The 109,565-nt window shown below is 66.8% G+C and carries 119 protein-coding genes and 1 pseudogene (2 of these 120 cut by a window edge); 52 read left to right on the top strand and 68 right to left on the bottom strand.

All coding sequences use genetic code 11. The annotated features are described in order from the left end of the window. The 3 genes from BLR19_RS05535 to xseA all read right to left on the bottom strand — a co-directional run. Nucleotides 1–196 carry the start of a DUF3035 domain-containing protein gene (locus BLR19_RS05535; RefSeq protein ID WP_091748101.1) on the bottom strand. The gene continues 371 nt to the left of window position 1, outside the view, so 196 of the gene's 567 nt are visible here — the first part of the coding sequence; its start codon is at nucleotides 194–196; the stop codon falls past the left edge of the window. Between the two features lie 71 nt (nucleotides 197–267). After that, nucleotides 268–774, bottom strand: a complete 507-nt coding sequence (lspA, locus tag BLR19_RS05530) for a signal peptidase II (protein ID WP_055804071.1) — start codon at nucleotides 772–774, stop codon at nucleotides 268–270. 64 nt (nucleotides 775–838) lie between these two features. Beyond that, nucleotides 839–2,434: an exodeoxyribonuclease VII large subunit gene (gene xseA / locus BLR19_RS05525; protein WP_091748098.1), complete on the bottom strand. Its 1,596-nt coding sequence runs from the start codon at nucleotides 2,432–2,434 to the stop codon at nucleotides 839–841. 64 nt (nucleotides 2,435–2,498) lie between these two features. Between xseA and BLR19_RS14780 the strand changes: the two genes are divergently transcribed. The 3 genes from BLR19_RS14780 to purD all read left to right on the top strand — a co-directional run bounded on the left by BLR19_RS14780 (nucleotide 2,499) and on the right by purD (nucleotide 4,456). After that, a complete protein-coding gene (locus tag BLR19_RS14780; protein WP_165115848.1) occupies nucleotides 2,499–2,660 on the top strand; it encodes a hypothetical protein in 162 nt (53 codons plus the stop codon). Between the two features lie 16 nt (nucleotides 2,661–2,676). Then, nucleotides 2,677–3,108, top strand: coding sequence for a hypothetical protein (locus tag BLR19_RS05520; RefSeq protein WP_091748095.1), 432 nt, complete (start codon nucleotides 2,677–2,679; stop codon nucleotides 3,106–3,108). Between the two features lie 73 nt (nucleotides 3,109–3,181). After that, on the top strand, nucleotides 3,182–4,456 hold the full coding sequence (purD, locus tag BLR19_RS05515; protein WP_091748092.1) for a phosphoribosylamine--glycine ligase: 1,275 nt from the start codon (nucleotides 3,182–3,184) through the stop codon (nucleotides 4,454–4,456). A 3-nt stretch (nucleotides 4,457–4,459) separates the two neighbouring features. Here purD and BLR19_RS05510 read toward each other — a convergent pair whose 3' ends face one another. Next, nucleotides 4,460–5,152 carry a murein L,D-transpeptidase catalytic domain family protein gene (locus BLR19_RS05510; protein ID WP_039245408.1) on the bottom strand — a complete coding sequence of 231 codons (693 nt, stop codon included), beginning with the start codon at nucleotides 5,150–5,152 and terminating at the stop codon, nucleotides 4,460–4,462. A 114-nt stretch (nucleotides 5,153–5,266) separates the two neighbouring features. Between BLR19_RS05510 and BLR19_RS05505 the strand changes: the two genes are divergently transcribed. Next, nucleotides 5,267–6,592, top strand: coding sequence for a metal-dependent hydrolase family protein (locus BLR19_RS05505; RefSeq protein ID WP_091748089.1), 1,326 nt, complete (start codon nucleotides 5,267–5,269; stop codon nucleotides 6,590–6,592). On the opposite strand, the gene lpxK is transcribed toward BLR19_RS05505, so the two are convergent. From lpxK to BLR19_RS05480, 5 genes are read right to left on the bottom strand one after another with little or no spacing between them, the layout of a single operon-like run. Next, nucleotides 6,577–7,593, bottom strand: a complete 1,017-nt coding sequence (lpxK, locus tag BLR19_RS05500) for a tetraacyldisaccharide 4'-kinase (protein WP_091748087.1) — start codon at nucleotides 7,591–7,593, stop codon at nucleotides 6,577–6,579. The genes BLR19_RS05505 and lpxK overlap by 16 nt on opposite strands. After that, nucleotides 7,590–8,888 carry a 3-deoxy-D-manno-octulosonic acid transferase gene (locus BLR19_RS05495; RefSeq protein WP_369818836.1) on the bottom strand — a complete coding sequence of 433 codons (1,299 nt, stop codon included), beginning with the start codon at nucleotides 8,886–8,888 and terminating at the stop codon, nucleotides 7,590–7,592. The genes lpxK and BLR19_RS05495 overlap by 4 nt, the downstream gene beginning before the upstream one ends. A 10-nt stretch (nucleotides 8,889–8,898) precedes the next feature. Then, entirely contained in the window at nucleotides 8,899–9,582 is a 684-nt protein-coding gene (locus BLR19_RS05490) for a lysophospholipid acyltransferase family protein (protein ID WP_091748084.1), read from the bottom strand. Continuing rightward, nucleotides 9,579–11,408: an ABC transporter ATP-binding protein gene (locus BLR19_RS05485; protein ID WP_091749132.1), complete on the bottom strand. Its 1,830-nt coding sequence runs from the start codon at nucleotides 11,406–11,408 to the stop codon at nucleotides 9,579–9,581. Before BLR19_RS05485 ends, BLR19_RS05490 begins: the two co-directional genes overlap by 4 nt. Nucleotides 11,409–11,439: 31 nt before the next feature. After that, nucleotides 11,440–11,961 (bottom strand): hypothetical protein, encoded by a 522-nt coding sequence (locus BLR19_RS05480; RefSeq protein WP_091748081.1) that lies wholly within the window; start codon nucleotides 11,959–11,961, stop codon nucleotides 11,440–11,442. An 88-nt stretch (nucleotides 11,962–12,049) separates the two neighbouring features. Here BLR19_RS05480 and BLR19_RS05475 point away from each other — a divergent pair, with 88 nt between their 5' ends. Beyond that, complete coding sequence (locus BLR19_RS05475; RefSeq protein ID WP_091749129.1) at nucleotides 12,050–12,715, top strand: fused DSP-PTPase phosphatase/NAD kinase-like protein; 666 nt, start codon at nucleotides 12,050–12,052, stop codon at nucleotides 12,713–12,715. A 160-nt stretch (nucleotides 12,716–12,875) separates the two neighbouring features. Here the strand turns inward: BLR19_RS05475 and BLR19_RS05470 are convergent, their stop codons facing one another. The 14 genes from BLR19_RS05470 to folE form a co-directional block, all read right to left on the bottom strand. Further along, complete coding sequence (locus tag BLR19_RS05470; protein ID WP_091748078.1) at nucleotides 12,876–13,082, bottom strand: hypothetical protein; 207 nt, start codon at nucleotides 13,080–13,082, stop codon at nucleotides 12,876–12,878. A 77-nt stretch (nucleotides 13,083–13,159) separates the two neighbouring features. Next, a complete protein-coding gene (locus BLR19_RS05465) occupies nucleotides 13,160–13,405 on the bottom strand; it encodes a DUF4170 domain-containing protein (RefSeq protein WP_017505336.1) in 246 nt (81 codons plus the stop codon). 110 nt (nucleotides 13,406–13,515) lie between these two features. Further along, a complete protein-coding gene (locus BLR19_RS05460) occupies nucleotides 13,516–14,313 on the bottom strand; it encodes a 3'(2'),5'-bisphosphate nucleotidase CysQ (RefSeq protein ID WP_091748075.1) in 798 nt (265 codons plus the stop codon). Beyond that, nucleotides 14,310–15,665 (bottom strand): TldD/PmbA family protein, encoded by a 1,356-nt coding sequence (locus BLR19_RS05455; RefSeq protein WP_091748072.1) that lies wholly within the window; start codon nucleotides 15,663–15,665, stop codon nucleotides 14,310–14,312. The genes BLR19_RS05460 and BLR19_RS05455 overlap by 4 nt, the downstream gene beginning before the upstream one ends. A gap of 54 nt (nucleotides 15,666–15,719) precedes the next feature. Beyond that, nucleotides 15,720–16,127 (bottom strand): MAPEG family protein, encoded by a 408-nt coding sequence (locus BLR19_RS05450; protein WP_091748069.1) that lies wholly within the window; start codon nucleotides 16,125–16,127, stop codon nucleotides 15,720–15,722. Between the two features lie 3 nt (nucleotides 16,128–16,130). Then, entirely contained in the window at nucleotides 16,131–17,900 is a 1,770-nt protein-coding gene (locus BLR19_RS05445) for a M14 family metallopeptidase (RefSeq protein WP_218119318.1), read from the bottom strand. 101 nt (nucleotides 17,901–18,001) lie between these two features. Next, complete coding sequence (locus BLR19_RS05440) at nucleotides 18,002–18,634, bottom strand: hypothetical protein (RefSeq protein ID WP_176758271.1); 633 nt, start codon at nucleotides 18,632–18,634, stop codon at nucleotides 18,002–18,004. A 30-nt stretch (nucleotides 18,635–18,664) separates the two neighbouring features. Further along, nucleotides 18,665–20,194: a UbiD family decarboxylase gene (locus BLR19_RS05435; RefSeq protein WP_091748060.1), complete on the bottom strand. Its 1,530-nt coding sequence runs from the start codon at nucleotides 20,192–20,194 to the stop codon at nucleotides 18,665–18,667. Nucleotides 20,195–20,204: 10 nt separating this feature from the next. Further along, the gene (locus BLR19_RS05430; RefSeq protein ID WP_143007334.1) at nucleotides 20,205–20,867 is read right to left on the bottom strand and encodes a Pr6Pr family membrane protein; all 663 of its coding nucleotides are present in this window, start codon (nucleotides 20,865–20,867) and stop codon (nucleotides 20,205–20,207) included. Between the two features lie 18 nt (nucleotides 20,868–20,885). Then, nucleotides 20,886–21,728, bottom strand: a complete 843-nt coding sequence (locus BLR19_RS05425; protein ID WP_091748054.1) for an aldo/keto reductase — start codon at nucleotides 21,726–21,728, stop codon at nucleotides 20,886–20,888. 38 nt (nucleotides 21,729–21,766) lie between these two features. Further along, nucleotides 21,767–22,129 carry an MmcQ/YjbR family DNA-binding protein gene (locus tag BLR19_RS05420; protein ID WP_091748051.1) on the bottom strand — a complete coding sequence of 121 codons (363 nt, stop codon included), beginning with the start codon at nucleotides 22,127–22,129 and terminating at the stop codon, nucleotides 21,767–21,769. A gap of 27 nt (nucleotides 22,130–22,156) precedes the next feature. Further along, on the bottom strand, nucleotides 22,157–23,986 hold the full coding sequence (locus tag BLR19_RS05415; RefSeq protein ID WP_091748048.1) for a gamma-glutamyltransferase family protein: 1,830 nt from the start codon (nucleotides 23,984–23,986) through the stop codon (nucleotides 22,157–22,159). Between the two features lie 128 nt (nucleotides 23,987–24,114). Beyond that, entirely contained in the window at nucleotides 24,115–24,549 is a 435-nt protein-coding gene (locus BLR19_RS05410; RefSeq protein ID WP_017505348.1) for a biopolymer transporter ExbD, read from the bottom strand. Nucleotides 24,550–24,718: 169 nt separating this feature from the next. After that, on the bottom strand, nucleotides 24,719–25,333 hold the full coding sequence (gene folE / locus BLR19_RS05405) for a GTP cyclohydrolase I FolE (protein WP_091748045.1): 615 nt from the start codon (nucleotides 25,331–25,333) through the stop codon (nucleotides 24,719–24,721). 128 nt (nucleotides 25,334–25,461) lie between these two features. Here folE and cysS point away from each other — a divergent pair, with 128 nt between their 5' ends. After that, nucleotides 25,462–26,913, top strand: a complete 1,452-nt coding sequence (gene cysS, locus BLR19_RS05400) for a cysteine--tRNA ligase (protein WP_091748042.1) — start codon at nucleotides 25,462–25,464, stop codon at nucleotides 26,911–26,913. Between the two features lie 49 nt (nucleotides 26,914–26,962). On the opposite strand, the gene BLR19_RS05395 is transcribed toward cysS, so the two are convergent. Beyond that, entirely contained in the window at nucleotides 26,963–28,246 is a 1,284-nt protein-coding gene (locus tag BLR19_RS05395) for a lytic murein transglycosylase (RefSeq protein ID WP_091748039.1), read from the bottom strand. Between the two features lie 472 nt (nucleotides 28,247–28,718). Between BLR19_RS05395 and ykgO the strand changes: the two genes are divergently transcribed. The 3 genes from ykgO (at nucleotide 28,719) to BLR19_RS05380 (ending at nucleotide 29,704) form a co-directional block, all read left to right on the top strand. Further along, nucleotides 28,719–28,844: a type B 50S ribosomal protein L36 gene (gene ykgO / locus BLR19_RS05390; RefSeq protein WP_008263184.1), complete on the top strand. Its 126-nt coding sequence runs from the start codon at nucleotides 28,719–28,721 to the stop codon at nucleotides 28,842–28,844. 194 nt (nucleotides 28,845–29,038) lie between these two features. Next, nucleotides 29,039–29,314 (top strand): nucleoid-associated protein GapR, encoded by a 276-nt coding sequence (locus tag BLR19_RS05385; protein WP_091748036.1) that lies wholly within the window; start codon nucleotides 29,039–29,041, stop codon nucleotides 29,312–29,314. 12 nt (nucleotides 29,315–29,326) lie between these two features. Further along, the gene (locus tag BLR19_RS05380; protein WP_091748033.1) at nucleotides 29,327–29,704 is read left to right on the top strand and encodes a hypothetical protein; all 378 of its coding nucleotides are present in this window, start codon (nucleotides 29,327–29,329) and stop codon (nucleotides 29,702–29,704) included. Between the two features lie 153 nt (nucleotides 29,705–29,857). Here the strand turns inward: BLR19_RS05380 and BLR19_RS05375 are convergent, their stop codons facing one another. Then, complete coding sequence (locus BLR19_RS05375; protein WP_091748031.1) at nucleotides 29,858–31,309, bottom strand: sigma-54-dependent transcriptional regulator; 1,452 nt, start codon at nucleotides 31,307–31,309, stop codon at nucleotides 29,858–29,860. Nucleotides 31,310–31,415: 106 nt separating this feature from the next. Continuing rightward, the gene (locus BLR19_RS05370; protein ID WP_091748028.1) at nucleotides 31,416–33,185 is read right to left on the bottom strand and encodes a DUF4153 domain-containing protein; all 1,770 of its coding nucleotides are present in this window, start codon (nucleotides 33,183–33,185) and stop codon (nucleotides 31,416–31,418) included. 96 nt (nucleotides 33,186–33,281) lie between these two features. Between BLR19_RS05370 and BLR19_RS05365 the strand changes: the two genes are divergently transcribed. The 8 genes from BLR19_RS05365 to BLR19_RS05330 all read left to right on the top strand — a co-directional run bounded on the left by BLR19_RS05365 (nucleotide 33,282) and on the right by BLR19_RS05330 (nucleotide 40,296). Continuing rightward, the gene (locus BLR19_RS05365) at nucleotides 33,282–35,075 is read left to right on the top strand and encodes a M3 family oligoendopeptidase (RefSeq protein ID WP_091748025.1); all 1,794 of its coding nucleotides are present in this window, start codon (nucleotides 33,282–33,284) and stop codon (nucleotides 35,073–35,075) included. Between the two features lie 76 nt (nucleotides 35,076–35,151). Further along, nucleotides 35,152–35,424, top strand: a complete 273-nt coding sequence (locus BLR19_RS05360; protein ID WP_091748022.1) for an aa3-type cytochrome c oxidase subunit IV — start codon at nucleotides 35,152–35,154, stop codon at nucleotides 35,422–35,424. Nucleotides 35,425–35,554: 130 nt separating this feature from the next. Further along, a complete protein-coding gene (locus BLR19_RS05355; protein WP_091748019.1) occupies nucleotides 35,555–36,694 on the top strand; it encodes a Re/Si-specific NAD(P)(+) transhydrogenase subunit alpha in 1,140 nt (379 codons plus the stop codon). Then, a complete protein-coding gene (locus BLR19_RS05350) occupies nucleotides 36,694–37,032 on the top strand; it encodes an NAD(P) transhydrogenase subunit alpha part 2 (RefSeq protein ID WP_091748017.1) in 339 nt (112 codons plus the stop codon). Before BLR19_RS05355 ends, BLR19_RS05350 begins: the two co-directional genes overlap by 1 nt. After that, on the top strand, nucleotides 37,029–37,295 hold the full coding sequence (locus BLR19_RS05345; protein WP_055755025.1) for a hypothetical protein: 267 nt from the start codon (nucleotides 37,029–37,031) through the stop codon (nucleotides 37,293–37,295). Before BLR19_RS05350 ends, BLR19_RS05345 begins: the two co-directional genes overlap by 4 nt. Nucleotides 37,296–37,308: 13 nt before the next feature. Further along, nucleotides 37,309–38,730 carry an NAD(P)(+) transhydrogenase (Re/Si-specific) subunit beta gene (locus BLR19_RS05340; protein WP_091748015.1) on the top strand — a complete coding sequence of 474 codons (1,422 nt, stop codon included), beginning with the start codon at nucleotides 37,309–37,311 and terminating at the stop codon, nucleotides 38,728–38,730. A 3-nt stretch (nucleotides 38,731–38,733) separates the two neighbouring features. After that, nucleotides 38,734–39,138: a DUF1801 domain-containing protein gene (locus BLR19_RS05335; protein WP_091748013.1), complete on the top strand. Its 405-nt coding sequence runs from the start codon at nucleotides 38,734–38,736 to the stop codon at nucleotides 39,136–39,138. Nucleotides 39,139–39,189: 51 nt separating this feature from the next. Continuing rightward, entirely contained in the window at nucleotides 39,190–40,296 is a 1,107-nt protein-coding gene (locus BLR19_RS05330) for an acyltransferase family protein (RefSeq protein ID WP_091748010.1), read from the top strand. A 2-nt stretch (nucleotides 40,297–40,298) separates the two neighbouring features. Here BLR19_RS05330 and BLR19_RS05325 read toward each other — a convergent pair whose 3' ends face one another. Next, entirely contained in the window at nucleotides 40,299–40,523 is a 225-nt protein-coding gene (locus tag BLR19_RS05325) for a hypothetical protein (protein ID WP_091748007.1), read from the bottom strand. A gap of 91 nt (nucleotides 40,524–40,614) precedes the next feature. On the opposite strand from BLR19_RS05325, the gene BLR19_RS05320 reads away from it, so the two are divergent. The 3 genes from BLR19_RS05320 to BLR19_RS05310 all read left to right on the top strand — a co-directional run bounded on the left by BLR19_RS05320 (nucleotide 40,615) and on the right by BLR19_RS05310 (nucleotide 43,712). After that, the gene (locus BLR19_RS05320; RefSeq protein ID WP_218119317.1) at nucleotides 40,615–41,604 is read left to right on the top strand and encodes a helix-turn-helix transcriptional regulator; all 990 of its coding nucleotides are present in this window, start codon (nucleotides 40,615–40,617) and stop codon (nucleotides 41,602–41,604) included. Nucleotides 41,605–41,676: 72 nt separating this feature from the next. Then, nucleotides 41,677–43,110, top strand: a complete 1,434-nt coding sequence (locus BLR19_RS05315; protein WP_218119316.1) for a hypothetical protein — start codon at nucleotides 41,677–41,679, stop codon at nucleotides 43,108–43,110. 68 nt (nucleotides 43,111–43,178) lie between these two features. Beyond that, nucleotides 43,179–43,712 (top strand): hypothetical protein, encoded by a 534-nt coding sequence (locus tag BLR19_RS05310; protein WP_091748002.1) that lies wholly within the window; start codon nucleotides 43,179–43,181, stop codon nucleotides 43,710–43,712. Here BLR19_RS05310 and ychF read toward each other — a convergent pair. From ychF to BLR19_RS05270, 8 genes are all read right to left on the bottom strand, one after another. Beyond that, complete coding sequence (ychF, locus tag BLR19_RS05305) at nucleotides 43,705–44,799, bottom strand: redox-regulated ATPase YchF (protein WP_091747999.1); 1,095 nt, start codon at nucleotides 44,797–44,799, stop codon at nucleotides 43,705–43,707. The two genes, BLR19_RS05310 and ychF, sit on opposite strands and share 8 nt — an antisense overlap. Nucleotides 44,800–44,869: 70 nt before the next feature. Then, nucleotides 44,870–45,361, bottom strand: coding sequence for a copper chaperone PCu(A)C (locus BLR19_RS05300; protein ID WP_091747997.1), 492 nt, complete (start codon nucleotides 45,359–45,361; stop codon nucleotides 44,870–44,872). Between the two features lie 13 nt (nucleotides 45,362–45,374). Continuing rightward, nucleotides 45,375–46,694: a PepSY-associated TM helix domain-containing protein gene (locus tag BLR19_RS05295; RefSeq protein ID WP_255366447.1), complete on the bottom strand. Its 1,320-nt coding sequence runs from the start codon at nucleotides 46,692–46,694 to the stop codon at nucleotides 45,375–45,377. A 16-nt stretch (nucleotides 46,695–46,710) separates the two neighbouring features. Continuing rightward, entirely contained in the window at nucleotides 46,711–48,810 is a 2,100-nt protein-coding gene (locus BLR19_RS05290; protein WP_091747991.1) for a TonB-dependent receptor family protein, read from the bottom strand. A gap of 70 nt (nucleotides 48,811–48,880) precedes the next feature. After that, nucleotides 48,881–49,267, bottom strand: coding sequence for a hypothetical protein (locus BLR19_RS05285; protein ID WP_091747987.1), 387 nt, complete (start codon nucleotides 49,265–49,267; stop codon nucleotides 48,881–48,883). A gap of 49 nt (nucleotides 49,268–49,316) precedes the next feature. Then, nucleotides 49,317–49,925, bottom strand: coding sequence for an aminoacyl-tRNA hydrolase (gene pth, locus BLR19_RS05280; RefSeq protein ID WP_066552078.1), 609 nt, complete (start codon nucleotides 49,923–49,925; stop codon nucleotides 49,317–49,319). 86 nt (nucleotides 49,926–50,011) lie between these two features. Beyond that, nucleotides 50,012–50,644 (bottom strand): 50S ribosomal protein L25/general stress protein Ctc, encoded by a 633-nt coding sequence (locus tag BLR19_RS05275; protein WP_045810293.1) that lies wholly within the window; start codon nucleotides 50,642–50,644, stop codon nucleotides 50,012–50,014. Between the two features lie 134 nt (nucleotides 50,645–50,778). Further along, nucleotides 50,779–53,067 (bottom strand): ATP-binding protein, encoded by a 2,289-nt coding sequence (locus tag BLR19_RS05270; protein ID WP_091747982.1) that lies wholly within the window; start codon nucleotides 53,065–53,067, stop codon nucleotides 50,779–50,781. A gap of 144 nt (nucleotides 53,068–53,211) precedes the next feature. On the opposite strand from BLR19_RS05270, the gene BLR19_RS05265 reads away from it, so the two are divergent. From BLR19_RS05265 to phoB, 6 genes are all read left to right on the top strand, one after another. Then, nucleotides 53,212–54,609: an ATP-binding protein gene (locus BLR19_RS05265; protein WP_091747978.1), complete on the top strand. Its 1,398-nt coding sequence runs from the start codon at nucleotides 53,212–53,214 to the stop codon at nucleotides 54,607–54,609. A 140-nt stretch (nucleotides 54,610–54,749) separates the two neighbouring features. Next, entirely contained in the window at nucleotides 54,750–56,180 is a 1,431-nt protein-coding gene (gene pstC, locus BLR19_RS05260; protein WP_091747976.1) for a phosphate ABC transporter permease subunit PstC, read from the top strand. Continuing rightward, on the top strand, nucleotides 56,173–57,477 hold the full coding sequence (gene pstA, locus BLR19_RS05255) for a phosphate ABC transporter permease PstA (protein WP_091747973.1): 1,305 nt from the start codon (nucleotides 56,173–56,175) through the stop codon (nucleotides 57,475–57,477). The genes pstC and pstA overlap by 8 nt, the downstream gene beginning before the upstream one ends. A gap of 4 nt (nucleotides 57,478–57,481) precedes the next feature. Next, a complete protein-coding gene (pstB, locus tag BLR19_RS05250) occupies nucleotides 57,482–58,429 on the top strand; it encodes a phosphate ABC transporter ATP-binding protein PstB (protein WP_091747970.1) in 948 nt (315 codons plus the stop codon). A 4-nt stretch (nucleotides 58,430–58,433) separates the two neighbouring features. Beyond that, the gene (gene phoU, locus BLR19_RS05245) at nucleotides 58,434–59,159 is read left to right on the top strand and encodes a phosphate signaling complex protein PhoU (RefSeq protein ID WP_017505976.1); all 726 of its coding nucleotides are present in this window, start codon (nucleotides 58,434–58,436) and stop codon (nucleotides 59,157–59,159) included. A 20-nt stretch (nucleotides 59,160–59,179) separates the two neighbouring features. Continuing rightward, nucleotides 59,180–59,872 carry a phosphate regulon transcriptional regulator PhoB gene (phoB, locus tag BLR19_RS05240; RefSeq protein WP_017505977.1) on the top strand — a complete coding sequence of 231 codons (693 nt, stop codon included), beginning with the start codon at nucleotides 59,180–59,182 and terminating at the stop codon, nucleotides 59,870–59,872. Between the two features lie 37 nt (nucleotides 59,873–59,909). On the opposite strand, the gene BLR19_RS05235 is transcribed toward phoB, so the two are convergent. Beyond that, on the bottom strand, nucleotides 59,910–60,833 hold the full coding sequence (locus BLR19_RS05235) for an Hsp33 family molecular chaperone (RefSeq protein ID WP_091747967.1): 924 nt from the start codon (nucleotides 60,831–60,833) through the stop codon (nucleotides 59,910–59,912). A 187-nt stretch (nucleotides 60,834–61,020) separates the two neighbouring features. Here BLR19_RS05235 and BLR19_RS05230 point away from each other — a divergent pair, with 187 nt between their 5' ends. The 4 genes and pseudogenes from BLR19_RS05230 (at nucleotide 61,021) to BLR19_RS05220 (ending at nucleotide 65,491) form a co-directional block, all read left to right on the top strand. After that, nucleotides 61,021–61,560, top strand: coding sequence for a hypothetical protein (locus BLR19_RS05230; protein ID WP_055755006.1), 540 nt, complete (start codon nucleotides 61,021–61,023; stop codon nucleotides 61,558–61,560). A 121-nt stretch (nucleotides 61,561–61,681) separates the two neighbouring features. Further along, nucleotides 61,682–62,209: pseudogene (locus BLR19_RS15060) on the top strand (HAD-IB family phosphatase); the annotation flags it as partial. Nucleotides 62,210–62,329: 120 nt separating this feature from the next. After that, complete coding sequence (serA, locus tag BLR19_RS05225; RefSeq protein ID WP_369818843.1) at nucleotides 62,330–63,574, top strand: phosphoglycerate dehydrogenase; 1,245 nt, start codon at nucleotides 62,330–62,332, stop codon at nucleotides 63,572–63,574. A gap of 114 nt (nucleotides 63,575–63,688) precedes the next feature. Next, the gene (locus BLR19_RS05220; RefSeq protein WP_091747961.1) at nucleotides 63,689–65,491 is read left to right on the top strand and encodes an autotransporter domain-containing protein; all 1,803 of its coding nucleotides are present in this window, start codon (nucleotides 63,689–63,691) and stop codon (nucleotides 65,489–65,491) included. Nucleotides 65,492–65,513: 22 nt separating this feature from the next. Here BLR19_RS05220 and BLR19_RS05215 read toward each other — a convergent pair whose 3' ends face one another. Further along, complete coding sequence (locus BLR19_RS05215) at nucleotides 65,514–66,077, bottom strand: GGDEF domain-containing protein (RefSeq protein WP_055804230.1); 564 nt, start codon at nucleotides 66,075–66,077, stop codon at nucleotides 65,514–65,516. 183 nt (nucleotides 66,078–66,260) lie between these two features. Between BLR19_RS05215 and purE the strand changes: the two genes are divergently transcribed. Together purE and BLR19_RS05205 are read left to right on the top strand one after the other, a co-directional pair. Next, nucleotides 66,261–66,752 (top strand): 5-(carboxyamino)imidazole ribonucleotide mutase, encoded by a 492-nt coding sequence (gene purE / locus BLR19_RS05210; protein ID WP_091747958.1) that lies wholly within the window; start codon nucleotides 66,261–66,263, stop codon nucleotides 66,750–66,752. After that, nucleotides 66,753–67,835 carry a 5-(carboxyamino)imidazole ribonucleotide synthase gene (locus tag BLR19_RS05205; RefSeq protein WP_091747955.1) on the top strand — a complete coding sequence of 361 codons (1,083 nt, stop codon included), beginning with the start codon at nucleotides 66,753–66,755 and terminating at the stop codon, nucleotides 67,833–67,835. Between the two features lie 247 nt (nucleotides 67,836–68,082). Here the strand turns inward: BLR19_RS05205 and BLR19_RS05200 are convergent, their stop codons facing one another. Beyond that, a complete protein-coding gene (locus BLR19_RS05200; protein ID WP_176758270.1) occupies nucleotides 68,083–68,730 on the bottom strand; it encodes a COQ9 family protein in 648 nt (215 codons plus the stop codon). Between the two features lie 188 nt (nucleotides 68,731–68,918). Here BLR19_RS05200 and rpsU point away from each other — a divergent pair, with 188 nt between their 5' ends. Next, nucleotides 68,919–69,161 carry a 30S ribosomal protein S21 gene (gene rpsU, locus BLR19_RS05195; protein WP_026108547.1) on the top strand — a complete coding sequence of 81 codons (243 nt, stop codon included), beginning with the start codon at nucleotides 68,919–68,921 and terminating at the stop codon, nucleotides 69,159–69,161. 167 nt (nucleotides 69,162–69,328) lie between these two features. On the opposite strand, the gene BLR19_RS05190 is transcribed toward rpsU, so the two are convergent. The 7 genes from BLR19_RS05190 to BLR19_RS05160 form a co-directional block, all read right to left on the bottom strand. Further along, nucleotides 69,329–70,687, bottom strand: coding sequence for an ABC transporter permease (locus BLR19_RS05190; protein WP_091747948.1), 1,359 nt, complete (start codon nucleotides 70,685–70,687; stop codon nucleotides 69,329–69,331). Continuing rightward, nucleotides 70,684–71,631: an ABC transporter ATP-binding protein gene (locus BLR19_RS05185; RefSeq protein WP_017505988.1), complete on the bottom strand. Its 948-nt coding sequence runs from the start codon at nucleotides 71,629–71,631 to the stop codon at nucleotides 70,684–70,686. The genes BLR19_RS05190 and BLR19_RS05185 overlap by 4 nt, the downstream gene beginning before the upstream one ends. 74 nt (nucleotides 71,632–71,705) lie before the next feature. Further along, nucleotides 71,706–73,592 (bottom strand): CocE/NonD family hydrolase, encoded by a 1,887-nt coding sequence (locus BLR19_RS05180; protein WP_255366445.1) that lies wholly within the window; start codon nucleotides 73,590–73,592, stop codon nucleotides 71,706–71,708. Between the two features lie 67 nt (nucleotides 73,593–73,659). Beyond that, nucleotides 73,660–74,301: a M23 family metallopeptidase gene (locus tag BLR19_RS05175; RefSeq protein WP_091747942.1), complete on the bottom strand. Its 642-nt coding sequence runs from the start codon at nucleotides 74,299–74,301 to the stop codon at nucleotides 73,660–73,662. Nucleotides 74,302–74,470: 169 nt separating this feature from the next. Next, nucleotides 74,471–74,695 carry a YdcH family protein gene (locus BLR19_RS05170; RefSeq protein WP_017505991.1) on the bottom strand — a complete coding sequence of 75 codons (225 nt, stop codon included), beginning with the start codon at nucleotides 74,693–74,695 and terminating at the stop codon, nucleotides 74,471–74,473. Nucleotides 74,696–74,745: 50 nt separating this feature from the next. Then, a complete protein-coding gene (locus BLR19_RS05165; RefSeq protein WP_091747939.1) occupies nucleotides 74,746–75,210 on the bottom strand; it encodes a TIGR02444 family protein in 465 nt (154 codons plus the stop codon). After that, a complete protein-coding gene (locus tag BLR19_RS05160; protein ID WP_091747936.1) occupies nucleotides 75,207–75,809 on the bottom strand; it encodes a UbiX family flavin prenyltransferase in 603 nt (200 codons plus the stop codon). The genes BLR19_RS05165 and BLR19_RS05160 overlap by 4 nt, the downstream gene beginning before the upstream one ends. A gap of 116 nt (nucleotides 75,810–75,925) precedes the next feature. On the opposite strand from BLR19_RS05160, the gene BLR19_RS05155 reads away from it, so the two are divergent. Next, nucleotides 75,926–76,099: a YdcH family protein gene (locus BLR19_RS05155; protein ID WP_017505994.1), complete on the top strand. Its 174-nt coding sequence runs from the start codon at nucleotides 75,926–75,928 to the stop codon at nucleotides 76,097–76,099. A gap of 73 nt (nucleotides 76,100–76,172) precedes the next feature. Here the strand turns inward: BLR19_RS05155 and BLR19_RS05150 are convergent, their stop codons facing one another. After that, on the bottom strand, nucleotides 76,173–76,838 hold the full coding sequence (locus tag BLR19_RS05150) for a DUF1013 domain-containing protein (RefSeq protein WP_091747933.1): 666 nt from the start codon (nucleotides 76,836–76,838) through the stop codon (nucleotides 76,173–76,175). A gap of 220 nt (nucleotides 76,839–77,058) precedes the next feature. Between BLR19_RS05150 and BLR19_RS05145 the strand changes: the two genes are divergently transcribed. Beyond that, complete coding sequence (locus BLR19_RS05145; RefSeq protein ID WP_091747930.1) at nucleotides 77,059–77,664, top strand: beta/gamma crystallin-related protein; 606 nt, start codon at nucleotides 77,059–77,061, stop codon at nucleotides 77,662–77,664. Here BLR19_RS05145 and BLR19_RS05140 read toward each other — a convergent pair. Next, complete coding sequence (locus BLR19_RS05140; RefSeq protein ID WP_091747927.1) at nucleotides 77,661–78,632, bottom strand: NAD(P)H-quinone oxidoreductase; 972 nt, start codon at nucleotides 78,630–78,632, stop codon at nucleotides 77,661–77,663. The genes BLR19_RS05145 and BLR19_RS05140 overlap by 4 nt on opposite strands. Before the next feature lie 88 nt (nucleotides 78,633–78,720). Between BLR19_RS05140 and BLR19_RS05135 the strand changes: the two genes are divergently transcribed. Further along, nucleotides 78,721–78,924 (top strand): DUF1192 domain-containing protein, encoded by a 204-nt coding sequence (locus tag BLR19_RS05135; protein WP_091747924.1) that lies wholly within the window; start codon nucleotides 78,721–78,723, stop codon nucleotides 78,922–78,924. Nucleotides 78,925–79,033: 109 nt separating this feature from the next. Then, a complete protein-coding gene (locus BLR19_RS05130; RefSeq protein ID WP_055754989.1) occupies nucleotides 79,034–79,534 on the top strand; it encodes a protease adaptor protein RcdA in 501 nt (166 codons plus the stop codon). A 9-nt stretch (nucleotides 79,535–79,543) separates the two neighbouring features. Here BLR19_RS05130 and BLR19_RS05125 read toward each other — a convergent pair whose 3' ends face one another. Then, nucleotides 79,544–81,106 (bottom strand): L,D-transpeptidase family protein, encoded by a 1,563-nt coding sequence (locus BLR19_RS05125; protein ID WP_091747921.1) that lies wholly within the window; start codon nucleotides 81,104–81,106, stop codon nucleotides 79,544–79,546. A gap of 159 nt (nucleotides 81,107–81,265) precedes the next feature. After that, a complete protein-coding gene (rpmE, locus tag BLR19_RS05120) occupies nucleotides 81,266–81,490 on the bottom strand; it encodes a 50S ribosomal protein L31 (protein ID WP_017506001.1) in 225 nt (74 codons plus the stop codon). 153 nt (nucleotides 81,491–81,643) lie between these two features. Here rpmE and BLR19_RS05115 point away from each other — a divergent pair, with 153 nt between their 5' ends. Next, nucleotides 81,644–83,512 carry an ABC transporter transmembrane domain-containing protein gene (locus tag BLR19_RS05115; RefSeq protein WP_091747918.1) on the top strand — a complete coding sequence of 623 codons (1,869 nt, stop codon included), beginning with the start codon at nucleotides 81,644–81,646 and terminating at the stop codon, nucleotides 83,510–83,512. Here BLR19_RS05115 and BLR19_RS05110 read toward each other — a convergent pair. From BLR19_RS05110 to BLR19_RS05085, 6 genes are all read right to left on the bottom strand, one after another. After that, nucleotides 83,509–84,540 carry a glycerophosphodiester phosphodiesterase gene (locus BLR19_RS05110; RefSeq protein WP_091747915.1) on the bottom strand — a complete coding sequence of 344 codons (1,032 nt, stop codon included), beginning with the start codon at nucleotides 84,538–84,540 and terminating at the stop codon, nucleotides 83,509–83,511. The two genes, BLR19_RS05115 and BLR19_RS05110, sit on opposite strands and share 4 nt — an antisense overlap. Before the next feature lie 195 nt (nucleotides 84,541–84,735). After that, nucleotides 84,736–85,542, bottom strand: a complete 807-nt coding sequence (locus BLR19_RS05105; RefSeq protein WP_017504555.1) for an inositol monophosphatase family protein — start codon at nucleotides 85,540–85,542, stop codon at nucleotides 84,736–84,738. Nucleotides 85,543–85,646: 104 nt separating this feature from the next. Continuing rightward, the gene (gene efp, locus BLR19_RS05100) at nucleotides 85,647–86,213 is read right to left on the bottom strand and encodes an elongation factor P (RefSeq protein WP_017504556.1); all 567 of its coding nucleotides are present in this window, start codon (nucleotides 86,211–86,213) and stop codon (nucleotides 85,647–85,649) included. A 103-nt stretch (nucleotides 86,214–86,316) separates the two neighbouring features. Continuing rightward, nucleotides 86,317–86,877, bottom strand: coding sequence for a tryptophan-rich sensory protein (locus BLR19_RS05095; RefSeq protein ID WP_091747912.1), 561 nt, complete (start codon nucleotides 86,875–86,877; stop codon nucleotides 86,317–86,319). Between the two features lie 69 nt (nucleotides 86,878–86,946). After that, nucleotides 86,947–87,447, bottom strand: a complete 501-nt coding sequence (bfr, locus tag BLR19_RS05090; RefSeq protein WP_026108332.1) for a bacterioferritin — start codon at nucleotides 87,445–87,447, stop codon at nucleotides 86,947–86,949. Nucleotides 87,448–87,588: 141 nt separating this feature from the next. Beyond that, nucleotides 87,589–87,774, bottom strand: a complete 186-nt coding sequence (locus BLR19_RS05085; protein ID WP_017504559.1) for a (2Fe-2S)-binding protein — start codon at nucleotides 87,772–87,774, stop codon at nucleotides 87,589–87,591. 131 nt (nucleotides 87,775–87,905) lie between these two features. Here BLR19_RS05085 and thiE point away from each other — a divergent pair, with 131 nt between their 5' ends. The 3 genes from thiE (at nucleotide 87,906) to BLR19_RS05070 (ending at nucleotide 91,145) form a co-directional block, all read left to right on the top strand. Next, a complete protein-coding gene (thiE, locus tag BLR19_RS05080) occupies nucleotides 87,906–88,559 on the top strand; it encodes a thiamine phosphate synthase (protein WP_091749123.1) in 654 nt (217 codons plus the stop codon). Nucleotides 88,560–88,621: 62 nt separating this feature from the next. Beyond that, nucleotides 88,622–90,313, top strand: a complete 1,692-nt coding sequence (locus BLR19_RS05075; RefSeq protein WP_091747909.1) for a sensor histidine kinase — start codon at nucleotides 88,622–88,624, stop codon at nucleotides 90,311–90,313. A gap of 49 nt (nucleotides 90,314–90,362) precedes the next feature. Then, nucleotides 90,363–91,145, top strand: coding sequence for a hypothetical protein (locus BLR19_RS05070; protein WP_143007333.1), 783 nt, complete (start codon nucleotides 90,363–90,365; stop codon nucleotides 91,143–91,145). A 3-nt stretch (nucleotides 91,146–91,148) separates the two neighbouring features. On the opposite strand, the gene BLR19_RS05065 is transcribed toward BLR19_RS05070, so the two are convergent. From BLR19_RS05065 to BLR19_RS05055, 3 genes are all read right to left on the bottom strand, one after another. Further along, a complete protein-coding gene (locus BLR19_RS05065; protein WP_091747903.1) occupies nucleotides 91,149–91,490 on the bottom strand; it encodes a VOC family protein in 342 nt (113 codons plus the stop codon). Nucleotides 91,491–91,718: 228 nt separating this feature from the next. After that, nucleotides 91,719–92,804, bottom strand: a complete 1,086-nt coding sequence (gene aroC / locus BLR19_RS05060; protein ID WP_091747900.1) for a chorismate synthase — start codon at nucleotides 92,802–92,804, stop codon at nucleotides 91,719–91,721. 9 nt (nucleotides 92,805–92,813) lie between these two features. Further along, the gene (locus BLR19_RS05055) at nucleotides 92,814–93,548 is read right to left on the bottom strand and encodes a DnaJ C-terminal domain-containing protein (protein WP_091747897.1); all 735 of its coding nucleotides are present in this window, start codon (nucleotides 93,546–93,548) and stop codon (nucleotides 92,814–92,816) included. Between the two features lie 109 nt (nucleotides 93,549–93,657). On the opposite strand from BLR19_RS05055, the gene pdxH reads away from it, so the two are divergent. Next, a complete protein-coding gene (pdxH, locus tag BLR19_RS05050) occupies nucleotides 93,658–94,332 on the top strand; it encodes a pyridoxamine 5'-phosphate oxidase (protein WP_055805341.1) in 675 nt (224 codons plus the stop codon). 7 nt (nucleotides 94,333–94,339) lie between these two features. On the opposite strand, the gene queA is transcribed toward pdxH, so the two are convergent. Further along, nucleotides 94,340–95,425 (bottom strand): tRNA preQ1(34) S-adenosylmethionine ribosyltransferase-isomerase QueA, encoded by a 1,086-nt coding sequence (gene queA / locus BLR19_RS05045; protein WP_091747894.1) that lies wholly within the window; start codon nucleotides 95,423–95,425, stop codon nucleotides 94,340–94,342. Between the two features lie 312 nt (nucleotides 95,426–95,737). Further along, nucleotides 95,738–97,057, bottom strand: a complete 1,320-nt coding sequence (locus BLR19_RS05040) for a D-amino acid dehydrogenase (protein WP_091747889.1) — start codon at nucleotides 97,055–97,057, stop codon at nucleotides 95,738–95,740. A gap of 135 nt (nucleotides 97,058–97,192) precedes the next feature. On the opposite strand from BLR19_RS05040, the gene BLR19_RS05035 reads away from it, so the two are divergent. The 6 genes from BLR19_RS05035 to BLR19_RS05010 all read left to right on the top strand — a co-directional run bounded on the left by BLR19_RS05035 (nucleotide 97,193) and on the right by BLR19_RS05010 (nucleotide 101,290). After that, entirely contained in the window at nucleotides 97,193–97,642 is a 450-nt protein-coding gene (locus tag BLR19_RS05035; protein ID WP_039246401.1) for an Lrp/AsnC family transcriptional regulator, read from the top strand. Nucleotides 97,643–97,683: 41 nt separating this feature from the next. Then, nucleotides 97,684–98,160 (top strand): hypothetical protein, encoded by a 477-nt coding sequence (locus BLR19_RS05030; protein WP_091747886.1) that lies wholly within the window; start codon nucleotides 97,684–97,686, stop codon nucleotides 98,158–98,160. A gap of 61 nt (nucleotides 98,161–98,221) precedes the next feature. Beyond that, a complete protein-coding gene (locus BLR19_RS05025) occupies nucleotides 98,222–98,566 on the top strand; it encodes a RidA family protein (protein ID WP_091747883.1) in 345 nt (114 codons plus the stop codon). A 41-nt stretch (nucleotides 98,567–98,607) separates the two neighbouring features. After that, on the top strand, nucleotides 98,608–100,290 hold the full coding sequence (locus tag BLR19_RS05020; protein ID WP_091747881.1) for a lysine--tRNA ligase: 1,683 nt from the start codon (nucleotides 98,608–98,610) through the stop codon (nucleotides 100,288–100,290). A 59-nt stretch (nucleotides 100,291–100,349) separates the two neighbouring features. Next, entirely contained in the window at nucleotides 100,350–100,739 is a 390-nt protein-coding gene (locus BLR19_RS05015; RefSeq protein ID WP_091747878.1) for a hypothetical protein, read from the top strand. A 77-nt stretch (nucleotides 100,740–100,816) separates the two neighbouring features. Continuing rightward, a complete protein-coding gene (locus BLR19_RS05010; RefSeq protein WP_039246408.1) occupies nucleotides 100,817–101,290 on the top strand; it encodes an SH3 domain-containing protein in 474 nt (157 codons plus the stop codon). A gap of 63 nt (nucleotides 101,291–101,353) precedes the next feature. Here the strand turns inward: BLR19_RS05010 and BLR19_RS05005 are convergent, their stop codons facing one another. From BLR19_RS05005 to BLR19_RS04985, 5 genes are all read right to left on the bottom strand, one after another. After that, nucleotides 101,354–101,989 (bottom strand): S24 family peptidase, encoded by a 636-nt coding sequence (locus tag BLR19_RS05005; RefSeq protein ID WP_091747875.1) that lies wholly within the window; start codon nucleotides 101,987–101,989, stop codon nucleotides 101,354–101,356. A 42-nt stretch (nucleotides 101,990–102,031) separates the two neighbouring features. After that, entirely contained in the window at nucleotides 102,032–102,472 is a 441-nt protein-coding gene (locus BLR19_RS05000) for a hypothetical protein (protein WP_091747873.1), read from the bottom strand. Between the two features lie 91 nt (nucleotides 102,473–102,563). Then, nucleotides 102,564–102,914, bottom strand: coding sequence for a hypothetical protein (locus BLR19_RS04995; RefSeq protein ID WP_039246411.1), 351 nt, complete (start codon nucleotides 102,912–102,914; stop codon nucleotides 102,564–102,566). Between the two features lie 176 nt (nucleotides 102,915–103,090). Then, entirely contained in the window at nucleotides 103,091–103,486 is a 396-nt protein-coding gene (locus BLR19_RS04990; protein WP_091747870.1) for a PaaI family thioesterase, read from the bottom strand. After that, nucleotides 103,483–103,944 carry a PaaI family thioesterase gene (locus BLR19_RS04985; RefSeq protein WP_091747867.1) on the bottom strand — a complete coding sequence of 154 codons (462 nt, stop codon included), beginning with the start codon at nucleotides 103,942–103,944 and terminating at the stop codon, nucleotides 103,483–103,485. Before BLR19_RS04985 ends, BLR19_RS04990 begins: the two co-directional genes overlap by 4 nt. Before the next feature lie 85 nt (nucleotides 103,945–104,029). On the opposite strand from BLR19_RS04985, the gene BLR19_RS04980 reads away from it, so the two are divergent. Further along, nucleotides 104,030–105,061 (top strand): ligase-associated DNA damage response exonuclease, encoded by a 1,032-nt coding sequence (locus BLR19_RS04980; protein WP_091747864.1) that lies wholly within the window; start codon nucleotides 104,030–104,032, stop codon nucleotides 105,059–105,061. Between the two features lie 3 nt (nucleotides 105,062–105,064). Here BLR19_RS04980 and BLR19_RS04975 read toward each other — a convergent pair whose 3' ends face one another. Continuing rightward, the gene (locus BLR19_RS04975; protein ID WP_091747861.1) at nucleotides 105,065–106,687 is read right to left on the bottom strand and encodes a response regulator; all 1,623 of its coding nucleotides are present in this window, start codon (nucleotides 106,685–106,687) and stop codon (nucleotides 105,065–105,067) included. Between the two features lie 192 nt (nucleotides 106,688–106,879). Here BLR19_RS04975 and queC point away from each other — a divergent pair, with 192 nt between their 5' ends. The 3 genes from queC to BLR19_RS04960 are packed head-to-tail and all read left to right on the top strand — an operon-like array spanning nucleotide 106,880 to nucleotide 108,611. Further along, the gene (queC, locus tag BLR19_RS04970) at nucleotides 106,880–107,611 is read left to right on the top strand and encodes a 7-cyano-7-deazaguanine synthase QueC (protein WP_091749117.1); all 732 of its coding nucleotides are present in this window, start codon (nucleotides 106,880–106,882) and stop codon (nucleotides 107,609–107,611) included. Next, on the top strand, nucleotides 107,608–108,243 hold the full coding sequence (gene queE / locus BLR19_RS04965; protein WP_091749120.1) for a 7-carboxy-7-deazaguanine synthase: 636 nt from the start codon (nucleotides 107,608–107,610) through the stop codon (nucleotides 108,241–108,243). Before queC ends, queE begins: the two co-directional genes overlap by 4 nt. After that, on the top strand, nucleotides 108,243–108,611 hold the full coding sequence (locus BLR19_RS04960; protein WP_091747858.1) for a 6-pyruvoyl trahydropterin synthase family protein: 369 nt from the start codon (nucleotides 108,243–108,245) through the stop codon (nucleotides 108,609–108,611). The genes queE and BLR19_RS04960 overlap by 1 nt, the downstream gene beginning before the upstream one ends. A 1-nt stretch (nucleotide 108,612) precedes the next feature. Here BLR19_RS04960 and BLR19_RS04955 read toward each other — a convergent pair whose 3' ends face one another. Next, the gene (locus BLR19_RS04955) at nucleotides 108,613–108,891 is read right to left on the bottom strand and encodes a hypothetical protein (protein ID WP_017504585.1); all 279 of its coding nucleotides are present in this window, start codon (nucleotides 108,889–108,891) and stop codon (nucleotides 108,613–108,615) included. A 55-nt stretch (nucleotides 108,892–108,946) separates the two neighbouring features. After that, nucleotides 108,947–109,565, bottom strand: partial view of a thioesterase family protein gene (locus BLR19_RS04950; protein ID WP_091747855.1) — the 3' portion only. The gene runs 230 nt beyond the window's last position; 619 of the gene's 849 nt are visible here — the last part of the coding sequence; its start codon lies off the right edge, out of view; its stop codon occupies nucleotides 108,947–108,949.

Here is a 109,565-nt window from a genome sequence, read left to right as displayed (position 1 = left end):
GCGGGCGCGGCTGGCCGGGCGCGGGCGGACGCAGGCCGTATTCCGGCGGAACGCTGAGCGGGGCGGTCGAGACGGTGACGAACTCGTCCGGCACAACCTTGGTCAGGCCGATGCCCTGTTTGATGCCGCCGCAGGCCGAGACGGCGAACGCGGAGGAGGCGACGAGGGTCAGGACGGCGACACTGCGGATACGCATGGTTTCAGGCTCTGGTCGGCTGATGCGGGAAGCGCCGCGATGGCGCAGTCGGCATAGTGAAGACGGGGTGATTACGACTTTTCGACGGCCGCGCCAACCTTGGCGGGTTTGTCAGACACCAGACTGTCGATGATCAGCAGCACGACGCCGATGGTGATGGCGCTGTCGGCGACGTTGAACACCCAAGGAAACACGCCTGTGCCCGAGAAGTCGATGAAATCGACCACATAGCCAAAGCGGATCCGGTCGATCACATTGCCCAGCGCCCCGCCCATGACGAAACCGATTGCGGTGATCAGCAGGCGTCGGTTCGACTGCGTCGCCCACCAGGCCAGGCCGGCCGAGACGACGATGGAGAAGATGGCCAGGCCCCAGCGCGCTTCGCCACCGCCGAACAGGCCGAAGCTGACGCCGGTGTTTTCGACCCAGCTGAAGTTCAGGATTGGCGGGAAGACGGGGATGCGGCCGACTTCCTGCAGCGACAGGCCGCTGATGATCCAGGCCTTGGTCAGCTGATCCAGGACGATGATCAGGAGGGCGAACACATAGGCGGTGACGGCGAGGCGCGTGATCTTCATGCGGCGCCGTTAGCAGGAAGCGGCGCCGGGGCGAAGCGGAAAACGCGGATCCTATCCGGCGCCGTCAGAACAGGCTGCCCTGATCCGCGGCGGACGGCTTCGGCTTGGCCGCCGGACGCGGCGGGGACGGACGGGGTTCGCCGCCGTCGATCGTCGCCGGCTGAACACCGTCGCCGAACACCAGCTTGACGGCCTGACCGGCTTCCAGCGCCTTGGCCGAGGTGATCCAGGCGCCGTCTGAATCTTCCACGCGGGCGAAGCCGGGCTTGGGACGTCTGGGGTCCAGGGTCGTCAGCGCGCGAGACAGCGCCGCCAGGCGATCGGCGTCCCGCTCCAGCCGACGGGGCATGACCCCGTCCAGTCGCGCGCCGACGGCTTCGAGCCGCGCCTGACGCTGGTCCAGCCGTCGATGCAGCGGTTCGGGCGACAGCCGCCCAGAGACCTGCAACAGCCGCCGCTCGCCGCGCGCCACTCCGGCCTGAAGCGCCGCGCCCAGCCGATCGCGCGCGCCGCGCAGCCGGTCCTGACCTCGCTCGATCCGTGTGCGCAGCAGGGCCGGGCCCAGCTTGCCGCCCGTCACCGCCAGATGCCGCTCGTGCAGGGCGACGTTGCGTTGCAGGCCCGATCCTAGACGGCTCGACACATGGTCCAGCCGTTGCTGCGCCAGGGCCAGCAGGTCCTCCGGCCGCGCCGGCAGGCCGCGCGCCACGGCCCGCAGGCGCGTGCGTCGATCCTCGATCAGCCGTCCGCCTGCCTGCACCATGCGCCGGTCCATGTCAGCGACGGCGTAGCGCAGGTCCGCCAGTACCGGCGTCGCCATTTCGGCCGCGCCCGTCGGGGTCGGCGCCCGGCGATCCGAGACAAAGTCGATCAGGGTGGTGTCGGTCTCGTGCCCCACGGCCGAGATGATCGGAATGCGCGCCGCCGCCACGGTCCGCGCCAAGCCTTCGTCGTTAAAGCACCACAGGTCCTCGACCGACCCGCCGCCGCGCGCGACGATCAGCAGGTCGGGGCGGGGGATCGGCCCGTCGGCGGTCATCCCGTCAAAACCGCGAATGGCGTTCGACACCTGACCGCAGGCCGATTCGCCCTGAACGACCACAGGCCAGACTATGACGCGACAAGGCCAGCGTTCCGCGATCCGGTGCAGCACGTCGCGGATCACCGCGCCGGTCGGGCTGGTGATCACGCCGATGGTCGCGGGAAAGGCAGGCAGGGGCTTCTTGCGCCCGGGTTCGAAAAGCCCTTCCTCACGCAGGCGGACCTTCAGCCGCTCCAACTGGGCCAGCAGGGCGCCGGCGCCAGCCGCCTCCATGCTCTCAATCACGATCTGATAGGAGGACCGCGCCGGATAGGAGGTGATCTTGCCGGTGACGATGACCTCCAGCCCCGCCTCGGGCTGGACGCCGAGGCCGCGCACCGACCCCTTCCACACCACGCCGTCGATGGCCGACTTGTCGTCCTTCAGTGTCAGATAGATGTGGCCCGAGGCGTGGCGATTGACCTTGGAGACCTCGCCGCGCAGCCGCACGTGGCCGAACCGGTCTTCCAGCGTGCGCTTCAGCGCGAACGACAGCTCCGAGATCGACAGGGGCGGATTGTTGTCGCGCGGGGCAGGGACCTCGGCCGGACCTTCGAATACGTAGGTGTCGTCGCTCATGGAAGCATCCTAGCCTGCGTCGATCCGCCCGGGAACGCCGCACGCGCCCTGTCGTTCGACTTTCATGGCCGCCGACCCGCCCGGAACCGATCCTTCTGACCGTGACCCGCACGAGCGCGATCTGTCGCGCCGCGCCGGGGGCGGCGGCGCCATGAGCCCGTGGCTGATCATCGGCTGCATCATTCTGCTGGGCCTGGGCGTCTATGTCGTCTCGGCCCTGCTTTAATGCCCAAGGAGGCCGTATGAACCGCTTCGTCCCGCTCGCCGCCATTCTTTGCCTGACCGGCGGCGTCGTCGCCTGCTCGGATCGCGACGACGATGTGGTCCAGGCCCCTGCGCCGGGCGCAGCGCCCGTGGCCTTGCCGGATCAACAGGCGGATGCCGCCGCCTCGAACGCCGCCCTGGCCTTCAACATGACCCGCGATCAGCTGGAGGATGCGGGCCTGTATTCGCGCGCCAACGTCGATCTGGGCGACGTGGAAACCCTGGTGCTGGACGCCTCGGGCGCCCTGACCCATTTGGTCGTCGAGCTGGAAGGGCCCGGCGACATGAAGGTGCGGGTTCCGGTCGCGGATGTTGCTCCGATCGACCGCAACGGCGACCGGGATCTGGTCACCGATCTGACGCCCGGCCAGCTTCAGGCCCTGCCGGCCTGGACCCCGCCCGTTCGCTGATTGAACGCTGAATGCGGCGTTAAGTCTGACGGGCGCTTGACCGGCCCGCGCCGGCCGGTCATTGCCCGATCTCATGAACATTCTTCTCGTCGGATCGGGCGGCCGCGAACACGCCCTGGCCTGGAAGATCGCCCAGTCGCCGCTGGTCACGCGTCTGGTCGCCGCACCGGGCAACCCCGGCATCGAGAAGCTGTGCGAGCTGCGCGCCCTCAAGGCGGACGACGCCGACGGCCTGGCCGCCCTGGCCAGAGAGATCAAGGCCGACCTGGTCGTTGTGGGGCCCGAGGTGGCGCTGGCCGCTGGTCTCGCCGACCGTCTGGCCTCGGCCGGCATTCCCTGCTTCGGGCCGACCGCCAAGGCGGCGCAGCTGGAAACCTCGAAGGCCTTTTCGAAGGGCTTCCTTGAACGGCACGAAATCCCCACCGCCGGTTACGGCGTCTATGACACGGTCAAGGACGCCAAGGCGGCGCTGGACGTGTTCCGGCCGCCCTATGTCATCAAGGCCGATGGCCTGGCCGCCGGCAAGGGCGTGGCCATCAGCCCCGACCGCCCCGACGCCGAGGCCGAAATCGAACGGATGCTGGGCGGCCGATTCGGTGCGGCCGGCGCCCGCGTCGTGATCGAGGAGTTCATGGACGGCGAGGAAGGCTCGCTGTTCGCCCTGTGCGACGGTCAACGCGCCGTGCTGTTCGGCGGCGCCCAGGACCACAAGCGCGCCTTCGACGGCGACCTTGGCCCCAACACCGGCGGCATGGGCGCCTACTCGCCCGCGCCCGTCTTCACGCCCGAGCTGGTGCAGCAGGCCGACGCGCTGATCGTCCAGCCGACGATCCGTAAGATGGCCGAAGAGGGCGCGCCCTATCGCGGCGTCCTCTACGCCGGCCTGATGGCGACCGAGGACGGTCCCAAGGTGGTCGAGTTCAACGCCCGTTTCGGCGACCCGGAATGCCAGGTGCTGATGATGCGGATGGCGGGCGACATCGTCCCCTATCTGCTGGGCTGCGCGCGCGGCGACGTCTCGGGATTGGCCTCGCCCGCCTTCAAGCCTCAGACGGTGATCTCCGTGGTCATGGCGGCCAAGGGTTATCCCGACAGCCCACTGGAAGGCTCGATCATCCGCGGCGCCGATCAGGACTTCGGGCCTCATGTCCAGGTCTTCCATGCCGGGACCAAGCGCCGCGACGACGGCTTGCTGGCCGCCTCGGGCGGGCGCGTCCTGAACGTCTGCGCCGAGGGCGACGACATCGCCCAGGCCCGCGAACGCGCCTATGCCGCCATCCGCAAGATCGACTGGCCGGGCGGCTTCAACCGCTCCGACATCGGCTGGCGGGCGCTGGACCGGGGCTGAAGCCTAGGCCGCTGCGAACAGCAGTCGGCCCTCGCCCATGCGTTCGCGCAAGGCCGGCAGGTCGGTATGGGCGACCGAGAAACAGCCGTAGCTGCGACCCAGCTTGCCTTCGCGCGCCAGGAAGTCGGGATCGGCATAGTCTGCGCCGTGGACGATGATGGCCCGCTCGCGCGCCTTGTCGTTGGAATATTCCAGGCCGTCGAGCAGGACGTTCGGCCCCTGCTGCGCGCCCCAGTTGGCGCCCGCCGTCGCATAGGCGCCGATCGAGGACATGTTGGAATCGGGCGTGTTGGAAAAGCGCTGGGCATAGCCGGTGTGGCTAGGGTCCGATCCCCGTCCGTGGCAGGTGCGCAGCACCTTAACCTCGCCGGCAATCAGATCGACCTCATAGAGCCGCTCCTCGCCCGAAAACTTCTGGAAATCGACCAGATACATCCGGTCACGCAGCGGCAGGCGGTGATGGTGGGTATCCAGCGCGGTCATGGCGCGTTCCATCAGGTCCTTGCGAACGTGACCGCGGGGATCCAGCGGCGGCGGCGTCAGGGCGGAGGTCTGGACCGTGGGCAGACCGACCTGGGGCATGGCGATCGGAGTTCCGTTCTGAGCCGTCGTCAGCGGGGCCGTAGCGCTTGCGCTGGCGCATCCCGCCAGCATGGCCGATCCGCCCAGAATAAGTCCTCGTCTCGATAGCCGCATGCGACGCCCTCGTTGCGGTTGGTCTTGAGGCGTGTTTGTTTCAGTTGGTTACGAGCGAGGCAACCTGAGCCTTGTGGGGCATTTTTGCGGCCGACGCGTCGCGGGGAGATATCGATGAAACGTTTTGGAATCGCGCTGGCGGCGCTGATGGCGTCGGCGGTAAGCGCTCACGCGCAGCAAACCCCCGTGGCCACAGGCGTTTCGACACAACCCGAAACAACGTTCGTTGAGGCCGGAAGGTTGCTTGCGGATCCTTCGAACGGCGTTGTGCAACGCGATAAAACTCTCGTGATCAGAGGGAACCAAGTCGTTGAAGTACGCGACGGCTTCGTCGGCGAAGCGTCGCAAGGCAAGGTCGTGGACCTGCGCCAAGCCTTTGTCCTGCCCGGCCTGATCGACAGCCACGTCCATTTGACGAGCCAGCAAAACCCGAACGCACGCCTTGAAGAGGTGACGCTTTCAGATGCCGATCAGGCGATGGTCGGCGCCCGCTACGCGCGTCGCACCCTGATGGCCGGCTTTACGACGGTGGCGGATTTGGGCGCCTCGAACCAGGCCATCTTCGCCCTGCGGAACGCCGTCAGGAACGGCGACGTGCCGGGACCGCGCATCATTGCGGCGGGGTCGTCGGTGTCGATCCACGGCGGACATGGCGACATCAACGGCTATCGCGAGGACGTCATGCACCTGCTGTCGTCCGAGAGCATCTGCTCGGGGCCTGAGGACTGCATGCGGGCCGTGCGCACCCAGGTTCGCGCCGGCGCCGACATCATCAAGATCACGGCCACCGGCGGCGTTCTGTCCAACACCGCCGCCGGCCTGAACCAGCAGTTCAGCGACGACGAACTCTCCTCCATCGTCGGCAGCGCCCATCGCATGGGCCGCCAGGTGACAGCGCACGCCCACGGCGTGGACGGCATCAACGCCTTCCTGCGGGCCGGCGGCGATTCCATCGAGCACGGGACCTATCTGGACGATCAGTCGATCCGCCTGTTCAAGTCGAACGGCGCTTGGCTGATCCCGACCCTGCTGGCTGGGGATTTTGTGGCGCGCATCGCCTCGGGACCCGACAACTTCTTCACCCCCGCCCAGACGGCCAAGGCGCTGGAAGCCGGGCCCAAGATGCTGGACATGGCGCGCCGCGCGCACGAGGGCGGGGTCAAGATCGCCTTCGGCACCGACTCGGGCGTTTCGGCCCACGGCGACAACGCCCAGGAGTTCGCGCTTCTGGTCCGCGCCGGCCTGAGCCCGCTTGAGGCCATCCAGGCCGCCACCGTCGGCGCCGCCGAACACCTGCGCATCGCCAATGAGGCCGGGAAGATCGCCGTGGGCATGCCCGCCGACATCGTCGCCGTCTCTGGCGATCCGCTGACGGATGTGACCGAGCTTGAGCGGATGAGGTTCGTGATGAAGTCCGGCGTGGTCTATCGCGCCGACTGAATTCTGTCGTTCAGGAAGGCGGCGAAAGCCGCCTCGTCCTCGAACCGGGCGACGACCGGCCAGGCGACGACATCCTTGCGCTGCTCGGGCGTCAGCCGGACCCAGTCCTTTTCCGTCGTAACCAGGCCGGCGTCGAACACCGCAGCCCGGTCCGTCAGGAACGTCATGTCGGCGGCGCTATAGGCCGCGTGGTCGGGGAAGGGGACGAAGTCGACCAGATCGCAGCCCGCCGCCTTCAGCGACCGCTCGACCTTCCAGGGCTTGGCGATGCCGGCGAAACCGACCTGGGGCCCCGACGGCGGCGGCGCCTCGGGCGTCAGGCGCGCGATGAAGACGGGCAGGGCGCCGAACACGGCCATCAGTTCGGGATCGGCCTCATCGACATCGGTAGGCAGCATGACCACCACGGCGTCGGCGCGCGCCAGCCCGGCCGTCAGCGGCTCGCGCATGGGGCCTGAGGGAAAGACCGATCCGTCGCCGAACGGCCATTCGTCGCCGCGAGTCTCGCCGTCCACGACGATCAGGCTGACGGTCTTTTTCAGGGCCGGGTTCTGATGGCCGTCGTCCAGCACCAGAGCCTGCGCCCCCTCCGGGACGGCGGCCCTGGCGCCCGCGACGCGATCGCGCGCGATCCAGACCGGCGACCCTTGCGCCAGCATCAGCGGCTCGTCCCCGACATCGTCGGCCGTATGGATTTGAGGATCGACCCGGACCGGCCCTTCCAGCCGCCCGCCATAACCGCGCGACAGACCTTGCGCCTCTACCCCCGCCGCCCGCAGCAGCCGCAGGGTTTCGCGCGCGACCGGCGTCTTGCCCGATCCGCCGACCGTCAGATTGCCGACCGAAACGATCGCGCAGCCGGGGTCGGCGGGCACCGTCTTGGCGATCCGACGCGCCGTCACGACGGCCCAGATCCAGCCCAGCGGTTTCAGCGCCGTGCGTGTCATCCGGGCGTGGTTGCTGTCGCGCACATACCACCAGCGCGGCGTGTTCAGCTTCATCGCCGGTCCTGCCTCTGCGGCATTATCCGCGACAGCAGCGCCCACAGTCGCTCCAGCCCGCCTCCAGCCTCGACCGCCGCGCGACGCCCGCGCTCGCCCATGGCCTTGGCCGCGTTCAGGTCTTCCAGCAGGGGCTCGATCACGCCGGGTAGGTCGGACGGCGCCTGAACCAGGGCCAGGCCCCCCGCCTCGACCAGGGCCGCCGTCACCGGCGCCCAGTTGGATGCATCTGGTCCCGTGATCGTCGGCTTGCCCAGCCGCGCCGGCTCCAGCGGATTATGCCCGCCGACGGGCGGCAGGCCGATGGCGGGCGCGAACGAGCCGCCCATCACCACCACATCGGCGAGGCGCAGGAACAGGCCCATCTCGTTCAGGGTGTCGGCCAGATAGATGTCGGTGTCCGGCCCGATCGTCTCGCCGCGCGAACGCATGGCGAAGGCGTAGCCGTCGCGTTGCAGGGCCTGGGCGATGTGCGCCCCCCGCTCGGGATGGCGTGGCGTCAGAATCAGGCAGACTCGCTCGCTCAGATGGTCCAGCGCGCGCACGATGGCGATCTCTTCGCCCTCATGGGTGCTGGCGGCGACGATCACCGGCCGGTCGCCGATGGCGGCGCTTAGACGGCTGAAGGCGGCGGGATCTTGCGGTAGGGCCTCTCCCGACAGTTTCAGGTTCACTAGCCCGTCGATCCGCGCGCCCATGCCCTCCAGACGCTGGGCCGAGACCGCATCCTGCGGCAAGACCAGATCAAAGGCGCCGGTCAGCGCCCGCGCCGAGGCCGGAAACCGCGCCCAGCCCTCCACCGTCTTCTCCGTGATCCGGGCGCTGACCAGGGCCAGTTTCACGCCTCGCCGACGCGCCTCCAGCAACAGATTGGGCCACAGTTCGCTCTCGACAAAGACCGCCAGGCTTGGCCGCCAATGGTCCAGGAACCGCTCGACCACGCCGGGCGCATCGACCGGCGCATATTGGTGGATCACGCCCGCCGGCAGCCGTTCGGTCAGAATCTGCGCCGAGGTCACGGTGCTGGAGGTGACCAGAACGGTCAGATCGGGACGCGCCTTCGCCAGCCGCTCGACCACGGGCAGCAGCGACAGGCTCTCGCCGACACTGACGCCGTGCAGCCAGACCAGATCACCTTCGGGGCGCTCGGTGCGGGTGAAGCCCATCCGCTCGTCCACCCGCACCGGGTCTTCCTTGCCCCGCCTGGCGCGCGCATCCAGCAGGCGCGGGGCCAGCGGCTCCAGCGCGCGCGTCGCCAGCCGATAGGCGATCAGCGGCAGCGGCAGCGGCGTCACGGCTGCGTCCTCACGGTTTCAGGCCCGTGATCGCATCGGCCCGCGCCTCGACGGCGTTCAGCCGCGCGGCCCAGTCTTGGCGGACGTGATCCAGGTCGTCACCGGTCGGATAATCGGCGATGTCCCAGACGATGGCGCCTTTGGCGAAGGGCAGGGGCAGAATCGCGCGGTCCCAGCTGTTCAGCCGGATGGCCGGATTGCACGACATGCCGATGAACAGGGTCGGAGCCTTTGAGATCTTGGCCATCATCGGCAAGCCCTCGGCCATCTGGCGCGCCGGGCCGCGCGGACCGTCCGGCGTAATGGCCAGAGCGCCGATCTTCAACTGACGCAGGCCCGCCCGCAGCGCCTGCGATCCGCCCTTGTCCCGGTCCGCCTTGTCCTTGTTCGACGACGAACCGCGAATTGCGGGAAAGCCTTGGCGAGCCACGGCCTTTGCGATGAACTGACCGTCCGCCGACAGGGAAATCAACGCCTTGGCCGGCTGCGCTCGGTTCAGCGGCCAACACGCCGGCGACAGGCCGATACGCGAATGCCAGAAGGCGCACAGCACCCCGCCGCCCTGGGCCCAAACACCCTCGGCCACCGCCTGGTTTTCGTGGGTCCAGCGCATGGTGGCGAAGCAAAACTGCATCCAGTGCGCCAGGATGAAGGACAGGCTGGCCTGGACGGCCGGAATGCGCAGCGGCCTCACGCGACCGTCTCGACCGTGGGCGAAGCGCCATCCAGCGACTGCTGGCGCGCCAGGCGGGAATAGAGGCCGCCTCTGGCGACCAGGGCGTCGTGCGAGCCTTCCTCGACCACCCGGCCGGCCTCGATCACATAGATGCGGTCGGCGTTCCGGACGGTGAACAGGCGGTGCGCGATCATCAGGGTGGCGCGGCCCTGCATCAGCCGCTCCAGCGCCGCCTGGACCAAGGCCTCGCTCTCGGTGTCCAGGGCGCTGGTGGCCTCGTCCAGCAGCAGGATCGGCGCATCCTTGACGAAGGCGCGGGCGATGGCGATCCGCTGGCGCTGACCGCCGGACAGGCGCAAGCCCGCCTCGCCCGCGCGGGTCGCATACCCTTCAGGCAAGGCCGTGATGAAGTCGTGGGCGGCGGCGGACCGCGCGGCGTCCTCGATTTGCGCCTGCGTCGCGCCCGGCCGGCCATAGGCGATGTTGGCGGCGATGGTGTCGTCGAACAGGAAGGGTTCCTGCGTCACCAGGGCGATGTGGTCGCGCAGGTCATGGATGCGAAGCGCCCGCACGTCGGCGCCGTTGATCGTCACCGCCCCGCCGGTCACATCATAGAAGCGCGGCAGCAGGCTCAGGATCGTGCTCTTGCCGCCGCCCGACGGCCCGACCAGCGCCACCGTCTCGCCCGGCGCGACCCGAAGCGACACTTCGTCCAGCGTTGGCGCATCGGTCCCGGCGTAGGCGAAGGACACCTTGTCAAGCACGACCTCCACCGGCCCGGGGGCCAGGGGCGCGGCGTCGGCCGCCTCACGAATTTCCGGCTGGATGTCCAAGGCGCCGAACAGGCGGCGCGCGGCGGTGAAGCCCTCGCTCATAACGGTGGCCAGGTTGGTCACCTGGCGCAGGGCTTGCCCTGCGGCCAGCAGCATGCCGATGAAGGCGGCGAAGCCGCCCACGGTCATGTCGCCCGACTGCGCCCGCCATCCGGCGTAGGCCATGACGGCGGCGACGACGATATAGGCGACCAGATCGCTGGACGGACCGGCGAAGGCGCGGGCGTTGGCGCCCTTGATGACGTGGCGCTGGCGACGGGCCACCACCTCGGCGACGCGGTCCTGTTCGGCGGCCTCGCGGTTCTCGATCTTGATCAGGCGAACCCCGTCCAGGTTCTCCATCAGGGCGGTGGACAGGTTCTCGGTCTCGGCCATGGCGCCGACGGCGGCCTTGCGCGTCTTTCGCCCAAAGCGCCGCAGCACCAGCGCCACCAGCGGCACGCCCAGCAGCACGACGATCGTCAGCTGCCAGTCGATGAACCCCATGTAGATCAAGACCGCGATCAGGGTCAGCAGGTTCTGGGTGTAGTTGACCACGCCCGAGGTGAAGGCCTCGCGCACCATATTGGCGTCGAACAGCACCGAGGAGACGAAGCCGCCCGAGTGCTGGCTGCGTAAGCGCGCCAGATCGGCGCGGATCATGGCCCCGAACAGGCGGATCTGGATGTCGCCGACGATGGTGTGACCCAATCCGTTGACCAGGGCGGCCTGGCCCAGCGCGGCCAGGGTCCGCGCAATGGCGACGGTCAGGATGGCGACCGGGATCCAGACAACAGCCTTGTTCGCCGGAAAGGTCACAAGGCCGAACAGACTGATCGGCTTGGTCCCGCCCAGGAACAGACCGTTGACGGCCGGCTCCAGCAGCTTCAGCAGCGCCGCCGTCAGCAGGCCGGTCGTCGCCGCGCACAAGACAGACAGGATCAGCGATCCCTTGTGCTTGGACAGATAGTCGCGCCAAATCCGCGCCAACGGGGCGCGCAGCGGCATGGTTTCGGAGGCGGCGACGGTCATCGGCTCTCGGTCGTCCGAGCCGCCGTTCAAGTCAAGGCTTGTCCGGCGACGGTTCCAGCGCACGGCCCGGCTCGTCGGCGCGGATCAGGGTTTCGCCGGGCGCTTCCTGGATCCTTACGGCGGGCGGAACCGTCGGATTGGACGCGTATCGACGCCCGTCGAACGGCACGGCGACCTCATAGCCCTCGGTGATTCCGCCGCCCGCGACATAGACGCCCAGATCCCGTCGGCCATGGGTCTGTCGCTCCAGCAACCGTATCGGAGCGCGCGCGACGCTGATCTCGCCGACCGACCGATAAGTTTCGCCGGTTCGGTCCAGCACCAGCAGTCGGCATCCGCCCGAGCCGCACCAGTTTGGGCCGGTCAGATAGACCAAGGTCATCGCCCCGTCCGGCGTGATCGCGGCCGTATAGCGGGTGGTGTCCAGCGCCTCCTTGGCCCGGTCGCGCAGATAGGCGATCAGGGCGGGGTCTTCGGGCGGCGGCGTCTGGGCGGCGGCCGCGCCGGTCCACAGGCTGGCGGCGACGGCGGCGGTTGCGGCGAGGGTTCTCATCGGGGCGTTCTCCGGTCTCGACAATTATTCCAACGCATCAGGATCAAGATCGGATGACGTGGCGGCGTCGGATCGCTATCTGGCGGGCATGGCGCGCTTCGACCTCTCGACCGCGATGGGCCGGTTTCGGGCGCATTGGCATTATTTCTGGGCCGACCACGCGTTTCTGCGCGTGGCCTTTTCCAACGCCCACTGGCTGGGCCCGGATCTGGTGCGCACCAATCAGCCGTCGCCGCGCCAGCTGGCCTATTGGAAAAAGAAGGGCGTCAAGACGGTCATCAACCTGCGCGGTGAACGCGACGAAGGCTATTACTGGCTGGAAAAGGACGCTTGCGAGCGGCTGGGCCTGACCCTGATCGACGCGCCGCTGGACTCGCGTGATCCGCCCGAGACGCTGCGCATCCACCGCGCGCGCGCGCTGTTCAAGACGATCCAGTATCCGGTGCTGATCCACTGCAAGTCCGGCGCGGATCGGGCGGGAATGATGGCGGTCTTCTATCGCCACTTCCACCTGGGCGAGCCGATCTCTGTCGCCATGAAGCAGTTGTCCAAAAAGTATCTCCACTCCCGCGAGGGGCTGACCGGCGTGCTGGACTATACGCTGGAGAAATACGTCAACGAGGTCGAGCCGAAGGGCGTCAGCTTCATCGACTGGGTCGACAGCCCCGACTATGACCCCAAGGCCATTCGCGCCGAGTTCAAGGCCGGCTGGTGGGGCACCCTGCTGACCGACAAGCTGCTGCGGCGCGAGTAGGGGCTTTCCATCGTCCTTCCGGGGCGTCCGTAGAACGAAACCGGAATCCAGGGATGCGGTTGCGACATCAACCGTTTCAGGCGTCGAGGATGTCCTCCTGGGTTCCGGGTTCTTCGCTGCGCTCAGCCCCGGAATGACGGTCCAAACTAAGGAAGCGACTTCAGCCCCATGGTCCGGTCTTTGGCGCATCGGGATTGCTTTCCCGAGCCTCGGCGGCCAGTTCGGCGTCGCGACGGGCCTTGCGGTCCGCCTCCCACCGTTTGAACCAGCGGGCGTAGTCGATGTTGCCGCGAAGCGAAAAGCTGAACAGCGCCAGCACGGCCAGCAGGCTGACCAGTTGAAAGATCTGTTGCGGTTCCAGGTTCATCGTCGTCCTCGCCTACAGATCGAAACGTCGGATCGAGGAGCCGGTTCGGCTCCTCGATGTCGCACTCAGTCCTCGGCTCAGGCCGCGTCGCCGCGCGGATCGATCAGCTTGTGGGCGTGCAGGATGAAATAGCGCATGTGGGCGTTGTCCACGGTCGCCTGGGCGCGCGCCTTCCAGGCCTTCTTCGCTTCGTCATAGCTGCCGAAGGCGCCGACGAACTCGACCTGCGACAGGTCGCGGAAAGTCGGCTCGCCCAGGTGACGAAGCTCGCCGCCGATCACGATGTGCAGAAGTTGCGGCGGGACGGCGTTCTGATCGGTCATCGGAAATCCTGAAGGCTGGGCCGGAGGGCTTTGGGGGAGGGAGGTTTGCGCGCGGCATAGGCCGAGAACGCCCTCGGATCAATGTGGGCCGGGGCTTTTCCGCCCTCGCCTTAGGTCGAAAGCGGCACGTTTTTACAGCGCCGCACGATCATCGGCTGGATGATCGGCGCCGCGCAGACCAGGCTAGTCTGACGCGGATCGGGCCGGTTGAAGGCCCACGGCCGCCCGTGGTGATCGCTGACCCTGGCGCCAGCTTCCGTCGCGATCAGCCAGCCCGCAGCGACGTCCCAATCCCATTTCGGCGTCAGGGCCAGGGCGGCGTCGAAGGCGCCGGCGGCGACCAGCGCCATCCGATAGGCCAGGGCGTTGCGTTTCTCGAACCGCATCGACGGCCAGGGTTCTTCGTCGAAATAGGGCGCTTCGATCAGTCGCGCATCGCCCAGGATCGAGGCGTCCTCCAGCGTATCGACATCCGAGGCGTGGATGGGTTTGCCGTTACGTCGCGCCCCGCCGCCGCGCGTCGCCACATAGGTCTCGTCCACCTCAGGCGCATGGATGACGGCGGCGACGACCTCGCCGTCCTCGACCACGGCGATGGGCACGCACCACCACGGCGTCCGCTTCATGTAGGCGACGGTGCCGTCGATGGGATCGACCACGAAAATGCGTCGTTTCGACAGACGCTCGGCCGTATCCGCCGTCTCTTCCGACAGCCATCCATAGTCAGGCCGCGCCGACAGCAGCCTGTCCTTCAGCATGGCGTCGACCTTCAGGTCGCCGCTGGTGACGGGCGAACCGCCGACCTTGGATTCGATCTTCAGTCCCGCTTTACGCTCGGCGATGGCCAGCGCCCCGGCGTCGATGGCCGCCTGGCGGATCAGGTCGAGGTCGGCGTGCAAGTCGATCATTTGCCCGCGATGGCCACCGCATCGAACATCAGGCTGGGCACGTTGAACCCGCCCCGGAACTCCAGATCCGAACCGCGCTGGATGCGTAGATAGAGGTCGGTCAGCTTTCCCGCGACCGTGACCTCGCTGACCGGATAGGCGATCACGCCGTTCTCGAACCAGAAGCCCGACACCCCGGCGGACCAGTCGCCTGTATTGCCGTTCAGCGACGGGCCGAACATCGACGTCACCAACAGGCCGGTGTCGGCATCCGCCATCAGGCCCGCCAGATCCCGCTCGCCCGGTTCCATATGCAGATTGTGAGTCGAGACGCCGGATGGCCCGGCCAGCCCCCTTGACGCATGGCCGGTGGTTTCCAGGCCCAGTTGTCGGGCCGAGGCGCTGTTCAGCAACCAGGTGGTCAGGACGCCGTCGTCGAACAGGGCGCGCTTCTGGACCGCCACGCCTTCGTCGTCGAAAGGGGTCGATCCCATGCCGCGCAGGCGGAACGGATCGTCGATCAGGGTGACGCCCTCGGCGAACACGCGCTGCCCCATGCGGTCCTTCAGGAAGGAGGTGCCGCGAGCAATCGACGGGCCGGAAATGGCGCCGATGGCCGGAGAGACGATCTGGCCCGCCATCCGATTGTCGAAGATCACCGGGGCAGTGGTGGAGGCGATCTTGCGCGGCCCCACGCGGGCCACGGCGCGCTCGCCGGCGGTGCGGCCGATCAGGTCGGCGCTCGGCAGGTCGGACAGGTGGCGGGTCGAACGGCTCTCGCCGCCACGCTCCATCGCGCCATCCTTTTCGGCGATGACGCCGACGCCCAGCGAGAAGGCCGACCCTTCATAGGCGCCGTCGAAACCGTGAGAGGTCACAAGCCGCCAGCGGGTGGACGACCAGCCCGCGTGTCCGCCTTCCGACCGCGCCACGCCGGGGACCGCCAAGGCCGCCGCCTCGGCCTCGGCCGAGACCTGTTCCAGAGTTTGGGCGCTGCGTTCGCTCGGATCGAACAGGTCAAGATCGATGAACGGCCCCCGCGCCAGCCGATCTTCGGGTGCGAAACCCGCGTGGGGATCTTCCGGCGCCAGCCGCGCCATGGCCACGGCCCGCTCGACCAAGCGCGCCTGGGTCGCCGGCGATAGGTCTGAGGCCGAAACGGACGCCTGCCGTTGGCCCACGAACACGCGCAGGCCCAGGTCGCGCGATTCCTCGCGTTCGACGTCTTCCAGCTTGCCGTTGCGCACCCCGACCGACAGGGATCGGCGATCGGCGCTGACCGCCTCTGCGGCGTCGGCGCCGGCCTTCAGCGCGGCCTTGACGATGTCGTTGAGAAGATCGGTGGAAACGGGCGCAGCCAGGGTTTCAGTCATGCCCCGATATGGCGGACGCCCCGCTGCACCGCAACCTGCTGCACCGCAACCGCGTCAGACGACGGCGAAGGCGATCAGGCCCACAGCCGCCGTCAGCAGCGCCACCCAGGTCAGCAACATGCCGACGACGCGACCCAGCGACGGCCCGGTCTGCAGCAAAAGGCCCAGGGCATGGGCGATCCGGCCGACGAACAGCGTCGCGCCGACACCGTGGATCATCCAGGCCGGCGCGCCGACGGCGGCCAGCAGCAGCATGGCGATCATGCCCGGCGTTGCATATTCCACCAGATTTCCGAAGGCGCGGCTGGCGGCCATCAGATCCGCGTTTCCGCCGTCGCCGAACGACACCATGTGTTTGCGCCGCCCGCTGACCACGATGCCCGACAAGACCAGCATCATCAGGATCAGCAGGCCGCTCCACAGGGCGGCGGCCTGAACGGCGTACATCAGCGGCGTGGTCATCGATCAGTCCTCGCGCCCGACGGGGTAGAGCAGATAGTGGTCGTCATAGAAGGGCGTGCGTTCATAGAACCAGGCCAGACGCGCCTGCGGATCGGCGGCGAACGTGGCGTCGGCCGCCACCTTGGCCTCGAACTCGGCCTTCAACGCCGGGTCCGCCGCCATCATCTTGTCCGCCAGCGGCGCGATGGCGTAGGCCTCGATATATTCGACGCGGCTCATCACCTCGGGGAACATGCCCCAGGCGAAGAAGCTCTCGCTGGATTGCGGCTCCAGCAGCAGCACGACGATGTCGCCCAGCGGCTGATCCGTCGGCACCCGCACCGAACCGGTCGGATACGTCCAGTCGCGCTTTTCGACCTCCACCGTCTTCACCGAAGCCTGCACGTGACCTTCATTGGCGCGGGTCGCCAGCTTGGGCTCGACCAGGCGCAGCATCGAAAGGTTCACGGTGCGCGCAGCCTCGACCGTCTCCATTTCGATCCCGTGCGTCTTCAGCCGCTCGATGATGTCGGTGCGATAGCCCGGCACCCAATAGGCCGTCGGCCGCGTCAGGGTCAGCGTCGGATTTGAGCCAAAGAAGGGCATCCGCCACAGATCGGGATCGGGGCGGCCCAGCCAGCGGATCTCCTTCCGACCAGAGGCGGCGCTATCATACATCTCGTACAGCATGCCCTTGAACGGGCGCGTGGACGACGCCGTCTCGTCGGCCTCGAAGTTGGCGGGGATTTGCGCCGGACGCAGGGCCTTGTCCTGATCCGTCGCGGCGCGCAGACCGGCGCCCTGATCGGCCAGCAACCGCATCGCCTCCTCGATGAAGACATAGGTGCCCAGCACCCGCTGTTCGTGCGGTTTCAGGCTGTGGTTCTCGATCAGGATCGTCGGTACACGGGCGGCCGCGCCCCAGCCGTTCGAGAACCGCTCGCCCAGGCCGCCGTCCGACAGGCCCTTCTTCGGCTCGTCGTCGTCGATGCCGAACACCAGTTCGCCGGGGATATGGCCTTCGCGTTCCAGCGCGGCGTTCATCGCCGGCTTGAACACCGAATCCAGCCAGGCCGAGCCGTTCGGCGAGCGGCTGAAGGTCCCGTCCTCGCCGTTGAAGCCGTAGGTGACGTCGTACTGGTAATCCATGCCGTCGGTGACGTGGACATCCACATACAGGTCCGGCCGGTATTTCAGGATCAGGCCGCGCACGGCCCGCATCTCGGGCTGGTCCAGCTTCAGATAGTCGCGGTTCAGGTTCTGGTTGGTCGCCGTATTGCGCCAGCCCTGGATGCGCGGCCCCCGCTGGTTAGGCCGGGAATAGGGGCCGGAACGCTCGTGGCCGTCCACGCTCAGGATGGGGATCAGGATCAGATTGACCCGGTCCAGCAGGGCGTCCTTCCCATAGAAGGCGATGTCGCGCAGCAGCATCATGCCCGCGTCCTTGCCGTCGATCTCGCCGGGGTGGATCCCCGCCTGGATCATCAGCACTGGCTTGGCCGGATCGAACGTCGAGCCATCCTTGGAGGCGATCACCGCATAGATGGGCCGTCCTTCCGGCGAGACGCCGAACTGCTCAATGCGGATCAGGTCGCTGGCGGCGTCCAGACGATCGAACCAGGCGCGGGTGTCGACATAGTTGGGGCTGAAGTCGTGGCCCGGATCGGCCTCGAACGCCGTGACCCAGGGATCAGACGCATCGCGCAGCAGCGCCTTGGACGCACCGTTCCATGCGGGGGCGGGCGGCAGGAAGGCCTGATCCCAAGGTGCTGTGTTGGGAAGCGTTTGGGACATGGCGGGGCTCACGCTACAGGCAAGGGCGGCGACCAGCGCCGAAACCAGAAGAGGGGACTGCATGGCCTTTCGTGAGCCGATTGCGTCGCCCTGACAAGGTTTCAACCGCCGCCGCCCAGGACGGGCGCCCAGCCGCCGGCCTTGAGCAGCAGGGCCGCCGCGTTCCCCATCTGCCAAAGACTGTAGAGCAGAACGACGACCAGGGCGCCGACCGCAACCTTGCGCCACGGTGCGAACGCCGCCGTCGCCGTGCCGATCACGAAGATGGAGACCCCGACCCACAACCGCACCGAGCCGGCGATCTTGGCGAAGCCGGGATTGAGCTGGGCCAGGATAATCACGACCACCGCCACGATCAGATTGGCCGCCAGGATGCAGCCGAACACCAGTCGCCGATGCGACCAGAAGTGGTCGTCCAGATCGATCCGCTCGTCGCCGCCCTCGGCCGAAACGCGGGGGAACGTCACGCTGGCGGCGACGTAGAAGGTCGCGGCGATGGCCAGTGAAATCAGCAGCACGAAGGTGTTGAACGGCGCGCCGCGGAAGATGACCCAGGCCTGGTTCCAGAAGGTGGCGATGTCGATCGCCACGAACAGGGCCAACATCGGCGTCAGCCAGCCGAAGCGGATCCGCTGCTTCTCATGCAGCACCCGCGCGAACCCGCCGACCAGTTCGGCCACGGACAGGCCCAAGAGCAGGCCGTAGAAGCTGAAGAAGAACTCGAACGCGCTCACATCGCCCCCCGGCGTCGCCAAAAGCCAAGCTTATTTCCAGATCGGCGTTCCGTCACCCGGCAGGCCGAGACGGCCCCATAGGTCGTTGACCCGTTCGACGACCGCCTCGTCCATGCGAATTTCCTCGCCCCATTCGCGCTTGGTCTCGGGCGGCCATTTGTCGGTGGCGTCCAGGCCGATCTTGGAGCCCAGACCGCTCTCGGGGCTGGCGAAGTCCAGATAGTCGATAGGCGTCGACTCGATCACGGTGATGTCGCGCGCCGGGTCCATCTTGGTGGAGATGGCCCACATGACGTCCTTCCAGTCCCGGGCGTCGATGTCGTCGTCCACGACGATGACCCATTTGGTGTACATGAACTGGCGCAGATAGCTCCAGACGCCCAGCATCACCCGCTTGGCATGGCCCGGATAGGCCTTCTTCATCGACACCACCGCGATCCGGTAGCTGCAGCCCTCGGGCGGCAGCCAGAAGTCCGTGATCTCGGGAAACTGCTGGCGCAGCAGGGGAATGAACACCTCGTTCAGCGCCTCGCCCAACACGCTCGGCTCGTCCGGCGGCCGCCCGGTGAAGGTGGTCAGATAGATGGGGTCGCGGCGCATGGTGATGGCGCTGACCTTGAAGACCGGGAACTTCTCGACCGAATTGTAATAGCCGGTGTGGTCGCCGTACGGGCCTTCGTCCTCGAACTCGTCCAGCAGGACATGGCCCTCCAGCACGATCTCGGCCTGTGCCGGCACCATCAGCGGCACGGTCTTACAAGGCACAAGCTCGGCCTTGGCGCCCCGCATCAGGCCCGCGAACTGATATTCCGACAGGGTGTCCGGCACCGGCGTCACCGCGGCCAGGATGGTGCCCGGATCGGCGCCCAGCACGACGGCGCAGGGCAGCGGCTCCTTCGGCCGGGCCTTCTTGTGCCGGGCGTAGTGTTGGGCTCCGCCCCGATGCGCCAGCCAGCGCATGATGGCCTTGTCCTTGCCGAGCACCTGCATCCGGTAGATGCCTAGGTTGAAGTCATCCTCGCGGTCGTCCGACGGCCCCTTGGTCACGACCAGGCCCCAGGTGATCAGCGGCGCGGGCTCGCCGGGCCAGCACGACTGGACGGGCAGGGCGGTCAGGTCGATCTGATCGCCCTTCAGCACAACCTCCTGCACCGGCGCCTTCTTCACCGTTTTGGGTCGCATCGACAGGACGGTCTGCATCAGCGGCAGCATCTCCATCGCGTCGCCCAGACCGCGCGGCGGCGTCGGATTGCGCAGGAAGGCCAGCAGTTCGCCGACCTCGCGCAGTTCGCCCGCCGTGGTTCGGTCCTTGCCCTCCAGCGTCACCCCCATGGCGACCCGTTTCACCGTGCCGAACAGATTGGCCAGGCAGGGGATGGGGCTGATCGTCCCGTCCGGCATCACCGGCTTTTCGAACAGCACCGCCGGTCCGCCGTTCCTCAGCAGCCGGGTCTGGATCTCGGTCATCTCCAGCACGGTGGAGACGGGTTCGGACACCCGCACCAGCTCGCCCTTGGCTTCCAGCTGGTCGATGAAGTCACGCAGGGATTTGTAGGCCATGCCGCGACGCTTAGGCGGGAGTGGCCCCTGTGTCACGTGTCGCGCGACCGAACAGTTGGTCAAGCCCGACGAGGCCGAGCCCGACGATCAGGAAAAACATCAGCAGCGCGCCGAAGATGACCACGACCCGGACCAGTCCCAGCTGATCCACATTGACGAACCCATAGGGCCACCAGCGCGTCGCTAGTCCATGAACCAGGGTCCAGCCGCCGTAGACGAGCGGAAACGCCAGCCACTTCGCCGGATCGATCCAGCGCAGCCGGCCCTTGGGGCTGAACCACAGCCAGTCCAGCACGAAGGCGGCGGGCATGACGTAGTGCAGCACCAGATTGACCACCAATGACCAGCCTGTCGGGTTCCAGTAGGGATGCAGCAGGAAGTGGTACACCACCCCGACCACCACGATGTACATGGCCACGGCCGCCCTGACGCCTTCGCTGGCAGACCAGCGGGCCAGCCGGGATCCTTCACCTAGCAGCGGCCCGGTAAAGGCCAGGGCGACCAGGATGTTGGTCAGGATGGTGAAGAAGCTGAAGTAGTTGATCGTCCGTTCCAGCACGGTCCAGCCCTGGGCCGGCGCGATCATCAGCAGATACTGAAGCGCCAGCGCGGTCCAGCCCACGACGGCGAACGTCGCACGCCACAGCCTGGGCTGGTCCCGCTTGCGAAACACCGGCGCCTCCCTTGTCGGTCAGGTGGCAGTCTTGTCCCATTCGAACGCCGGGTCCAGCCAGTCGCCCAGTCGTTCGCCGCGATCCAGGGCGTCCATCCGCTGCATCTCCTCGTCCGTCAGGGCGAAGTCGAAGATGTCGAAGTTCTCGCGCGCGCGGCTCTCCTTGGTCGTGCGCGGGATGGCGATGATCCCGTGCTGGATCAGCCAGCGCAGGGTGATCTGGCCGTTGGTCTTGCCGTGCGCGCCGGCGATCTCGCTGATCGTGGCGTCGTCGGCGATCTTGCCTTGCGCCAGCGGCGACCAGGCGGTGATCGACGACCCCAGCTCGGCCGCCGTCGCCACCAGCTGATCGACACCCAGATAGGGGTGATGCTCGACCTGATCGGTCAGCAGGCGCGCTTTGGACAGGCTCTGCGCCTGGCGGAACTCCTTGGAGGGGAAGTTGGACAGGCCGATCGACTTGGTCAGCCCTTGGTCCTTGGCCTCGTTCAGGGCGCCCAGCGTCTCGTCGAATGTCGGCGTCGTCTTGGGCCAGTGCAGCAGCAGAAGATCGGGCGTCGTGCCCAGGCTGTCGGCCGATTCCCTGGCCTGTTTCAGCAGGGCGTCGTGAGTGAAATGGTCGACCCATATCTTGGTGGTCAGGAAGATGTCCTCGCGCGCCACGCCGGAGTCGCGAATGCCTTCGCCGACCGCCTTCTCATTCTTGTAGATCCAGGCCGTATCGATGTGGCGATATCCGATCCGCAGCGCCTCGGCGACCATGCGCCGGGCATCGTCCGGCTCCAGCTGCCAGGTGCCAAAGCCGAGCAGGGGGATTTCGATACCGTCGACGGTGATCGTGGGTTGGTCGCCATAGGCCATGGGGCGCTCCTTGGGCTGGGTCCGCTTGAGGGCCGTAGTTAGGCGCCCGACCCCGCTCCGATAAGGTCTGCATGCGCCTTGGACAGCTTTTTCGGCGCGATCCGCCGCCAGCGCTTCTCAAGCGCCGCTCTTAGCCAGGCTGGATCGACGCTGGCGATGCGCGCCAGGACGATGGCGTGATCGCGATAGTGGTCGGTGAAATGAAAGGTCGCCGGGTTCATCTCGATCAGCAGTTCCCGCTCATCCAGATTGTCCAGATGCACCACTATGCTGTCGTCCAGCGCCGGGCGCATCCAGGTGAAGAACTTGCCCGCCACCTTGAACGACGGCTCGCCATAGGACACGCCATCCTCCACGCCGGGAAACGACAGCAGAAGCGCGCGGATTTCGTCGTGGGTCATCGGTCGGTCAACCTCAGTAGGCCGATTTCAATAAGCCAGCGCGATGCCGTCCTTGCGCATCTCGGTCGCCGCGCCATAGGTCCAGCGCCCGCCGGGGTTCATCTGCTTCATGACATTCTGATAGCCGCCGAAGCCGCCGTCGGGTTCGCCCAGCGTCCAGCCCATGGCGCGCAACTGGGCTTTGGTCGGCTCGGGCACGCCGCTTTCCAGATGCAGCACGCCGGTTCCTTCCTGCGGCTGGCCCGTCGGTTCGGACGAGCCATAGTGCTGCCAGCGCGGGGCGTCACCCGCCGCCTGGGGCTCCAGCCCGTAATCGACCATATTGATAATGATCTGGGCCTGGCCCTGCGGCTGCATGGCGCCGCCCATGACGCCGAACGCCATCCAGGGCTCGCTGTCCTTGACCGCAAAGCCGGGGATGATGGTCTGGAACGGGCGCTTGCCGGGCGCATAGATGTTGGGATGGCCGTCGGTCAGGGCGAACAACTCGCCCCGGTCCTGGAACATGAAGCCCAGCGGTTCGGAGCCGTTATCGGGCGCCAGGCCCGAACCCATGCCGCGATAGTTGGACTGAATCCAGCTGACCATCATCCCGTCGGCGTCGGCGACGCTGAAATAGGTGGTGTCGCCGTGGTGCGGGGCGTTGCCCGGCATGACGCGGTCCATGACCCGATCGGGCCGGATCAGCTTGGCGCGCTCGGCCGCATAGGCCTTGGAGTTCAGCCATTCGACCGGCGTCTTGGAGAATCGGTCGTCGGCGAACCAGCGCGCCCGGTCCTCGAACGCCAGCCGCTTGGCCTCGGCCTGGACGTGCAGCGAGGCGGCGGACTGGAAGCCCATGGATTTAAGGTCGAACTGTTCGCAGATGTTCAGGATCTGGTTGGTGCTTAACCCTTGCGTGTTTGGACCCAGGCCGAACACGTCCACGCCGCGATAGTTGGTCCGGATCGGCTCGACCCATTCGGTGTGATGCGCGGCCAGGTCGGCGCGCGTCATCCAGCCGCCGATTCGCTTGGAATAGGCCTCGATCTGATCGGCGATGGGACCGTTGTAGAAGGCGTCGCGTCCGCCCTCTGCGATCATCCGCAGGGTCTTGCCCAGATAGGGGTTGGCGAAGACCTCGCCCACCTTGGGCGTTGAGCCGCCGGCGGCCCAGATGCGCTTTCGGTTCTCGTTTTCCTCGATCGGGATCTGGCCCCGATCAAACGCAGCCATGTTGCGTTCCAGATAGTAGGCGATGACCTGGGGCACGGGCACGCCCTGCTCGCACAGCTCAGCGACGGGCAGCAGCACCTCTTTCCACGGCAGTTTCCCATACCGCTGGTGCGCGCTCCACCAGGCGTCCACCGTGCCCGGCACATTGACCGTCACCGCGCCATAGCGCGGCAGATAGCCGTCGATGGCCTTGGACCGCGCGATCTCCAGGCTGAGGCCCCGCGGACTGGCGCCCGAGCCGTTCAGCCCGACGACCTTCTTCTGTTTGGGGTCCCACAGCATGCAATAGGCGTCGCCGCCGATGCCGTTGGCCACAGGCTCCAGAAAGCCCAGCGCCGCATTGATGGCGATGGCCGCATCGATGGCCGATCCGCCGCGCCGCAAGGTGTCGATGCCGATCAGACTGGCCGCCGGGTGCGCCGTCGCCGCCGCTCCGTTCGCGCCCCAGACGGTCGAGCGTCCCATGAACTTCGGTCCCGAAATCCGGTCCCCGATGCCGACGCCGGCATAGGGGTCGGCCGGGCGGGCAAGCGCTGGGGCCGCCTCGGTCGGCCTGGCGGCGGGAGAAGCCTGCCTGGCCTGGGCTGCGGTCGCCGCCAGCGCGCCGGCGGGCAGGGCGGACAGGAAGGTGCGACGACGCATGGGCGGACTCCTCGAACAACCGATGCGGCATCAAGGGTGCAGTCGATCGATCCGGCAAGCCTTGCGACAAAGAAAAAGGCCGCGTCCCTTTCGGAACGCGGCCCAAATCCTGGAAAAGGACGAAGGTCCTATTCGATGTCTTCGTTCAGCAGGCCGACCTTGAAGAAGCCGTTCTCCTGCATCTTGTTCATGACTTCCATGAACTGCGAATATTTCACTTCGGGCTGGGCGCGGACGAAGACGCGCTCTTCCTGGCAGGCGCCGCCGCCCAGGGCGGTGCAGACGTCGGTGGCCAGGTTGTCGATCGAGGTTTGCTTGTCCGAAAGGAACAGCTGACCGTTTTCCTGGATGGTGATGTACACCGGTTCCTTCTCTTCGGTCGGATTGGTGGGCGGCTGCGCGGGCGGCAGGTCCAGACGGATCGACACGGTCGCCATGGGCGCGGCGACCATGAAGATGATCATGAGCACCAGCAGAATGTCGATGAACGGCGTGATGTTGATATCCGCCGTCTGTTCGATCGTGTGCTTGTCCCCGCCGGAACCACCGAGCTTGGCAGCCATGCATCGTCTCCGTTACTCGCCGGCTGCGTTCCGCGCCGACATTTCCCTATGGATCGCCCGAAGGCTTGATCGGTTCTTGGCGTCCCGATGCGGGCTTGTAAAGCGGTTCTAAACGATCTGCCGTTCCCGAAGGTCAATTATACACGACAGAGGGACGTCAGTTCGGCGTTCACGCCTTGGCCAGCTTCAAAAAACGGTCCGCCAGGGCAGGATCGTCCTTGAACGCGCCGGTGAAGCGGGTCGTGATGGTCGAAACGTGCCGATGATGCACGCCGCGCGTGGTCATGCACTGATGCTCGGCGTCCACCAGCACCGCCACGCCGCGCGGCTGCAGGTGCGATTCGATGGCGTCGATGATGTCGTTGGTCAGGGTTTCCTGGTTCTGCAGGCGCCGCGCATAGATCTCGACGACCCGCGCCAGCTTGGAGATGCCGACCACCTTCTCGCCAGGCAGATAGGCGACATAAGCCTTGCCCAGGAACGGGGCCAGGTGGTGCTCGCAGTGGCTCTCCACCTCGATGTCGCGCAGGATGACCATGTCGTCATAGCCAGTCACGTCCTCGAAGGTGCGGCTCAGCTCCTTGCCCGCATCGGCCTCATAGCCGTCGAACCATTCGCCATAGGCGTCCACCACCCGCTTGGGCGTGTCGATCAGGCCGGGACGGTTCGGATTGTCGCCAGCCCAGGCGATCAGGGTGCGCACGGCCTCCAACGCTTGTTCGCGAGACGGACGTTTCACGGTTTCGTCGCTGACAAGGACGGGCTTGGCGGGGGTGACGCTCATGAACTCGATTTCCGGCCGGGGCGGGCGGGTCGCCCGGTTTACCTTCTACAATCCGTCGGGACTGTATATCAGGCCGCTATATGGGACAGACCGTCCGTCCCGCAAGAAAACCCGCTAAAGACTGATCCATGCCGCTGCACATCCACGACACCCTGCGCCGTGAAAAGCGCCTGTTCGAGCCCCGGAACAAGGATCGTGTGACCCTCTATGTCTGCGGCCCCACGGTCTATGACTACGCCCACATCGGCAATGCGCGCCCGCCGGTGGTGTTCGACGTCCTGGTGCGGCTGCTGCGCCGGACCTACGGCGCAGACAAGGTCCTCTACGCCCGCAACGTCACCGACGTGGACGACAAGATTAATCAGAAGGCCGCGCGCGAAGGCGTGCCGATCGGCGAGGTCACGGCCCGCTACGAAGCCGCCTATCTGGCCGACATGGGCCTGCTGAACGTCTCGCCGCCCGATATCGCGCCCCACGTCACCGACTACATTCCGGCCATCGTCGATCAGACCCAGGCCATTGTTGACGCCGGCTGCGCCTATGCGGCCGAGGGGCACGTCCTGTTCGACGTCTCGTCCTACAAGGCTTACGGCGCCCTGTCGGGTCGGAACCTGGACGACATGATCGCCGGCGCCCGCGTTGAGGTCGCGCCCTACAAGAAGAACCCGCACGATTTCGTTCTGTGGAAGCCGTCCAAGGCGGACGAGCCGTCCTGGCCGTCGCCGTGGGGCGAGGGGCGTCCCGGCTGGCACATCGAATGCTCGGCCATGATCGAAAAGACCCTGGGCCTGCCCATCGACATCCACGGCGGCGGCATCGACCTGGTCTTCCCCCACCACGAGAACGAGATCGCCCAGGGCGTCTGCGCCCACGGCCATGCCCATGGCGATCAGGCGCACGACGAATACGCCCGCTACTGGATGCACAACGGCTTTCTGACCGTGGACGCCGAGAAGATGTCCAAGTCGATCGGCAACGTCCTGTTGCTGCACGACCTGGTCCAGGCCATGCCGGGCGAGGTCGTCCGCTGGGCGCTTCTGTCGGCCCACTACCGCCAGCCGCTGGACTGGAACCAGGGGCTGTTGGAGCAGAGCCGCAAGAACCTCGACCGGCTGTACGGCGTGCTGCGCGACGCCGACGCGGCCCTGGCCGACTTCGATGAGGCGACGCTGGAGGAGGCCGAGAGAGAGCTGGCCGAGAACGCCCTGGACCCGGTGCTGGACGCGCTTGAGGACGATCTCAACACGCCGGGCGCCATCGCCCAGCTGTTCGGTCTGGGGAACGCCCTGCGCGAGCTGCTGAACGACGCCGAGGCCGATATCAACGATGTCGCCATGGCCCGCTGGAGCCTGAAGGAAGCGGCCGGGTTGCTGGGGGTCCTGTCGCTGACGCCGGACGCCTGGTTCGAGGGCGGCGATCCCGCCCTGAAGGCCGAGGTAGAGGCTCTGCTGGACCAACGCGCCGCCGCCCGCGCCGACAAGAACTGGCCCGCGGCCGACCGCATCCGCGACCGTCTGAACGCCCTGAACGTCGTCGTCATGGACGGCCCCGACGGCGCCACCTGGCGCGTGAAGGGGTAGGGTCTAATCCACGCCCGCCCATGGCGGTGCGAGGGGCGGGAGACGCGGTTCAGTTCGTCCGGCGGATCAGTTCGTCCGCGAGCGTCGGCGTCAGATAGCCGTCGGCGATCCGGTTGTTGGCGATCTGCCAGCGACGCAGGGCCGCGCGGGTGTTGGAGCCGATCACTCCATCCACGCCTTGAGTGTCGTAACCCAGCTGCGTCAGGGCGCGCTGCGCCCCGATACGCTGATCGCGCGTCATCGACGGATCGTTGGGCCAGGCCTTGGTCAGCCCCGGCTTGCCCATGATCCCGTCCGCCGTCAGGCCGATGGCTAGGGCGTAGGACACCGAGTTGTTGTAGCGGCGGATCACATAGTGGTTCGGCAGGGCCAGGAAGGCCGGACCGTTCGCGCCCTGCGGCAGCAGGATGGTCGCCTCTTCCAGCGCCTCTGCGCCGTTCGGGGTGCCGCCTTGCGCCAGGCGCACGCCCTTGGCCGCCCAATAGTCCCAGTTGTGCTTCGGGCCTTCTGCCTCGGCATAGTCGAAGCCGGAGGGCAGGGTGACTTCATAGCCCCAGCCCTGACCACGCTTCCACCCGGCCTGGGCCAGCAGGTTGGCGGCGGACGCCAGGGCGTCGGCGTCGTCGCGCCAGATGTCGACCTTGCCGTCGCCGTCCTGATCCACGCCCAGGCGCAGATAGTTGTCGGGCATGAACTGGGTCTGGCCCATGGCCCCGGCCCAGCTGCCCTTCAGTCCCGCGCGCTCGCGCCGGCCGTCCACGACGATGTCCAGCGCGTCCTTCAGTTGCCCCTCGGCCCAATCGCGTCTGCGACCGTCATAGGCCAAGGTCGCCAGCGAGCGGATCACGTCATAGTCGCCCTGCACCTGACCGAATGCGCTCTCCTGGGCCCACACGCCGACCAGGATCTCGCTGGGCACGCCGAATCGTTGAACCACCGACCACGGCACCCGGTCGATGCGCTGTTTGGCCTGGGCGATTCGCACCGGGGTCACCGCATTCTGAACATAGGCGCCGGCGGGTTTGGAGAACTCAGGCTGGTTGCGATCCAGGCGGATCACCGTCGGATCGGGCGTCAGCCCCTCCAGTTCCCGGGCGTAGTCCGCGCGGCGGGCGCCGCCCTTACGCGCCAGGAAACCTTGCTTCCAACCATCAAAACCCTGCTGGTCATAGGCGGCCAACGGCGGCGTCTGGGGGGCAGGGGCCGGCGTCGTAACAGGGGCGCCCGCCTGCGGCTGAGGATGGGGCGTCGGCAGGTTCACCTGCGGCTCGGGCAGCATGGGCGCGCAGGCCGAGACGCAGCCGATTAGGAGAAGGCGATAGGAAAAGCGCATGAGATTCAAACTAGAGCCCCCGGGGTCAGACGCGAAATGACAACCGCGCGAACGGCCATTTCGACGCCCTAAAGCGCGCGCGGCGCGAATGCGTTGCCTCGCCGTTCCCCGCTCGGGTGTAAGGCGCGCCGTTAACCACCTTTGTATTGGACGCCTTAGACGTGTGTGTCGTAATGACGCACCACCTCTGACGGCCTGATGGCGGAGCGGCTACGCGGCGGGCGTGCAACCCCGTAAACCCTCCGTTCGACTCGGAGGTCAGGCCTCCATAGTTTTCTGAGCGTGCTATCGCCCTTCGGGCTGCTTGAGCACGTGAGAGGAAATAGCTCGCAGAGCAGACGGGGACTGGGTTTTCTGCGGTTTCGGGCTTTGGCGGCTTGACCTTCCGAACCCCTCTCTCTATACGACCGCCTCCGCCGCGATCCGACCGGGTCAGCGGCTTTCTTATTGGTTTCTTTCAGGACGTCCGACCATGAAGGTCCGTAGCTCGCTCAAGTCGCTGAAGACCCGCCACCGCGACTGCAAGGTCGTGCGTCGCAAGGGCGTCGTCTTCGTCATCAACAAGACCGACCCGCGCTTCAAGGCGAAGCAGGGCTAAGCAGCGTTCGCTGCGCGCCGCTTCGGCGGCGTGCGCACGCTGGGTCGCGCTCAAGCAGCCCGAAGGGCGATAGCGCGCTTGAAAGATGACGATCCACAGGCTGCGGATTTCTGTCCGCGGCCTTTTTCGTGTTGGCGGTTGTCGCGCGCCTGTCCGCATGGTTAGCGTCCGCGCCTGATTTCTGGAGTATTCCCATGGCTGACGACGCCTCGTTCGACGGTGGTTCCGACCTTCTCACCGCCACGGCGCAGGGCCGCCTTCGCACCATCATCGAGCGCCTAGAGCGCCTCGAAGAGGACAAGCAGGCCGTCATGACCGACATGAAGGAGGTCTTCGCCGAGGCCAAGGGCGAGGGCTACGACGTCAAGATCCTGCGCAAGGTCATCCGCATCAGAAAGCAGGACAAGGCCAAGCGTCAGGAAGAGGACGCCATCCTGGACCTCTACCTGTCGGCGCTCGGCGAGATCTGAGGCTGACCTGGCTTGAAGCGCACCCCCTTCAAGCCAGGAGGCGGGCTGTCGCGATCAGGCGGCTTGAAGGGCGATGGCGCCAACAAGAAGCCGCTGCCCAGCCCCTTCGAGATGCAGCGCGAGGCGGCTAAACGCGCTGCGTTGAATGCCTTGAAACGCGCTCGCCGCGCGGCGGACAAGGCGGGCGTTTCCCTGTCCGAATGGGAAGGCGAGTTCATCGATTCTGTCAGCGAGCGCGTGAAGACCCACGGCCGCGCCTTCGCCGACCCCGAAAAGGGCGCCCCGGGGCAAGCCCTGTCGGCGATGCAGGGCCGCAAGCTGAAAGAGATCACCGCCAAGGCCAATGGCGAAGAGCCGAAACGGCGTTGGGCTCGAAAGAAGCCGGAGTGATCTTCTCCTCCCCACTTGTGGGGAGGGGACCGCGCAGCGGTGGAGGGGCTCGCGAATCTCCAAAGACGCTATGATGCGGTGAAGAGCCCCTCCGTCACGGCGCTAAGGAGCGCCGCGCCACCTCCCCACGATGTGAGGAGGAGAGGGTAGGTCTCAGCCCGCTTCCTTCAACTGACCTTCCAGCCCCTGTTCTCGGACTTTGCGATACAGGGTCGAACGGCCGATGCCGAGGCGGCGCGCGATCTCGCTCATGTGCCCGGCATAGACCTCGATGGCGTGCTGGATCAGGTCGCGTTCGATGTCCTCGAGCGTGCGCAGATGGCCGCGCTCGTCCAGGATACGGATCGGCTGATCGACCTGCGCGGCGGCGTCGGTCTGAGCGCCGGCGGCTGTGGCGGCATGAAGAGGCTGGGCGTCGGGCATTGGCGCGGCGACGCCCGAAATCGCGGGGAAATCGTGCGGCTGAAGGAAGGGCGCATCGGCCAGCACGATGGCGCGGAACACTGCATTTTCCAGCTGTCGCACGTTTCCGGGCCAGTCGAACCCTTGCAGCAAAGCTAGGGTCTCGGGCGCGCATCCGGCGATCCGCTTGCCCTCCTCGGCATTGAAGCGGGCGATGAAGTGATCGACCAAGGGCGCGATGTCCTCGCGGCGGTCACGCAGGGATGGGGCCTCGATCGGGAAGACGTTCAGGCGATAGAACAGGTCCTCGCGGAAGGCGCCGTCCTTGACCTGCTGGGCCGGGTCGCGATTGGTCGCCGAGACGATGCGCACGTCGATCTTCACCGGGCGTTTGCCGCCCACGGGATCGATCTCGCCTTCCTGAAGTGCGCGCAGCAGCTTGACCTGCATGTCCAGCGGCAGTTCGCCGATCTCGTCCAGGAACAGCGTGCCGCCGTCCGCCTCGCGGAACTTGCCCAGCGTCTTGTCCACGGCGCCGGTGAAGGCGCCCTTCTCATGCCCGAACAGGATGGATTCGATCAGATTGGCGGGCAGGGCGCCGCAGTTGACGGCGACGAAGGGTTTGCCGGCCCGGTCGCTGGCGCCGTGCAGGGCGCGGGCGATGACCTCCTTGCCGACGCCGCTCTCGCCGGTGATCAGGACGGGGATCGAGGATTTGGCGGCCCGGGCGCCCAACGCCTTGACCATGCGCATCGGCGGGCTGTCGCCCACGATGTCGTCGAAGCTGGTGCGACCCTGGACGCGCTTGGTCAGGCGCCCGACCTCGGCGGTCAGGCGCTTCATCTGCATGGCGTTGCGCACGCCGACCAGCAGGCGTTCCGGGCCCACCGGTTTGACGAAGAAGTCTTGGGCCCCGGCCTGCATGGCCTTGACCACCATGTCGATGCCGCCGTTGGCCGTCAGGACGATCACCGGCTCATTGATCCCGGCGCTACGCAGTTCGGCCAGGCATTCCAGCCCCGACATCTCGGGCATCACCATGTCCAGCAGGATCAGGTCGGCCCCGCCGCCGCGCGTCATCCTGTCGATGGCCTCGCCGCCGCTGGCGGCATGGACCACGGCGTTGCCGTCCCGCTCCAGCACGGCCTGGATCAGCCGGCGCTGGGTCGGATCGTCGTCAACGACCAGGATGGTCTTGGCCATGAAAATCCCTTGTCCTGTCACCCAACCCGTCACGGATGGATCGTTTCGGGACGATTCCTAGGGCGGCGAGGTGAAAATCGGGTGACACGGCGTGGTGAGCGTCCCGTTAACGTGGCTCCGTCGCGTCGCATCGCACCTCGAGGCTGGCGCGCAATCTCTGGCCCTCGACAACCAGGTCGGGCAGGGCGGCCGGGGCCGTCGCGACGCCCTTCGACAGGCCTTCGTTCATCCGCTCAGCATTGCGTCCGCAGGTGAAGCCGTATCGACCCGTCACGCGCCACTGGCCCTGGCTGTCCTGATCGAAGGCGACGATTTCGCGAGCCGTGGCGACCAGCAGATCGGTTCGTCCATCGCCGTTCAGGTCCAGCGATCGCACGACGCAGGGCGTTTCCGCATTGCAACTGAACAGGACGTCCACCTGCGCGTCCAACTGATCGACGAAGCTGGTTGGCACGGATTGGCCATCGACGGCCTTCAGGCGGATGGCGGCCTTGCGCTCTTGCCGTCCTTGCGCCGTATCGCCGGATGGCCACGGGCGAGCCTGGGCGGCGCGGGCGTTTCGCGCGATGCGTGGATCGGTTGAGGCGGCCAGACGGCGCAGCGCCGTCTCGCCGGCCTTGCCGCTCTCAAACCGCAGGAAATCATAGTCGAACGTGTCGGCCGACACCATCCCACGCTGCAAGCGGGCGACCTGATCCTGCACCGAAAGTCGGGCGGGATCGGCCAAAGGGCTGAACAGGGCCAGGATGACCAGAACCGACAGGACCGCCGCGGCGACATTGGTCCGCTCCAGCGGCTTCATCCAGCCGCCCGGTTTGACGGCCGCCAGCAGAAAGCCCGCGCCATAGACCGCGCCGACCAGGGTGCAGGCGGCGGCGATGATCCGATCGGGCGTCAAGCCGTGCTGGCCGATCCGCAAGGCTAGGCCCCAGGCGGCCAGAACGATCAGCGGCGCGATCAGGACGGACGCGGCTCGCACGCCGTATCGCAGAACGACCGGCGGCAGATTGTCGGCGCGCCCATCCTGATAAGCCGTGTTGATCAGCACGATCAGGGCGGCGGCGGCCGACAATACCAGCGCCGTCGCGCTGCGCGTCTCCCACAGGCCGTCCAATCCGGTGAAGGGCAGGGCGAAAAGAAAGCCGCCGACCAGGACCGTGATCACCAAGAGCAGCCAAGACAGCAGCATCAAGGCCACCGTTCGCACGCCCCGGATCAGCCCGTCGCGCACATCGGTCAACTGGACGGCGGTGGCGAAGACCAGGGCCGTGACCGGAATGGCGAACCACGCCTCGCTCAGCAGATGCTGCAGAAAGGCCAGGCCGATCATCTTGAACAGGGCCGCGCCCAGATGCAGCAGGATCCAGAAGGCGCCGGTGAACCCCAGCGACAGGGCCAGTTGCACCCCCGCCTTCCACGCGATGTCGAAATAGTCGGGATAGTCGACGATCCAGCGTCGTTCGCGGATCGCGGGCACGATCAGGTGGTGGGCGATAAACAGAGCCGCCGCCCCGAAGGCCAGCACGGGGAAACTCAGGAAAGGCGGCTCCTCATGCGGCTTCAGCACCTGGCGGGCGACGTCGTGGGCGCCCAGCAGGGCCAGCACGCCGGCCGCGGCCGCCGCCCAAAAGATCAGGGCCAGCGGCTTGACCCGGCCCACGCCGGCGAGAACCACCACCGGCACATAGCCGGCCGCCAGGGCCAGGGCGCCGAACACCACCGGTTGGGTTTCGGGCCAGACGCGGCTGTCGGCCGCCAGATACAGCAGATAGAGGGCCAGCCCCTGAACCAGACCCGTCGCCAGACGAATCGCAAACAGGGCGGAGGCCCCGCCAAGGCCCGTCCGGCCGGTGTCATGCTTCAGGGTTTCGGTCATTCACGCGTCTCCGAACGGCAGGATTGCACGGGCCGTGACGTCGAGAAAGCGCAAGGGACGGTTGCGGCCGTCGCCGCGCATCCCCAGAACAGGGGCATGAACGCTCCCTTCAAGACGCCGAACACCGAAGCCCCGCTATGGGACCTGACCGACCTCTATGCGTCGCGCGACGACGCCAAGGTGGCCGCCGATCTGGAAAAGGCGAGGGGTCTGGTCGAGGCGCTGAACGGGCTGAAGGGCCTGCTGGCGGCGGATCAGGATGCGCAGGCGCTGGGCGAGGCGCTGGACCGCGCGATCCAGCTTTACGAGCAGGCGTCCGACGTTCTGGGCGCGCTGGGCGCCTACGCCTTCCTGTCGGCCTCAACCGCGCGCGACGATGCGACGGCGCAAGGGTTCGAGGCCGATGTGCGCGAGAAGATCACCGCCATCGCCACCCCGACCGTCTGGTTGACGCTGGAGATCAATCAGATCGACGATGCGGCGCTGGAAGCGGCGCTCACCGCCCATGCCGGCGCAGCGCGCTGGCGGCCGTGGTTGCGCCGGGTGCGGGCGATGAAGCCGCACGAACTGTCGGCCGAACTGGAAACCTTCATCGCCGAGCGCGGCCCGATCACGGCCCAATGGCCGCGCCTGTTCGACGAGCAGCTGGCCGCCCTGCGTGCAAAGGCTGGCCATGAGGAACTGACGCTGGCCGAGGCGCTGAACCGCCTGTCCGACGCGAAGCCCGCGCGCCGCAAAGCCGCCGCCGAGGGTCTGTCAGAGGCGCTGGCCGCCCGCGCCCCGACGCTGGCCCTGGTGCTGAACACCGTCGCCGCCGACAAGGCGATGGAGGATCGTTGGCGCGGTTTCAAACGTCCCGCCGACAGCCGTCACCTGGGCAACGAGGTGGATGGCGAGGCCGTGGATGCGATGGCCGAGGCCGTCGCCGCCGCCTATCCGCGCCTGTCGCATCGCTATTATGCGCTGAAGGCCAAGGCGATGGGCAAGGCGCGCCTGGACCACTGGGACCGCAACGCCCCGATTGAGACGACCACGCCGCGCACCTTCAGCTGGACCCAGGGGCGCGAGATCGTGTTGGACAGTTTTTCTGACCTGGGCGGCGATTTCGCCGACCGGGCCGGCGGCTTCTTCGACAAGCCATGGATCGACGGCCGGGCGCGGCCGGGCAAGCAGTCGGGCGCCTACGCCCACCCCGTCACCGCCGACCGCCATCCCTATGTCTTTCTGAACTGGATGGGCGAGCGGCGCGACGTCCTGACCCTGGCGCATGAGCTGGGTCATGGCGTCCACCAGACCCTGGCGGCCGACCAGGGCACGCTTCTGGCCGACACGCCCCTGACCCTGGCCGAGACGGCGTCGATCTTCGCCGAGGGGCTGACGTTTGATCGTCTCCTGGCGACCGCGCCGAAGTCCGAGCAGCGCGGTCTGCTGGCCGGTCGGATCGAGGATGGTCTGAACACCGTCGTGCGCCAGATCGCCTTCCACCGGTTCGAGACCCGCTTCCACGACGAGCGCCTGCAAGGCGAGGTGTCGCAACATCGGATCAATCAGCTGTGGCTTGAGGAAATGGGCGCCTCGCTGGGGCCGTCGGTCAAGCTGAACCCGGGCTATGAACACTGGTGGGCCTATGTCAGCCACTTCGTCCATTCGCCCTTCTATGTCTACGCCTACGCGTTCGGCGACCTGCTGGTGGCGGCGCTGATGGAGGCGCGTCGCAACGACCCGGCCGGGTTCACGCCCCTTTATCGCGAGCTTCTGGCCGGCGGCGGATCGCGAACCTACGTCGAGGCGTTGAAGCCGTTCGGTCTGGACCCGCGCGACCCGGCCTTCTGGAGCGTCGGCTGTCAGAGGCTGGAGCGGCTGGTCGATCAGTTCGAGGCGCTGGCCTGACCAGGGCATGACTGCGGGCTTGAGCGGGGCGGTCGCCTCGGTGTAAGTCCGCGATAACGACGAGGGGATTCCACGAATGGCCGACCTGCACGACACCGCCAACGCACCTGCCGACGCCGATGCGCAAGCCTATCTGCACGGCCATATGGAAGTGCGCGAACAGGTCTCGACCTACCGCCTGTTCCTGAACCTGGCCAAGTGGGGCAGCCTGGCCATCGCCGTGCTGCTGCTGTTCCTGACCCTGTGGTTCCACCCGGGCGGCAGCTTCATGGCCGCCGTCATCGGCGCGATCGTTCTGGGCGGCGTCGGCTTCGTGGCGCTGAAGTCCAAGCCCGGCGCCGCACACTGAGCCTTGCAGAGGATCGCCTCGCGGCGGTCTGAAATCACGCGCTCTCGCCAAGCTTTGGCATAACCGTGCTTTGACGGCTTGCGCCGGAACGGCCTAACCTTCGTTCAACGAAAAGAACGAGGGGATTCGCTTGGCCGTCGCTATCGCCGTCACCCGTGAACGTCGCGAAGGCGAGACGCGCTGCGCCGTCACGCCCGAAACGGTCAAGAAGCTGATCGCCCTGGGGGCGACCGTTACGGTCGAGGCCGGGACCGGCCTGGGCTCCTCCATTCCCGACGTCGACTACGCCGCCGCCGGCGCCGTCGTGAAACCGGACACCCGCGCCGTGCTGGACGGCGCCGACATCGTGCTGAAGGTGCGCGGTCCCACGGCCCAGGAAACCAGCGCGCTCAAGCCCGGCTCCGTCGTCATCGCCATGCTGGACGCTTATCGGGATAAGGCGACCGTCGACGCCCTGGCCGGGGCGGGCGCCACCGCCTTCGCCATGGAGTTCGTGCCCCGCATCACCCGCGCCCAGGTCATGGACGTCCTGTCGTCCCAGGCGAACCTGGCCGGATACCGCGCGGTGATCGAGGCGGCCTATGCCTATGGCAAGGGCTTCCCGATGATGATGACGGCGGCCGGCACGGTCGCCGCCGCGAAGGTCTTCATCATGGGCGTGGGCGTCGCGGGTTTGCAGGCCATCGCCACCGCACGTCGCCTGGGCGCCGTCGTCACCGCCACTGACGTCCGCCCCGCGACCAAGGAACAGGTCGAAAGCCTGGGCGCCAAATTCCTGGCCGTCGAGGACGAGGAGTTCAAGAACGCCCAGACCGCCGGCGGCTACGCCAAGCCCATGTCGGCCGAATACCAGGCCAAACAGGCCGAACTGACCGCCAGCCATGTGGTCAAGCAGGACGTGGTCATCACCACCGCCCTGATCCCCGGCCGCGCCGCCCCGGTGCTGCTGACCGCCGCCCATGTCGCCTCGATGAAGCCCGGCTCGGTCATCATCGATCTGGCGGTCGAGGCAGGCGGCAATGTCGAGGGCTCCAGGCTGAACGAGGTCGTGACCACCGCGAACGGCGTCACCGTCGTCGGCTGGTCGAACCTGCCCGGCCGCATCGCCGCAGACGCCAGCGCCCTCTACGCCCGCAACCTGACCGCCTTCGTGGGCCTGATGGTCAAGGACGGCGGTCTGGCGGTCGATCTCGAAGACGAGATCCTGAAGACGGCGGTGGTCACCCATGCCGGCGCCGTGGTGCATGAAGGTTTGAAGGGAACACATTGATGGAACACGTCGATCCCACCGTCTTCCGCCTGGCCATCTTCGTGCTGGCGATCTTCGTTGGCTATTATGTCGTCTGGAGCGTGACGCCGGCCCTGCATACGCCGCTGATGGCCGTGACCAACGCCATTTCCAGCGTTATCATCGTCGGCGGCTTGATCGCGGCGGCGGCTGTGTCAGGCGACGCGACCGGCCCAAGCGCCTGGATCGCCAAGGGCGCGGGCGTCGTCGCCGTCACCCTGGCCAGCGTCAACATCTTCGGCGGCTTCATGGTCACCCGGCGGATGCTGGCCATGTACAAGAAGAAGGAGCGGCCCGTCGCTCCGAAGGCGTCTTCGTGACCGACGCTGCGCAGATCGCCATCACTGGGTCCTGGGTCGCGACCGGCATCGGTTTCGGCCTGTGGCTGTACGGCTGGTTCGGGGCCAAGACTCCAATCAAGCGTCAGCGGCTGCATGACTGCGGCATCGCCCTGGTCTTTTCGGCCATTCTGGTTCGCGTCGTAACGCAGGATCGGCCGTTGGGCGTCTTCGAATGGGCCCTGTTCTTCATCGGTCCGCTGTTCATCGCCGCCGCCCTGTGGCGGCTGGCCCGCACGTCTTAAGGGGAGGGGCGTGATGAACGCATCGCTGGCCGCACTGGCCTATCTGGTTTCGGGCGTCCTGTTCATCCTTTCGCTGCGGGGACTGTCCAGCCCCGAGACCAGCCGTCAGGGCAACACCTTCGGCATGGTCGGCATGGCGCTGGCCATCGGCGTGACCCTGCTGACCCTGGGCACGACGGGGGCGCTGGATGCCGTGACCCTGGCCCTGATCGCGGGCGGCGTCATCGTCGGCGGCGGGGCGGGCGCCCTGATCGCCAAACGCGTGGCCATGACCGACATGCCGCAACTGGTCGCAGCCTTCCACAGCCTGGTCGGCATGGCCGCCTGCCTCGTCGCCATCGGCGCGATCTATGCGCCCGAGGCCTTTGGAATCCTGTCCGACGACGGAAACGGCATCAAGACGCTGTCGATCATCGAACTCAGCCTCGGCGTCGCCATCGGGGCCATCACCTTCACCGGCTCGGTCATCGCCTTCGCCAAGCTGAATGGAAACATGAGCGGGGCGCCGATCATCCTGCCGGCGCGCCATCTGATCAATGTCGGCTTGGCGCTGGGTCTGGTCTTCCTGATCGGCATCCTGATCGGCACGAACGGCGCGGCGACCTGGGCCTTCTGGGGCGTCTTCCTGATCGCGCTCGTTTTGGGCGCGACCCTGATCATCCCCATCGGCGGCGCCGACATGCCGGTCGTGGTGTCGATGCTGAACTCCTATTCCGGCTGGGCTGCGGCAGCGCTGGGCTTCACGCTGGAGAACATCGCCCTGATCATCACCGGCGCCCTGGTCGGATCGTCGGGCGCGATCCTCAGCTACATCATGTGCAAGGGCATGAACCGCAGCTTCATCAGCGTCATCCTGGGCGGCTTCGGCGGCGGCGATGCGGCGGCCGGGTCCGGCGGCGCCAAGGAGACGCGCCCGGTCAAACAGGGCTCGGCTGAGGACGCCGCCTTCATCATGAAGAATGCGTCCAAGGTCATCATCGTGCCCGGCTACGGCATGGCGGTGGCGCAGGCCCAGCACGCTCTGCGCGAAATGGCCGACAAGTTGAAGGAGGAAGGCGTGGAGGTGAAATACGCCATCCACCCCGTCGCCGGCCGGATGCCGGGCCATATGAACGTCCTGCTGGCCGAGGCCAATGTCCCCTATGACGAGGTGTTCGAGCTGGAGGACATAAACGCCGAGTTCGCCACCGCCGACGTCGCCTTCGTCATCGGCGCCAACGACGTGACCAATCCTGCGGCTAAAACCGACCCGACCAGCGCCATCTACGGCATGCCGATCCTGGACGTGGAAAAGGCCGGCACGGTGCTGTTCATCAAGCGCGGCATGGGTTCGGGCTATGCCGGGGTGGAGAACGAACTCTTCTTCCGCGACAACACCATGATGCTGTTCGCCGACGCCAAGAAAATGGTCGAAGGGATCGTGAAGGGGCTTTGAGCCATGGCCAGCACGCCCAAGACCGGCCCCACAGACGCCTCTGTCGACGCCTTCCTGTCTGCGATCGACGATCCACGCCGACGGTCTGATGCTCATGCCGTCGCCGCACTGATGTCGGAGATCACCGGTGAACCGGCCGTGCTCTGGGGATCGTCCATCGTCGGGTTCGGCAACGACGGCGGCCCCAAGGGCGGCTGGCCGCTGATCAGCTTCTCGCCGCGAAAAGCCAATCTGGTGCTTTATGTCGCTGGGGATTTCCCTGAACGAGCCGAGCTTATCGCCCGCCTAGGCAAGGTGAAAACCGGCGTGGGCTGCCTCTATGTTTCGCGTCTGGAAGATGTCGATCAGGCGGTTCTGCACGATCTTTGCGGTCGTGCTGTTCGTGCGCTCAAAGCCGGGGCGGACTGAAGTCTCGTAAGACCCCTATCGCGCAACCTTGACCGGCGCTATCACGCGTCCGTGAACACGCTGTCCGGACCTCTTCCTGCCGCCCATCGCCGTTTTGAGGCTTTGGACTCCCTGCGAGGTGTGTGCGCCATCCTTGTGGTGATGTTCCACATGCCGGTCGCAAGTCACTGGCGCGACTGGGGTTTCATTCAGCATTCCTATCTGTTCGTCGATTATTTCTTCGTGCTGTCGGGCTTCGTCATCGCTCATGCCTATGCGAACCGACTGAAGTCGGGACGCGACGCCGGGCGGTTCATGGTGCGGCGCTTTGGGCGGATCTGGCCGCTGCATCTGCTGATGCTGGCGGCCTTCATCGGGTTGGAGCTAGCGCGGCTTGTCTTCCATTTTGACAGCGCGCGGCCTTTCACGCGGGATCGGTCGATCGAGGCGATCTTCACCAATCTGGCGCTGATCCAAGCCTGGCATGTGCATCCCTATCTGACCTGGAACGGGCCGGCCTGGACGCTCAGCGCCGAATGGGCCTGCTATCTGATCTTCGCGGGCCTAGTGCTGATTGCGCCAAAGCGTTTCCGCTGGATCGGGCTGGTGCTGGCGATCATCGGCGGCGTGCTGGTGCTCAGCTACGCGCGGCGCTGGATGAATACGACCTATGACTTCGCCGTGCCGCGCGCGGTCTATGGCTTCTTCCTGGGCTGCCTGCTGCAGGGGCTCTGGACCCGCATTCCGCGGCTCAAGGGCGGCGCCGCGACGCTTTTGGAGATCGCGGCCATCGTCGCCGCCTGCATCTTCATCGGCTATGCTCAGGGGCCGGTCACCGTGGCCGTCACCTTGATCTTCGTGGCGCTGATCTGGGTCTTCGCCGGAGAGGAGGGGGCGCTGTCACGCGTGCTGGACCATCCGGCTCTCGTCACCCTGGGGCGCTGGTCGTTCGCCATCTACATGGTCCATATGTTCATCCTGACCGTGATGATGATTGTGGCCAGGAAGCTCGACCTCGTACCGGTGCGACGCATCGACTTTGGCTCTGTCTGGCTGAACGACCTGTTCGCCGTCGCCATGTTCGGCTTCATCGTCGCGGTCGCCGTGGAGGCTCACCGACTGGTCGAGCAGCCGGCCCAGCGCATGATCGACCGCTGGACCAAGCCGAAGGCGGCCTGAGTTCAGGCGGCCATCCGCCATTCGGGGGCCGTGTCGCCGGCGCGGCCTTCGTCCCACAGCATGTCCTCGTCCGAATAGCGGCTGCTGGCGGCGGCCGAAATGACGTCGACCACCTGTTCCTCCAGACGGTCCCAGATCACGGCGAGGTCGGACGACCCGTCGGCCTCGCACGGCACGATGATGTAGCGGCTGGCGTTGACGGTCTGGGCGGGTTGGAAATGCGCCATCTGATGATCTCCTGAAGCGGGGGCCTCTTGTCGATGATGACGTTATGAAGCAGTGTTGCGTCAGAAACGGACGTAGGGATCGGCGAAGGCATTGAGACACGACAAGGCGGCGATGGTGATCGATCTGGCGCGCCGCATGGCCGCCAGCGCCGAAGGGCTGAGCCTGGACGAGATCGCGCGCGACATGCGCGTCGGCCGCCGCACCGCCGAACGGATGCGCGACGCGGTTCTGATGCTGTTCCCCCAGGTCGACGAGGTCTCGGACCCGCCGTCCAAACGCTGGCGCATCCGGGGCGGTCTGTCGGCCTTCGAACAGGCCCCGACGGCGACCGAAATGCTGGAACTGTCCAAGGCCGCGACCGCCCTGCGCGCCGCCGGCGAACCGGCGCGCGCCACGGCGCTGGAGGGGCTGGAGCGCAAGCTGAAGGCGGCGATGCGTTCGACCACGCTGAATCGGATGGCGCCGGATCTGGAGGCCCTGGTCCGGGCCGAGACCATTGCGGTCCAGGCCGGGCCGCGCCCCTCCGCCGACGAGGCGATGCTGACCGCTATCCGCGCGGCGGTGCTGGCGCAGCAGCCCTTGGGCTTCACCTATTCCCGTCCGGGCGCCGAGCCGCGTCGGCGCAGCGTGGCGCCGTGCGGCGTCATGTTCGGCCGGGCCAACTATCTGGTCGCCGCCGACCGCGAGACCGGCCGCATCCAGACCTTCCGCCTGGACCGGATGAGCCACGTCGCCCCGCAGGAGGGGATGGCGGTCCCGCCCGCCGATTTCGACCTCGGTGTCTTCGCCAGCCAGTCCTTCGGCATCTATCAGGACGAGATCGAGGACGTCGTGCTGCGCATCGCGCCCGAGGGCGCGGCCGAGGCCAGGGGCTGGCGCTGGCACCCGACCCAGTCTTTTGAGGATCAGTGGGACGGCGGCGTGATCGTGCGGTTCCGCGCCTCGGGCATGCGCGAACTGGCCTGGCATCTGTTCACCTGGGGCGAGCAGGTGCAGATCCTGGCGCCACAGCGACTGAAGGCCGTGATGGCCGGCGAACTGGCGGCGGCGGGCCGCGCCTTGGAACGGGCCTCAGCCTGACGAAACCGTAAGCTGACGCGGCGCGTTGACGACCGCTAGGCTTCGCGCCGAGCGCCCTTCAGGAGATCGCCCTTGCGCGTCCACGCCTTCGCCTCGTCCGCCATCCTGGCCCTCGCCCTTATGAGCGGCGCCTGCGCCGCAGGGCCCATGTCGGCGCCGGCGACCCTTCAGGAGGAAGGCGGACCCCAGGTGACGGTGACCCGCGACGGCGATCATCTCAACATCGACTATCGCTTCGGGCGCGACGTGCCGGTCTGGGCCTTCCAGGATTCGGCGCTGGAACAGGATTCGCGCCAGCCCTGGCGGCCGCGCCAATGGACGGTCGAGACGCCCGGCGTCGTCATGGAGCGACGCGGCCATTACGACATCATCCGCAGCACGGACGGCGATCCCGTGCCGCGCGAGGTCCGCTTCCGCGTTCGACCGCAGGCGGTGGATCTTGAGGCCGAGTATCCGACCCTGCTGTTCTCCAATGGCGCGGTGGCGCTGCCGACGCGACAACTGGATGTCTTCGCCCTGCCGTCGGCCCAGGCGGCCGAACAGGTGCCGGACGACCTGAACCGGACCCGGCTGGATGGCGGCCCTTCGCGTGTGACGTGGCGCGATGAGAATGGACCCGTCCTGTTCAACGGGCGCCGCCGCGACGAACTGACCACGACGGACGAGCGCAGCTATGTCCTGCTGGGCGAGGCGACGGTCACGCGGGGCGACGGCCTGTCGACCGTCATGGACCCCAATCTGCCGCCGTGGATCGGGGAGGAGATCCGCTGGTTTGCGCCGCGTGTCGGTCACTACTACCGTGATCGCCTCGGCGCGCCGGGCTCCGGCGGCGATACGCCCATCGTCATGGTGGCCTGGAACGGGCCGACCGAAAGCATGACCAGCATGGGCGGCAGCGTCCTGCCCGGCCTGATCGTCATGTCGTTCGAGGGCAGGGGCGTGACCTCGCCCCAGCCGGAAATCGTGGAGCGTTCGCGCTGGTTCATCGGCCACGAGGGGGCGCATTTCTGGTTGGGGCAGACGGTACGCTACGCCTTCGCCGACGAGGCCTGGATCACCGAGGGCGGAGCCGACCTGATGGCTGTGCGCGCCCTGAAGGCCCTCGATGCAAACTATGACGACCGGGCCGAGCTTCAGTCCGAGGTGGACGACTGCGTCAACCTGGCCCGCCAGCCGGTCGCCCAGGCCGGCGCCCGGGGCGAACACCGCGCCTACTACGCCTGCGGGGCTGTCTTCGCCCTGGCCGCGGAAGGCGCGCAACGTCAGCGCAGCGGCGGCGACTGGTTCGACTTCCTCAGACCTCTGCTGCGCCAGCCGGACGGCGTGCTCAGCCGCGAGGAATGGCTGACGGCCCTGACTCGGACATCGCGCGACCCCTCGTTGCGTGGCGATGTCGAGCGGCTGCTGGATCAGGGCGCGGCCGATCCGTCCGCCGTCATCGCGCGCCTGTTCCAGCGCACCGGCGTGGCCTTCCGCATGATCTACGGCCGCGTGGTCTTGAGCTGAATCCGATCGCAGTCGCTGGCGCTGGTCATCGGATTGAACCTGAACCTTGGCCGTGGCGTTGTGGCGGGATGAAAACAGCCTTGATCCCGATGGCGGGTGCGATCGCCCTTCTGGCCGCCTGCGGCGATCACGATGTCAATCCGCCGAACGAACCGGCGGCGCCCCTGCGCACGCCCGAGGCCATGCAGCCGGTCGAACCGCCTGGACCGTCGTCTCTGGCCGGGCGGGGGCCGCGCAGCTTCGTGGGCGTTTGGGCGGCGAACCCGCAATGGTGCGCCCGGCCCCAGGGCGAACGCAGCCCGATCACCCTGACGCCGCTGCGCTTCGACGCCTACGGCAGCAACTGCGACATCGCCAGCATCGACGAGACGGGTTCCGGCTATGTTGCAGTGCTGCGATGTGCAGGCCGGCCTCAGACCGAGCGGGTGCACATGGGCACGAGCGGCGACGTGATGAACCTGACCTATGTCGATCAGGACATGAAGACGGTGAAACTGGCGCGCTGCCCCGGTTCGCCGCGCGCGCCCGATCCCGCCAATCCGCTGGAAAAGATGATGAAGAAGGACGGGGCCGAAACCCCGCCTGCCGCGCCGCCTAGTTGAACAGGAAGTTCATCACGTCGCCGTCCTTGACGACATAGGACTTGCCTTCGGCGCGAAGCTTGCCTGCCTCGCGAGCCTTCGCTTCGCCGCGCAGGGCGACGAAGTCTTCGAACGCGATGGTTTCGGCGCGGATGAAGCCCTTCTCGAAGTCAGTATGGATCACGCCGGCCGCCTGGGGCGCGGTGTCGCCCACATTGATGGTCCAGGCGCGGGCTTCCTTGGGCCCGACCGTGAAATAGGTCTGCAGGCCCAGCAGCTTATAGGCCTCGCGGATCAGACGGTTCAGGCCGGGCTCTTCAAGACCTAGGGTCTCCAGGAACTCCTTCTGCTCCTCGTCGTCCAGCACGGCGATCTCGGACTCGATCTGGGCCGAGATGACGACCGAGTTGGCGTTGTCCTGGGCGGCGCGGGCCGCGACCTTGTCGGACAGGTCGTTGCCCTTGTCGGCCGAGCCTTCCTCGACATTCGAGACATAGAGGGCGGGAAGCGCCGTCAGCAGTTGCAGCATGTGCCAGGCCTTGATGTCCTCCTTGGACACCTCGGCGGTGCGGGCGGGCTTGCCGGCGTTCAGCTGGGCCAGGGCCAGATCGACCAGCTTCAGCGTCAGGGCCGATTCCTTGTCGCCGCCCTTGGCGCGCTTCTCCAGCTGCGGCCGGCGGCGCTCCAGGCTTTCCATGTCGGCCAGCATGAGCTCGGTCTCAATGATTTCCAGATCGGCGATCGGATCGATGCGGTCCTCGACGTGGGTGATGTCGTCATCCACGAAGCAGCGGGCGACGAAGGCCACGGCGTCGCAGTCGCGGATGTTGGCCAGGAACTGGTTGCCCAGGCCTTCGCCCTTGGACGCGCCACGCACCAGACCGGCGACGTCGACGAAGGTGATGCGGGCCGGGATGATCTCTTTCGATCCAGCGATCTCGGCCAGGGCGTTCAGACGCGCCTCGGGCACGGCCACATCGCCGGTGTTCGGCTCGATGGTGCAGAACGGATAGTTGGCCGCCTGGGCCGCCGCCGTCTTGGTCAGGGCGTTGAACAGGGTGGACTTGCCGACGTTGGGCAGGCCGACGATCGCGACTTTAAGAGCCATGGTATTCCTCGTGAGGCGCGAGCCTTTAGCGGGTTCAGAGCCGTTTGTCAGGCTCGCGCTTCAACTGAGGTCAGTGGGCGGCGTGATCCATGCCTTCCATGGCCGGTTGGCGAACCTGCGCCTGAACCGTGATCGCCGGCGCCGACGCGAACTGGAACGTCAGCGGCACGGTCTCTTCGGCGACCAGAGGCGCGGTCAGGCCGATGAGCATCAGGTGGTTGCCGCCCGGCGCCAAGGCCACGGCCTGACCGGCGGGCAGGGGCAGGCCCGCCGTCAGCTCGGCCATCTTCATCATGCCGTTCTCGGTCTTCATCTCGTGGACCTGAAGCGATGCGGCGCGCGGGGTCGATCCCCCCGTCAGCCTGTCGTCGGTCGCGGCGGTCAGGGTGACATAGCAGCCGCCGGCCTTGGCCCCGTTCGGCGACGGGCGGCACCAGGCGTCGGTCGCGGTCACGGTGGCGGTCGCTGTCGGCGTGTCAGCGGCGGGCGCCTTGGCCGGCTCGGACGGATTGCAGGCCGCCAGCGACAGGCTGGCGGCTGCAAGGGCGAGTTTGATCTTCATGGCGTCAGGTCTTTCACGAGGCGGCGGAACGGCGCCGGATCATCGGACGTAGGGCTCGGTCGAGCAATACGGCAGCGATCAGGCTCAGTCCCGTCAGGGGATAGAGGATGGCGAGGGGCAGGACGATGCCTAGGACAGCGGCGCGCGCTCGCGGTCCCGGCGGAGCAGGCGGGGCGCCCAGGCGTCGGCGCGACAGATTGGGCGGGCGGCGCTTCCACCACATGACCAGGCCGCTGATCGCCAATAGCCAAACGCCGATGCAGCCCAGCAGCATGACGATGCGGTTCGCCTGTCCGAACTGCGTGCCTTGGTGCGTATAGATGCCGAACTCGATGGCCTTGGCGCCGGCGCCGAACTGGTCATAGCCGATGTCGCCCAGCAGCCGCCCGGAGACCGCATCGACATAGAGCGACCGGCTGTCCTGAACCCGTGTCGCCTGGGTCGTCAGCGTATAGGCGGTGTCATCGGCCTTGGGGATGTTCACCGTATAGGGGCGCGCCAGGCTGGCCTGATCCGCCACTCTCAGAACCTGCGCCAGGCCGCCATGACCGGCGTGGTCGTGGGTCATCACCATGCCCTCCATGGTCCAGCCGGCCCCGACCGGCGCATCGTGGTGCTGCGCCCTCTGCCAGGCGCCGGCGACGGGTGCGGGCGGCCGACCGAGCCCCGTCTCCTTGACCGCCCCCATGACCTTGTCGCCCCAGACCGCGGACCACGGCATGCCGGTCACGGCCAGAAACAGCACGACTCCGCCGACATAGACACCCGTCAACGCATGCAGGTCGCGCCAGAACGGACGGCGGCGGCTGTCTGTCGTCTGCGGTGCAAAGGTCGCCACGCCCCGCCCGCGCGGCCACCACAGATAAAGCCCCGTGGCGAACAGGATGATCGTCCAGCCGGCGACGATCTCGACCAGAATGTTGAACGGCCGCCCCAGCAGGGTCAGGCTGTGCGTCTTCCTGACCACCTCCATGAACCCGCCGGCCGGAATGACGCCTGTGGCCCGGCCGGTGTGCGGATCGACGAAGACCGTCTTCTGCACGCCGTCGGGTCGATTGACCCTGATCCGGATCGCCTGATCGTGATGCGCGGGCATGACCAGATTGGCGACGCGCCCCCCGCCTGCGGCCTGGGCGGCCGAAGCCACCCAGGTTTCCGGCGCCGCCTGAGTTTGAACGGCCGGCACGCGGATCATGTCGCGATAGAGAAAGCCGTCGATCTCGTCCTTGAACAGATAAAGACCCCCCGTCAGGGCCAGCAGCATCAGCACCGGCATGACGAAGACGCCGGCATAGAAGTGCCAGCGCCAGACCGCGCGATAGGCGTCGGACATTGAGGCGTCGCCAGACTCAGAACGCATAACGCAACCCCACATAGGCCGAACGTCCTTCGCCGGGCACAAAGACGGCAGTCGCGACTTTAGTGGCGTCCGTCACGGCGTTGACGGTCGAAACATAGCGCTCGTCGGTCAGGTTGCGCGCATCCAAGAACAGGGAAACTCCACCTCGCAAACTCCAGCCCGCATTGAACGACAGAATGGCGTAGTCGGGCGCCGTCAGCGGCGTTCCATCTGTGGCGCTGCGCGTGTTGGCGTAATCGATCAGCACGTCCGTCGGCGACCATTCGACGCTAGGCGCCACGAACCAGCCCGCCGGATGGGCATATTTCAACTCGGCCCGGTAGAGACGCTCCGGCACGACCGGCAGGCGATTGTCGCCATAGACACGGTCGTTCTTGAAGAGGAAATCTGACCAGGCGTAGGTCTGGCGCAGCGTCAGGCGACCATCGGTGCTGTCGATAATCCGCCAGTCCAGCCCCGCTTCGATGCCCTGATGGACGGTATCGTCAGCATTGAAGGTCGCGGCGGGAATGTTCAGGGTCGGATTGACGCTGTAGTTCAGCAGTTCGCCTTCGATCTGGGCGCGATAGGCCGACAGATCGTAAGTGAAGGGACCGCGACGGCCGCGGGCGCCGACCTCGGCTGTCCAGGCATCCTGGATGTCGACGGGCACGAACTTCGGCACGTTGCCCTGCACCAAGGCGCCATAGCTGGGCGCTTCCACCGAGCGCGTAAGATTGGCGTAAATCTGGGCGCCCATCTCATTTTCCCATAGCAGGCCGATGCGCGGCGCGAACCAGTCAAAGGTCGCGTCGGCATTGTTGGCTGGGACCAGATTGTTTGTGTAGTCCCGCTCCGCACGGCCGTAGCTGCCGCCCGCGACCAGAGCTAGACGGTCCGTGACGAACAGGCGGCCTTCGGCGAAGATGTCGATGCCGGTCGCGTCCTGAACCGAATCGCCGATCTTGGCGCCTGGACGTGCGCCACCTGCCGCCACGAAGGTGAAGGCGTCCGTCGTCCCGCCGCGGTAGCTAATCCCCGTATAGGCGTCAGCCCTCATGCCGCCCAGCCGACCGTTCCAGTCCAGTCGGCCATAGCCGCCCCGCTGCAGGCTGTTCTGATCGATGACGATGGAAATGGGGTGATAAAGATCCTTGTCCACTACATAGACGGCCCCTTCAAACGACAGGCTGTCATCCACGCGCCAGCGACCCAGAAGGGTGCTTCTCAAGGATTTCACGTCGCGCGCAAAGGCCAGGGTGTTATTGTTCGCCGGTACGGCGGTCGGGTTGGTGAGGGCCTGCTGACGGGTGACGGCGGAAGACACCGACTGATCCAGATCATTGCCCTGAACGATCAGCCGCAACTCACGACCTTCGCCGAACGACCGGCCCAGATTGAGCGTCAGCCGTTTCGAATCTGAGCTTTGATTGTCCCGGAACCCGTCCGAACTGGCCACGGTGGCGGCCGCGTACAGGTCCCAGTCGCCCCAGTCGCGCGCCAGGGCGACATGACCGCGCAGGGTATCGAACGATCCGCTCTCGATCCGGATCAGGTTCCGGCTCGCGGCCGTGCGCCCGGTCGGTGTCACGACATTGATCGCACCGCCCAGGGCGGCGCCGCCGAAGCGCAGGGCGTTGCCGCCCTTGAACACATCGATGTGGCGCGCGATCAGGGGATCGATCTCCTGAAACTCGCCAAAACCGTCAGGCGCATTGAAGGGCACGCCGTCCTGGGCTAGCAGCACGCCGCGCAGGTGGGCGCCGTTGCCGATGCCCGAGCCGCGAATCGACAACCGCACCTCCTCGCCCCAGCGGCGTTGTGCGAAGACGCCTGGCACGCTGCGAAGCGTATCGGCGAAGGTCAGGGCGTAGCGGTCCTGATAAGTTTCGGAGGCGACGACCGCGACAGCGCCCGGCGTGCGAGACAACAGGGCGCGGGCTTCTTCAACAACGGCGGGATCCTCGGCGTTGCGGCGGCCGGTGACGATGACGCTGTCCAGCAAAGCCGGTTCGGGCGTCTGCTGGGCCAGGACGGGGCTCGTCCAACCGGCGTTGGAGAGGGCGGCGAGCAGCAGCGCGCAGGGCGCTGCGGTAGTCTTGAAGGACATGGAATGAACCTGAAATCAGAACGAGACGGCGCGCGGGCGCTGAGGCCGGCGCGCGGGCTTGGGGTCTGGTTCAGGCGTGGGGCGGGGCGGTGGACGGCGGACGCGGCGGCGCGCGCGCGGGCGGCGGCGGGCTGACGCTGGCGGCGATATAGACGACGCGCTCGACGGTGCGGACCACCGGCGCCGGCTCGGGCGCAGGCGGGCAGGGCAGGGCGGCGGCCAACGGCATGACGCAGGCGGCGCATTTGGCCCCGACGTGCTTGTTGACCGGGCCGTCCATGCCGCCGGACTGGATCGTCTGGGGGCCTTCCGCCGAACAGATGACCAGCGGATGACCCGGCTGGACCGCCGCGAGAGCCGCGAACGGCAGCAGGGTTCCGAGCACGAGCGCGAACACCGCCGCCAGGAAGGCGAGCGATTGCGAGATCGACCAATTGTCGGCCTGGGCGCGCGTCACGTCTGGCCTCTACGGCGTTTTGCGACGGCGCGATAGGCGGCGGTTTGTCCTAAAGCTCGCCGCGCGCGGCCTGGCGGGGGCTGAACTTGGGCGCGGGGGCCAGGCGCATGACCTCGCCCTGATAGCGTTCGTCGTCGCCGGCGATCGCGAAGGGCAGGGCGTCGGCGCAGGCCTGAAGCATGGCGTCCAGCCAGGGCTGTTCCGCCTTGTGGAAGTCGCCCAAGACGTGGGGCATGACCAGTTCCTTCTCGCCGGGATGGCCGATGCCCATGCGCGCACGTCGAAAGTCGGCGCCCAGGTGGCTGATTAAGGAGCGGATGCCGTTCTGGCCGGCTGCGCCGCCGCCGGTCTTCATACGGAACCGCCCGGGGGCCAGGTCGATCTCGTCGTGGAAGACGATGATTTCGCTCGGCTTGATCTTGTAGAAGCGCGCCGCCTCGCCGACCGCCCGACCGCTTTCGTTCATATAGGTCTGGGGTTTCATCAGCAGGACCTTGGTCCCGTCGACCAGACCCTCGCTGACGATCGACTGGAACTTGGCGCGCTCGGGACCGAACCGCCACCGGCGCGCGATCTCGTCGGCGGCCATGAAGCCGATGTTGTGCCGGTTCTTTTCGTATTTCCCGCCCGGATTGCCGAGCCCCGCGATGATGATCATGGCGTCCTCTTGCCGTTTGCGTCAGGCAAAGAAAAGCCCCGCACGGCGAACCGGGCGGGGCGTGATCTTGTCGAAGCGACGAAGGATCAGTCTTCGGTCTTCTCGGCCGGGGCGGCCTCGGCGTCAGCGGCTTCGTCAGCAGCTTCCGACAGGGCGGCCGACGAAATCTTGACCGTGGCGATCACGAAGTCGCGGTCGGTGATGGTGGCTTCCGCGCCCTTGGGCAGCTTGATGTCCGAGATGCGGATGGTGTCGCCGATTTCGGCCTTGGCCAGATCGACAACCAGTTCTTCCGGGATCTGGTCGGCGCGGACCAGGATCTCGACGGCGTGACGGACGATCTCCAGCGAGCCGCCCTGACGCGAGTAGGGCGCTTCATCGGCGTTCAGGAAGTGCACCGGCACTTCGATCTTGACCGGAGCCTTCTCGTCGACGCGCATCAGGTCGAAGTGCAGGGGGCGGTCCGAGACGGGGTCGAACTGCACGTCCTTGGCGATGACCGGCTGGGTCTCGTCGCCGTACTTCAGGGTCACCAGGTGGCCCAGCAGCTTGCCGGTGTAGAGCGACTTGCGGAAGTCCTTCTCGTTCACCGAAATGGCGACGGGGGCTTGCTCGCCGCCGTAAAGGACGCCCGGCACGAAACCGGCGCGACGCGCAGCGCGAGCGCCGCCGGTGCCGACGCCATCGCGGACGTCCACGTTCAGAATGATCTCGGCCATGTGGCTCGCCTCAACAACAACGGAAACGCCGCGCCAACCCGGGGCTCTCGCGGCGGGGGTGATGAACCCTCGAATTCAAGAGCGCGGGCTATTACACGCATCAGGTCCAAGGCGCAACCGTCAAAGGTTCCGCTTCACGCCGCCCTCGCGCGATCCTTCATCAGCGACGTCGGCGCTGCGACGATGCCCAGCAGTTCTGCGGCATTGAACGGCTTGGCCAGGTGGTGGTCCGCCCCGGCCGCGCGTCCGGCGGCGACGTGCTCTGGCATGGCGTTGGCGGTCAGCATGACGATCGGCGTGCGATCCAGACCCATCGTCGCCTCGTGCAGGCGAATCTCCTGCGTCGCCGTCAGCCCGTCCATGATGGGCATCTGCATGTCCATCAGCACTAGGTCGAAGGTGTCGGCCCGGAAACTTTCCAGCGCCTGTGCGCCGTTCTCGGCGATCACGATCTGCGTCGGCGTCTGCGCCAGAATCAGTTCGATGACGCGGCGGTTGGTCGGATGGTCGTCGGCGACCAGCACGCGGATCGTCCGCGCTTGCTCGAAGACGGCGGGTTGCGCCGGCGCCGGGTCTTTGCGCGGCGGGGCCTGGGTCTGTCTCAGCGGCAACGTCAGGATAAAAGCCGCGCCGCCGCCGGGTTCACTTTCGCAGCCCAGGTCGCCGCCCATCATCTCGGCCAACTGACGACAGATGGACAGGCCCAGTCCCGAACCGCCGAACTTGCGGGTGATGCCGCCGTCGGCCTGTTCGAAGCGACTGAACAGGCGCGCCCGCGTCGCGGCGTCGAAGCCGATGCCGCTGTCCTCGACGGTGAAGCGCAGCACGGGCGAGCCCTCGCGGTCCGCGCCACGCTGCACGATCAGGCCGACGAATCCCTTGCTGGTGAACTTGACGGCGTTCGAAATCAGATTGGTCAGAATCTGCTTCAGGCGCACCGCATCGCCCACGATCCAGACGTCGTCCTCCAGATCGATATCGACGTGGAAGTCGAGATGCTTCTCACGCGCGTTTTCGGCATAGAGTTGAGCCGCCTCGCGCACGACTGTCGCCAGTTCGAAGTGGTCTTCGGTCAGCTCCAGCTTGCCCGATTCGACGCGCGCCAGATCCAGGATGTCGCTCAGCAGGGTCTGCAGCGTCTTTCCCGACGCCTGCATCAGATCCAGCATCTCACGCTGCTCAGCCGTCAGATCGGTCTTGGCCAGGGCTTGAGACAGGCCGATCACACCGTTCAACGGCGTGCGGATTTCATGGCTCATGTTGGCCAAGAACTGGCTTTTGGCGACATTGGCGGCCTCGGCCGCGTCACGCGCTTCGGACAGGGCCTCGGCGTCGCGCTTCAGATCGGTGATGTCGTTGCAGACCGTGACCGTCCCGCCCTCGGACGTACGGCGATCCTGGATACGCAGCCAGCGCCCGCCAGCGACCTGTTGCTCACTGTTCGATGACAGCTGACGACGCGCCTGCATGCGCTCGTTCAGCCATTCTTCTTCGCGGCCGGCCGCCTCCTGATAGCGACCTTCGTCGATGCCGATGCGCAGAGCTTCGCGGAAGGTCAGGCCGACGACCAGATGCGGCTCGAGCTCGGGGTTCACCTCGGCATAGCGCGCATTCCAAAGCACCAGCCGATCCTTGGAATCATAGAAGCCCAGGCCATCGGGCATGGCGTCCACCGCCTCGCGGATACGGCGTAGCGCGGTGGCGCGCGAAATATAAGCCATCATGCCCAGGACGGCGGCGGCCGTGCAGATCATCAGCAGAATGGCGGCCAGCAGCAGTCGCATCGCCTCGCTGGACAGCCCCTGGTCGGCGGCGACGGTCGGGTCCGGCGTCACCGTGATGGCAGACATGCCGATGAAATGAAGAACAAGAACTGTCGCCGAAAGTCCCGTCGTCGTCGCCAGCAGGCGCAGCAGGCCGCCTCGACGATAGAAGAAGGCCGTCGTTCCGCCGATCGCCAGGGCCGCGATGATGGACAGCGCGACAAGGCCGGGATCCCAACTGATGTGCGCCGGCGCTCTTATGGCGGCCATACCCAGATAATGCATGGCGCCGACGCCGGCGACCGCGATCACTGCGGCAAGCACGCGCCACATGCGGCCCTTGCCCATCAACGTCGAGCCGATCGTCAGGCCGATCATAGCCAGCGCGATTCCAAGAGAGGCGACCGTCAGGAACGGATTGTAACGCACCGGCACACCGGCAACGAACCCCTGCATGGCCACGAAATGGGTCGCCCAGATGGACAGGGCGCCGATCATGACGGCCAGCAGGACCGAACGACGGCGTCGCCCAGGATCGCGCCGGCCCATCCGCTGCATGACGTGAGTGGAGACGCCCAGACCGGCCATGCAGATCAGCGCAGCGAACAGCGTGATCCGCCAGTCGTGATCGTGCGCAATGCAATGGATGATGCGGTCCACGAGGCCTCCCCTTAAGCGTACGATAGGCAACAATTCTAAAGAAACCGTGCGGCGAAGCTTATGGGCGCCGCAGGCTGTCGGCACGCCGTCACAGAATCCGTGCAAGGATCGGAATCGTTCTTCAGTTCGAGGTCGCCCGGACCCATGCCTTACGAAGTCTCGCCATCGCCTGTCGCGCCGGTCTCCACCTCGCGGCTGTGGACGGTCGGCGCCAGCATCGGCATCGCCATCGTGACCTTGCTGGTGCTGGCGATCCTGCATCCCGAAATGGCGAACTGGCTGGTCGGCGGGGCGGTGATCGTGGCGGCCTCGGCCTGGCTTTTGAACATGAGCGAGGCGAGCAGGGCCGAGCCGGCGGCCAGTCAAGGCGCTGCGACCGAGCCCGCTATCGACGTGGTGACGGGCGATCTTCTCGACCGGGTGTTCGAGGCGCTGGACGATCCTGTGCTGGTGGTCAGCGGCGGCGAACCGGACGACATCGCCGGGCGGCGCATTGTCATGGCGAACACGGCGGCGCGCGAGCTTCTGCGCATCCAGCGTCAGGGCGCCTTGCTGGTCCAGGTGATCCGCGAACCGGGCGTGTTGGAGGCGGTGGACGAGGCCCTGTTCGGCGGGACGGCGCGCACCACGGACTATGCGACGGGCGGTCAGCGCGACCGACGCTGGCGCGCCTGGACCCGGCCGCTCTCACTCGAAGCGTCAGGCAAGGCCGGGTCGGAGCTGGCCCTGCTGATCTTGCGCGACGAAACGGACTCGCGCCGTATCGAGATGATGCGCGTGGACTTCCTGGCCAACGCCAGCCACGAACTGCGCACGCCCCTGGCCTCGCTCAGCGGTTTCATCGAGACCCTGAAAGGCCATGCCCGCGAGGATGTTGTCGCGCGCGACCGCTTCCTGGACATCATGTCGGCCCAGGCGGATCGGATGGGGCGGCTGGTCGCGGATCTGCTGTCGCTCAGCCGGATCGAACTGAACGAGCATATTCCGCCCTCTGGCCGCGTCGATCTGGACCGCGCCGCCTCTGACGTGGTCGACGCCATCAGCGTTCTGACGCGCGAAAAAGAGATCGCCATCTCTCTGGATCAGGGGGAGGCGAGGGCGTCGATCAGCGGCGATCGCGACGAGATATTGCAGGTGGTGCAGAACCTGCTCGACAACGCCGTCAAATATTCGTCACGCAACGGCACGGTCGAAATCTCGGTCCGTTCGGACCTGTCGTTCGACGAGGCCTGGGCCTCGCGCATGCCCGGCGCGACACGACTGCCGCTGGTCACGCCGGACCGCACGGCGGGCGTCTCCTATGCCGCTGTCACGGTGCGCGATCATGGGCCCGGCATGGCGCGCGAACATCTGCCCCGCCTGACCGAGCGCTTTTATCGGGTCGAGGGTCAAAAGAGCGGCGAGCGGCAGGGGACGGGGCTGGGGCTGGCCATCGTCAAACATATCATCAACCGTCACCAGGGCGGTCTGGTGGTCGAAAGCGCACCGGGCATGGGCGCGGCCTTTACCGCCTGGTTTCCCCAGCCGGTCGAGCGACGCTGAGAGCGCGGCGGCCGATCGCTGTCACCCAACTGTCATCGACCCGTCGTAATCCGCTGACCATTCGCAGGCAGTAGTCGCGCCGCGTTGGTCCCGATGTTCAGGACCGTCGTCGATTCGCGCACGGCGCTTCGGACTTCTGAATGATCTGGATTTATCTGCTGATCCTCGTCGCCTTGAGTGCGGCCGCCTTTTTGGGCGGGCGTGCGTTGGCGCGTCGTCGTGCGATCGGCGCAAAGCCCCATTCCCGCCCCGGCCAGCATGGCGCCTATGCGCTGATCTGGGTCGCCGCGCCGGCTCTGCTGGTCTTGATCCTGGCCTCGGTTTTCGCCGCCCCGCTTCAGCGTCAGCTGACCGCTGTCGGTACGCCTGATGCGGTCGCGGCGCTGGAGCCGTTCCGCCGCGACGCCTTCTTCGCCGACGCCCACCGCGTGGGTCGCGGAGAGGCCGCGCTGCAAATCTGGGAACGCCCGCTGGCCGAACAACTGCCGGTCGAGGCGCGCCGCATGGTTCGCATCGAACGCACCCTGTCGTGGGGCGGCGGTGTCGCCGCCATCCTGGCCGCCATCCTGGGCGGCCTGTTCGCCCTGACGCAGATCAAGCCTCAGACGCGCGCCCGCAACCGGGTCGAGGGCTGGATTTACGGCGCCTTGTTCGTCTGCTCGGCCATCGCCGTCCTGACGACCCTGGGCATCATCGCCTCCCTGGCCTTCGACAGCTTCCGTTTCTTCCAGAAGGTGCCGGTTCTCGACTTCTTGTTCGGCACGCAATGGAGCCCGCAGATCGCCATCCGCGCCGATCAGGTCGGGTCGTCGGGCGCCTTCGGGGCCGTGCCGCTGTTCGCCGGCACCCTGCTGATCATGGTCATCGCCATGTGCGTCGCCGCGCCGATCGGCCTGCTGTCGGCCATCTATCTGTCGGAATACGCCAGCCGCACGACCCGCGCGGTGATCAAGCCGCTGCTGGAGGTTCTCGCTGGCGTGCCGACCGTCGTCTACGGCTTCTTCGCCGCCCTGACCGTCGGGCCCTTGCTGCGGGTCCTGTTCAACGAGATCGGCCTTTTCCTGATCGGCGGACCGCTGGACGGGCTGGGCCAATACCTGGCCCTGGTTCAGAACCAGATGGCCCTGACGGCCGGCGCGGTGATGGGCATCATGCTGATCCCGTTCGTGTCGTCCCTGTCCGACGACATTCTGAACGCCGTGCCCCAGTCGCTGCGTGACGGCTCGTTCGCCATGGGTGCGACCAAGTCCGAGACGGTGAAGCGAGTTCTTCTGCCCGCCGCGCTGCCGGGCATCGCCGGGGCCCTGCTGCTGGCCGTGTCGCGCGCCATCGGCGAGACCATGATCGTGACCATGGCCGCGGGCCTGGCCGCCAACCTGACCTTCAACCCGCTGGACACCGTCACCACCGTCACCGTGCAGATCGTGACCCTGCTGACCGGCGACCAGGAGTTCAACAGCGCCAAGACCCTGTCCGCCTTCGGCCTGGGCCTGACCCTGTTCCTGGTCACCCTGCTGCTGAACATCATCGCCCACCGGATCGTGCAGACCTATCGGGAACAATATGACTGACGCGACCCCCGATCAGATCGCCGGCGCGGCCGCCAAAGGACGTCTCGACCGCCTGCGTGCCGGTCTGAAGCGTCGTCACGCCAGGGAAACGCGCTTCAAATGGTATGGCCGCCTGGCCATCGCCGCCGCCATGCTGTTCCTGGCCGTGCTGCTGGTCCGCATCGTCGAGCAGGGCCACACCGCCTTCTACACCCACACCGTCACCGTGCCGGTCTTCATGGACCCGGCGCGCGTCGACCGCGCCTATCCGCAGGGCTCCAACTTCGAGCAACTGGCCGCCGAGCAGCAACTGGCCCGCATGGGCATTCAGGACGACGCGGCCGGGACGAAGGCCGCGCAGATGAAGCGGCTGTTCTCGTCGGAGCTGAAGTTCGTCGCCGCCGATCTGGTCGCCAAGCGCAGCGAGGTCATCGGCGAGACCGTGCCCCTGGCCGTGCCGCTGTCCGACGACGCCGATCTGTATCTGAAGGGCGAAATCTCCAAGGCCACGCCTGAGGATCAACGCCGCCTTACCGATCAGCAGATCGCCTGGCTGGACCGGATGAAGTCCAATGGCGTGATCGGCGCCCACTTCAATACGGCCCTGTTCACCAACGGCGATTCCACGCAGCCCGAGCTGGCGGGCGTCCTGGGCGCCGTGGTCGGGTCGGCTCTGATGTTGATGGTCACGGCCCTGATCGCCATTCCGCTGGGCGTCGGCGCGGCCATCTGGCTGGAAGAGTTCGCGCCCAAGAACAAGCTGACCGACATCATCGAGGTCAACATCAACAACCTCGCGGCCGTGCCGTCGATCGTCTACGGCCTTTTGGGTCTGGCCCTGTTCATCAACTGGATGCATCTGCCGCGCGCCAGTCCCATCGTCGGCGGTCTGGTCCTGGCGTTGATGGCCCTGCCGACCCTGGTCATCGCCACCCGTTCGGCGCTCAAGGCCGTGCCCCCGTCGATCCGCGAGGCCGCCCTGGCCATGGGCGCGTCCAAGACCCAGACGGTGTTCAGCCACGTCCTGCCGCTGGCCATGCCCGGCGTCATGACCGGCGCCATCATCTCGATGGCCCACGCCCTGGGCGAGACCGCGCCGCTGCTGCTGATCGGCATGGTCAGCTTCGTACCGGGCGTGCCGCACGCCATCGACCAGCCGGTCGGCGCGCTGCCCTCGCTGATCTACATCTGGGAGAACGCCTCGGAGCGGGCCTTCCACGAACGCACCGCTGCGGCGATCATCGTCCTGCTGGTCTTCATGATTATCATGAACGCGGCGGCCATTATCCTGAGGCGGCGCTTCGAGCGTCGGTGGTAAGAGAATGAAATTCCGTATTTTCCGCTCCGCCGAGGACCAGACCGGCGCCGGCTCGATCGATCCGACCGAAGCGCCGCGCATGGGCGGTCAGATCCTGCCCGAAATCGCCCTATCCAAGGGCGCAGCCGCCGAACCGCGCGTCGAGGACGCTACGCCCCGGTCGGGCCCCGCCGTGGTCGACAGCCCGCCCGTCGGTCCGATCAAGATCGCCGCGCGCGACGTCTCGGTCTTCTATGAGGGCAAACAGGCGCTCTACGATGTCTCGTTGGATATTCCGGACAAGACCGTCACGGCCCTGATCGGCCCGTCGGGCTGCGGCAAGTCCACATTCCTGCGGACCATGAACCGCATGAACGACACCATCGCCGGGGCCAAGGTCACGGGCCGTATCGCTATGGACGGAGAGGACATCAACGACCGCTCCATCGACCCGGTGCTTCTGCGCGCCCGCGTCGGCATGGTGTTCCAACGTCCGAACCCCTTCCCGAAATCGATCTACGAAAACGTCGCCTACGGACCCAAGATCCACGGCCTGGTGTCGTCCAAGGCCGAGATGGACGAGGTCGTTGAAAAGGCGCTGAAGCGCGCCGGCCTGTGGGAAGAGGTGGCCGACCGCCTGCAATCGTCGGCCATGGGACTGTCGGGCGGTCAGCAGCAGCGTCTGGTCATCGCCCGCGCCATCGCCGTAAACCCCGAAGTCATCCTGATGGACGAGCCCTGTTCGGCGCTGGACCCCATCGCCACGGCGCGGATCGAGGAACTCATCGACGAACTGCGCGAGCGGTTCTGCATCGTCATCGTCACCCACTCGATGGCCCAGGCCGCGCGCGTGTCGCAACGCACCGCCTTCTTCCACATGGGCCGTCTGGTCGAGACCGGGGATACGGAAGACATCTTCCAGAATCCGCGCGAACGGCGCACGCTCGACTACATCACGGGACGCTTCGGCTAATCCGATGAACCAGCACACCGTCAAAGCCTATGGCGACGAACTGAACCAGATCACGGCCGAGATCGCCCGTATGGGCGGCTTGGCCGAGGCCCAGGTCGCGGACGCCATCGACTCCGTCGCCCGGCGCGACATCGCTCTGGCCCGCGCCGTGGTGGAACGCGATCTGAAGCTGGACGCCCTGCACCGCGATATCGAGAAGAAGGCGATCCGCCTGATCGCCCTGCGCCAACCGGTCGCCAGCGACCTGCGCCGCACCCTGGGCGCCATGAAGATCGCCACCGATCTGGAGCGCACCGGCGACCTGGCCAAGAACATCGCCAAGCGCGCGCTGATCTTGGCCGAAGCCCAGCCGATGCAGCCCCTGACCCGTTCGATCGAGCGAATGGGACGGCTGGTCTCGACCCGCCTGCGCGATGTGCTGGACGCCTATACGGCCTCGGAACTCGATCGGGCCGTCGCCGTCTGGCAGACCGACGACGAGGTCGACGAGCACTACAACGCCCTGTTCCGCGAACTGCTGACCTACATGATGGGCGATCCGCGCACGATCGGCGCCTGCACCCATCTGCTGTTCATGGCCAAGAACCTGGAGCGGATCGGCGACCACGCGACCAACATCGCCGAAACCGTCCACTACGAGATCACGGGCGAAGACATCGTGGGCGAACGCCCGCGCGCCCAGCCTACGGCTGAAGATTCCGATCCGACGCCCAACCTTTCGACGCACTGACCCGAGACCGGAGACCCGACGTGCAGCCCTATATCCTTGTGATGGAAGACGAGGACGCGCTGGCGACCCTTCTTCAGTACAATCTCGAAAAGGAAGGCTACGACGTCGCCGTCGCCGCCGACGGCGAGGAGGGCATGCTCCAGATCGATGAGCGTTTGCCCGATCTGGTGCTGCTGGACTGGATGCTGCCCAAGCTGTCAGGTATCGAGGTCTGCCGTCGCATTCGCGGCAAGGCCGAGACCCGCAACCTGCCGATCATCATGCTGACGGCGCGCGGCGAGGAGAGCGACCGGGTTCGCGGTCTGGACACCGGCGCCGACGACTATCTGACCAAGCCTTTTTCGATGGTCGAGCTGATCGCGCGCATCCGCGCCGTCCTGCGACGCATTCGCCCGGGTCTGGCCGACGACCGCCTGAACCATGGCGACATCGTCGTGGATCGCGTCTCGCACCGGGTGAAGCGCAACGGCAAGGAGGTCCATCTGGGCCCGACCGAGTTCCGCTTGCTGGACCACTTCATGCAGCACCCCGGACGGGTGTTCAGCCGCGAGCAACTGCTGGACGCGGTCTGGGGCTCGGACGTCTATGTCGAGGCGCGCACCGTTGACGTCCACGTCGGTCGCCTGCGCAAGGCCCTGGCCATCGCCGACGAAAGCGCAAACCCCATCCGCACGGTCCGCTCGGCGGGCTATTCGCTGGATTTGGAAGGCTAAAAGAAGAAGGGCGGCTCTCGGAGCCGCCCTTTGCAATTCAAATCTGCTCTGCGACCACTTCATCGGGGTCCAGCGCATAGACCGTGGCGCAGTATTCGCAGGTGACGCGGATATTGCCGTCGTCCTCCAACATGTCGGCGCGCTCGGCGGGATCGAACGAGGCCAGGACCGAGGCGATCCGTTCGCGCGAGCAACGGCAAACGGCCGTCAGTTCTCGCGCGCCCTCCAGCCGCACGCCATCCTCGTGGAACAGGCGGAACAGCAGTGTCTCGGGCGAGATCGTCGGATCGACCAGCTCGTCATCGCCCAGGGTGCCGAACAGGGCCCGCGTGCGGTCCCAGACCTCTTCGGTCGAACCGCGCGCTTCGTCGCCGGCGATGATCTGGATCATCGCCCCGCCGGCGCGCCATTGCGATCCGCCGTCGGTCTGAACCTGGCCGACGGCCAGACGCACCTTGGTCGGCACCTGTTCCGACTGCTGGAAATAGTGTTCGGCCGCCAGCGACAGGCTCTCGCCTTCGATCGGCGTGATCCCTTGGGTGCGCTCGAAGTCCAGGCCGCGATCCAGCGTCATGATGAAGACGCCCTGGCCCAGCAGCGAACGCGCGCCGGGACGTGCGAAGCCCTGCGACGCCTCGGCCACCTCGGCCTCGTCGTAGCGGCAATAGCCGCGCAGCGACCCGTCGGTGCCGTAATCGGCGACGACATAGCGCACGGGGCCGTCGCCCTGGGCCTGGACCAGCAGGCGACCCTCGAACTTCAGGCTGGAGCCGATCAGTGCGGCCAAAGCGCAGGCCTCGCCCAACAGGGCGGCGACCGGCTCGGGATAGGCGTGGGCGGCCAGGATCTTGTCGATGGTCGCGCCCAGGCGAACCAGGCGACCGCGCACGGGCCAGCCTTCGATCTGGAAGGCGGCGGCCAGATCGTCGGAAACGGGAATGTTGGACGCGTGATCGGTCACGGCGAGGTCCTTTGGGGCGTCATTTCGGGATCGCGGCTATGTAGGCGCCCGCGGGCGGCTTGATAAGGGGGCTAATCCGCCCGGTCTGGGGGAGGGCGACGGAACCGATTTCGGCGCGGATCGCTCTTTTGGCTCAAGCGGAGCCGTCGCTCCGTTCATGACGCCAATAACTGAAGAGGTTCCGCCGATGATCCGCGACATCGATCCGATCGAAGAGATTCGCAAACACCCCGGCATCACCGCCGGCAGCCTCCTCGCAGTCGCGCTCGGCGCTGTCGCCGTCGTCTATCTGACGCAACGCAGCGGCCCTACCCGTTACCAGCGCATCAAGTCGCGCATCGACCCGCGCGGCTGGGTCGATACGTCCGAACTGCGCGACCGTTTCCATGACGCCGTGGACGCCTTCCGCCACCGCGCCGAGGATGTCGGCGAACGCGCCGGCGCGCTTTCGCGCGACGCCCGCCACCGCGCAGCAGACACCGCCTATGACGTGCGCGACCGCGCCGACGACTGGTTCCGTTCGGCCCGCAAGGACGGCAAGAAGGCGCTGAAGAAGCATGGCAAGACGGCGCGCCGCTACGCTGACGACGCCGGTCAATATGCGCGTGACCACGCCCGCGAAGGCGGCGCCCTTCTGGCGGTGGCGACCATCGCCGCCGCCGTCGGCGCAGCGGTTCTCGAAAGCCGTCGTCCCGACAGCCACGTGCGTCGCATCGCCCGCTTCTGATATTTTCGTGCCGCTCGTCCGGTGAGAATCGCGGCGGGCGGCAAACTTTTAGCGCATCTGCCCACAGTGAGCAGCATCGCTCGGCTTTGCCGCAGCCGCGAAGGCCGCTAAGACGCCGCCCATGAGCGCGCGCCCCACCCTGATCTTCGACTTCGATTCGACCCTGGTCGATTTCGAGACCCTTGAGGCTTTGGCCGACATCGCCCTGGCGGACGCGCCGGGCGCATCCGAGACGCGCGCCCAGATCGCCGCCCTGACAGATCAGGCTATGGCTGGGGAGATCGAATTCGGCGAGGCATTGCGCCGCCGTCTGGCGCTGTTGCCGCTGACCCGCGCCCATGTCGCCGCCCTGGCCCAGACCGCGCCGGACCACCTGACGGCGTCGGTGCGGCGCAACCAGAATTTCTTCCAGCAGAATAAGGGCAAGGTAGTCATCCTCTCCGGCGGCTTCCGCGAGGTGATTGCCCCCGTCGCCGAAGAGCTGGGCGTCTCTGCCGATCGCGTGCTGTGCAACGATCTGATCTATGACGCCGACGACCGCGTGGTGGGCGTTGACGACGCCAACCCCCTGTCGCACGCCAATGGCAAGCCGACCGCCATTCACGGCCTGAACCTGTCGGGTCGGGTCGTCATGGTGGGCGACGGCTGGAACGACGCCGAGGTCAAGATCGCGGGCGCCGCCGACGCTTTCTATGCCTTCACCGAGGTCGTGCGCCGCCCGCCGGTGGTCCAGGTCGCCGACGCCGAGGCCGCGTCGCTCGACGAGGTGCTGCATGCCGAAGGCCTTGTCGGCCGCTGGTCCTTCCCGCGTAGCCGCATGAAGATGTTGCTCCTGGAAAACATCCACCCCGCCGCCGTCGAGCGGCTGGAAGAGGCGGGCTATTCGGTCGAAACCCAGAAGGGGGCGCTGGACGAGGACGATCTGATCGCGGCCATCAAGGGCGTCCATGTCCTGGGCATCCGTTCCAAGACCACGGTCAGCCGCCGCGTGCTGGAACAGGCCGACCGCCTGATGGCCGTTGCGGCCTTCTGCATCGGCACCAACCAGATCGACCTGGACGCGGCCTCGGATCACGGCGTGGCGGTGTTCAACGCGCCCTATTCGAACACCCGCTCGGTGGTCGAACTGGCCATCGGCCTGATGATCGTCCTGATGCGCGACGTGGCGGACAAGTCCTCGGCCATGCACGTCGGCAAGTGGAACAAGTCAGCGACCGGCTCAAAGGAACTGCGCGGCAAGACCCTGGGCATCGTCGGCTACGGCGCGATCGGCAGCCAGCTGTCGGTCCTGGCCGAAAACCTGGGCATGCGGGTGCTGTTCTATGATCTGTCCGAACGCCTGGCCCTGGGCAATGCGCGCCGCATGCGCTCGCTGGACGCGCTTCTGGCCGAAAGCGACGTGGTCACCCTGCATGTCGATGGCCGCAAGGAGAATGCCAACATCTTCGGCGCGGCCCAGTTCGCCCGGATGAAGGAAGGCGCGTTGTTCCTGAACCTGGCGCGCGGCCATGTGGTCGATGTCGGCGCCCTGTCCCAGGCGATCGGCTCTGGCCGGGTCGCCGGCGCCGCCGTTGATGTCTTCCCCGAAGAGCCGCGCACCAACGCCGACCCGTTCGAGAGCCCGCTTCAGGGCCTGCCCAACATGATCCTGACGCCGCACATCGGCGGCTCGACCGAAGAAGCGCAGGAGGCCATCGCCGAGTTCGCGGCCGAACGCTTGCTGGGCTATCTGAACCGGGGCGATACGACCTTCAGCGTCAACCTGCCCAACGTCCAGCTCTCCGACGTTTCGGGCGCGCACCGCATCCTGCACATCCACAGGAACCAGCCGGGCGTCCTGGCCGAACTGAACCGCGCCCTGGCCTCGGCGGGCCTGAACATCCTGGGCCAGCACCTGAAAACGGACGAGCGCACGGGCTATGTCATCACCGACGTGGACCGCGATTACGATCCAGAGGCGCTGCGCGAACTCAAGACGGTGCCGGGCACGCTGAAGTTCCGCACGTTGCAGTGATACGTCGCTCGCAAATATCTTCTCAAAGCTGACCTCGCGGCATCTTGCGCTCTGCGCGAACTGGCGCATCCTCACGTCGAACGGCCGCGCAACGACGGCTGCGGGAGGAATTTCATGTCACGCTTCATCACCGGCGGCGCCGTCGCTGCCCTGGCGCTCGCCGCCTGCGCCTTTGCCGGCTCGGCCTCGGCCCAGACCTACAACCGTCTCGTCGTCTTCGGCGACAGCCTCAGCGACAACGGCAACCTGTTTCTGATCTCGGGCGGGACCCAGCCGCCGTCGCCGCCCTATGCGCGGCGCTTCTCAAACGGTCCGACCTTCGTTGAACTGCTGGGTTTCAACGCCGCCAACTTCAACGGCTCGGTCACGGGCAGCATCAACTACGCCTTCGGCGGCTCGCGCACTGACGCCTCGGCCGGCGTGCCGTTCGGCATGCTGAACCAGCTGTCGCGCTACACCGCCGCGGGCGGCCGATTCAGCTCGACCGATCTGGTCAGCGTCCTGGGCGGCGCCAACGACATCTTCCAGGGTCTGCCCGCCGCCGGCGCTTCCGCCAGCCCGGTCGCCGCCATCACTCCGGTCGCAACCACGGCCGCCGCCAACATCAACAGCCTGGTCAACACCGTGGCGGGCGCGGGGGCCGGGACCATCCTGGTCACCAACCTGCCCAAGCTCAGCCTGACGCCTCAGTTCCGCGGCACGACCGCCGCGCCCCTGGCCGACTTCGCCGTCACCACCTTCAACACGGCGCTCCAGACCAATCTGACCGCCACGGCCGCCGCCCGTCCGGGCAGCAACATCATCATGATGGACCTGTTCAAGATCGGCGACACCCTGGCCGGCAATCCGGGCCTGTTCGGCATCACCAACATCACCCAGCCCTGCTTCAACGGCGTAACGGTCTGCACGAACCCCGACAGCTACTTCTACTTCGACGGCGTCCACCCGACGGCGGCGGGCCACCGGATCATCGCCCAACTGGCGACCGACTACCTCTACTACGGCGACATCGGCGCCCAATCGACCCTGCAGGGCGAGACGGCCTATCGTCACCGCGAGGACGCCCTGGACGCCGCCGGCGAGGCCCTGTCGGGTCGCAAAGCGTGGGAGGCCGGCGTGTCTGTCACAACTTCGGCCCTGATCGACAGCGTCGACACCGACGCGCGCGGCTCGGTCACCAGCTCGTCCAGCGACGGCTGGGGCGCCCGTATCGCGCTTGAGGCCGGCCCCTCGGCCAACTGGCGCTTTGGTCTGGCCGGTACCGCGCGCAACACCGACGTCGAAAGCCAGGCGCTGCAGTTCAACGTCGAGAGCTTCGGCCTGGACATCTATGGCGGCTGGCGCTCGGGCGATGTCTTCGTCAACGCCGCCGTCGGCGTGGCGCGCGACAACATCGACGACATCGAACGCACCACCAGCCTGGCGCCGATCGTCCACACCGCTGAAACCCGCGCGCTCAGCAGCGGCGCGCGTCTGCAAGGCGGCATGTGGTTCGACATGGGCGGCGTCGCCCTGTCGCCCCGCGCGGCCCTCGCCTACGTGTCCAGCGACGTGGACGGCTATTACGAACAGGGCGTCGGCGCCCAGTATCAGTACGGCGATCGCACCGTGAAGGCTCTGACCGGCGAGGTCGCACTGCGCGCCGAGGCGGAAATGGGCGGGTTCGGCCTGTTCGCCGAAGGCGGCTACCGCGACGCCCTGGACGACAGCTCCGATCCGGTGCGCGTCGGTCTCTACAACAACCCGGCCCAAGTGCTGTCGCGCGAGATCGACGATCCGTTCGGCGGCCAGTTCCTGGCCTCGGCCGGCGTCGAGGGTTCGCTCGGCCCGGTCAAGGTGACGGTCGGCTATCGCGGCCGCTTCGGCGACCACGCCGACAGCCACATGGGCGGCATTCAGCTGAAACTGCCGCTTTAAGCGGCAGGGGCGGGAAGGGGCCTCAGCGCCCCTTCTTCCTCACCCACATGGCGGCGTCGGCCTCGGTCAGCCAGACCTCGGCGTCGGTATGGCCGTCCCAGGCGCGCACCCCGAACGAGCCGCCCAGTTCGGTCTTCTGGCCGTCCCAGACGAAGCCCTCGGTCTTCAGCGCCTCGGCCAGCTGACGCGCCTTGGCCCGGCCCTCTTCATAGCCCGCGTGCAACATCAGCAGGGCGAACTCGTCTCCGCCCAGCCGGCCGACTGCGTCCGACTCGCGCAGATTGGCCAGGAACAGCTCGGCCACCGCGACCAGGGCTGCATCGCCGGCGGCATGGCCCAGGCTGTCGTTGACACTCTTGAACCCGTCCATGTCCAGATACAGCAGCACCGCCGGCACTCCGTGCCGCTGGCAATAGGCCATGGTCCGCTGCATCGCCGTGATGAAGCCGCGCCGGTTTAGGGCGGGGGTCAGCACATCGTGGTCGGCGGCGGCCTCGGCGGCCGCGGCGCGCGTCTTCCACGCTTCCAGCTCGACGCGCAGGCGCGCGATCTCGGCGGTCAGGTCGTGTTCGGCCACGTCGGTCACGGCGCAGGAATGGCTCCGAAGGCGCGACTCAGTCTGCGTCGCGCGGTCGAACGATGGTAGAGCGTGATCCGCCGACATTGAAGGCCGACATTACGGGCCGACGCGGCTGAAATCACGGTGTTGCGGTTGCGGGCGTCACCCGCGTGCTGTAACCGGCGCCTTTCCGCGAGGGGCCTTGCAGACATGGCGACTTCCGAAACCCCGGTGGCGATCATCATGGGCAGCCGGTCCGACTGGCCGACCATGAAGCTGGCCGCCGATCGCCTGGATCAACTGGGCGTCGCGTGGGACGCCAAGGTCGTCAGCGCCCACCGCACGCCCCAACGCCTGGTCGAGTTCGCCACGGGCGCCAAGGCCGCCGGATACAAGGTCATCATCGCCGGGGCGGGGGGCGCCGCCCACCTGCCGGGCATGGCCGCCTCCATGACCGAACTACCGGTGCTGGGCGTGCCGGTCCAGTCCAAGGCGCTGAAGGGCATGGATAGCCTTCTGTCGATCGTACAGATGCCGGCCGGCGTTCCGGTCGCAACCCTGGCCATCGGCGAGGCGGGGGCCGCCAACGCCGGCATCCTGGCCGCCCAGATCCTGGCCCTGTCGGACGCGGGGTTGGCCGGACGCCTGGCCGCCTTCCGCGCCGCCCAGACCGAATCCGTCGCAGAAACCGTCGAGGACTGAGTGCCTGATCTTCCGCTTCCCCCCGGTTCGACCCTCGGCATCATCGGCGGAGGCCAGCTGGGCCGGATGCTGAGCCAGGCCGCCTCGCGCCTGGGCTTCGACGTCGTGATCCTGGACCCCGAGCCCGACAGCCCGGCCGGCCGGGTTTCGGCGCGCCAGATCGTCGCCGCCTATGACGATCCCAAGGCCCTGTCGGCGCTGGGCCGTGCCGCCGATGTCGTCACCTTCGAGTTCGAGAACGTGCCGGCCGAATCCATCGAGCGTCTGGCCGAGGCCGGCGCCCTCGTCGCGCCGGGACCGACGGCGCTGCGCGTGTCGCAGGACCGGGTGGACGAAAAGACCTTCCTGAACGCCGTCGGCGCCCCGACGGTCGCCTTCGCCGTCATTGATACGCTGGATGACCTGGTCGTCGGCCTGACCGAACTGGGCCTGCCCGCCCTGCTGAAGACCCGCCGCGAAGGCTATGACGGCAAGGGCCAGGTCTGGATCCACGCCATCGAGGATGCGCCCGCCGCCCTGAAAAGCCTGGGCGGTCGTCCGGCCATCCTGGAGGCCAAGGCGACATTCGTGCGCGAACTGTCGGTCATCGCCGCCCGCGACTGGGACGGCCATATGGCGGTCTATCCGCTGGGCGAGAACCGGCACGAAGGCGGCGTTCTGCGCACCACCCTGGCCCCCGCCGCCGTGGACGAAAAAACGCAAGTTCGAGCCCGCGCCATCGCTGAGGCGATCCTGGACGGGCTGGACTACGTCGGCGTTCTGGGCGTCGAACTGTTCGACCTTGGAGACGACGTGCTTCTGGTCAACGAGATCGCCCCGCGCGTTCACAACACCGGCCACTGGACCCAGGACGGCTGCGTCTGCGATCAGTTCGAACAGCATATCCGCGCCGTCGCCGGCTGGCCGCTCGGCCCCACGACGGCCCACGCTCGCATCGAAATGACCAACCTGCTGGGCGACGAGGTCGAGGACTGGCGCAAGCTGTCGACCAAGTCCGACGAACGCTTGCACCTTTACGGCAAGGCCGAAGCCCGCCCCGGCCGCAAGATGGCCCACGTGAACCGGGTGTTGGGCGTGGTCTGATCAGCTGACCTTGGTCGCGTCACACCGCACGACATTGAGCACGCCGTTGGGAATCGGTTTGCTCTCGACCCAGCAGACCTTCGGTTTCACTCGTGAAGGCGGCTCTTGGTAAGAAAGTGCGCCCAAAAGCGCCGACCCTGCCAAAACGCCCAAGCCACTCAAGGCGACAGTCTTTCGCATCCCGCACCCTCCGTTGGAACGAAGGGTTGCATGGGCTGCGCTTGTCGGCAACCTTGACGCGTTCGCCTTACGCCCTCGCCCCATACCGCATGCGGCTCAGCGCATCGCTGACCTTTCGGAATGGCGCGTCGAAGTCCTTGCCCACCCTCCACTTCTCGAAGGCCATGACGTTTTCGATCCGGCGGGCGACGAAGGCCTCGGCCGCTTCGCGTCCGTCGAACCAGCGCAGGGTCAGGGCGGGAATCAGGATGCCCGACAGGATCGTCCGCTTCGAATAGTGATTCCAGTCGGTCGCCTCGTCCCCGGCCCAGCGCCACAGATGATCCGCGCTCTCCCAGGCCAGTTTCAGCCCCAGGTCGGCGTTGACGGGCAGGGCCAGGAAGGCGGCGCAGCGACGCGTGGCCTCCAGATCGGCGGCGCCCGCCTCCATCCGCTCGGACACGGCGCGGGCGATTCGCTCACGAATCTTCAGCGACTTGGCGTCGATCTCACCCAGAGCCGCCAGCGATCGCGCATCATGGCGACGTGACAGCAGGGCCGCCAGATCGCGCGCGCCGTTAGGCAGCAGCAGTTCCTCGTCGCCCTGCGACAGGCCGCACGCCTCACAGGCTTCGCGCACCAGACGCGCGTTCCAACCCAGCGCGGGCGCGCGGGCGATGGCGGCGTCCAGCACGGTCTGTTCGGTCCGCTCGGCCCAGTCTGTCGTCTCGGTCATAAGGGCGATCATACGCCGGTCGTCATGGCGTTTCGAGCCTTGAAGAATGGTCGCGACGATCTGGACAGAAGCAGGCGGCTCGTGTATCAGCGCGCCTTCATCCGAGAGCCCGGCTGTCGGAAGACGATTTTATTTTGTTCGCCCGTCTCCCTCACAGGACGCGGCGGGCGGCCAAAGGAGAGTTTAACCTGGTTCAGATTTTCGTTCGCGACAACAACGTCGACCAAGCGCTGAAAGCCCTGAAGAAGAAGATGCAGCGCGAGGGCAGCTTCCGTGAAATGAAGCGCCACGTGCACTTCGAGAAGCCCTCGGAAAAGCGCGCCCGTCAGAAGGCTGAAGCCATCCGTCGCGCCCGCAAGCTGGCGCGCAAGCGCATGCAGCGCGAGGGTCTGCTGCCCGCGCCGAAGCCGCGCGTTCCCGGCGGTCGTTAAGACCCCGGCGAAAGTCGAAAGATTTAAGGCCGCTTCCTCCGGGAAGCGGCCTTTTTCTTTGCGTTTCGTTTCTGCGGAGAGTGGGGCAGGGCTCTTCAAGTTTTGACGGAAGAAGCGCCGCGCCACCTCACCATCGCGCCGCGACGGGGAGGTGGCGACCATGCCGACTACGCCCGCCCGGTGATGGCCCGACCGAAGCTCTTCCAACTCAGCTTCACGTCTGACAGGGCGCCGGCACGGAAGGCCCGCCCTGCGATCCAGACCATGAAGGCGGCAGTCGCGAACATGCCGATCAGCGTCAGAATCACCTCCACCAGCGGCGGATCGCTGGGCGCGCGCGCGCTCATCAGGAACGGGGTGAAGAAGGGGATCCAGGACAACACCTTCACCACCGGCGCATCCGGACTGGTCAGGGCCATCTGCATCACCAGGATCGGCACGACCAGGATCATCATGATCGGCCCCATCAGGGTCTGGGCGTCCCGCGGCGTCTCGCAGAAGGCCCCGATGGCGGCGAACAGCACCGCATACATCAGGTAGCCGCCGACCATATAGGCGATGAAATAGAAGATCAGGCCGTCGTGCAGCAGCACCTGTCCGACCGTCGCCGCCGTCTCGGGCGAGGCCGAAATCAGGGTGAAGGCGCCGATCCCGCCCCAGACCCCCATGACCGTCAGGGTCAGCAGCGCCACGCCCAGCACCTTGCCCGTCAGGATTTCGGTCGCCGAGGCCGAGGACAGCAGCACCTCCAGGATCTTGTTCGACTTCTCCTCCATCACGCTGTTCAGCAGGATGGAGGCCCCTGTGATGACCAGCGACCACAACAGGAAGCCGACGCCCAGGCCGATGAAGGACGGGATTCGGTCACGCATCGACACCTCGCCCCCGCTGGCGGCGCTCGGCGAGAAGGACTTCACCTCGGGCCGGAAGGTCTGAACCTCCTGCGCCACGGCCGGGGCGACCCCGGCGGCGGTCAGAAGTTCGGTGCGTCGGGCATCACGCAGGGCATTTCGGATGAAGCCGGAGACGTCGTTGTCAGTGGCGCGCGCGGTCCAGACCTGGGCGGCGGGCTTGCCATCCGTGCGGCTCAGGAAAACCACGGCGTCGAGGCGCCTGGCCTTCGAGGTCTGCTTGTCCAACGCCTTGCGGATCGCCTCGTCACGCGCCGGGCCGACGGCGTCGGCGATGGCGGGCGGCGTGTCAACCAAACGAATCTTGGGGCCAGTAATGGAGGCGACGGCGCGCCCGGCGCCCGCCTGTCCCTTTTCAGCGGCTTCGCGCAGGCGTTCGTTCTGACGATCCACATCCGCTTGCAGAGAGGCGCGCACGGCGGCGGCCAGACCCGTCGCATTGGGGCCTTCCTCGATCACCGCCACCGATTTGATCGGCTCGGAGGCCTTGATCAGCGCCGGAATGCCGCCGCCCAGCACGGCGAACAGCGGGAAGGCCAGAAGCGACAGCCAGAAGCCGACGGTCTTGGCGTAGGCGACATATTCGCGTCGCGCGATCAGCAGCGTGCGGTTCATCGGACAGCCTCCACGGATGCGACGGGTTGGTCGGGATGGTCGCCGGTCAGGCCGATGAAGGCGTCGTGCAGCGTCGGCTCCTTGAGCGCGAAGCCCCGCACGTCCAGGCCGTTCAGGAAGGCCGTCTTCAACGTATCTTGACCCCCGGCGCCGGGCGCCAGGGCGATCTTCAGGCGACGCACGCCATCCACGTCGGACAGGGTCTCGACGCCCGCCACGCCGGGCAGGGCGGCGGCGGCGTCCGCGCTGATCGCACCATCCAGATCCAGGAAGCGCGGCGAGGTGGCCTTGGCCTGATCCACTGTCCCCTCGAACGCCTTCTTGCCACGCGCCAGCAGCACGACCTTGTCGCACAGCCGCTCGGCATGCTGCATCACGTGGGTGGAGAACAGGACCGTGGCGCCGTTCGCGGCCAGCCCGCGAATCATCGCCTCCAGACCCTGCTGGTTCATCGGGTCCAGACCGGAGAAGGGCTCGTCCAGGATGACGAACTCGGGCTGATGCACGACCGAGGCGATCAGCTGCACCTTCTGCGCCATCCCCTTGGACAGCTCCTTCATCTTCTTTTTCTGCGCCTCGCCGAGCCCCTGCTGCTCCAGCAGGGTCTTGGCGCGCTTGCGGCCTTCGGCGACCGGCAGGCCTTTCAGCGCGCCGAAGAAGGCGATGGCCTCGACCGGCGTCATCTTCTTATAGAGGCCGCGTTCCTCGGGCAGGAAACCGATCCGATCGCGCACCTTGCGCCCGTCGTCGGCGCCCAGGATCTCGATCCGCCCCGACGTCGCCGGCTGCAACCCAAGGATCATCCGCAGGGTCGAGGTCTTGCCCGCCCCGTTCGGCCCCAGAAAGCCGCAGATCGACCCCTTCTCGACCTGAAAACTCAGATCGCGCACGGCGTGGAAATCGCCGTATCGCTTGTTCACCCCATCCAGCGTCAACGCCGCCATGTCGCCTCCCAAATCCCTGTCGTCAGCCTAGAATCCGACGACAGGGGACGCCAGCGACTTCGGAGCAGGGGCGCCTATTTCACCACAGGCAGGTCGATGTAGGACGCGTCGTCGCCCGCGTGATGGATTGCGTTGTCGGCGACCACACCCTGGCTCTCGGTCTCGTTCGGTCCGCCTGTGTTCAGGTTGCGCACGAACTTTGGGAAGTTGGAGCTGGTGACTTCGACCCGGATACGGTGACCGGGCTGGAAGGTGTTGCTGATAGTCAGCGGCGTGGGCTGCACGGTCGCCACTTGTCCCGGCGTCAGGGGCGCGGGACGTTCATAGCCGTTGCGATAGCGCGCCCGCATGATGGTGTCGCCCAGGATATAGGCCGTGCCGTCTGGCGCCACGTCCACCAGCTTGACCGCGAAATCGGTGTCGGGCGCAGAGGACGACACCTTCAGCACCGCGTCGATAAAGCCGGTGACCTGCATTGGCTCGGTCAGCGCCTCCGACGTATAGACCAGCACGTCGTTGCGCGCTTCGATCGGTCGCTGATCGAAGGCCCCGGCCGTGACCAGCCCGCCGTTGCAGCAATCGCCGCCGCCGATGGTCTGGACCGGGTTCATCGGATCATAGCGATAGCGGTCGGCCGGCTCGCCGGCGGGCGGCGCCTGAAGGCTCAGCAGGCCGTCGCCGTTCAGGCTGTTGGCCGCACCGCCCGAGCGCAGATACATCCGCACCGTCTTGACCCCGGCCGGCGGCCACTGCGCGGCCGTGCGCCAGGCGTTTTCGCCCATGTTGAAATACTGCACATGCGGCGTGCTCTCGGGGAAGGCGCGGCGCTCGCCCTTCAGCCAGCGATCGAACCAGGCGTGCACCAGGGCGTCGCTGTCGAATGTGGCGTCGCCCAGCGGGCGGTCGCCCGACTTGTAGTTCGGCCCCAGGCCGCCAAAGGCGCAGTGGTTGTTGGGGCCGACCACGACGTACTGGTTCTCGGCCGCCTCGCGATCCTGGGTCGTGGATCGGGCGTGGTTGAACAGCTCCATGTTCGGCCCGATGGAGACGTCATACCAGCTGTTGAACCAAAGGGACGGCACGCCCCAGCCCATGTCGTCGTGATACAGGCCGCCCTGACGCCAGGCCGGATCGGATGGGGTGCGCGCGATCAGTTCCTCGAACGTACCGGCCGGCTCGCCCAGGTCCTTCAGCATGTCATTGACCGGCAGATGCCGGATCTGGCTGGGCCAATTCACATCCGGCTTCTTGGCGTCCAGGTCGTTGTAGCGGACGATCCGGGCGCGGGTTTCCTGATCGATGTCCATCGGAATCTGGGCGCGCTGCGGATTGTCCACGCCGTACAACCACACAAAGAACAGGTTGCGCGGCACGCCCCCTGTGTACCAGTTGCCCTGTTCCTGGAACCGTCCGACCTTGCCGATGCCGGCGCCCGAGGCCTGGGGCACCATGGCGGCATGGGCGGGATGGTTCTGGGCCGCCAGGGCCAGCTGCCATTCGGCGGAGGACGAACAGCCCAAGGTGCCGACCTTGCCGTTCGACCAGGGCTGGGCCGCGATCCACGTCAGGGCGTCATAGCCGTCGGTCTGGGGATAGCCCAGGATCTGATAGTCGCCGCCCGAGAAATACCGTCCCCGCTCGTTCTGGATGACGAAAGCATAGCCCTTGCTGACCCAACTCAGGGCCGAGCGCGTGGTGCGGGCGTTGTAGGCCAGCTCGTTATAGGGTGTGCGCACGAACACGGTCGGCAAGGGGCCGGACGCGTTCTTTGGCCGATAGACATTGGTGGCCAGTCCCACGCCGTCGCGCATCGGCACCATGACCGCCATCTGCACATCCGCCAGGCGCGATAGCTCGGTCTGTGCGGCGGCGTCGCTGTAGCGCCCATAATCCTGCGCCGAGGCGGCGATGGGCGTGGCGGCCAAAAGGCCCGCGACGACGGCGGCGACGATCTTGTTCATATTCATCCCTCCCAGAACGAGAGGGGACACTAGGACGTTTGCGACGCCCGTCGCAACGCAATGCGCGTCAGACCTTGGCCTTCACCGCCACTTCGAAATGGCGATCGACCACCTTGGTCGGATTGACCTGCGCGCCGCCGCGACGGACCTCGAAATGCAGGTGCGGCCCGGTGGAATAGCCGGTGGAGCCGACCAGACCGATGCGCTGACCGGGCGCGACCGCGTCGCCGTTCGCCACATCGATCCGGCTGAGGTGGCCGTACAGGGTGCTCATGCCGTTGGGGTGGCGCACCTCGATGAAGTTGCCATAGCCCTCGGGGTCGTAGCCCGTGCGGATGACTTCGCCCTCGGCGGCGGTGAAGACGGTCGTGCCTTTCGGCGCGGCGATATCGACGCCCTTGTGCGCGCGCGCCTTGGCTTCAATGGCGAGTTTGCGCAGGCCGAACGGCGAGTTGATCGCATAGCCGCGCACCGGGGCGGTGAAGGCGATCTGGCGCGTGATTGGCCCGGCTTTTTCGACCTCGGCCTTCAGCGGCGGCGACACCGGTGCGGCGATCTGGGTCGGCGGCGGCAAGGCGGCCTCGCGCGCAGCATTTGGCGCGGCGGCGGCGGCGAAAACGGCCACGGCGGCGAAGGCGGCCGTGTGGCCGGAGTGGATCAACAGGGTCTTGCACCGCGCCATCGGCGCGTTGGACAGCAGGCGTCGCATTCGGCGGCCTCTCCAGCGTCTCTACGCTCTGGAATGAAGGAAGCGGCGCCCCGACAGCGCACGGCGTTCCGTGGGAGGGCGGCTTATGCCCACCGGCTTTGGCGACTTTGGGGCTAGGGCGGGGCGGCGGATGGTCGCAGGGCGGAACCTGCCGCCCGCCCGGGCCAGATCAGGCGATGATGTCGGGCAGGATGCGGTCTTCCAGCTTCACGATCTCATCCTTCAGCGCCAGCTTCTTGCGCTTCAACCGGGCGATCATCAGCTGGTCGGGAATGGCGGCCTGACCCAGGGCTTCGATCGAGGCGTCAAGATCGGCGTGTTCCTGGCGCAGATGGTTCACCCGCGCCTGAAGCTCGGCCATTTCCTCGGTGATCGCAGGCGTGTCGTCGTTCATCGTGTCATCTCCACGCCGCTCGTCTCAGGCCGCTTATAGCCACGCTGATCTCAGGCCGGAAGGGCGTCTGCGAGACGGATCAGGGCCGGGCGCGGGGTGACGTCCGCCCACATCCGGGCGGTGGCTGCCAGGCTGTCGATGATCGGGCGGGCCGGTCCGCTGGGTTCGGGCGCCAGCGCCTCCAGCGCATCCAGCAAATGCCGTTCCGCCTCCAGCTCCAGCGCCTTGATGCGGTTGCGCACGCTCTCGCGCGGGCCGTCGTCGATATCGGGCACCGGCGCTTTCAGTATCCGCCGCACCGAACGCAGCGGGGCGACCACGACGCTGTCCCAGGCGCGGGCGGTGTCGCAGGCCGCCTCGATCGTCTCTTCGTCGGGCTTTCGGCCTGTCGCCGCGACCCAGGCCGACCACAGCAGAACAGGTACGTTCTGGTCGTGGCTGTCCTGCAGCGCCAGACACGCCTCGCCGACCCCCGGCGCGCCGTAGGCGGCCACCGCCCAGTCCCACAGCCTCATGACTTCAGGCCTTCCCACCGCCGCACCGAGCCCCAATCCAGGCCGAACAGGTCCAACGTCCGCCCCACCGACTGATCGACCATCTCCATGATCGAGCTCGGCCGGGCGTAAAGCGCGGGCAGGGGCGGTGCGATGATCGCGCCCATTTCGGCTAAGGCCGTCATGGTGCGCAGGTGGCCCAGGTGGAACGGCGTTTCGCGCACCATCAGCACCAGCGGTCGCCGCTCTTTCAGCGTCACGTCCGCCGCCCGCGTCAGCAGGGTGGAAGTCACGCCGGTCGCGATCTCGCTCATCGTCTTGATCGAGCAGGGCGCCACGATCATGCCGAGGGTGCGGAAAGAGCCGGAGGCGATCGTCGCTCCCACGTCGCCCAGCTTGTGAACCACCGACGCCTTGGCCGTCAGTTCGTCAGGCGACAGATCGGTCTCCTGCGACAATGTGAGCAGGGCGGCCTTGGTCACGACCAGATGGCTTTCGACGCCCAGATCGTTCAGCGCATCCAGCACCCGGGCGCCATAGACGGCGCCGGAAGCCCCTGAAATCCCGACCACCAGTCTGGCGGGCGGGTTCCGTATGGCTCCGTTCACATCATCGTCCATTTTGGGGGTCAGCCTCCTTCGGGTCCGGGGCGACGGGCTGTCACTGGAAAGTGATTACACAGCGCGCCAAACCGGGCGCTCACTCTACTGGTCCCTAACCAAAGGAGGCGCAAGCCATGACCATCGAGGCTCGTATTCGCGAACTGGGTAATCGTCATCGCACCCTGGATGAGACCATCCAGAAGGAGCTTACCCGCCCGTCCACGGATCCGTTGCAGGTCAGGGCGCTGAAGCAGAAGAAGCTTCGGCTGAAGGAAGAAATCACCAGTCTGGAGGCGCGCGCGACCTAGCGTCTGTCTCCCTGAAAACGGCGACGGCCCCGGAGATCGCTCTCCGGGGCCGTTTTTGTTGCGCGAAGGCGGATCAGTCCTTGGTGCCGAACACCGATTCCGCTGTCGGCTCGGCGCCGGGACGTTGGCGGACTTCCGGCACGAACTCGGGCTCGGCCTCGACCTGTTCGACGGGCTGGATCGTGCCGCCGCCGTTCTTCAGGTCGTCCTTGGCCTTCTTGTCGGCGGCCTTCTTGACGATCTCGTCCAGCGCCAGCTGGCCGACCAGGCCGAGAGTCACCGGGTCGACCGGCTTGATGTTGGCGCTGTTCCAGTGCGTGCGGTTGCGCACACTCTCGATGGTGGACTTGGTCGTGCCCAGCATCTTGGCGATCTGGGCGTCCGTCACCTCGGGGTGGTTACGCACGAACCAGGCGATGGCGTCGGGGCGGTCCTGGCGACGCGACACCGGCGTGTATTTCGGCGCTGGCTTTGCCGACTTCAGCAGTTCGGCGTGGCGGCTGACGATGGCCTTCATGCGATAGTTTTCGTCGCCCTGTGCCTTGTCTAGTTCTTCGCGCGTCAGCTGGCCGCCGGTGACGGGATCGACGCCACGGATGTCGCGCGCCACGTCGCCGTCGGCGATGCCGCGAACTTCCAGCGGGTGCAGGCCGCAGAAGTCGGCGATCTGCTCGAAGCTGAGAGAGGTGTTGTCGACCAGCCAGACCGCAGTGGCCTTGGGCATCAGAATGTCGCTCATGGGGCGTTCGTCCCGGTGTTGTTGAGCCGCCGAATGAGGCTTCGGCTGGCGTTGGATACGACGGCGCCCGGCCTTTCGACCGGGCGCGTATGATGCCGATATAGGCCTATTCGACACAAAAGAAAACGCTGACCGACAATCCCATACAGCAACGGTTCATCCGCCCTGACGCAACCTTCGCGGTAATGAAGCTTTTCAGCTTCGGGAGAGGAGAACCACAATGTCCATTCTGCTTGGCGCGGCTCTGGCCGCAGCGATGGCCTCGGGCCAGGACTATGCACAGCAACGCGTCGCCCCGCGCGGCGGCTATACCCAGTCGTGCTCGGAAGCCTATGTGAATCGCGGTCGTCTCTATGCCGATTGCCGCGACATGCGTGGCCGGATGCGCGGCACGTCGATCGAGCTGAACCGCTGCGGCGGCGAGGAGATCAACAACGACAACGGCCTGCTGGTCTGCGGGCGTTTCCGTGGCGACTATGAAGACAGCCAGCCCGGTCGCCCCGGCGGCGGCTGGGGACCCGGCAACGGCGGCCCCGGCTGGGGCGGCGGCAATGGCGGTGGCTGGGGTCGGTCCTCGATCACCGTCTATGAGAACGCCAACTTCCGCGGCGCTTCGCGTGAGTTCACCAGCGAAGACCGCAACCTGGGCCGCACCCCATTCAACGACCGCATCAGTTCGATGCGCGTCGAAGGCCGCTGGGAAGTCTGCACCGACGCCGAGTTCCGGGGCCGCTGCCGCATCGTCGAAGGCGATGTCCGCTTCCTGAACGGCGGCTTCAACGACAACATCTCGTCGCTGCGCCCCGTGCGCGGCGGGCGCTACTAGACGCTCAGCACGATCTTGCCGATGTGCCCGCCGGCTTCCAGTTCGGCGTGCGCATCGGCCGCCTGCTCCAACGCGAACACCGCCTGAACTGGCGGCTTCACCTTGCCGGATGCGACCCACGGCCAGGCGGTCGCCTCGACAGCCAGGGTCAGACGCGCCTTTTCGTCTGCCGGGCGGCTGCGTAAGGTCGATCCCGTCAGGGTCAATCGCTTCAGCATGATCCGCTGCAGATCCATCTCGATCCTGGGGCCGGTCAGGGAGGCGATGACCACCCAACGCCCGCCCGCATTCAGACTGTTCAGGTTCAGGGCGGCGTAGTCGCGCCCCACCATGTCCAGAACCACGTCCGCGCCGCCCGCCTCGCGGATCTGCGCCTCCAGATCATCGCTCTTGGCGTCGAGGCTGATGTCCGCGCCCAGCGCCTTGGCGGCTGCGGCCTTGTCCGCCCCGCGTGAGGTGGCGATCACTCGGGCGCCGGCGGCCTTGGCCATCTGGATGGCCGTCACGCCGATGCCGCTGGTCGCCCCGTGGATCAGCAACGTCTCGCTGGCCTTCAACGCGCCGCTCTCGAACACATTGGCGAAGACGGTGAAGACGGTTTCCGGCAGTACGGCCGCCTGCACGTAATCCAGACCCTCCGGGATCGGCAGGACATGACGCGCATCGACCACGGCCAACTCCGCATAGCCGCCGCCGCCCAGCAGGGCGCAGACCCGGTCGCCGACCGCCCAGCGCGTGACGCCCTCTCCGACGGCCTCGATCTCGCCGGCGATCTCAAGCCCCAGAACGTCCGACGCGCCGGGGGGAGGGGGGTAGGCGCCGGTGCGTTGCAGCAGGTCCGGCCGGTTCACGCCCGCTGCCCGCACCCGGATCAGCACCTGACCCGGCCCCGCCACGGAATCGGGCCGTTCGGCGATCTTCAGGGCCTCGGCCGGTCCTGAACCGCCTTCGATTTCGATCACGCGCATCGCACTCGCCTTGTATTCGTCCGTATCCGGGCGTTCAGATAGGGACCGTGGACCGCCTTGGCCATGACAGCGCGAAAGGAAGGCGACGATGTTCGAAGATCTTGAACCCCGCCCGCAACGCGGCGAACCGCTGCGGGTCCTGTCACGCGAAGACCTGGACGTTTACGCCGTCGAGGATTTGCAGGAGCGGATCGCCGCGCTGGAGGCCGAGATCGCGCGCTCGCGCGCCGCGATCGAGACGAAACGCTCCAAGAAAAACGCCGCCGACGCCCTGTTCAACTTCGGTTCGTGATCGCGAATGATCCGCTGGCATGGCATGAGCGTTGCATCTTTTGTGCGAACGGCGCCGTCAGGCGCCGATTGCAGGACGGACCCGACCTTCTCTGATGATCAATGCTCAAATGACCTCCGCCCCGTCCCCCGCTGACCGCAGCCGCACCGTTCGCGATTTCGCCCGGTCGGAGCTGTTCGATCGCACCTTCCGCGAAGGCATGGAGCTGGTCGAGGAAACCGCCGCCTATCTGGACGGCGAGGGCCGTCGCGATTCCAAGATGCTGTCGCGCGCCGCCGCCCTGGCCTATGCGGCCGAGAGCATGAAGCTGACCACCCGCCTGATGCAGATCGCCTCCTGGCTCCTGGTCCAGCGCGCTGTGCGCGAAGACGACATGTCGCCGGAAACCGCCTGCGAGCCGCGCTATCGCCTGAACGAGCGTCGCATCGACGCCGAGCCCAGCCACGCCGAACTTCCGATCGCCCTGATCGAATATCTGGTTCGTTCGGAAAAGCTGTTCGACCGCACCCTTTATCTGGATCGCCGCATGTATGCCGACGATCAGGATCAGGCCCCGGAAAACCCGGTGCTCAGCCAGATGGGCATGCTTGAGGCGGCCTTCAGGGGCTGATCGCCCCCTTTACGGCCCGACGTCGTTGGCGTCCGCCCTGCCGTCGTCGATGGGCTTGGGCAGGTTGACGCCGATGCCCAGCGCCTGCGCCAGCTTGTCGTCGCGGCCATAGACGTCCTCGCGGAACGCCACGCGGCCCTGACCGTCCACGAAGGCGGTCCAGTACAGCAGACGCACCGAGATTTCCCGGCCGGTGGTCACGCGCGTCGTCTCGCGCGTGTCCTGGGCCGTGTCGAACTGGGCCAGCTTGGTCGGATCGGGCGACAGCAGCAGGCGCGCGAACTCCACCGCATTCTGCACCCGCACGCAGCCGTGGCTGCGCTGACGCGTGGACAGGTTGAAGGCGGCCTTCGACGGCGTGTCGTGCAGGAAGATGGCGTAGCTGTCGCGCAGCTCGAACTTCACATAGCCCAGGGCCGAGCGCGGACCGGCGCGCTGGATGACCGTGCCGTCCTTCACATACATGTCGTTGGCGGCCAGATACCCCGGCCCCTTGGGCAGGATTTCGCGGCGCGCGATGCCAGCCGGCACATACCAGGGCGGATTGGCCACGACCGAGGCGAACGGCTTCTCCAGACTGGGCGTCTGGTTCTCGGCCGAGCCGACCACGACGCGGTTGGAGTGAACCGGCTTGCCGTCCTTCCAATAGACCATAATGGCGGCGGCGGTGTTGACCTCGATCCGCTCGGGCGCGACCTCGCGCTTCAGCCAGCGACGGCGCTCCAGGTTCAGCGCGATCTGACGCGCACGGTCCTCGGCCGAGGCGCCCAGTGAGCGCTGGGTGCCCGCGCCGATCCGGCCGTCGGCGCCCAGACCATGGCGGTTCTGGAAGCTTTGCACCGCACGTTGCAGTTCGGCGTTGTAAACCAGGCCCTGCGATTTCAGCCGCGCGCCGTCGGCGGCCGACAGGTCGCCCTCGGCCGTCAGGCGGTCGATCAGGGCGGGGATTCGGCGATCGCTGTTGCCAGGCTCGATGGTCGCGCCTTGGGTGAAACGGGGCCAGCCGCCCTGCGCCGCCAGACGGCGATAGCGGACATAGCCGGCCGACAGGTTCTGATAACCGATGTCGGTGGGCGCCAGGCCGTCGTACCATTGGCCCAGCACGTTGCGGCTCAGGGCGTCGCTGAGACCGCGCGGCAGGTCCACACGGTTCTTCTGCATTTCCCAAAGATCTTCAACCGTCTCCGGCCGCACCTTGCCCTCGGCCAGGACGCGGGCATAGGCCAGCGCCGCCGCCGTGGTCCGCAGGTCCGCGCTCGCCGGATCGGCCGCCAGTCCCACGAAGTCGAAATAGTCGGAGCCCGCCAGACCATGGCGATTGGCGCCGGCCGCGACGGTGTTCAGGGCCCGCACCCGGTCGGCGTTCCACACCGGCCGCCAGCCGTTCATTTCATAAAAGGCGCGCACATCCGCCTGCTGCGTGTCGGGTAGACGCGAAATCTGGTCGTTGAAGCTGTTGTAGAAGGCGGTCGCCTCCGGTCCGCGCTGCACGAAGACCTGCTGCGCGCGCGCCGCCGAGCCAAGGGTCATGGCCGCCGTCGCGACGCCCAGACCCAGTTGCCGTCTATTCATAGTCTTCCGCTTCTTCGATCGCTTCGGCCAGCGTGGCCGACGCCCCTGGTACCCGAACGCCCCCACATTATCGGTGTTCCGACCAAACAAAAAGCGCCGGCCTTGCGACCGACGCTCTTGGTGTTCCGATTGCTGCGAGATGTCGCAGCCAAGACGCGCTTACTTCTTGATGAAGCCGGCGAACTTGTTGTTGAAGCGCGAGACGCGGCCGCCGCGGTCCATCAGCTGGGCGTTGCCGCCCGTCCAGGCCGGGTGCGTCGACGGATCGATGTCGAGGGCCAGCTTGTCGCCTTCCTTCCCGTAGGTCGAACGGGTCTGATAGGTGCTGCCGTCGGTCATCACCACGGTGATGAAGTGGTAGTCGGGATGGGTATCCGCCTTCATGGTCGTCGTCCGGTCTCTGCGCGGTGACGATGCCGACCGTCCGTGCGCGTGAAATGAGAAACCCGCCACCAAATCCTTTTTAAGGGAAAGGCCCGGCGGGAATGAGGGGCGGCGTTTACACCGGGGGGCGTTCCGGGGCAAGAGGCGGGCGAAATGACCGATCAAGCCGCCGCCTCCGCCTCTTCCGCCAACCGCGCCTCGGGCATGGCGTCGCTGGAGGGCCGGCCCAGCGCCGGCGCCCTTCTGGCCGACCAGATGTCCGAAGCGGGCGACAAGCGCGCCAAACGCCGCGACATCCGCCCGCTGGCGCGACTGATTCCCTTCGCCATGCGCCACAAGGGTCATGCCCTGATGGCGGTCTTCTGGCTGCTGCTGTCCACCGCCGCCTCGCTGGGCCTGACCGCCCTGGCGCGCGGAGCCATCGATCATGGGTTCGAGGCCGGCGGCGCCAATCTGAACATCTGGTTCCTGCTGCTGGGCACCAACGCCCTGTTCCTGGGGCTGGCGACCGCCGCCCGCTACTATTTCGTCACCCGCACGGGCGAGCGCGTCATCGCCGATGTGCGAAAGGGTCTGTTCGGCCGCATCCTGACGCTGGACCCGTCCTTCTACGCCCATATGCGCACCGGCGAGGTGCTGTCGCGCCTGACCACGGACATCGCCTTGGTCGAGACGCTGATGACGACCTCAATCTCCTACGCGCTGCGCAACTTCCTGACCCTGATCGGCGGCGTGGCCCTGCTGTTCTTCGTCAGTCCCAAGTTGACCGGCTTCGTCCTGCTGATCGTGCCCTTCCTCCTTGGGCCGATCTTCATCTTCGGCCGCAAGGTGCGCAAACTGACCGTGGCGTCTCAGGATCGCTTCGCCAACGCCGTCGGCTTCGCCGGTGAAAGCGTGGACGCTATCGAGACGGTCCAGGCCTTCGGTCGTGAACAGAGCGCCATCACCCGCTTCGGCGCGGCGGTCGAGGACGCCTTCAACGCTTCCCTGACGCGGATGCAGGCCCGCGCCTGGATGACCGCCCTGATCATCGTCGTCATGTTCGGCGGCGTGACCCTGGTGCTGTGGCTGGGCGCCCAGGACGTGGTGAAGGGCGCCATGACGCCCGGCGCCCTGCTTCAGTTCGTTCTGCTGTCCGTTTTCGCCGCAGGCGCCGTTGGCGCGCTCGGCGAAAGCTGGGGCGACGTGCAAAAGGCCGCCGGCGCCATGGAGCGGATCGAGGAGTTGATGCGCGCCGTCGCCGGCATCGCCCCGCCGCCCCAGGCCACGGCCTTGCCAACGCCCCCGTGTGGCGAGGTGTCGATGTCGGCCGTGGGCTTCGCCTATCCAGGCCGCCCCGACCTTCCGGCCTTGAAGGGCTTCAGCCTGACCGTACGCCCCGGTGAGACGGTCGCTTTGGTCGGTCCGTCCGGCGCCGGCAAGTCCACGGTCTTCCGCCTGCTGCTGCGCTTCTACGATCCGCAGACCGGCATGGTCTCGGTCGACGGCGTCGATGTGCGCCAGGCCGATCCCGTTGCCGTGCGCGATCGCTTCGCCTGGGTGTCGCAGGAGACGCCGCTGTTCTCGGGCTCGGCCTTGGAAAACATCCGCTTCGGTCGCGAGAACACGACTTTGGAAGAGGCCCGCGCTGTCGCCGAAAAGGCCCAGGCGCTCGGCTTCATCGACGCCCTCCCGGAAGGGTTCGACACCCCGCTCGGCGAGCGCGGCAAGAGCCTGTCGGGCGGCCAGCGCCAGCGCCTGGCCATCGCCCGCGCCCTGGTCCGCGACGCCCCCATACTGTTGCTGGACGAGGCCACCAGCGCGCTTGACGCCGAAAGCGAGCGCCTGGTCCAGGTCGCCCTCGATCAGGCGATGGAGGAGCGCACCACCCTGGTCATCGCCCACCGCCTCGCCACCGTCCTGCGCGCCGACCGCATCGTCGTCATGGACGACGGCCGCGTGGTCGAAGAGGGCACCCACGAGCAACTCGTCGCCCAGGGCGGCCTCTACGCCCGCCTTGCCGAGCTTCAGTTCCGCAACTAGGGCGCCGTGGTCCGCGCCAGGGCCGGGAAGTCGCTGAACAGCGCATCGACCCCGGCCTCGGCGAAGGCTGAGGCATAGCCGGTCATGTCGCCGTGCCCGGCCGGGTCGTCGCCTCTGCGTCGCTCGACCGGCAAGAAGACGTTCTCGGCCCGTAGGGTCCAGACCACGACCTTGAGGCCCGCCGCATGGGCGTCGGTGACCAGGGTGCTCGGCGCTGTCGTGCGGCCGTCAGCGGCGCGCGGCAGGATCAGAGTCATTTCCGGCGCGACCCAGTCGGCGTAGGCGGCAATGGCCTTCAGCCCCTCGGGCGCGATCATCTGCGCATAGGTCACGTCCGCCCGGTCCGCCGGTCCGCCCTTGGCGGCCACGAGTTGAGCCAGCGGCGCATCGATGCGCGTCGCCAACCGCTCCAGCGGCCCGACCTCGAAACACTGGATGATGATCGGGGCCTCGGCGCCCATCAGACCCAGCCGTTCCAGTTCCGCGACGAAGCCGTCCTCCATCGGCAGACCAATCGCGGCGAAATAGGTCGGGTGTTTCAGCTCCGGCGCCACGGCGATCGTGCGCCCGATCCGCGCCGAGGCCTCGCGCGCGATGGCGACGACCTCGGCGAAGGTCAGGATCGGCTCCTGTCCGTCATAGGCGGCGCTGCCCGGTCGAAAGGCGGGCAAGCGCTCCCTGGCCCTCAACGTCTTCAACTCGGCCAGGGTGAAGTCTTCAGTGAACCAGCCGGTGGTCTCGACCCCGTCGATGGTCTTGGTCGTCCGACGGCCCGCGAACTCGGGCCGGTCGCCCACGTCGGTCGTGCCGCCGATCTCGTTCTCATGCCGATCGACGAAGACGCCGTCCCTGGTCAGCACCAGATCCGGCTCGATCACGTCCGCGCCCTGTTCGATCGCCAGCTTATAGGCCGCACGCGTGTGCTCGGGCCGTTCGCCGGACGCGCCGCGATGGGCGATGATCAGGGGGTGGGCCAGGGCGGGCGTTCCGGTCAGAAGGACGAGGCCGCACAGGATGAAACGGATCATCCGCCTTGGATAGGGCAGGGGCGCGACAGGTCGATGACCATCTTCTCCCCACACGTGGGGAGGGGGACCGCAGAGCGGTGGAGGGGTTCTTAAAGCCCCACCGGCCGCTGGCGATCAGGCAAGAGCCCCTTCGTCACGGCGCTGAAGAAGCGCCGCGCCACTTCCCCGCAAGCGGGGAAGAGACAGAAGCGAGCCTCAGGAGCCCTGCAGAACCTTGCGCAGGTGCGGATGCAGTTCGGTGTTCGACGCCAGGATCGACTTGCCCGTCTTGGGATCGCCGTCGTTCTCGATGGTCGTGACGCGGCCGCCGGCCTCGGTGACGAACAGGATGCCCGCCGCCACGTCCCAGGGCTTCAGGTTGCGCTCGTAATAGGCGTCGTAGCGACCGGCCGCGACCCAGGCGAAGTCCAGGGCGGCCGAGCCCAGGCGGCGGATGCCCGCGACGCGCTGGCCCACGGCGTGCAGATCCTTGATCGACTGGGCGTGGCCCGACTTGCCGATGAAGGGCAGGCCGGTGGCGATCAGGCTTTCGGACAGATCGCGACGGCCGGCGACGCGGATGCGCTGGTCGTTCAGATAGCAGCCCTTGCCCTTTTCAGCCCAGAAGAGCTCGTTCATGACGGGGTTGTAGGTCACGCCGGCGACGATCTCGCTCGACCCGTCGGGCGCGCGGCGCTCCAGCCCCACCGTGATGGCGAAGTGAGGCATGGCGTGCATGAAGTTGGTGGTGCCGTCGATCGGATCGACGATCCAGGTGTGGGACTTGTCCGTCCCCTCGATCATGCCGCGTTCCTCGCCCAGGAAGCCGTAGCCGGGGCGGGCCTTCATCAGCAGTTCGTAGAGCGTGTCTTCGGCCTTCAGGTCGGCGGCCGTGACGAAATCGCCGGGGCCCTTTCTCGACACCTGAAGCTGGGAGACTTCGCCGAAGTCGCGCAGCATCGGGCGGGCGGTCTTGCGCACCGCATCGGTCATGACTTGGAGCAGGGCGGAGGCGAGGGCCATCGGGGAATCTCCTGGTCCGAAAGTCCTTCAAAGCCGCAGCCGGACAGTCGGAGAAGTTCAGAAAGGAACGGCCCCGAAAGGGGCCGCTTTAGCATGGTGGTCTGTTAGTCCGCGCGGCGGACATATTCGCCGCTGGTCGTGTCGACGACGATACGCTCGCCGGCCGACATATAGGGCGGGATCATGATGCGCACGCCGTTCGAAGCCAGCGCGGGCTTGTAGGACGACGAGGCGGTCTGGCCCTTCACGGTCGGCTCGGTCTCGGCGACTTCCAGCACGACCTGATCGGGCAGCTCCAGGCCAATCGGACGCTCTTCGTGCATCTCGATGACGACCTTCATGCCTTCCTGCAGATAGGGGATGCGCTCTTCGCCGACCCAGTCCTTCTGCAGTTCGATCTGCTCGTAGGTGGCGTCGTCCATGAAGACCAGGCTGTCGCCGTTGTCGAACAGATAGGAGAAGTCCTTCTGTTCCAGCGTCACGCGCTCGACCTTGTCTTCCGACCGGAAGCGTTCGTTCAGCTTGTTGCCGGTTTCCAGATTCTTTGCCTCGACGTTGGCGAAGGCGCCGCCCTTGCCGGGCTTGACGTGGCTGGCCTTGGTGACGACCCACAGGCCGCCATTGTGCTGCAGGACCATGCCGGGCTTGATGGTGTTGCCGTTGATCTTCATGGGGTCACATCGGAAATGGAGTTGCGCCCTCGCACCGTTCGGGGCGAGGCGAATAGGGCGCGATCCCTAGAGGAAGCCCCGATAAAGGGCAAGGCGACGCAACCTAATGCAGGGTGCGCCCGGCCGAGGCGTCATCGGCCTTGCGATGCAGGAAGTTCCCGAACCGCACGCCCGACCCCAGCGGCGCCGCCATCTTGCCGGCCCCTTCGTCCAGCTTGCGCGCCTCGTGGGCGAAAGCGGCGGCCAGACCGGCCGACGACATGGCGGCGATCACCTGACGCGCCATCGACGACGGACGCAGGCCCAGCCAGACGGCGTTCACCGTCTGGGCCGCGACCCATAGGCCCATGGCGCGGGTCCGTTCCTTTTGCGGAGGCGCGTTCCAGACGCGCACGGCAGACAGAGTCGTCGCCGAAAACACCGCCGGCAGGATCAGGCTGAAGGCTCCCTTGGGCTTTTCGGTGATCGGCAGGTCCTTGTCGCGCACCTGTTTCAGGTTGCGACGGGGCTTCAACGCGCCCGAGGCGATGGTGTGGGCCAACAGGGCGAAGCCGACGGTCAGGGCGATCCCGGCGACCACATGGCCGGCGCTGCGGCCCTCGCTGTTCAGCAAGTCCATGGCGGCGTCGCGCACGTCGTCGATGGCGTCGTCGATATCGGTCATGGTCCGCTCCAGCTTGGCCCTGACAGGCTAATGGCCGGAGCGGATTGGAGTTCCGTCAGAAGGCAGAGCTTAGTTGCCGGTCGCCGCGCCGTCGGTGACGATCTCTTTCATCGCCGATTGCAGATAGTTCTGCGCGCCCATCAGCTCGATCAGCTTGTGCTGGTTTTCCAGGAAGTCGATGTGCTCTTCGGTGTCGGCCAGGATCTTCATCAGCAGGTCACGGCTGACGTAGTCGCGGGTTTCCTCGCACTGGGTCACGGCGGCGGCGGTCGTCGCGCGGCTGTCCAGTTCCAGTTGCAGGTCGGCGCCTAGGCATTCGATCGGATCCTCGCCGACCTTCAGCTTGTGCAGGTCTTGCAGATTGGGCAGCCCGTCCAGGAAGAGGATGCGTTTGATCAGCATGTCGGCGTGCTTCATCTCGCCGATCGACTCTTCGTAGATGACGTTGCCCAGGTGCGCGAGGCCCCAGCTTTCGAACATGCGGGCATGCAGGAAATACTGATTTACGGCCGTCAGCTCGTTGGTCAGCACTGCGTTCAGCGTGCGCAGGATTGCGGGATCGCCCTTCATGGCCATGGTCCTTGGTCTCGCCACGGCGCTATCGCCGTCTGTCGAGCGCAGCCATAACACAGTAAAACGGGCTTTGTTTATTTGCGAGTTTTTATCACTGCATTGAGAGTGCGAGTGACTGTCGGCCGCAGGCGAAGCAAACTATTCGGCTGCGAGTGCGAACGCTTCGCGGCTTTCCTGAATCATCTGACGCATCTCGCAGACACATTTGGCGCACTGGGCCTGGCACTGGTTGCGCGCGAAGATGTCACGCGGACGGCAGGCGCCGGCCTCGATGGCCTGGGCGACATCACGCTGGCGAAGACCGTTACAGTTGCAGACGTACACGAGGCGCTACACGTTTCACTGACTGAGAATGGTTCGCTATAGCAGTCCTTAAGGCGATTGCAAGTCGTTCGCATGGTTTCGCCCGGCCTTGGGCCGTTGACGGATCGTCGCAGGGGCAGGCAATGACGGACATGGCCCGAACACCCACCGTCCCCGAGCGTCCGCCCTGCCGGCTGTATCTGATCACGCCGCCTGCGATCGCCGACCTGAACGCCTTTGCGCAAACCCTCGATCAGGCCTTGGCCGCCGGCGACGTCGCGGCCTTGCAGATCCGGCTGAAGCCCGCCGACGAGGCCGCTATCCGCACGGCGGTCGAGGTGTTGGCTCCCATTGCGCGGCGTCATGATGTCGCGGTCCTGCTGAACGACAGGCCCGATCTGGCGCGGACCACCGGCTGCGACGGCGTTCACATCGGTCAGGAAGACGGCTCTCTGGCCGAGGCGCGGCGTATCATGGGGCCAGACGCCATGATCGGCGTCACCTGCCACGACGACCGCGATCTGGCCTGGGACGCCGCAGAGGGCGGCGCCGACTACGTCGCCTTCGGCGCCTTCTATCCCACCGAAACAAAGGAAACGGTGCATCGCCCGCCGCTGGACATCCTGACGGTGTGGCAAGAGACGGTCGAGACACCCTGCGTCGCCATTGGCGGGATCACGGTCGATAACGCCGCAGAGCTTGCCCAAGCCGGCGCTGACTTCGTGGCGGTCAGCGGCGGGGTCTGGAACCATCCCGACGGCGCAGCCGAGGCCGTCAGGCGTTTCAATGAAAAATTGCGGGCCTGACTTCAGGGGATATTAGGAACCGTGTCGTCCTATTCCGACCTCTGATTGGTCGGAACCTGTCCATGATCCTGAGCCGCGCGCTCAATATCGACGCCCCCCACAGCGCCCCCGTCAAGGGCGTGATGGCGGCTGGCCATCGGCCCGGCCCCGTCGGCGCCGAAGGTCCGGACGGCCCCAATCCCCTTATTCCGGTGCTGACGGGCGTCGTCGTCGCCATCTTGGTCGCCTTGGCGATCGCCTATGCCCGTTCGGCCGGACTGGTGGCGGGCCTGTGGGGCGCCAGCGGCGTCGCCGTCGCCGTCTGGCTGCGTACCAGCCGTGGCCGCACCAGCGACCTCACCTTCGCAGGCGTCCTGACCGTCAGCATCCTGATTGGCGAGATCATCGCCGGCAACAAGCCGCCGCTGGCGCTGGCCTTCACGATCGCCAACATGATCGAGATCGTCGGGGCTGTCCTGCTGGCCCGCCGGTTCTCGCCCACGCTCAACCTTTCCAGCCTGAACGGCGCGGTCAGCTTCCTGTTCTTCGCGGCTGTCCTGGCGCCGATCCCCGCCGCCCTGTGCAGCACCCTGATCCTGTCGCTGATGGGCCAGGGCGACATCGTTTGGCAGGGGTTCCAGACTTGGTGGCTGGGTCACGCCTTGGGCATCGCTGTACTGGGTTCGCTAGGGATGTCGCTGACGCCTGCGATGTTCGCGCGTCTGCTGAAACCCAGGAAGCTGATCGAGGCTGTCGTTCTGATCGGCCTTGTCCCCGTCTTCTACTTTGTCGCCTTCACGGGCGACGTGCCGATGGGCTTCGTCCTGCTGCCGCTTCTGCTGGCCATCGCGGTACGGCTCGGCGTCGCGGGCGCCGCCTTCACCCTGGTCGTCATGAGCGTGCTGTTGGTCGGCAGCGCCATGATCGGAAACGGCCCCTACGCTCAGGGCGACCTGACCCATCAGGTTCTGATGGCCCAGATGCTGGTGCTGATCGGCTATATGCCCGTCCTGCTGGTGGCCTCGTTGCTGGAAGAGCGCGATCTTCTGGCGGAGCGCGCGCGCGTCGGTCGCGAACGCGCCGAAAAGGCCTCGGAGGCCAAGTCTCGCCTGCTCGCCAACGTCGCCCACGAGATCAAGAGCCCGGTCGCCGGCATCATCGGCATTGGCGACCTGTGGCGGCAGGGCCACCTGGGGCCGGTCTCGGCTCAGCAGGCCGAGATGTCCGACATGCTGGTCAAGACCGCGCGTCAGGTCGAAACCCTGGCCCACGATCTGCTGGATGTGGCCCGCGCCGAATCCGGGGCCGTCCGGGTCGATCTGCGGCCGACCGACATTCCAGGGCTGCTGGAAGACGTGCGCCGCACGTGCCTGCTGTGGCCCGACGCCGACCGGGTCGCCGTCGAGGTGGTGTGCGAGGGCGATGGTTTGATCGCGGCCGCGGACTCTCAGCGTCTGGCCCAGATCATCACCAACCTGACCAGCAATGCGCTGAAATACGGCGGGTCCGGCGGCCGTGTCGTTCTGCGTGCGCTTCGTCAGGATGACTGCGTCCGCATCGAGGTCAGCGATTTCGGCCCCGGTCTGTCGCTTCAGAAGCAGGCTCAGCTGTTCGAGCCCTTCAACCGCCTTGGCCTTGAGCGTTCGACGATCGAGGGGCACGGCGTCGGCCTGGCCCTGGCCAAGCGATTGGTCGAGTTGCAGGGCGGCTCGATCGGCGTGATCTCGGCGCCGGGCGAGGGCGCCACCTTCTGGGTCGCGCTGCCCAAGGCGTGAGGTCGCGCTTGCGGTCGCGCCCCGGCCGCGCGATGGTCGAGCCATGCCCATGATCGCCCTTGCCGCCGCCCTCGTGATTTCCGGACAGGCGACGACGCCTCCGCCGCAGCGCGCCGGTTCCAACCTGACGCGGGACTTGAACAGCGCCCCGCCTTCCGCGACCCCGCCCGCCGCCTCCACGGCAACTCCGGCCCCGACCCAGGCCCCGGCCCGGGCGACGAGCCAGGCCTTGCCTCCAATCGGCCAGACCCCCGCGGCATCGCCGCGTCCGGCGCCCGCCGCGTCATCCGCACCGCGCACGACCCAGGCCCAGCCGCCCATCGGCCAAAGCCCGGCGGCCACGACGCGCCCGGCGACCGCGACACGTCCGCAAACGCCAGCCCCGACCACAACGGCGCCTCAACCGACCGCGCCTCAACCGACAACGACCGCGCCTGCCGCAACCACGCCGGCCGCCGCACCCGCCCCGGCGGCCTTGAACGCCGCCGCCATCGCCGCTCTGCCGTTCAGCATCCAGCTGCCCGCCGGCCTGACCATCACCCCGGCGCGCGCGGGCGCGACCGCCAGCATCTATCGCGTCCAGCGCGGCGACCAGACCCTGCTGATGATCTACGCCGGCCCGTCGTCGCAGTTTCCGATCTATGACGGCGAGACGGTCCGCGCCGGCGGCCGCGCCTCGGTCGTCGTCACCGAAGGCAGCCGCCGTCTGGCGATGGAGCACCTGTTCCAGCGCGCCACGGATCCCAAGGAGATCCACGTCTGGATCGCCAGCGTCGAGGGCGCGGACCGGGATCTGGCCGAACGGATCGGCCAGTCCATCGACGTCAAATAGGGCTCAGCCCTCGGACCACACCGCCATTTCGGTGCCGGCCGGATCGGCGAAGTGGAAGCGGCGACCGCCGGGGAAACTGTAGATCGGTTTCAAGATCCGGCCGCCGGCCGCCTCGACCTTGGCCAGCATGGCTTCCAGGTCATGGGCGTACAGGATGGGCAGGGGCGCCTTGGTCTGATTGGTCTGATCGGCGTCGAACCCGCCGTCCAGTCCCTGATCGAAGGCGGCATAGGTCGGGCCGTAATCGACGAAGGTCCAGCCGAACGCCTGGCTGTAGAATTGCTTGGTCGCGGGCAGGTTGGCGGCGGGCAGTTCGAGGTAGTCCAGTTTTCCGTCTTCACGCACGATTGATCTCCTGAAAATGGGCGCCACCGATCCCTTGTCTTGCACGCGCCCTCGACATGCGCAAACCTGCAAACGGTTCGCAGTTGCAGGAATCGAGCGATGATCGTGATGACGACAGGCCTGTCGGCCCTGATGGCCTTGATGCGGTGCGAGGCGCGTCAGACCGAGCCGCCGCCGAGGCTCGAGACCGATCGCGCAAACCCGCGTCCGGCCCGACGAAGACCCTGATCAGCCGACCTGGGCGCGGTGTCTCAGATGGGCGTCGGCCAGGACGCAGGCGGCCATGGCCTCCACGACCGGCACGGCGCGCAGGGCGACGCAGGGATCATGACGGCCCTTGGTGCGCAGGTCCGTCTCTTCGCCGTCGCGGGTGATCGTCTGGCGCAGGGTCAGGATGGAGGAGGTCGGCTTGAACGCCACCCGCGCCGTCACCGGCTGGCCCGTCGAAATCCCGCCCAGCACGCCGCCCGCCTTGTTCGACAGAAAGACCGGCTGCTTGTTGAGGTCCAGCCGCATCTCGTCGGCGTTCTGTTCGCCGGTCAGTTCGGCGGCCTCGAAGCCGGCGCCGATCTCGACCCCCTTGGCCGCATTGATCGACATCAGGGCCGCCGCCAGTTCCGAATCCAACTTGCCGTACAGGGGGGCGCCCCAGCCCGCCGGAACGCCCGTGACCTCCAGCGCGACGACCGCCCCGACCGACGATCCCGCCTTTCGGATGCTGTCCAGATAGGCCTCCCAGTCGCCCACGACCGCGGCCGAGGCGGCGAACAGCGGATTGGTGTGGGCGGCATCGAAATCGATCTGGTCCGGTGCGATCCGGTGCGGGCCGATTTGCACCACGCCGGCGCGAATTCTGACACTGTCGCCCAACACCTTGCGCGCCACGGCCCCGGCCGCCACGCGGCTGGCCGTCTCGCGCGCCGAGGATCGACCGCCCCCCCGGTGGTCGCGCACACCGTATTTGGCCTGATAGGCATAGTCGGCGTGCCCCGGCCGATAGGCGCGGGCGATCTCGCCATAGTCCTTGGAGCGCTGGTCCTCGTTCTCGATCAGGATCGAGATCGGCGTGCCCGTCGTCACCGGCCCGTCGCCGTCGTCGAACACGCCCGACAGGATGCGCGCCGTGTCGCTTTCCTTGCGCTGGGTCACGAAGCGGCTGCCGCCCGGCTTCCGCTGGTCCAGCCAGGGCTGAAGGTCCGCCTCGGTCAGCGGAATCATCGGCGGGCATCCGTCAACGACGCAGCCGATCGCCGGCCCGTGGCTCTCGCCCCAGGTGGTCACGCGAAACAGATGGCCGAAGGTATTGTGCGACATGGCCCCGACTTAGGCCGCCAGACGCTCCTGCGTCCAGACCCGCGTGAAGCGCACCAGCAGGTCCTCGGCCGCCGAGGGAACATCGGACGACGGCTCCAGTGTCACGAACAGATGCCCGGCCGGCCGCGATCCGCGCGCAGGCAGGCCCAGGTCCTTCAACCGCACCCGCACCGGAGCGGCCATGTCGGCTGTGATCCAGGCCGAGCGCGTGCCGACAGGGGTCTCGATCTCCACCCGCCCGCGGTCGGCCATCAGGCGACGCTCGACGGCCCAGGTCATGAACAGGTCGTCGCCGACCACCGACAGCCCGTCCTCGGGTCGGATCAACACCGACAGATAGAGATCGCTCCCGTCCGCCGCCCCGCGTCTCAGCCGCAGGTGATCGCCGCTGCGCAGGCCCTTGGGCGCCGTGACCCGCACCGTCCGCGCGCCCAGCCGCACCTCGACCTGACCCCCGGCCAGGGCCTGCATCGGCGACAGCACCAGAACCGGCGTAGGCGCGGGCCGCGCGGCGGGCGCCGACAGGGCGGGGCGAGGGGGCTGATGCGCCTGGATCAGCCGATAGGCCGCGATCACGCGCCGGAACCGCTCGGCGTCGCCGCCCGCCTGATCCGGCCGCGCCGCCTTCACCGCCGTGCGGAAGGCGGCCTTCAGCGTCGACGCATCGACATCGCCGTTCAGGCCCAAGATCGACAGGGCCTCGCGGACGCCGGACACATCTGAAATCGAAACAGGCGCGCTCATGTCGTCACCGTTCGCGCATCAGGGTCAATGGGCGGTTAACCCTGACGGCGACACGACCGTTTTGACCTCGATCATTCCCAGCCGCGCCTGCACCGACTACATCACTCGCATGACCGCATCCGTGATCCCGCCCAGCCCGTCGCGTGAAGAATACGCCCGCGACTATGCCGCCGCCCTGGCCGCCAACGGCGACGAGACCATCTTCGATCGCCCCGAACCCATCGGCCTGTTCGTCGAATGGCTGGCGGACGCGAGGGCGCACGAGCCGAACGATCCCAACGCCATGACCCTGTCGACTGTCGACGCCGACGGCCTGCCGGATGCGCGGATCGTTCTGCTGAAGGATGTCGATGCGCGAGGCTTCACCTTCTATTCGAACAGCGAGAGCACCAAGGGCGTCGAACTGGCCGGTTGCGCGGCCGCCGCCCTGACCTTCCACTGGAAGTCGCTGCGTCGGCAGGTGCGGGTGCGCGGCGCGGTCGAGCCGGTCACGCCGGCCGAGGCCGACGCCTATTTCGCCAGCCGCGCGCGCGAAAGCCGCATCGGCGCCTGGGCCTCGGACCAGTCCCGCCCCCTGTCGGACCGCACGGTGCTGGAAGAGGCCGTGGGCCGCGAAACCGCGCGCTTCGATGGTCAGGAGGTGCCGCGCCCGTCCCACTGGACCGGATGGCGCGTCGTGCCGCGCTCGGTCGAGTTCTGGCGCGATCGCCCGTTCCGCCTGCACGACCGACTGCGGTTCGACCGCGACGGCGAGGCCTGGCGCTCAGGCCGCCTCTGGCCCTGACCCGCGATCAGTCGCGGAACAGCAGCGACCCGTCGCCGTAGGAATAGAAGCGATAGCCGTCGGCGACCGCATGGGCATAGGCCGCCTTCATCGTCGCCGTGCCCGCAAAGGCGCTGACCAGCATGAACAGCGTCGACTTCGGCAGGTGGAAGTTGGTCATCAGCACATCAACCGCCCGGAACCGATAGCCGGGCGTGATGAAGATGGCCGTGTCGCCGTGGAAGGGTTTGATCTCGCCGTCCTCGGCCGTCGCGCTTTCCAGCAGCCGCAGGGAGGTGGTGCCGACGCAGACGACGCGCCCGCCCTTTGCATGGACGGCGTTCAGGGCGGCGGCGGTTTCAGGCGACACCTCGCCCCATTCGCTGTGCATCTTGTGGTCGGCAAGATCGTCGGCCTTGACCGGCAGGAAGGTGCCGGCCCCGACATGCAGCGTCACCGCATGGGTCGAGACACCCTTGGCGCGGATGGCGTCCAGCAGGGCAGGGGTGAAATGCAGCCCCGCCGTCGGCGCCGCAACCGAACCGTCATGCTCGGCGAACACGGTCTGATAGTCTGACCGGTCGCGGTCGTCCTCGGGCCGTTTGGCGGCGATATAGGGCGGCAGGGGCATGACCCCGACATCACGGATCGCGTCGTCCAGCGCCGGTCCCGCCAGGTCGAAGGTCAGGGTGATCAGCCCGTCTTCCCCCTTGGCCGTCACCGTCGCGTCCAGTCGACCCAGCTCGCAAGCGGCGTCGCTTGCGTTTCCGAACCGGATCCGATCCCCCGGCTTGATCCGCTTGCCCGGCTTCATGAAGGCGGACCAGACGTCGGGCGCGTCGCGATGATGCAGCGTCGCCTCCACCTCGACCGTCAGGGTTTCGCCCTCGGCCCCGATCCGCTGACGCACGCCCGACAGACGGGCGGGAATGACCCGCGTATCGTTGAACACCAAGGCGTCGCCCGGCTGCAGGAAGTCCGGCAGATCGCGAACGATCCGGTCTTCCAGCGCGCCGCCTTTCACCACCAGCAGCCGTGCGGAATCGCGCGGATCGGCCGGGCGCAACGCAATCCGGTCTTCGGGCAGGTCGAAATCGAAATCGGCGGTCTTCATCGCGCGCTCTATAGGGGGCTCCGACGCGCCGCGCCACGCTGCGGCGCCCCGCCAGCGCATCGTCGGCGCCCCGCTGTTTGATTTCCAACGGGTTTTCGCCCCCGAGCGGCGTCTAACCGACCGCGCTCCGGCCGCGTGCTAGACTGGCCGTGGATCTTTGACAACGTAAGTTCAGGCGGAATGGACGGCGAAATCCCGCCCGCGCCTCACCCAGATGATGGCGTCAGATTAGACGAATTAGACACTTTAGACGGTGAATTCCCGTCCGCGGCCCAAGGCCTCACCGCCGCGCGATTAGACGAATTAGACTCTTTAGACGGTAAAATTCCCCGTCGACGTCTGATCTAAGCTGTATCCCGGCGCGAACGCCCCGGCCCAGGCGCCATAGCGGTTCAGCGACAGGTCGCGGGTTTCGATCTCGGGCGCCTTGCCGTCGACCATGTCGGCCAGAACCCGCGCCGAGCCGCAGGCCATGGTCCAGCCCAGGGTGCCGTGGCCGGTGTTCAGATAAAGCCCCGGAACCTTGGTCGCGCCGATCACCGGCGTGCCGTCCGGCGTCATCGGACGCAGGCCCGACCAATAGCTGGCCCCCGCCAGGTCGCCGCCGCCCGGAAACAGGCTGCCGACCGAATGGGCCAGGGTTTCGCGACGGACGGCGGGCAGGGTGTTATTGTATCCTGACAGTTCGGCCATGCCGCCCACTCGAATGCGATCGCCCAGGCGCGTGATCGCCACCTTGTAGCTCTCGTCCATGACGGTGGAGACGGGCGCTCTGTCTTCGTCCACGATCCTGGCCGTGATCGAATAGCCTTTCACCGGATAGACCGGCAGATCCAGACCCAGCGGCTTGGCCATCATCGGCGAATAGGAGCCGAGAGCCAGGATCACCAGATCGGCCGTCATGGCGCCCTTGCTGGTCAGGGCGCCGGTCGCGCGACCATTCGTCATCGTGATCGACTGGATGTCGGTTCCGGTATGGAAGACCACGCCGCGCTCCGCCGCCAGCTTGGCCAGGGCGTTGGTGAACAGGAAGCAGTCGCCGGTCTCGTCATGCGGCAGACGAAGACCCCCGACGAAATCGACGTTGGAGGCGGCCAGGCCCGGCTCGGCCGCGATACAGCCCGCGCGGTCCAGAACCTCGCACGGCACGCCGGCGGCCTTCAGCACATCGACGTCCTTGTGCACGTCGGCCAGCTGCTTTTCCGTACGGAACAGCTGCAACGTGCCCTGCTGGCGACCGTCATAGGCGATGCCGGTCTCGCGGCGCAGCAGGTCGATCTGGTCGCGGCTGTACTCGGCCAGGCGCACCATCCGGCTTTTGTTCAGCGCATAGCGGTCGTGGGTGCAGTTTCGCAGCATGGCGACGGTCCAGCGCACCATGGCCATGTCCAGACGCGGCCGCACGATCAGGGGCGCGTGGCGCATCAGCAGCCACTTCATCGCCTTGACCGGGATCGACGGCGCAGCCCAGGGCGCGGAATAACCCGGCGAAATCTGCGCGGCGTTGGCGAAGCTGGTCTCCAGCGCCGGACCGGCCTGCCGATCGACGACCGTGACCTCATGCCCGGCCTGGCTGAGATACCAGGCGGTGGTGACGCCGATGACGCCCGACCCAAGCACCAGAACCCGCATGTGACGTTCCCAAGCCCAATGTTGTTATTCGTCGCAAGCTAGCGCTGCATGGATCGACGATCCTGCCTGTTTGCGCAATGATTGGTCGCTGATAGAAGTCTGACGCAATAATCTGCGGCTGAATGGCGGAAACTTGTGTCCCTGCTTGATCCCCTCGACCAACGCCTCCTTCAACGGCTCCGCGCCGATGGGCGCATCAGCAATGCGGACCTGGCCTCCGCCGTCGGTCTGTCGCCTTCCGCCTGCCTGCGGCGCGTGCGCCGGCTGGAAGAGCGCGGGGTGATCCGGGGCTATGCCGCCGTCCTGGCCAACGACAGCGACGACGGCGTCGTCGCCTATGTCGAGATCACGCTGGAGAAGCAGACTGACGACCACATGCGCCGGTTCGAGGCGGCCGTCCGCAACCACCCGGAAATCCGCGACTGTTATCTGATGGCGGGCGAGGCAGACTACATCGTCCGCGCGGTCGCGCCCGACATCGCCGCCTATGAGGTGATCCACAAGGACGTCCTGTCGCGTCTGCCGGGCGTGTCGCGCATCCACTCCAGCTTGGCGATCCGCAACGTCCTGGCGGCCCGCGGCTGAAACGGGCTGAACCTTCCGGCCCGGTCGGGTGTTGTGGCGGCATGAAAGCCCTCGACCTCCTCCCATCCGCCCTCATCGGCGCTGTCGCCAGCGCCCGTTCCATGACCCCGATGGCGGCCCTCGCCACTGCCGAACTGGCGCACAAGCCGTTGCCCGGCCGCGTCTTCCTGCTGAACCGGCCGCTGTTCAAGTTCGGCGCCCTGGCCATGGGTGTCGGCGAACTGCTGGGCGACAAGATGAAGACCGCGCCCGATCGCACCGTCTTCCTCGGCCTGTTGGCGCGGGTCATGAGCGCGGGCATCGCCGGCGCCGCCCTGGCTCCGCGTGGCAAGGAGAAGCTGGGCGCCGGTTTGGCGGTCGGTACGGCCGTGCCGCTGGCCTATCTGACCCTTTCGGGGCGCAAGAAGGCCATGGCCCGCATCGGCCAGACCAAGAGCGGCTTGATCGAGGACGCCCTGATCGTCGGCGCCGGCGCCCTGGTCGTCGGCCTGACCGTCTCGCGGTTCAACCGCCGCTAGCCGCTCGACAGCCGGGCCCCGGCGGCGATAGGTGAGGGACGTTTTCGAAGGACCCTAGCCCATGATCACCCGCATCCAGCCCGGCGCCCGCATGAGCGAGGCCGTCGTCCACGGCGACACCATCTATCTGTCGGGCCAGGTCGGCGAACCCGGCGACGACGTGGCGACGCAGACCCGAACGGCGCTGGCCGAGATCGAGGCGCTGCTGGCCGAGGCCGGCAGCGACAAGTCCAAGATCCTGATGGCCCAGATATGGCTGGCGGACATTGCCGACTTCGAGGCGATGAACAGCGTCTGGGACGCCTGGGTCGACACCGCCAATCCGCCGGCCCGCGCCACGGGCGAAAGCCGGCTCGCGTCGCCCGACTATAAGGTCGAGATCATCGTAATCGCCGCCAAAGCCTGATCACGGTTGACCGGGCGGGATGCAGACTGCAAACCGCCGCCATGCTTCAGAACCTCGAAACCCTCGCCCGCGAGGCCAAGTCCTGGCCCTTCGAACAAGCCCGCAACCTGCTGGCTCATGTTCTGAAGAAACGGCTGGGCGAGGCCGAGCGAGCCGAAGCGCGCGCCCTGATCGACGCCGGCAAGGCGGATGAAGCCCTGGCGGCCTTTCCCGCCCTGCAGCGCCCGGTGATCCTGGAGACCGGCTACGGCCCGTCGGGCCTGCCGCACATGGGCACCTTCGGCGAGGTCGCCCGCACGACCATGGTGCGCAACGCCTTTCGCGCCCTGACCGGCGACCACTGGCCCACGCGCCTGATCGCCTTCTCCGACGACATGGACGGCCTGCGCAAGGTGCCGGAAGGCGTGCCCAACCCGGAGATGCTGCGTGAGGACCTGCATCTGTCCCTGACGCGGGTCCGCGATCCCTTCGGCACCCACGACAGCTTCGGCGCGCACAACAACGCCCGCCTGCGCGCCTTCCTCGACAGCTTCGGCTTCGACTATGAGTTCATGTCCTCGACCGAGACCTACAAGTCGGGCCGGTTTGACGCGACGCTGCTGACGCTTCTGGAACGGTTCGACGCGGTCATGGCCATCATGCTGCCGACCCTGGGCGAGGAGCGCCGCGCCACCTATTCTCCCTTCCTGCCCGTCAGCCCGATTACCGGCCATGTGCTGCAGGTGCCGACCCTGGCGCGTAACGTCGAAAAGGGCACGATCACCTTCGAAGACCCCGCCGGCGAACCGGGCAACCGAACCGAGGTGCCGGTCACGGGCGGCCATGTGAAGCTGCAATGGAAGCCCGACTGGGCCATGCGCTGGGTCGCGCTGGACATCGACTACGAGATGTCGGGCAAGGACCTGATCGAGAGCGTGCGCGAAAGCTCCAAGGTCTGCCGCGCCCTGGGCGGCACCCCGCCCGAAGGCTTCAACTACGAGCTCTTCCTCGACATCGAGGGCAAGAAGATCTCCAAGTCCAAGGGCAACGGCCTGACAATGGACGAGTGGCTGCGCTACGGTACGCCCGAGAGCCTGTCTTGGTACATGTTTCAGTCGCCGAAGTCGGCCAAGAGCCTGCACTTCAACGTCATTCCGCGCGCCATCGACGACTATCTGGCCTTCATCGAAAGCTACAAGACCCAGGAGCCGGCCAAGCGGATCGACAACGCCGTCTGGTCGATCCATGCGGGCGATCCGCCGACCCACACGTCGCCGGTGTCCTTCGCCCTGCTTCTGAACCTCGTTGGCGTGGCCAACGCCTCGACCAAGGAGCAGCTGTGGGCCTATTTCGCCAAATACCTGCCTGACGCGACGCCCCAGAACGAGCCGCTGCTGGACCGGCTGATGGACCACGCGCTGAACTACTACGAGGACTTCGTGAAGCCCTCGAAGTCCTATCGCCTGCCGGATGACAAGGAGAAGGCGGCGCTGCTGGACCTGGCCGAACGGCTGAAGGCCCTGCCGGCCGACACCACCGACGGCGAACTGATCCAGAACGAGGTCTATGCGGTCGGCAAGGCCCACGCGTTCGAGCCGCTGCGAGCCTGGTTCGGCGCGCTCTACGAGGTTTTGCTGGGCGCCAGCCAGGGGCCACGCTTCGGTTCGTTCGCAGCCATCTACGGCCTGCCGCAGACGATCGCCCTGGTTGAAGCTGGGGCGAACGGAGAACTGGCGCAACCTTGACCTTGCGTCAGGGTTGTTGCGTGATGCCAGCTTGAGGGGACGTGGCCGGGGAGGCGAGGTTGCGTTACGAGATCGACGAGGCGAACAAGGTCCTGATGCTCGACCTGGTTTCGGCCAGGTCAGCCGACCGCGTGCTGAAAGCGACGGTCGATCTGATCACCCAAAGGCCTGAGCTCTGCAGCTGGGACTGGATCGTCGAATGCGAACCCATGACCGACGACGCCACGGTCCAGCATCTGGCGAAGCTGGCTGAGGCCTGGGGGCCGCCACCGTCTGCCGAAGCGGTGACAGTTTTCGTGACAAACGATCGCATGCTCCATCTGTGGGCGCGTGTGCTGGACTTTCAGTTCGTGCGCCGGAAACACTTCGTCGAACGCGACATCGATATCGCCAGACGTTTCGTCGCCCGCCGCCAGTCCGCGCGCATGGCAAAGATGAACGGAAAATAACGGCGAAGCTCCGGGAGCCTTCAGGTTCGTCCGTGCATTCTCCCCTCATCGGCAAACGCGCTGACAGGAGAAGAGTTATGTCGAACAAGATTTTCAAGACCGGTCTGGCCACTGCTGCCGCCTTGGCCGCCATGGTGACCGCCGCCCCGATGTCCGCCCAGGCCCAGGCCAACGGCGTGACCAACTGTGACGCCCCTGGCGGTCGCCAACGTGCAGGCGCTCTGATCGGCGCCGTGGTCGGCGGTGTGGTGGGCTCGAACCTCGCTCGCAATGAGCGTACGGCCGGCACCATCGTCGGTGCGGGCGCTGGCGCCGCCGCCGGTTCCTATATCGGCTGCAACCAGCAGCGCGCCCGTGCTGCTTCGGCCTCCAGCGGCGCCCAATACCGTGCTTCGTCGAACCTGCGCATCCGCAGCGGCCCCGGCACCAACTATCGACAAGCCGGCACGCTGTCGGCCGGTCAGCCCTTCACGGCCATCGGTTCGCAAGGCGAGTGGGTGCAGATCGCGGGCGGCGGTTGGGTGAACGCCCACTACGTCACGGCCAACTGAATTCAGTTCGCTAAGCATCCAAAGCCCCGTCCGGTTCGCCGGGCGGGGTTTTTGCTGTGCGCTTTACTGGCTGACCCAGAGGATGCGGGCCATCCATTCGATCTCGCGCCGGGGCACGACCCTTGGCGGATAGTCGGGATTGATCGAGGCCAGGGTGACGGCGCGGCTGGTCAGGCTGGTGACCTCTTTGGCCACGGTTTCTCCGCTGGTCAGGCGGGCGACGACGCGGTCGCCCCGCCGCACCTGCGTCGCTTCCTGATCGACGATGACGCGGTCGCCTTCGCGATAGAGGGGCGACATCGAATCGCCGGTGATCTGAAGGCTGAACAAGGTGTCTTTGGCGCGCGGCAGGTCGGTCTGATCCCAGCCTTCGCCGACCGGCAGGCCAGCGTCGTCGAAGAACCCATCCTGACCCGCCTTGGCCAGACCCAGCAAAGGCACGCTGGCCGGCGCCTCCGGGGCGTCCTCTGCCAGCACCGCAAACTCCGACAGCGACAGGCCCGTCGCCTGAAGCACCAGCGTCATGCTCTCGGTCGATGGCCAGCGCGGACGCGGCGGATCGCCTGGCCCGAAGCGCTTTGACGGATTGAAACTGGTTGCGTCCAGACCGGCGCGGCGCGCCAAGCCGGACGGCGTCAGCCCTTCACGTCGCGCCAGGGCGTCGACGGCCTTCCAAAGCTTGGCGTGGGATAGCGGCATGGACTTCCAGCGACCGATTCGCCGCCAGCATACGATCGGATATTAGGAATTTCTACCTATCAACGCTGCCGCACGGCGCTCTTGCCAAGCATAGAATGTGCCGATGATGATGCAGCCGATGATCAGATAACCGATCATGTTCACGACCGTATAAAGCGATCCGACCATGACGCGTTGTCCGGTCAGGCTCATGACATGGGACATCACTGCGATCAGTTGCAGTCCGCTGGCCCACACGGGCCAAGACTGTCGATAACGCCAACTGATGCCTACGAAGACAATCAGAAGGACGAGATCAACCAGAAACATGCCCAGCGGCACGCCGCGAAAGCCGCTGTTCTCTTGCATCAAAATCGTTGCAAACCATGCGAACAGATAGGCGCCCGCGCCGATCCGCTCGGCCGAGTTGCCCTTCAAAAAGGCGAACAAAGCCATGCCGACCATAAAGACCGCGCCGACGATGGCATAAGCGATGTTGAGCATGACAAATCGCCCCCGCGCAGAAATGCACGGGGACGATAATGACCGAAGTCAGTTCAAACTGAAATCTCGGTAAGCCAAGCTTACCAAGAATTCACGCGACGCGATGCAGGTGCGTCGGCGTCAGGGCCGATTTCGGGTCCAGCCAATCGTCGGGCTTGGCGACCGGGCCGGCGGCGTAGGTGCCGAAGCCAAGGCGGCGGTGATCTTTTTGCAGTTCGGCGTGGCAAGCGACGATGGATTCACGCGCGGCCGAGAGGGCGGCGATCGTTTCCATGGCCTTGGCTTGCGACATCGTGCCGGAAACCGGCGACAGCGACAGAGCGGCGCGAGCGCCGATGAAGGATTGAACCAGCGTGGTCGCCTGGGTGATCGCGGCGTCGATCGCGAGTTCGGTAGCATGCAGATCGCCAGCAACGCTGGTGACGACTTCAGTGCGGTCCATGAAAGCCCCTCAAAGACAGGTTTACAAGAACCGTATGGTTATCACGTCTTAACCCTGTTTGGTAGAGCAATCTTTACCATGTCAACAATCGCGCGTTGAAGCGCCGCCGTAAGCTCGGCGTTAAAACCCAATGAGAGCAAGAAGTCGGCGCGAATCAGCGCGCTAGGGCGCGGTGATCAGTCCTGGTTGTCCAGCAGGAAGTGGGCGGTAAGGGACGCAATAGGCTGTTGACGTTCTTCCTGCCAGGCCTCCGCGTGCACATGGGCGACGCGACGACCCGCCCGGCTAATGCGAGCACGCGCGAAGACGTTGATCGGTCTGCCGGTGCGCAGATAGGCGACCGTGACATTGATCGGGCGGGGCAGTCGCGGACCCGGAAAGCTTAGCGCAACCTGAGCCATCGCCGTCATTTCCAGAAGGGCGGCCGTCGATCCGCCGTGCAGGGCGGGCAGCATCGGATTGCCGATCAGCTTGTCGTCGAAGGGCATGATGACGGTAACTTCGTCGCCGCTGACCAAGGTCTGAAGGCCAAGAAAGCGAGCGTAGGGCATGCGGTTGAGGATGTCGGTCATGCCGCCGCTCCTTTTGCATGGGGCGCCCGCTCGCGGGTCTGGTTGAGGATATAGGCGGCTTGCGCTGCGGCGACCGGATCGGCGGGATCGTCCTCGAAAGCCCAGGCGCGCACAAAGGCGATGCTGGGCGTCAGTCGGAAACATAGGCCTTGGGCCAGCAGGTCCTGACGCGGCCTTGCCGCGCGCATGTAATCGACACGCAAATCCAGGGTGGCGATGGGCTGGAAGGCGTCCATCGCGGTCCACACGGCCAATCCGCCGATATGATCCAGCAAGGTCGTCACCAGCCCGCCCGCGAAGACGCCGCTGTCGGGATCGCCGACCAAGTCCTCACGCCACGGCACGCGGATGCGGGGCTCGCCATCGTGCATGCCGTCAAAGGTGAAGCCCAAGGCGCCAGTGTGGGCGGCGCCGGCGGCCAATTGCGGCAGGATGGTGGTCAGGAAACTCTCGTGCATCGTGCGGGCTGAACCTGTTGCGCCGATTTTCGGGGTCATCCTCTATGAGGCGGCGACCCGACGGCGTCGAGAGCGTTACCGCAAGATGATCCGCCCCGAAGACCTGCTGCATCCCACGCCCGCCGGCCTCTACTGTCCGCCGGGAGATTTCTACATCGACCCGGTTCGGCCAGTGGATCGCGCCGTCATCACGCACGGCCATGCCGACCATGCGCGCGCCGGTCATGGAGCGGTGCTCGCGACGCGCCAGACCCTGGCGATCATGACTGAACGTTATGGCGCGGATTTCACGCTGCAGCCCCAATCGGTGGAATACGGCGAGGCGACCGCGATCAATGGGGTCGATCTCAGGTTGGCGCCCGCCGGCCATGTGCTGGGCTCGGCCCAGGTCGAGGTGCGCTGGAAGGGGCTGATCATGGTCGTGTCCGGCGACTATAAGCGCCGCCGCGATCCGACCTGTGCGCCGTTCGAGCCTGTGCCCTGCCACGTCTTCATCTCGGAGGCGACGTTCGGCCTGCCGGTCTTCAGCCATCCGCAGGCGGAGGAGGAAGTCGGGCGGCTGGTGCGGTCGCTGGGGCAGTTTCCCGAGCGGGCGCATCTGGTTGGCGCCTATGCGCTGGGCAAGGCGCAGCGGATCATCCGTCTGCTGCGCGAGGCTGGATGGGACCGCACCATCTATGTCCACGGGGCGTTGGAGCGGCTGAACGCCCTGTACGAAAGAGAAGGGGTCGATCTGGGCCCGCTGGCGCCGACCCGCGATCTGCCCAGGAATGCGCTGGGCGGCGAGGTCGCCATCGCACCACCGTCCGCCATCCAGGATCGATGGGCGCGTCGGTTCGCCGATCCGGTCACGGCCTTCGCTTCAGGGTGGATGGGGGTGAAGGCGCGGGCGCGCCAGCGCGGCGTGGAACTGCCGTTGGTCGTGTCGGATCATGCCGACTGGAACGAACTGACCGCGACCTTTACCGAGATCAGGCCAGAGGAAATCTGGATCACCCACGGCCGCGAAGAGGGTCTGCTGCGTTGGGCCGAAATCAACGGGCAAAAGGCGAGGGCGCTGCGTCTGGTCGGCTACGACGAAGAGGACGAAGAGGCGCTGGACGTTCGTCCGGACTGAGGATCAGGCGACGGCGCGACCGGATTGGTCCTGCTCTTGTGCGCTTTCGTGAGCGGCGGAGATGGCGGCGTTCATCGCCATACGCAGGCGTTCGGGCTTGATGGGCTTTTCGACGACGGCGGCCATGCCGATCGAGAGATAGTGTTTGGCGTCTTCGGGGTCCGCATTCGCGGTCAGGGCCACGATCGGCACGCGGCCGACGGCACCGGGCAGGGCGCGAATGGCCTGCGTGGCCTGAACCCCGTCCATCCGAGGCATCTTGATGTCCATCAGGACCAGGTCGTAGCGGCTTTCCTGAACGGCCTGAAGCGCCTCCAGGCCGTCCTCGGCCAGTTCGGAGCTGCAGCCGAACATCTCGCACAGCGCCTGGGCGACGACGCGGTTGGTGGCGTTGTCGTCGACGATCAGGATGTGCGGCGCGGATTTCAGGTCCAGGCCCGACAGATCCGACACGTTCGATTGCGCTTCCGCCTCGACCACAGCGCGGGGCGCGGTCAGGTCGAAGGCGAAGGTCGCGCCACGTCCCTTGTTGTTTTCGGCCCAAATCCGGCCGTCCATCCGGTCGATGACCTGACGACAGATCGAAAGGCCCAGGCCGGCGCCGTCGGGGCCGGAACCGTGAACGAAGGGCTCGAAGATGGAATCGACGCGTTCCGGCTCAACGCCCGGGCCGTCATCGCGAATGCGGGCTTCCATATGGATGCGGTCGCCCTCGACCCAAGCCTTGAGACCGGCCTCGACCACGCCGTTGCGGGCGAACTTCAGCGCATTGCCGATCAGGTTGTTGAACACTTGCTTCAGGCGCACGCCGTCGATAACGGCCGCCAGTTCGGTGTCGCCTTCGTAGCCGACGAGCAGGGTCACGCCGTCCTGAGAGGCGCGCGGCTCCCACATCGACTGAATGTCGTCCATGACGGCGCGCAGGGCGGTCGGCTCGGTCTTCAGTTCCAGTTCGCCGGCCTCGGCCTTGGACAGGTCCACTGCGTCCTGGAGGATGCGCAGCAGGGTCTCGGAGGAGTCGACGATGGTCTGGACGTGCGCCTGAGCCGCCGTATTCAAGGGCTGGCGGCGGAGCAGTTCGGCGACAGCCAGGACGCCGTTCATCGGCGTGCGCAGCTCGTGGCTCATGATGGCCAGGAACTGGCTCTTGGCGCGAGCGGCGGCGATGGCCTGGGCGCGGGTGTCGCTGAGGAGCGCCGCCTGTTCGGCCAGTTCCGCATTTTGCTCGCGCTGGCGCGTGTTGACGGCCTGCAAAAGGGTGGCGGCGGTGCCTACGCCCCAATAGGCGCCGTTCTTGGTGACGATGAAGCCGCGCAGCAGGGCGGCCGGACCGCCCTTCAGCATGATGTCGCAAAAGGCGTCGATCCGGACACCGGCCTCGACGACGGCCGGCTCGGCATCCATGGCGAAGGTGATGGGGCGAAGGTCGTAGAGGGCGTGGCCGAAGCGGGCGGCGATCTTCTGAAGGAAGGCGGTGCGTTCGACCAGGCCGACGGGGCGGTCGCCATCGACCACGGGAATGACCAGCGTATCCGGCTCGCATTCGAAACGCGCCAGGACCTCGCAGCCGAGAGTCGTCGGCGCAACCGGCTTTGGACGCTCGGAAAGGGTCTCGATGGTCGGCATACTGCCTGGAACTCCTACTCATTGTGAGTAAAAGCCCAAATCGCTTGCGGATTAGTTAAGCGGCGTCATCCAAGACGCAAATCCGCCTTTTTTGCTCACGGGCGGGGTCTGGTGTATGAGGCCCGCCCGACCCATCTAGGTCTCCATCTCTTTGTGCATGCGCGCGGCCAAACGGCCGACCGCAGATTCGTCATGAGCGTCATCCTGGAAAAGACCTCCCCCACCGCTAGCAATACGGCACTTGTTCTATTCTCCGGCGGGCAGGACAGCGCGACCTGCCTGGCTTGGGCGCTGGAGCGGTTCGAGCGGGTGGAGACGGTCGGGTTCGACTATGGCCAGCGCCATCTGGTGGAGATGCAGGCGCGTCAGGCGGTGCGCGACGGAATAAAGACGGCCCTGCCGCAGTGGGCCGATCGCCTGGGCGATGACCATGTGGTGGACCTGACCGGATACGGCAGGATCGCCGAGAGCGCCCTGACCGCCGACCGCAAGATCGAAATGGACGCGCGTGGCCTGCCGACCACATTCGTGCCGGGCCGCAATCTGATCTTTCTGGTCGCAGCCGCGGCGCTGGCGGATCGGCGCGGGCTGGACGTGCTGGTCGGCGGCATGTGCGAGACGGACTATTCGGGCTATCCGGATTGCCGCCACGAGACGATGGAGGCGATGGCGCGGGCGCTGTCGCTGGGGCTGGACAAACCGGTCGTCATCGACACGCCCCTGATGTGGCTTACCAAGGCCCAGACCTGGGACCTGGCGCACGGGATAGGCGGCGACAGGCTGATCGCGCTGATCATCGAGGATAGCCACACCTGCTATCAGGGCGACCGGACGCATCGACACGCCTGGGGCTATGGCTGCGGGTCTTGCCCGGCCTGCGAACTGCGCGCGGCCGGTTATGACGAATGGGCGTCGGGGCGATGACCTATTCGGCGAAGGAAGTGTTCCTGACGGTTCAGGGCGAGGGCGGACAGGCGGGGCGGCCGGCTGTCTTCCTGCGGTTCGCCGGCTGCAATCTGTGGAGCGGGCGCGAGCAGGATCGGGCCAACGCCGTCTGCACCTTCTGCGACACCGACTTTGTGGGCGTCGACGGCGATGGGGGCGGCAAGTTCGCCACGCCGGACCTGCTGGCCGATCACGTCGCGGCGATGTGGCGCGGGCGTGAAGGCGATCCGAAGCTGGTGGTCTGCACCGGCGGAGAGCCCTTGTTGCAACTAGATGCGCCGCTGATCGACGCGCTGCATGCGCGCGGTTTCGAGATCGCCATCGAATCGAACGGTACGATCGCGGCTCCGGACGGCGTCGACTGGATCTGCATCAGTCCCAAGGCCGATGCGGATGTGGTGCAGACGCGCGGGACCGAGCTGAAACTGGTCTTTCCCCAGCCCAAGGCCATGCCAGATCGGTTCGAGCATCTGGATTTCGAACGGTTCTGGCTTCAGCCGATGGACGGGCCGGATCAGGTCGAGAATACCGCCGCCGCCATCGAATACTGCCTGACCCACCCGCAGTGGCGCCTGAGCGTCCAGACCCACAAATACATCGGCGTCCGCTAATGCCTGTCTTCGAGATCACCAAACAGGCGACCTTCGACGCCGCTCACCACTTCCCGAACGAGCCCGAGGGCAGCATCTATCGCCGCGTCCACGGCCATTCCTTCACGGTCGAAGCGACGGTGCGGTCCGAGGTCCTGGACGTCGAACACGGCTGGGTCGCGGATTTGGGCGCGCTTGACCGGGCGCTGAAGGCGGCGGCCGAGACGCTGGATCACGGCATGCTGAACGAGCACGAGGGACTGGAGCTGCCCAGTCTGGAAAACCTGTGCCTGTGGTTCGCCAAGACGCTGAAACCCGAGTGGCCGGGCCTTTGCCGAATTCAGGTGGCGCGGCCGACGATCAATGAGCGGTGCGTTCTAAATCTCTGACCTAGCAGCGTTTGCCCTGACGCTGGCGCTGTTCGCAGCGGCGTTGTTCGCGTTCATAGTCGCGCTGTTCACGCTCGCGACGCAGTTTGGTTTCCTCGTCCGAGGTGGTGACGGCGTCAAACCCGGCGCCGACGACCGCGCCGGTGGCTTTCGCCGTGCCGCCGACGACCGCAGCGGTCCCGCCGACGACGGCGCCGACAAGGCAGCCCTGCAACATCAGACAACCGCCCAGCACGACGACGACTTGGGATACGGAAACGAGGCGATTTCGACGACGCATGGCGACACTCCAGAGATTTGGAATAGTCGTCGATAATGATGAATGAGGGCTGACTTCAGGCTGGACGTTGCGGCAGCAGCTTGCGGCGTTGGCGCGACAGCGCCAGCGGCGTTCCATCAGCGCCCCAGGCGATCGCCTCGTCCACCGTCCAGCCCAGGCCGAGGTCCAGCATCCTGAATTCGAAGAAGGCCCAGCCGTCCGGCGCGCTCTGCGGCGTCGGATCGGTCAGGACGTCGATGCGCAGATCGACGGTGGTCATGGCGGCCGGGGTCTTGGATGCGGTCCAGGCGGGCGGATACAGCGCATCCAGCAGGTAACACAGGCCGACCTCATCCAAGGGCCGGCCGTCGGCCATCCGCATCCATGTGCGCTCGATCACCGGCTTGCTCTCATTGCCGCCCAGGATGTTGGGGCCGCCGTCGAAGCGGTATTCGACATGCTGGGCGAAGTGCGGCGACATCGGCCCGCGTATCGTGGCCTTGGGGTCCAGTCCATCCAGCGGCGGGGGCGGCGCGTGCAATGGCGTCAGCGGAGGCGGCGCGGCGTCCAGCCCATAGGTGCCGGTGGCATGGTGGGTCATGCGCCCGTCCTGCTCGGCCTCCACCGCAGCATACAGAACATTGCGGCCGCCGCGCAGCAGGCGAGGGCGAAAGGCGACCTGTTCACCGAACCTT

It is taken from the genome of Brevundimonas sp. 374 (assembly GCF_900102995.1).
Lineage (GTDB): Bacteria > Pseudomonadota > Alphaproteobacteria > Caulobacterales > Caulobacteraceae > Brevundimonas > Brevundimonas vesicularis_C.
This window is presented reverse-complemented; position numbering and strand designations above follow the sequence as displayed.

Bases quoted from the DNA above. Each gene is read 5' to 3' on its own strand.
- pstC (WP_091747976.1), top strand. From the start codon at position 54,750: ATGATCTGGATTTATCTGCTGATCCTCGTCGCCTTGAGTGCGGCCGCC.
- BLR19_RS05115 (WP_091747918.1), top strand. From the start codon at position 81,644: ATGACCGATCAAGCCGCCGCCTCCGCCTCTTCCGCCAACCGCGCCTCG.
- cysS (WP_091748042.1), top strand. From the start codon at position 25,462: ATGCCGCTGCACATCCACGACACCCTGCGCCGTGAAAAGCGCCTGTTC.
- BLR19_RS05165 (WP_091747939.1), bottom strand. From the start codon at position 75,210: ATGAGGCTGTGGGACTGGGCGGTGGCCGCCTACGGCGCGCCGGGGGTC.
- phoU (WP_017505976.1), top strand. From the start codon at position 58,434: ATGAACCAGCACACCGTCAAAGCCTATGGCGACGAACTGAACCAGATC.
- BLR19_RS05475 (WP_091749129.1), top strand. From the start codon at position 12,050: ATGGCGCGCTTCGACCTCTCGACCGCGATGGGCCGGTTTCGGGCGCAT.
- BLR19_RS05265 (WP_091747978.1), top strand. From the start codon at position 53,212: ATGCCTTACGAAGTCTCGCCATCGCCTGTCGCGCCGGTCTCCACCTCG.
- BLR19_RS05510 (WP_039245408.1), bottom strand. From the start codon at position 5,152: ATGCGGCTATCGAGACGAGGACTTATTCTGGGCGGATCGGCCATGCTG.
- BLR19_RS05075 (WP_091747909.1), top strand. From the start codon at position 88,622: ATGATCCTGAGCCGCGCGCTCAATATCGACGCCCCCCACAGCGCCCCC.
- BLR19_RS05445 (WP_218119318.1), bottom strand. From the start codon at position 17,900: ATGTCCCAAACGCTTCCCAACACAGCACCTTGGGATCAGGCCTTCCTG.
- BLR19_RS05155 (WP_017505994.1), top strand. From the start codon at position 75,926: ATGACCATCGAGGCTCGTATTCGCGAACTGGGTAATCGTCATCGCACC.
- BLR19_RS05070 (WP_143007333.1), top strand. From the start codon at position 90,363: ATGATCGCCCTTGCCGCCGCCCTCGTGATTTCCGGACAGGCGACGACG.
- BLR19_RS05480 (WP_091748081.1), bottom strand. From the start codon at position 11,961: ATGAGAACCCTCGCCGCAACCGCCGCCGTCGCCGCCAGCCTGTGGACC.
- BLR19_RS04960 (WP_091747858.1), top strand. From the start codon at position 108,243: ATGCCTGTCTTCGAGATCACCAAACAGGCGACCTTCGACGCCGCTCAC.
- BLR19_RS05130 (WP_055754989.1), top strand. From the start codon at position 79,034: ATGACCTCCGCCCCGTCCCCCGCTGACCGCAGCCGCACCGTTCGCGAT.
- BLR19_RS05110 (WP_091747915.1), bottom strand. From the start codon at position 84,540: ATGATCCGTTTCATCCTGTGCGGCCTCGTCCTTCTGACCGGAACGCCC.
- BLR19_RS05300 (WP_091747997.1), bottom strand. From the start codon at position 45,361: ATGAAGATCAAACTCGCCCTTGCAGCCGCCAGCCTGTCGCTGGCGGCC.
- purD (WP_091748092.1), top strand. From the start codon at position 3,182: ATGAACATTCTTCTCGTCGGATCGGGCGGCCGCGAACACGCCCTGGCC.
- BLR19_RS05310 (WP_091748002.1), top strand. From the start codon at position 43,179: ATGAAAACAGCCTTGATCCCGATGGCGGGTGCGATCGCCCTTCTGGCC.
- BLR19_RS05145 (WP_091747930.1), top strand. From the start codon at position 77,059: ATGTCCATTCTGCTTGGCGCGGCTCTGGCCGCAGCGATGGCCTCGGGC.
- BLR19_RS05095 (WP_091747912.1), bottom strand. From the start codon at position 86,877: ATGACCGATATCGACGACGCCATCGACGACGTGCGCGACGCCGCCATG.
- BLR19_RS05340 (WP_091748015.1), top strand. From the start codon at position 37,309: ATGAACGCATCGCTGGCCGCACTGGCCTATCTGGTTTCGGGCGTCCTG.
- BLR19_RS05420 (WP_091748051.1), bottom strand. From the start codon at position 22,129: ATGACCCACGACGAAATCCGCGCGCTTCTGCTGTCGTTTCCCGGCGTG.
- BLR19_RS05370 (WP_091748028.1), bottom strand. From the start codon at position 33,185: ATGACCGAAACCCTGAAGCATGACACCGGCCGGACGGGCCTTGGCGGG.
- BLR19_RS05200 (WP_176758270.1), bottom strand. From the start codon at position 68,730: ATGACCGAGACGACAGACTGGGCCGAGCGGACCGAACAGACCGTGCTG.
- BLR19_RS05220 (WP_091747961.1), top strand. From the start codon at position 63,689: ATGTCACGCTTCATCACCGGCGGCGCCGTCGCTGCCCTGGCGCTCGCC.
- ychF (WP_091747999.1), bottom strand. From the start codon at position 44,799: ATGGCTCTTAAAGTCGCGATCGTCGGCCTGCCCAACGTCGGCAAGTCC.
- BLR19_RS05470 (WP_091748078.1), bottom strand. From the start codon at position 13,082: ATGAACCTGGAACCGCAACAGATCTTTCAACTGGTCAGCCTGCTGGCC.
- xseA (WP_091748098.1), bottom strand. From the start codon at position 2,434: ATGAGCGACGACACCTACGTATTCGAAGGTCCGGCCGAGGTCCCTGCC.
- queE (WP_091749120.1), top strand. From the start codon at position 107,608: ATGACCTATTCGGCGAAGGAAGTGTTCCTGACGGTTCAGGGCGAGGGC.
- BLR19_RS05030 (WP_091747886.1), top strand. From the start codon at position 97,684: ATGAAAGCCCTCGACCTCCTCCCATCCGCCCTCATCGGCGCTGTCGCC.
- BLR19_RS05190 (WP_091747948.1), bottom strand. From the start codon at position 70,687: ATGAACCGCACGCTGCTGATCGCGCGACGCGAATATGTCGCCTACGCC.
- BLR19_RS04975 (WP_091747861.1), bottom strand. From the start codon at position 106,687: ATGCCGACCATCGAGACCCTTTCCGAGCGTCCAAAGCCGGTTGCGCCG.
- queA (WP_091747894.1), bottom strand. From the start codon at position 95,425: ATGAAGACCGCCGATTTCGATTTCGACCTGCCCGAAGACCGGATTGCG.
- BLR19_RS05180 (WP_255366445.1), bottom strand. From the start codon at position 73,592: ATGAACAAGATCGTCGCCGCCGTCGTCGCGGGCCTTTTGGCCGCCACG.
- BLR19_RS05360 (WP_091748022.1), top strand. From the start codon at position 35,152: ATGGCCGACCTGCACGACACCGCCAACGCACCTGCCGACGCCGATGCG.
- BLR19_RS05450 (WP_091748069.1), bottom strand. From the start codon at position 16,127: ATGACCACGCCGCTGATGTACGCCGTTCAGGCCGCCGCCCTGTGGAGC.
- BLR19_RS05150 (WP_091747933.1), bottom strand. From the start codon at position 76,838: ATGAGCGACATTCTGATGCCCAAGGCCACTGCGGTCTGGCTGGTCGAC.
- BLR19_RS05140 (WP_091747927.1), bottom strand. From the start codon at position 78,632: ATGCGCGTGATCGAAATCGAAGGCGGTTCAGGACCGGCCGAGGCCCTG.
- BLR19_RS04995 (WP_039246411.1), bottom strand. From the start codon at position 102,914: ATGGACCGCACTGAAGTCGTCACCAGCGTTGCTGGCGATCTGCATGCT.
- BLR19_RS05170 (WP_017505991.1), bottom strand. From the start codon at position 74,695: ATGAACGACGACACGCCTGCGATCACCGAGGAAATGGCCGAGCTTCAG.
- BLR19_RS05465 (WP_017505336.1), bottom strand. From the start codon at position 13,405: ATGACCGATCAGAACGCCGTCCCGCCGCAACTTCTGCACATCGTGATC.
- pstB (WP_091747970.1), top strand. From the start codon at position 57,482: ATGAAATTCCGTATTTTCCGCTCCGCCGAGGACCAGACCGGCGCCGGC.
- rpmE (WP_017506001.1), bottom strand. From the start codon at position 81,490: ATGAAGGCGGATACCCATCCCGACTACCACTTCATCACCGTGGTGATG.
- purE (WP_091747958.1), top strand. From the start codon at position 66,261: ATGGCGACTTCCGAAACCCCGGTGGCGATCATCATGGGCAGCCGGTCC.
- BLR19_RS05230 (WP_055755006.1), top strand. From the start codon at position 61,021: ATGATCCGCGACATCGATCCGATCGAAGAGATTCGCAAACACCCCGGC.
- BLR19_RS05160 (WP_091747936.1), bottom strand. From the start codon at position 75,809: ATGGACGATGATGTGAACGGAGCCATACGGAACCCGCCCGCCAGACTG.
- BLR19_RS05125 (WP_091747921.1), bottom strand. From the start codon at position 81,106: ATGAATAGACGGCAACTGGGTCTGGGCGTCGCGACGGCGGCCATGACC.
- BLR19_RS05365 (WP_091748025.1), top strand. From the start codon at position 33,282: ATGAACGCTCCCTTCAAGACGCCGAACACCGAAGCCCCGCTATGGGAC.
- BLR19_RS05410 (WP_017505348.1), bottom strand. From the start codon at position 24,549: ATGGCTGCCAAGCTCGGTGGTTCCGGCGGGGACAAGCACACGATCGAA.
- BLR19_RS05395 (WP_091748039.1), bottom strand. From the start codon at position 28,246: ATGCGCTTTTCCTATCGCCTTCTCCTAATCGGCTGCGTCTCGGCCTGC.
- BLR19_RS05175 (WP_091747942.1), bottom strand. From the start codon at position 74,301: ATGCGACGCCTGCTGTCCAACGCGCCGATGGCGCGGTGCAAGACCCTG.
- BLR19_RS05185 (WP_017505988.1), bottom strand. From the start codon at position 71,631: ATGGCGGCGTTGACGCTGGATGGGGTGAACAAGCGATACGGCGATTTC.
- BLR19_RS05415 (WP_091748048.1), bottom strand. From the start codon at position 23,986: ATGCGTCGTCGCACCTTCCTGTCCGCCCTGCCCGCCGGCGCGCTGGCG.
- BLR19_RS05335 (WP_091748013.1), top strand. From the start codon at position 38,734: ATGGCCAGCACGCCCAAGACCGGCCCCACAGACGCCTCTGTCGACGCC.
- BLR19_RS05375 (WP_091748031.1), bottom strand. From the start codon at position 31,309: ATGGCCAAGACCATCCTGGTCGTTGACGACGATCCGACCCAGCGCCGG.
- BLR19_RS04980 (WP_091747864.1), top strand. From the start codon at position 104,030: ATGATCCGCCCCGAAGACCTGCTGCATCCCACGCCCGCCGGCCTCTAC.
- lpxK (WP_091748087.1), bottom strand. From the start codon at position 7,593: ATGAAGCTGAACACGCCGCGCTGGTGGTATGTGCGCGACAGCAACCAC.
- BLR19_RS05435 (WP_091748060.1), bottom strand. From the start codon at position 20,194: ATGGCCTACAAATCCCTGCGTGACTTCATCGACCAGCTGGAAGCCAAG.
- BLR19_RS04990 (WP_091747870.1), bottom strand. From the start codon at position 103,486: ATGACCGACATCCTCAACCGCATGCCCTACGCTCGCTTTCTTGGCCTT.
- BLR19_RS05520 (WP_091748095.1), top strand. From the start codon at position 2,677: ATGAACCGCTTCGTCCCGCTCGCCGCCATTCTTTGCCTGACCGGCGGC.
- BLR19_RS05020 (WP_091747881.1), top strand. From the start codon at position 98,608: ATGCTTCAGAACCTCGAAACCCTCGCCCGCGAGGCCAAGTCCTGGCCC.
- BLR19_RS05005 (WP_091747875.1), bottom strand. From the start codon at position 101,989: ATGCCGCTATCCCACGCCAAGCTTTGGAAGGCCGTCGACGCCCTGGCG.
- BLR19_RS05460 (WP_091748075.1), bottom strand. From the start codon at position 14,313: ATGATCGACTTGCACGCCGACCTCGACCTGATCCGCCAGGCGGCCATC.
- BLR19_RS05040 (WP_091747889.1), bottom strand. From the start codon at position 97,057: ATGCGGGTTCTGGTGCTTGGGTCGGGCGTCATCGGCGTCACCACCGCC.
- efp (WP_017504556.1), bottom strand. From the start codon at position 86,213: ATGAAGATCAACGGCAACACCATCAAGCCCGGCATGGTCCTGCAGCAC.
- BLR19_RS05425 (WP_091748054.1), bottom strand. From the start codon at position 21,728: ATGGCCTATGGCGACCAACCCACGATCACCGTCGACGGTATCGAAATC.
- pstA (WP_091747973.1), top strand. From the start codon at position 56,173: ATGACTGACGCGACCCCCGATCAGATCGCCGGCGCGGCCGCCAAAGGA.
- BLR19_RS05505 (WP_091748089.1), top strand. From the start codon at position 5,267: ATGAAACGTTTTGGAATCGCGCTGGCGGCGCTGATGGCGTCGGCGGTA.
- pth (WP_066552078.1), bottom strand. From the start codon at position 49,925: ATGATCATCATCGCGGGGCTCGGCAATCCGGGCGGGAAATACGAAAAG.
- aroC (WP_091747900.1), bottom strand. From the start codon at position 92,804: ATGTCGCACAATACCTTCGGCCATCTGTTTCGCGTGACCACCTGGGGC.
- BLR19_RS05135 (WP_091747924.1), top strand. From the start codon at position 78,721: ATGTTCGAAGATCTTGAACCCCGCCCGCAACGCGGCGAACCGCTGCGG.
- BLR19_RS05485 (WP_091749132.1), bottom strand. From the start codon at position 11,408: ATGACCGTCGCCGCCTCCGAAACCATGCCGCTGCGCGCCCCGTTGGCG.
- queC (WP_091749117.1), top strand. From the start codon at position 106,880: ATGAGCGTCATCCTGGAAAAGACCTCCCCCACCGCTAGCAATACGGCA.
- thiE (WP_091749123.1), top strand. From the start codon at position 87,906: ATGGCCCGAACACCCACCGTCCCCGAGCGTCCGCCCTGCCGGCTGTAT.
- BLR19_RS05350 (WP_091748017.1), top strand. From the start codon at position 36,694: ATGGAACACGTCGATCCCACCGTCTTCCGCCTGGCCATCTTCGTGCTG.
- BLR19_RS05275 (WP_045810293.1), bottom strand. From the start codon at position 50,644: ATGGCCGAGATCATTCTGAACGTGGACGTCCGCGATGGCGTCGGCACC.
- BLR19_RS05295 (WP_255366447.1), bottom strand. From the start codon at position 46,694: ATGTCCGACGCCTATCGCGCGGTCTGGCGCTGGCACTTCTATGCCGGC.
- ykgO (WP_008263184.1), top strand. From the start codon at position 28,719: ATGAAGGTCCGTAGCTCGCTCAAGTCGCTGAAGACCCGCCACCGCGAC.
- BLR19_RS04955 (WP_017504585.1), bottom strand. From the start codon at position 108,891: ATGCGTCGTCGAAATCGCCTCGTTTCCGTATCCCAAGTCGTCGTCGTG.
- BLR19_RS05325 (WP_091748007.1), bottom strand. From the start codon at position 40,523: ATGGCGCATTTCCAACCCGCCCAGACCGTCAACGCCAGCCGCTACATC.
- BLR19_RS05105 (WP_017504555.1), bottom strand. From the start codon at position 85,542: ATGGCCCTCGCCTCCGCCCTGCTCCAAGTCATGACCGATGCGGTGCGC.
- BLR19_RS05055 (WP_091747897.1), bottom strand. From the start codon at position 93,548: ATGAGCGCGCCTGTTTCGATTTCAGATGTGTCCGGCGTCCGCGAGGCC.
- bfr (WP_026108332.1), bottom strand. From the start codon at position 87,447: ATGAAGGGCGATCCCGCAATCCTGCGCACGCTGAACGCAGTGCTGACC.
- BLR19_RS05010 (WP_039246408.1), top strand. From the start codon at position 100,817: ATGTCGAACAAGATTTTCAAGACCGGTCTGGCCACTGCTGCCGCCTTG.
- BLR19_RS05290 (WP_091747991.1), bottom strand. From the start codon at position 48,810: ATGTCCTTCAAGACTACCGCAGCGCCCTGCGCGCTGCTGCTCGCCGCC.
- pdxH (WP_055805341.1), top strand. From the start codon at position 93,658: ATGACCGCATCCGTGATCCCGCCCAGCCCGTCGCGTGAAGAATACGCC.
- folE (WP_091748045.1), bottom strand. From the start codon at position 25,333: ATGAGCGTCACCCCCGCCAAGCCCGTCCTTGTCAGCGACGAAACCGTG.
- BLR19_RS05025 (WP_091747883.1), top strand. From the start codon at position 98,222: ATGATCACCCGCATCCAGCCCGGCGCCCGCATGAGCGAGGCCGTCGTC.
- BLR19_RS05385 (WP_091748036.1), top strand. From the start codon at position 29,039: ATGGCTGACGACGCCTCGTTCGACGGTGGTTCCGACCTTCTCACCGCC.
- BLR19_RS05455 (WP_091748072.1), bottom strand. From the start codon at position 15,665: ATGACTGAAACCCTGGCTGCGCCCGTTTCCACCGATCTTCTCAACGAC.
- BLR19_RS04985 (WP_091747867.1), bottom strand. From the start codon at position 103,944: ATGCACGAGAGTTTCCTGACCACCATCCTGCCGCAATTGGCCGCCGGC.
- lspA (WP_055804071.1), bottom strand. From the start codon at position 774: ATGAAGATCACGCGCCTCGCCGTCACCGCCTATGTGTTCGCCCTCCTG.
- BLR19_RS05000 (WP_091747873.1), bottom strand. From the start codon at position 102,472: ATGCTCAACATCGCTTATGCCATCGTCGGCGCGGTCTTTATGGTCGGC.
- BLR19_RS14780 (WP_165115848.1), top strand. From the start codon at position 2,499: ATGGCCGCCGACCCGCCCGGAACCGATCCTTCTGACCGTGACCCGCAC.